Annotated in this window: 103 protein-coding genes, 4 tRNA genes and 2 pseudogenes (1 of these 109 only partly in view); 61 read left to right on the forward strand and 48 right to left on the reverse strand. The window is 58.8% G+C overall.

Features of this window, described 5'->3' with window-relative positions:
* Positions 1–229 precede the first annotated feature (229 nt).
* Together quiC and ACSFE6_RS03605 are read left to right on the forward strand one after the other, a co-directional pair.
* Positions 230–2,131 (forward strand): 3-dehydroshikimate dehydratase QuiC, encoded by a 1,902-nt coding sequence (gene quiC, locus ACSFE6_RS03600; protein ID WP_435426306.1) that lies wholly within the window; start codon positions 230–232, stop codon positions 2,129–2,131.
* Positions 2,132–2,233: 102 nt separating this feature from the next.
* Positions 2,234–2,908, forward strand: a complete 675-nt coding sequence (locus tag ACSFE6_RS03605) for a TetR/AcrR family transcriptional regulator (protein ID WP_435426307.1) — start codon at positions 2,234–2,236, stop codon at positions 2,906–2,908.
* A gap of 124 nt (positions 2,909–3,032) precedes the next feature.
* On the opposite strand, the gene ACSFE6_RS03610 is transcribed toward ACSFE6_RS03605, so the two are convergent.
* The 3 genes from ACSFE6_RS03610 to ACSFE6_RS03620 form a co-directional block, all read right to left on the reverse strand.
* Positions 3,033–3,887 carry a shikimate dehydrogenase gene (locus tag ACSFE6_RS03610; RefSeq protein ID WP_435426308.1) on the reverse strand — a complete coding sequence of 285 codons (855 nt, stop codon included), beginning with the start codon at positions 3,885–3,887 and terminating at the stop codon, positions 3,033–3,035.
* Between the two features lie 5 nt (positions 3,888–3,892).
* Entirely contained in the window at positions 3,893–4,333 is a 441-nt protein-coding gene (aroQ, locus tag ACSFE6_RS03615) for a type II 3-dehydroquinate dehydratase (RefSeq protein ID WP_435426309.1), read from the reverse strand.
* Positions 4,334–4,472: 139 nt separating this feature from the next.
* Positions 4,473–5,384 (reverse strand): LysR substrate-binding domain-containing protein, encoded by a 912-nt coding sequence (locus ACSFE6_RS03620; RefSeq protein WP_435426310.1) that lies wholly within the window; start codon positions 5,382–5,384, stop codon positions 4,473–4,475.
* Between the two features lie 120 nt (positions 5,385–5,504).
* Between ACSFE6_RS03620 and ACSFE6_RS03625 the strand changes: the two genes are divergently transcribed.
* The 3 genes and pseudogenes from ACSFE6_RS03625 (at position 5,505) to ACSFE6_RS03635 (ending at position 6,799) form a co-directional block, all read left to right on the forward strand.
* A complete protein-coding gene (locus ACSFE6_RS03625) occupies positions 5,505–5,711 on the forward strand; it encodes a tautomerase family protein (protein WP_435426311.1) in 207 nt (68 codons plus the stop codon).
* 215 nt (positions 5,712–5,926) lie between these two features.
* Positions 5,927–6,356, forward strand: a pseudogene (locus ACSFE6_RS03630) (DUF4160 domain-containing protein).
* A complete protein-coding gene (locus ACSFE6_RS03635; RefSeq protein WP_435426312.1) occupies positions 6,353–6,799 on the forward strand; it encodes a DUF2442 domain-containing protein in 447 nt (148 codons plus the stop codon). Before ACSFE6_RS03630 ends, ACSFE6_RS03635 begins: the two are co-directional and overlap by 4 nt.
* A 56-nt stretch (positions 6,800–6,855) precedes the next feature.
* On the opposite strand, the gene trmA is transcribed toward ACSFE6_RS03635, so the two are convergent.
* Both trmA and ACSFE6_RS03645 read right to left on the reverse strand, forming a co-directional pair.
* Positions 6,856–7,935: a tRNA (uridine(54)-C5)-methyltransferase TrmA gene (trmA, locus tag ACSFE6_RS03640; RefSeq protein WP_435426313.1), complete on the reverse strand. Its 1,080-nt coding sequence runs from the start codon at positions 7,933–7,935 to the stop codon at positions 6,856–6,858.
* Positions 7,932–9,227, reverse strand: a complete 1,296-nt coding sequence (locus ACSFE6_RS03645; RefSeq protein WP_435426314.1) for an NCS2 family permease — start codon at positions 9,225–9,227, stop codon at positions 7,932–7,934. Before ACSFE6_RS03645 ends, trmA begins: the two co-directional genes overlap by 4 nt.
* A 219-nt stretch (positions 9,228–9,446) precedes the next feature.
* Here ACSFE6_RS03645 and ACSFE6_RS03650 point away from each other — a divergent pair, with 219 nt between their 5' ends.
* Both ACSFE6_RS03650 and ACSFE6_RS03655 read left to right on the forward strand, forming a co-directional pair.
* The gene (locus ACSFE6_RS03650) at positions 9,447–9,884 is read left to right on the forward strand and encodes a DUF4879 domain-containing protein (protein WP_435426315.1); all 438 of its coding nucleotides are present in this window, start codon (positions 9,447–9,449) and stop codon (positions 9,882–9,884) included.
* 82 nt (positions 9,885–9,966) lie between these two features.
* Positions 9,967–10,518 (forward strand): DJ-1 family glyoxalase III, encoded by a 552-nt coding sequence (locus ACSFE6_RS03655; protein WP_435426316.1) that lies wholly within the window; start codon positions 9,967–9,969, stop codon positions 10,516–10,518.
* A 5-nt stretch (positions 10,519–10,523) separates the two neighbouring features.
* Here the strand turns inward: ACSFE6_RS03655 and ACSFE6_RS03660 are convergent, their stop codons facing one another.
* A complete protein-coding gene (locus ACSFE6_RS03660; protein WP_435426317.1) occupies positions 10,524–11,765 on the reverse strand; it encodes an MFS transporter in 1,242 nt (413 codons plus the stop codon).
* A gap of 484 nt (positions 11,766–12,249) precedes the next feature.
* Here ACSFE6_RS03660 and ACSFE6_RS03665 point away from each other — a divergent pair, with 484 nt between their 5' ends.
* The 3 genes from ACSFE6_RS03665 to ACSFE6_RS03675 all read left to right on the forward strand — a co-directional run bounded on the left by ACSFE6_RS03665 (position 12,250) and on the right by ACSFE6_RS03675 (position 14,933).
* Positions 12,250–13,683: a cytochrome ubiquinol oxidase subunit I gene (locus ACSFE6_RS03665; RefSeq protein ID WP_435426318.1), complete on the forward strand. Its 1,434-nt coding sequence runs from the start codon at positions 12,250–12,252 to the stop codon at positions 13,681–13,683.
* 3 nt (positions 13,684–13,686) lie between these two features.
* Positions 13,687–14,694 carry a cytochrome d ubiquinol oxidase subunit II gene (gene cydB / locus ACSFE6_RS03670; protein WP_435426319.1) on the forward strand — a complete coding sequence of 336 codons (1,008 nt, stop codon included), beginning with the start codon at positions 13,687–13,689 and terminating at the stop codon, positions 14,692–14,694.
* A 71-nt stretch (positions 14,695–14,765) separates the two neighbouring features.
* On the forward strand, positions 14,766–14,933 hold the full coding sequence (locus ACSFE6_RS03675; RefSeq protein WP_435426320.1) for a DUF2474 domain-containing protein: 168 nt from the start codon (positions 14,766–14,768) through the stop codon (positions 14,931–14,933).
* Between the two features lie 73 nt (positions 14,934–15,006).
* Here the strand turns inward: ACSFE6_RS03675 and ACSFE6_RS03680 are convergent, their stop codons facing one another.
* Together ACSFE6_RS03680 and ACSFE6_RS03685 are read right to left on the reverse strand one after the other, a co-directional pair.
* Entirely contained in the window at positions 15,007–16,131 is a 1,125-nt protein-coding gene (locus ACSFE6_RS03680) for a methyltransferase (RefSeq protein WP_435426321.1), read from the reverse strand.
* Positions 16,132–16,294: 163 nt separating this feature from the next.
* Complete coding sequence (locus ACSFE6_RS03685; RefSeq protein ID WP_435426322.1) at positions 16,295–17,026, reverse strand: helix-turn-helix transcriptional regulator; 732 nt, start codon at positions 17,024–17,026, stop codon at positions 16,295–16,297.
* Positions 17,027–17,362: 336 nt separating this feature from the next.
* Here ACSFE6_RS03685 and ACSFE6_RS03690 point away from each other — a divergent pair, with 336 nt between their 5' ends.
* Entirely contained in the window at positions 17,363–18,139 is a 777-nt protein-coding gene (locus tag ACSFE6_RS03690) for a ferredoxin--NADP reductase (protein ID WP_435426323.1), read from the forward strand.
* A 103-nt stretch (positions 18,140–18,242) separates the two neighbouring features.
* Here the strand turns inward: ACSFE6_RS03690 and mscL are convergent, their stop codons facing one another.
* Entirely contained in the window at positions 18,243–18,656 is a 414-nt protein-coding gene (mscL, locus tag ACSFE6_RS03695) for a large-conductance mechanosensitive channel protein MscL (protein ID WP_435426324.1), read from the reverse strand.
* A gap of 592 nt (positions 18,657–19,248) precedes the next feature.
* Here mscL and radA point away from each other — a divergent pair.
* On the forward strand, positions 19,249–20,616 hold the full coding sequence (radA, locus tag ACSFE6_RS03700) for a DNA repair protein RadA (RefSeq protein ID WP_435426325.1): 1,368 nt from the start codon (positions 19,249–19,251) through the stop codon (positions 20,614–20,616).
* A 135-nt stretch (positions 20,617–20,751) separates the two neighbouring features.
* Here the strand turns inward: radA and ACSFE6_RS03705 are convergent, their stop codons facing one another.
* Positions 20,752–21,120 carry a PilZ domain-containing protein gene (locus tag ACSFE6_RS03705; RefSeq protein ID WP_435426326.1) on the reverse strand — a complete coding sequence of 123 codons (369 nt, stop codon included), beginning with the start codon at positions 21,118–21,120 and terminating at the stop codon, positions 20,752–20,754.
* Between the two features lie 156 nt (positions 21,121–21,276).
* Between ACSFE6_RS03705 and ACSFE6_RS03710 the strand changes: the two genes are divergently transcribed.
* The 3 genes from ACSFE6_RS03710 (at position 21,277) to yjiA (ending at position 24,676) form a co-directional block, all read left to right on the forward strand.
* Complete coding sequence (locus tag ACSFE6_RS03710; protein ID WP_435426327.1) at positions 21,277–23,343, forward strand: carbon starvation CstA family protein; 2,067 nt, start codon at positions 21,277–21,279, stop codon at positions 23,341–23,343.
* A 14-nt stretch (positions 23,344–23,357) separates the two neighbouring features.
* Positions 23,358–23,555 carry a YbdD/YjiX family protein gene (locus ACSFE6_RS03715; RefSeq protein WP_008058222.1) on the forward strand — a complete coding sequence of 66 codons (198 nt, stop codon included), beginning with the start codon at positions 23,358–23,360 and terminating at the stop codon, positions 23,553–23,555.
* A gap of 149 nt (positions 23,556–23,704) precedes the next feature.
* Entirely contained in the window at positions 23,705–24,676 is a 972-nt protein-coding gene (gene yjiA, locus ACSFE6_RS03720) for a GTPase (protein ID WP_435426328.1), read from the forward strand.
* 87 nt (positions 24,677–24,763) lie between these two features.
* On the opposite strand, the gene ACSFE6_RS03725 is transcribed toward yjiA, so the two are convergent.
* The 3 genes from ACSFE6_RS03725 to ACSFE6_RS03735 all read right to left on the reverse strand — a co-directional run bounded on the left by ACSFE6_RS03725 (position 24,764) and on the right by ACSFE6_RS03735 (position 30,917).
* Positions 24,764–25,330: a hypothetical protein gene (locus tag ACSFE6_RS03725; RefSeq protein WP_435426329.1), complete on the reverse strand. Its 567-nt coding sequence runs from the start codon at positions 25,328–25,330 to the stop codon at positions 24,764–24,766.
* Between the two features lie 272 nt (positions 25,331–25,602).
* A complete protein-coding gene (gene glyA / locus ACSFE6_RS03730; RefSeq protein ID WP_435426330.1) occupies positions 25,603–26,856 on the reverse strand; it encodes a serine hydroxymethyltransferase in 1,254 nt (417 codons plus the stop codon).
* A gap of 212 nt (positions 26,857–27,068) precedes the next feature.
* A complete protein-coding gene (locus ACSFE6_RS03735; protein WP_435426331.1) occupies positions 27,069–30,917 on the reverse strand; it encodes a sensor domain-containing protein in 3,849 nt (1,282 codons plus the stop codon).
* 285 nt (positions 30,918–31,202) lie between these two features.
* Between ACSFE6_RS03735 and ettA the strand changes: the two genes are divergently transcribed.
* Together ettA and gdhA are read left to right on the forward strand one after the other, a co-directional pair.
* Positions 31,203–32,867: an energy-dependent translational throttle protein EttA gene (gene ettA, locus ACSFE6_RS03740; RefSeq protein ID WP_007950976.1), complete on the forward strand. Its 1,665-nt coding sequence runs from the start codon at positions 31,203–31,205 to the stop codon at positions 32,865–32,867.
* 374 nt (positions 32,868–33,241) lie between these two features.
* Complete coding sequence (gene gdhA, locus ACSFE6_RS03745; protein ID WP_435426332.1) at positions 33,242–34,579, forward strand: NADP-specific glutamate dehydrogenase; 1,338 nt, start codon at positions 33,242–33,244, stop codon at positions 34,577–34,579.
* On the opposite strand, the gene ACSFE6_RS03750 is transcribed toward gdhA, so the two are convergent.
* The 4 genes from ACSFE6_RS03750 to ACSFE6_RS03765 form a co-directional block, all read right to left on the reverse strand.
* On the reverse strand, positions 34,576–35,070 hold the full coding sequence (locus ACSFE6_RS03750) for a GreA/GreB family elongation factor (protein ID WP_435426333.1): 495 nt from the start codon (positions 35,068–35,070) through the stop codon (positions 34,576–34,578). The two genes, gdhA and ACSFE6_RS03750, sit on opposite strands and share 4 nt — an antisense overlap.
* 69 nt (positions 35,071–35,139) lie before the next feature.
* Positions 35,140–35,496, reverse strand: coding sequence for a hypothetical protein (locus tag ACSFE6_RS03755; RefSeq protein WP_435426334.1), 357 nt, complete (start codon positions 35,494–35,496; stop codon positions 35,140–35,142).
* A gap of 201 nt (positions 35,497–35,697) precedes the next feature.
* Positions 35,698–37,551, reverse strand: coding sequence for an Lnb N-terminal periplasmic domain-containing protein (locus ACSFE6_RS03760; protein WP_435426335.1), 1,854 nt, complete (start codon positions 37,549–37,551; stop codon positions 35,698–35,700).
* A 105-nt stretch (positions 37,552–37,656) separates the two neighbouring features.
* On the reverse strand, positions 37,657–38,145 hold the full coding sequence (locus ACSFE6_RS03765) for a DUF3015 domain-containing protein (protein ID WP_435426336.1): 489 nt from the start codon (positions 38,143–38,145) through the stop codon (positions 37,657–37,659).
* Between the two features lie 287 nt (positions 38,146–38,432).
* Between ACSFE6_RS03765 and ACSFE6_RS03770 the strand changes: the two genes are divergently transcribed.
* Positions 38,433–40,871, forward strand: a complete 2,439-nt coding sequence (locus tag ACSFE6_RS03770; RefSeq protein WP_435426337.1) for a Lon protease family protein — start codon at positions 38,433–38,435, stop codon at positions 40,869–40,871.
* 315 nt (positions 40,872–41,186) lie between these two features.
* Positions 41,187–41,528: a hypothetical protein gene (locus ACSFE6_RS03775; RefSeq protein ID WP_435426338.1), complete on the forward strand. Its 342-nt coding sequence runs from the start codon at positions 41,187–41,189 to the stop codon at positions 41,526–41,528.
* Between the two features lie 6 nt (positions 41,529–41,534).
* Here the strand turns inward: ACSFE6_RS03775 and ACSFE6_RS03780 are convergent, their stop codons facing one another.
* Positions 41,535–43,364 carry a hypothetical protein gene (locus ACSFE6_RS03780; RefSeq protein ID WP_435426339.1) on the reverse strand — a complete coding sequence of 610 codons (1,830 nt, stop codon included), beginning with the start codon at positions 43,362–43,364 and terminating at the stop codon, positions 41,535–41,537.
* 158 nt (positions 43,365–43,522) lie between these two features.
* Here ACSFE6_RS03780 and ACSFE6_RS03785 point away from each other — a divergent pair, with 158 nt between their 5' ends.
* The 3 genes from ACSFE6_RS03785 to ACSFE6_RS03795 all read left to right on the forward strand — a co-directional run bounded on the left by ACSFE6_RS03785 (position 43,523) and on the right by ACSFE6_RS03795 (position 45,191).
* Complete coding sequence (locus tag ACSFE6_RS03785) at positions 43,523–44,011, forward strand: TIGR00645 family protein (RefSeq protein ID WP_433737206.1); 489 nt, start codon at positions 43,523–43,525, stop codon at positions 44,009–44,011.
* Positions 44,012–44,143: 132 nt separating this feature from the next.
* Positions 44,144–44,452 (forward strand): DUF6482 family protein, encoded by a 309-nt coding sequence (locus ACSFE6_RS03790; protein ID WP_435426340.1) that lies wholly within the window; start codon positions 44,144–44,146, stop codon positions 44,450–44,452.
* Positions 44,453–44,573: 121 nt separating this feature from the next.
* Positions 44,574–45,191: an FKBP-type peptidyl-prolyl cis-trans isomerase gene (locus ACSFE6_RS03795; RefSeq protein WP_085726125.1), complete on the forward strand. Its 618-nt coding sequence runs from the start codon at positions 44,574–44,576 to the stop codon at positions 45,189–45,191.
* A gap of 135 nt (positions 45,192–45,326) precedes the next feature.
* Here ACSFE6_RS03795 and ACSFE6_RS03800 read toward each other — a convergent pair whose 3' ends face one another.
* The 3 genes from ACSFE6_RS03800 to ACSFE6_RS03810 all read right to left on the reverse strand — a co-directional run bounded on the left by ACSFE6_RS03800 (position 45,327) and on the right by ACSFE6_RS03810 (position 47,284).
* On the reverse strand, positions 45,327–45,584 hold the full coding sequence (locus tag ACSFE6_RS03800; RefSeq protein ID WP_175390413.1) for a PA4570 family protein: 258 nt from the start codon (positions 45,582–45,584) through the stop codon (positions 45,327–45,329).
* A 204-nt stretch (positions 45,585–45,788) separates the two neighbouring features.
* Complete coding sequence (locus ACSFE6_RS03805; RefSeq protein WP_435426341.1) at positions 45,789–46,130, reverse strand: zinc ribbon domain-containing protein YjdM; 342 nt, start codon at positions 46,128–46,130, stop codon at positions 45,789–45,791.
* A gap of 185 nt (positions 46,131–46,315) precedes the next feature.
* Positions 46,316–47,284, reverse strand: coding sequence for a polyprenyl synthetase family protein (locus tag ACSFE6_RS03810; RefSeq protein ID WP_435426342.1), 969 nt, complete (start codon positions 47,282–47,284; stop codon positions 46,316–46,318).
* Positions 47,285–47,524: 240 nt separating this feature from the next.
* On the opposite strand from ACSFE6_RS03810, the gene rplU reads away from it, so the two are divergent.
* The 5 genes from rplU (at position 47,525) to ACSFE6_RS03835 (ending at position 51,267) form a co-directional block, all read left to right on the forward strand.
* Positions 47,525–47,839, forward strand: a complete 315-nt coding sequence (gene rplU, locus ACSFE6_RS03815) for a 50S ribosomal protein L21 (protein WP_007950961.1) — start codon at positions 47,525–47,527, stop codon at positions 47,837–47,839.
* 35 nt (positions 47,840–47,874) lie between these two features.
* Positions 47,875–48,132 (forward strand): 50S ribosomal protein L27, encoded by a 258-nt coding sequence (gene rpmA / locus ACSFE6_RS03820; RefSeq protein WP_003281574.1) that lies wholly within the window; start codon positions 47,875–47,877, stop codon positions 48,130–48,132.
* Between the two features lie 193 nt (positions 48,133–48,325).
* Complete coding sequence (gene cgtA / locus ACSFE6_RS03825) at positions 48,326–49,549, forward strand: Obg family GTPase CgtA (protein WP_435426343.1); 1,224 nt, start codon at positions 48,326–48,328, stop codon at positions 49,547–49,549.
* Between the two features lie 122 nt (positions 49,550–49,671).
* Positions 49,672–50,790 (forward strand): glutamate 5-kinase, encoded by a 1,119-nt coding sequence (gene proB / locus ACSFE6_RS03830; RefSeq protein ID WP_435426391.1) that lies wholly within the window; start codon positions 49,672–49,674, stop codon positions 50,788–50,790.
* Positions 50,791–50,802: 12 nt separating this feature from the next.
* Complete coding sequence (locus ACSFE6_RS03835; protein ID WP_435426344.1) at positions 50,803–51,267, forward strand: CreA family protein; 465 nt, start codon at positions 50,803–50,805, stop codon at positions 51,265–51,267.
* Between the two features lie 180 nt (positions 51,268–51,447).
* On the opposite strand, the gene rpsT is transcribed toward ACSFE6_RS03835, so the two are convergent.
* Positions 51,448–51,726, reverse strand: coding sequence for a 30S ribosomal protein S20 (gene rpsT / locus ACSFE6_RS03840; protein ID WP_007970922.1), 279 nt, complete (start codon positions 51,724–51,726; stop codon positions 51,448–51,450).
* A 252-nt stretch (positions 51,727–51,978) separates the two neighbouring features.
* Here rpsT and murJ point away from each other — a divergent pair, with 252 nt between their 5' ends.
* From murJ to ispH, 6 genes are all read left to right on the forward strand, one after another.
* A complete protein-coding gene (gene murJ / locus ACSFE6_RS03845; protein WP_435426345.1) occupies positions 51,979–53,517 on the forward strand; it encodes a murein biosynthesis integral membrane protein MurJ in 1,539 nt (512 codons plus the stop codon).
* Between the two features lie 129 nt (positions 53,518–53,646).
* Complete coding sequence (ribF, locus tag ACSFE6_RS03850; protein WP_435426346.1) at positions 53,647–54,585, forward strand: bifunctional riboflavin kinase/FAD synthetase; 939 nt, start codon at positions 53,647–53,649, stop codon at positions 54,583–54,585.
* Positions 54,586–54,598: 13 nt separating this feature from the next.
* Positions 54,599–57,430 carry an isoleucine--tRNA ligase gene (ileS, locus tag ACSFE6_RS03855; protein ID WP_435426347.1) on the forward strand — a complete coding sequence of 944 codons (2,832 nt, stop codon included), beginning with the start codon at positions 54,599–54,601 and terminating at the stop codon, positions 57,428–57,430.
* Entirely contained in the window at positions 57,423–57,935 is a 513-nt protein-coding gene (gene lspA, locus ACSFE6_RS03860) for a signal peptidase II (RefSeq protein ID WP_435426348.1), read from the forward strand. The genes ileS and lspA overlap by 8 nt, the downstream gene beginning before the upstream one ends.
* A 7-nt stretch (positions 57,936–57,942) precedes the next feature.
* A complete protein-coding gene (fkpB, locus tag ACSFE6_RS03865) occupies positions 57,943–58,380 on the forward strand; it encodes an FKBP-type peptidyl-prolyl cis-trans isomerase (protein ID WP_435426392.1) in 438 nt (145 codons plus the stop codon).
* A 235-nt stretch (positions 58,381–58,615) separates the two neighbouring features.
* Positions 58,616–59,563: a 4-hydroxy-3-methylbut-2-enyl diphosphate reductase gene (ispH, locus tag ACSFE6_RS03870; RefSeq protein ID WP_435426349.1), complete on the forward strand. Its 948-nt coding sequence runs from the start codon at positions 58,616–58,618 to the stop codon at positions 59,561–59,563.
* Here the strand turns inward: ispH and ACSFE6_RS03875 are convergent.
* A complete protein-coding gene (locus tag ACSFE6_RS03875; protein ID WP_435426350.1) occupies positions 59,540–60,082 on the reverse strand; it encodes a GspH/FimT family pseudopilin in 543 nt (180 codons plus the stop codon). The two genes, ispH and ACSFE6_RS03875, sit on opposite strands and share 24 nt — an antisense overlap.
* Before the next feature lie 130 nt (positions 60,083–60,212).
* Here ACSFE6_RS03875 and ACSFE6_RS03880 point away from each other — a divergent pair, with 130 nt between their 5' ends.
* The 7 genes from ACSFE6_RS03880 to thiO are packed head-to-tail and all read left to right on the forward strand — an operon-like array spanning position 60,213 to position 66,970.
* A complete protein-coding gene (locus ACSFE6_RS03880; RefSeq protein ID WP_435426351.1) occupies positions 60,213–60,686 on the forward strand; it encodes a GspH/FimT family pseudopilin in 474 nt (157 codons plus the stop codon).
* A complete protein-coding gene (gene pilV, locus ACSFE6_RS03885) occupies positions 60,683–61,132 on the forward strand; it encodes a type IV pilus modification protein PilV (RefSeq protein WP_435426352.1) in 450 nt (149 codons plus the stop codon). Before ACSFE6_RS03880 ends, pilV begins: the two co-directional genes overlap by 4 nt.
* Positions 61,129–61,842: a PilW family protein gene (locus ACSFE6_RS03890; RefSeq protein WP_435426353.1), complete on the forward strand. Its 714-nt coding sequence runs from the start codon at positions 61,129–61,131 to the stop codon at positions 61,840–61,842. Before pilV ends, ACSFE6_RS03890 begins: the two co-directional genes overlap by 4 nt.
* An 11-nt stretch (positions 61,843–61,853) precedes the next feature.
* Positions 61,854–62,327 (forward strand): pilus assembly PilX family protein, encoded by a 474-nt coding sequence (locus ACSFE6_RS03895; RefSeq protein ID WP_435426354.1) that lies wholly within the window; start codon positions 61,854–61,856, stop codon positions 62,325–62,327.
* Complete coding sequence (locus ACSFE6_RS03900) at positions 62,314–65,397, forward strand: pilus assembly protein (RefSeq protein ID WP_435426355.1); 3,084 nt, start codon at positions 62,314–62,316, stop codon at positions 65,395–65,397. Before ACSFE6_RS03895 ends, ACSFE6_RS03900 begins: the two co-directional genes overlap by 14 nt.
* A gap of 14 nt (positions 65,398–65,411) precedes the next feature.
* The gene (locus ACSFE6_RS03905; protein WP_435426356.1) at positions 65,412–65,813 is read left to right on the forward strand and encodes a type IV pilin protein; all 402 of its coding nucleotides are present in this window, start codon (positions 65,412–65,414) and stop codon (positions 65,811–65,813) included.
* 56 nt (positions 65,814–65,869) lie between these two features.
* Complete coding sequence (gene thiO, locus ACSFE6_RS03910; RefSeq protein WP_435426357.1) at positions 65,870–66,970, forward strand: glycine oxidase ThiO; 1,101 nt, start codon at positions 65,870–65,872, stop codon at positions 66,968–66,970.
* Positions 66,971–67,072: 102 nt separating this feature from the next.
* Here the strand turns inward: thiO and ACSFE6_RS03915 are convergent, their stop codons facing one another.
* The 4 genes from ACSFE6_RS03915 to ACSFE6_RS03930 all read right to left on the reverse strand — a co-directional run bounded on the left by ACSFE6_RS03915 (position 67,073) and on the right by ACSFE6_RS03930 (position 71,378).
* On the reverse strand, positions 67,073–68,404 hold the full coding sequence (locus ACSFE6_RS03915) for a sigma-54-dependent transcriptional regulator (protein WP_435426358.1): 1,332 nt from the start codon (positions 68,402–68,404) through the stop codon (positions 67,073–67,075).
* Between the two features lie 2 nt (positions 68,405–68,406).
* Positions 68,407–69,996: a sensor histidine kinase gene (locus ACSFE6_RS03920; protein ID WP_435426359.1), complete on the reverse strand. Its 1,590-nt coding sequence runs from the start codon at positions 69,994–69,996 to the stop codon at positions 68,407–68,409.
* Complete coding sequence (locus ACSFE6_RS03925) at positions 69,986–70,219, reverse strand: PP0621 family protein (protein ID WP_433737184.1); 234 nt, start codon at positions 70,217–70,219, stop codon at positions 69,986–69,988. Before ACSFE6_RS03925 ends, ACSFE6_RS03920 begins: the two co-directional genes overlap by 11 nt.
* A 136-nt stretch (positions 70,220–70,355) precedes the next feature.
* Positions 70,356–71,378, reverse strand: a complete 1,023-nt coding sequence (locus ACSFE6_RS03930) for an outer membrane protein assembly factor BamD (RefSeq protein ID WP_435426360.1) — start codon at positions 71,376–71,378, stop codon at positions 70,356–70,358.
* 151 nt (positions 71,379–71,529) lie between these two features.
* Between ACSFE6_RS03930 and rluD the strand changes: the two genes are divergently transcribed.
* The 9 genes and pseudogenes from rluD (at position 71,530) to ACSFE6_RS03975 (ending at position 78,394) form a co-directional block, all read left to right on the forward strand.
* Complete coding sequence (gene rluD, locus ACSFE6_RS03935) at positions 71,530–72,492, forward strand: 23S rRNA pseudouridine(1911/1915/1917) synthase RluD (RefSeq protein ID WP_435426361.1); 963 nt, start codon at positions 71,530–71,532, stop codon at positions 72,490–72,492.
* Entirely contained in the window at positions 72,489–73,214 is a 726-nt protein-coding gene (gene pgeF / locus ACSFE6_RS03940; protein ID WP_435426362.1) for a peptidoglycan editing factor PgeF, read from the forward strand. Before rluD ends, pgeF begins: the two co-directional genes overlap by 4 nt.
* A 130-nt stretch (positions 73,215–73,344) precedes the next feature.
* Positions 73,345–75,909, forward strand: coding sequence for an ATP-dependent chaperone ClpB (clpB, locus tag ACSFE6_RS03945; RefSeq protein ID WP_435426363.1), 2,565 nt, complete (start codon positions 73,345–73,347; stop codon positions 75,907–75,909).
* A gap of 300 nt (positions 75,910–76,209) precedes the next feature.
* A tRNA-Asn gene (locus ACSFE6_RS03950) sits at positions 76,210–76,285 on the forward strand.
* Positions 76,286–76,294: 9 nt separating this feature from the next.
* Positions 76,295–76,371, forward strand: a tRNA-Pro gene (locus ACSFE6_RS03955).
* Between the two features lie 5 nt (positions 76,372–76,376).
* Positions 76,377–76,452, forward strand: a tRNA-Lys gene (locus tag ACSFE6_RS03960).
* Between the two features lie 93 nt (positions 76,453–76,545).
* Positions 76,546–76,622: transfer RNA gene (locus tag ACSFE6_RS03965), tRNA-Pro, on the forward strand.
* Positions 76,623–76,768: 146 nt separating this feature from the next.
* Positions 76,769–77,539: pseudogene (locus tag ACSFE6_RS03970) on the forward strand (MCP four helix bundle domain-containing protein); the annotation flags it as partial.
* The gene (locus ACSFE6_RS03975; RefSeq protein WP_435426393.1) at positions 77,531–78,394 is read left to right on the forward strand and encodes a methyl-accepting chemotaxis protein; all 864 of its coding nucleotides are present in this window, start codon (positions 77,531–77,533) and stop codon (positions 78,392–78,394) included. The pseudogene ACSFE6_RS03970 and the gene ACSFE6_RS03975, both read left to right, overlap by 9 nt.
* Before the next feature lie 119 nt (positions 78,395–78,513).
* Here ACSFE6_RS03975 and ACSFE6_RS03980 read toward each other — a convergent pair whose 3' ends face one another.
* From ACSFE6_RS03980 to ACSFE6_RS03995, 4 genes are read right to left on the reverse strand one after another with little or no spacing between them, the layout of a single operon-like run.
* Positions 78,514–79,812, reverse strand: a complete 1,299-nt coding sequence (locus ACSFE6_RS03980; RefSeq protein ID WP_435426364.1) for an NAD(P)/FAD-dependent oxidoreductase — start codon at positions 79,810–79,812, stop codon at positions 78,514–78,516.
* 60 nt (positions 79,813–79,872) lie between these two features.
* Positions 79,873–80,046: a DUF3094 family protein gene (locus tag ACSFE6_RS03985; protein WP_007996394.1), complete on the reverse strand. Its 174-nt coding sequence runs from the start codon at positions 80,044–80,046 to the stop codon at positions 79,873–79,875.
* A 51-nt stretch (positions 80,047–80,097) separates the two neighbouring features.
* Positions 80,098–80,625 carry an MOSC domain-containing protein gene (locus ACSFE6_RS03990; protein ID WP_435426365.1) on the reverse strand — a complete coding sequence of 176 codons (528 nt, stop codon included), beginning with the start codon at positions 80,623–80,625 and terminating at the stop codon, positions 80,098–80,100.
* Positions 80,622–81,248: a DUF1780 domain-containing protein gene (locus ACSFE6_RS03995; protein ID WP_435426366.1), complete on the reverse strand. Its 627-nt coding sequence runs from the start codon at positions 81,246–81,248 to the stop codon at positions 80,622–80,624. Before ACSFE6_RS03995 ends, ACSFE6_RS03990 begins: the two co-directional genes overlap by 4 nt.
* A 231-nt stretch (positions 81,249–81,479) precedes the next feature.
* On the opposite strand from ACSFE6_RS03995, the gene ACSFE6_RS04000 reads away from it, so the two are divergent.
* From ACSFE6_RS04000 to ACSFE6_RS04010, 3 genes are read left to right on the forward strand one after another with little or no spacing between them, the layout of a single operon-like run.
* The gene (locus ACSFE6_RS04000) at positions 81,480–82,847 is read left to right on the forward strand and encodes an aromatic acid/H+ symport family MFS transporter (RefSeq protein WP_435426367.1); all 1,368 of its coding nucleotides are present in this window, start codon (positions 81,480–81,482) and stop codon (positions 82,845–82,847) included.
* Complete coding sequence (locus tag ACSFE6_RS04005) at positions 82,844–84,064, forward strand: benzoate/H(+) symporter BenE family transporter (protein WP_435426368.1); 1,221 nt, start codon at positions 82,844–82,846, stop codon at positions 84,062–84,064. Before ACSFE6_RS04000 ends, ACSFE6_RS04005 begins: the two co-directional genes overlap by 4 nt.
* Before the next feature lie 17 nt (positions 84,065–84,081).
* Positions 84,082–85,350 (forward strand): OprD family porin, encoded by a 1,269-nt coding sequence (locus ACSFE6_RS04010; RefSeq protein WP_435426369.1) that lies wholly within the window; start codon positions 84,082–84,084, stop codon positions 85,348–85,350.
* A gap of 8 nt (positions 85,351–85,358) precedes the next feature.
* Here the strand turns inward: ACSFE6_RS04010 and ACSFE6_RS04015 are convergent, their stop codons facing one another.
* A complete protein-coding gene (locus ACSFE6_RS04015) occupies positions 85,359–85,601 on the reverse strand; it encodes a DUF2790 domain-containing protein (RefSeq protein ID WP_435426394.1) in 243 nt (80 codons plus the stop codon).
* Positions 85,602–85,722: 121 nt separating this feature from the next.
* Between ACSFE6_RS04015 and ACSFE6_RS04020 the strand changes: the two genes are divergently transcribed.
* Together ACSFE6_RS04020 and ACSFE6_RS04025 are read left to right on the forward strand one after the other, a co-directional pair.
* Positions 85,723–86,658, forward strand: a complete 936-nt coding sequence (locus tag ACSFE6_RS04020; protein ID WP_435426370.1) for a LysR family transcriptional regulator — start codon at positions 85,723–85,725, stop codon at positions 86,656–86,658.
* A gap of 47 nt (positions 86,659–86,705) precedes the next feature.
* Positions 86,706–87,395, forward strand: a complete 690-nt coding sequence (locus ACSFE6_RS04025) for an energy-coupling factor ABC transporter permease (RefSeq protein ID WP_435426371.1) — start codon at positions 86,706–86,708, stop codon at positions 87,393–87,395.
* Positions 87,396–87,447: 52 nt separating this feature from the next.
* Here the strand turns inward: ACSFE6_RS04025 and ACSFE6_RS04030 are convergent, their stop codons facing one another.
* A complete protein-coding gene (locus ACSFE6_RS04030; RefSeq protein WP_435426372.1) occupies positions 87,448–87,786 on the reverse strand; it encodes a hypothetical protein in 339 nt (112 codons plus the stop codon).
* A gap of 288 nt (positions 87,787–88,074) precedes the next feature.
* Between ACSFE6_RS04030 and ACSFE6_RS04035 the strand changes: the two genes are divergently transcribed.
* Genes ACSFE6_RS04035 through ACSFE6_RS04055 form a run of 5 tightly spaced genes read left to right on the forward strand, consistent with a single transcriptional unit; the run spans position 88,075 to position 93,091 of the window.
* The gene (locus tag ACSFE6_RS04035; RefSeq protein WP_435426373.1) at positions 88,075–89,541 is read left to right on the forward strand and encodes a c-type cytochrome; all 1,467 of its coding nucleotides are present in this window, start codon (positions 88,075–88,077) and stop codon (positions 89,539–89,541) included.
* A 43-nt stretch (positions 89,542–89,584) separates the two neighbouring features.
* Complete coding sequence (gene ctaD / locus ACSFE6_RS04040; RefSeq protein ID WP_435426395.1) at positions 89,585–91,360, forward strand: cytochrome c oxidase subunit I; 1,776 nt, start codon at positions 89,585–89,587, stop codon at positions 91,358–91,360.
* Positions 91,357–92,040 (forward strand): cytochrome c oxidase subunit 3, encoded by a 684-nt coding sequence (locus tag ACSFE6_RS04045; RefSeq protein WP_435426374.1) that lies wholly within the window; start codon positions 91,357–91,359, stop codon positions 92,038–92,040. Before ctaD ends, ACSFE6_RS04045 begins: the two co-directional genes overlap by 4 nt.
* 6 nt (positions 92,041–92,046) lie before the next feature.
* Positions 92,047–92,760: a heme-copper oxidase subunit III family protein gene (locus ACSFE6_RS04050; protein WP_435426375.1), complete on the forward strand. Its 714-nt coding sequence runs from the start codon at positions 92,047–92,049 to the stop codon at positions 92,758–92,760.
* A 13-nt stretch (positions 92,761–92,773) separates the two neighbouring features.
* On the forward strand, positions 92,774–93,091 hold the full coding sequence (locus ACSFE6_RS04055) for a cytochrome C oxidase subunit IV family protein (protein ID WP_435426396.1): 318 nt from the start codon (positions 92,774–92,776) through the stop codon (positions 93,089–93,091).
* 145 nt (positions 93,092–93,236) lie between these two features.
* Here ACSFE6_RS04055 and ACSFE6_RS04060 read toward each other — a convergent pair whose 3' ends face one another.
* The 6 genes from ACSFE6_RS04060 to pilB all read right to left on the reverse strand — a co-directional run bounded on the left by ACSFE6_RS04060 (position 93,237) and on the right by pilB (position 98,593).
* Positions 93,237–93,791, reverse strand: coding sequence for a magnesium transporter (locus tag ACSFE6_RS04060; RefSeq protein WP_435426376.1), 555 nt, complete (start codon positions 93,789–93,791; stop codon positions 93,237–93,239).
* A 193-nt stretch (positions 93,792–93,984) separates the two neighbouring features.
* Entirely contained in the window at positions 93,985–94,185 is a 201-nt protein-coding gene (gene yacG, locus ACSFE6_RS04065) for a DNA gyrase inhibitor YacG (RefSeq protein ID WP_435426377.1), read from the reverse strand.
* A complete protein-coding gene (gene coaE, locus ACSFE6_RS04070) occupies positions 94,182–94,805 on the reverse strand; it encodes a dephospho-CoA kinase (protein WP_095196582.1) in 624 nt (207 codons plus the stop codon). Before coaE ends, yacG begins: the two co-directional genes overlap by 4 nt.
* Complete coding sequence (locus ACSFE6_RS04075) at positions 94,802–95,674, reverse strand: prepilin peptidase (protein WP_435426378.1); 873 nt, start codon at positions 95,672–95,674, stop codon at positions 94,802–94,804. The genes coaE and ACSFE6_RS04075 overlap by 4 nt, the downstream gene beginning before the upstream one ends.
* Position 95,675: 1 nt before the next feature.
* Positions 95,676–96,893 carry a type II secretion system F family protein gene (locus ACSFE6_RS04080; protein ID WP_435426379.1) on the reverse strand — a complete coding sequence of 406 codons (1,218 nt, stop codon included), beginning with the start codon at positions 96,891–96,893 and terminating at the stop codon, positions 95,676–95,678.
* A 2-nt stretch (positions 96,894–96,895) separates the two neighbouring features.
* On the reverse strand, positions 96,896–98,593 hold the full coding sequence (gene pilB, locus ACSFE6_RS04085; RefSeq protein ID WP_435426380.1) for a type IV-A pilus assembly ATPase PilB: 1,698 nt from the start codon (positions 98,591–98,593) through the stop codon (positions 96,896–96,898).
* Positions 98,594–98,818: 225 nt separating this feature from the next.
* Between pilB and ACSFE6_RS04090 the strand changes: the two genes are divergently transcribed.
* Together ACSFE6_RS04090 and ACSFE6_RS04095 are read left to right on the forward strand one after the other, a co-directional pair.
* Positions 98,819–99,220, forward strand: coding sequence for a pilin (locus tag ACSFE6_RS04090; protein WP_435426381.1), 402 nt, complete (start codon positions 98,819–98,821; stop codon positions 99,218–99,220).
* A gap of 309 nt (positions 99,221–99,529) precedes the next feature.
* The gene (locus ACSFE6_RS04095; RefSeq protein ID WP_435426382.1) at positions 99,530–99,883 is read left to right on the forward strand and encodes a BON domain-containing protein; all 354 of its coding nucleotides are present in this window, start codon (positions 99,530–99,532) and stop codon (positions 99,881–99,883) included.
* 266 nt (positions 99,884–100,149) lie between these two features.
* On the opposite strand, the gene ACSFE6_RS04100 is transcribed toward ACSFE6_RS04095, so the two are convergent.
* The 9 genes from ACSFE6_RS04100 to panB form a co-directional block, all read right to left on the reverse strand.
* Positions 100,150–100,449 (reverse strand): DUF2845 domain-containing protein, encoded by a 300-nt coding sequence (locus ACSFE6_RS04100; RefSeq protein ID WP_435426383.1) that lies wholly within the window; start codon positions 100,447–100,449, stop codon positions 100,150–100,152.
* Positions 100,446–103,400 (reverse strand): DUF748 domain-containing protein, encoded by a 2,955-nt coding sequence (locus ACSFE6_RS04105; protein WP_435426384.1) that lies wholly within the window; start codon positions 103,398–103,400, stop codon positions 100,446–100,448. The genes ACSFE6_RS04100 and ACSFE6_RS04105 overlap by 4 nt, the downstream gene beginning before the upstream one ends.
* Before the next feature lie 93 nt (positions 103,401–103,493).
* Positions 103,494–104,510, reverse strand: coding sequence for a class I SAM-dependent rRNA methyltransferase (locus tag ACSFE6_RS04110; protein ID WP_435426385.1), 1,017 nt, complete (start codon positions 104,508–104,510; stop codon positions 103,494–103,496).
* Between the two features lie 89 nt (positions 104,511–104,599).
* Positions 104,600–105,469 carry an oxygenase MpaB family protein gene (locus ACSFE6_RS04115; RefSeq protein ID WP_435426386.1) on the reverse strand — a complete coding sequence of 290 codons (870 nt, stop codon included), beginning with the start codon at positions 105,467–105,469 and terminating at the stop codon, positions 104,600–104,602.
* A 130-nt stretch (positions 105,470–105,599) separates the two neighbouring features.
* Positions 105,600–107,537 carry an acetate--CoA ligase gene (acs, locus tag ACSFE6_RS04120; RefSeq protein ID WP_435426387.1) on the reverse strand — a complete coding sequence of 646 codons (1,938 nt, stop codon included), beginning with the start codon at positions 107,535–107,537 and terminating at the stop codon, positions 105,600–105,602.
* A gap of 193 nt (positions 107,538–107,730) precedes the next feature.
* Positions 107,731–109,395, reverse strand: a complete 1,665-nt coding sequence (gene pgi, locus ACSFE6_RS04125) for a glucose-6-phosphate isomerase (protein ID WP_435426388.1) — start codon at positions 109,393–109,395, stop codon at positions 107,731–107,733.
* 226 nt (positions 109,396–109,621) lie between these two features.
* Complete coding sequence (gene panD, locus ACSFE6_RS04130; protein ID WP_003228271.1) at positions 109,622–110,002, reverse strand: aspartate 1-decarboxylase; 381 nt, start codon at positions 110,000–110,002, stop codon at positions 109,622–109,624.
* A gap of 155 nt (positions 110,003–110,157) precedes the next feature.
* The gene (gene panC / locus ACSFE6_RS04135; RefSeq protein ID WP_435426389.1) at positions 110,158–111,018 is read right to left on the reverse strand and encodes a pantoate--beta-alanine ligase; all 861 of its coding nucleotides are present in this window, start codon (positions 111,016–111,018) and stop codon (positions 110,158–110,160) included.
* On the reverse strand, positions 111,015–111,795 hold the 3' portion of the coding sequence (gene panB / locus ACSFE6_RS04140; RefSeq protein WP_435426390.1) for a 3-methyl-2-oxobutanoate hydroxymethyltransferase. The gene runs 20 nt beyond the window's last position; only the last 781 of its 801 coding nucleotides appear in the window; its start codon lies beyond the right edge, outside the window; the stop codon is at positions 111,015–111,017. Before panB ends, panC begins: the two co-directional genes overlap by 4 nt.

The raw sequence follows: 111,795 nt of genomic DNA on the forward strand, positions 1-111,795 counted from the left end.
CCCCCCCCCCCCCCCCCCCCCCCCCCCCCCCCCCCCCCCTCCCCCCCCCCCCCCCCCCCCCCCCCCCCCCCCCCCCCCCCCCCCCCCCCCCCCCCCCCCCCCCCCCTCCTCTCCCCCCCCCCCCCCCCCCCCCCCCCCCCCCCCCCCCCCCCCCCCCCCCAACCCCGGCTCCTACGAAGAAACGTGCAATGCCCCTAACAAGATTGCCTCCACCACCGGGAGCCGAACCATGCAGCGTTCCATTGCCACCGTATCCCTGAGCGGTACCCTGCCGGAAAAACTCGAAGCCATTGCCGCCGCCGGCTTCGATGGCGTCGAAATTTTCGAGAACGACCTTCTCTACTACGACGGCAGCCCGCGGGAAATTAAACAGATGTGCGCCGATCTCGGGATCGCCATCACCCTGTTTCAACCGTTCCGGGATTTCGAAGGCTGCCGTCGCGACCGCCTGTCGCGCAACCTGGAGCGGGCCGAACGCAAGTTCGATCTGATGCAGGAATTGGGCACCGACCTGGTGCTGGTGTGCAGCAACGCCTCTGCGGATTCGGTAGGTGATGAACAAATTTTAGTCGATGATTTGCGCCTGCTGGCTGAACATGCCGGCGCGCGCGGCTTGCGCATCGGCTATGAGGCATTGGCCTGGGGCCGGCATGTGAACACTTATCAGCAGGTGTGGAACATCGTTCGCCAGGCCGATCACCCGAATCTCGGAGTATTGCTCGACAGCTTCCATACCCTGTCGCTCAAGGGCGATCCGAGTGCCATCGCCGAGATTCCCGGTGACAAGATTTTCTTCGTACAAATGGCCGACGCGCCGATCCTGGCCATGGACGTGCTGGAGTGGAGCCGGCATTTCCGCTGCTTCCCGGGTCAGGGCGAGTTCGATTTGCCGGGCTTCCTCGCGCCGATCATCAAGAGTGGCTACACCGGACCGCTGTCGCTGGAAATCTTCAACGACGGCTTCCGTGCCGCACCGCCACGAGCCAACGCCGCCGACGGTCTGCGCTCGTTGCTGTACCTGGAGGAAAAAACCCGCCAGCGTCTGACACAAGAAGCCAAGCCATCGGCCAACGTCGACATTCTGTTCGAGACCCCCAAGGCCAGCGAATACAACGGCATCGAGTTTCTCGAATTTGCCGTGGACGAAAGCCTCGGCGCCAAGCTCTCCCATTGGCTGGAGCGCCTGGGTTTCGTCAAGGCCGGCCAGCATCGCTCCAAGAGCGTCAGCCTGCTGCGCCAGGGCGATATCAACCTGGTCCTCAACTCCGAGCCTTATTCGTTCGGCCACAGTTTCTTCGAAGCGCACGGTCCATCGCTGTGCGCCACCGCCGTGCGGGTCAAGGACAGTGCCAGTGCGTTGGCCCGGGCCGTGGCCTACAAGGGCCAGCCATATCGCGGGCTGGTCGGCCCGAATGAGTTGGAGCTCGCCGCCGTGCGCGCACCGGACGGCAGCCTGATTTACCTGGTGGATCAGCACGCCGATGTTTACGGTACTGACTTCAATCTGCTGCCCGATGCGGTGGTCAGCGGCGGCCTCAAGCGTATCGATCACATGGCCATGGCGTTGCCCGCCGACAGCCTCGACAGTTGGGTGCTGTTCTACAAGAGCCTGCTGGATTTCGAGGCCGATGATGAAGTGGTACTGCCTGACCCCTATGGCTTGGTGAAGAGCCGCGCGTTACGTAGTCGCGACAGTTCGATTCGCCTGCCGCTGAACATTTCCGAGATCCGCAATACCGCCATCTCACACGCCTTGTCGAGTTATCGTGGATCCGGCGTGCATCACATTGCGTTTGATTGCGACGACATCTTTGCGCAAGTCAGCCGGGCGAAAGAGGCGGGGGTGCCACTGCTGGATATTCCGCTTAACTACTACGATGACCTGGCGGCGCGCTTCGATTTCGATGACGAATTCCTGAGCGAATTGGCCTACTACAACGTGCTTTACGACCGCGATGCCCAGGGTGGTGAGTTGTTCCACGTGTACACCGAGCCGTTCGAAGGGCGATTCTTCTTCGAGATCATCCAGCGCAAGAACGGCTATGCCGGTTATGGCGCAGCTAACGTGGCGGTGCGCCTGGCGGCCATGGCCAAGTCCCGAAGTGGTGCCGTACGTCAGACAAAGTTGTAGGAAAATCGTAATCGCGTCGACAAACCGCTGCCGCACGGCTTCCTTCAGTGTGCGGCGCGGCTCATAATCGCCAGCCTGTTAAGTGATGGCCGTGAGCCCGCAATGACAATGACTTCAGAACTCCATGCAGCATCAGACCACCCTGTCGAGCCGCGCAAGAGTCGTAAGAACAACCCGGAAAAAACCCGCGAGAACATCCTGCAAGAGGCGATCGTCGAGTTCGTTCAGCAGGGGTTGTCCGGTGCTCGCGTCGATGCCATCGCCGAGCGCATCCACACCTCCAAGCGCATGATCTATTACTACTTCGGCAGTAAGGAGCAGCTCTACGTCGAGGTGCTGGAAAAGCTCTACGGTGATATCCGCAACACGGAAAACCGTCTGCACCTGGCCGAGCTAGCGCCGGTGGACGCGATTCGGCGGCTGGTGGAGTTCACCTTCGATCACCATGATCGCAATGTCGATTTCGTGCGGATCGTCAGCATCGAGAACATTCACAACGCCGAATATGTGAAGCAGTCTGATGCCATCAAGGCGATGAACAACACCATCCTCGATTCATTGGGCGAGATTCTGCGTCGCGGCGCCGAGCAGGGCGTGTTCCGCGGCGGTCTGGATCCGTTGGATGTGCATTTGCTGATCAGTTCGTTCTGCTTCTATCGCGTGTCGAACCGCCACACCTTTGGCGAGATTTTTCAGATCGACCTGCCGGACGAAACCATCAAGCAGCGTCATCGCCAGATGATCTGCGAGTCGGTTCTGCGGTATCTGCAGGCCTGACCTGTGGCGAGCGAGCTTGCTCGCGTTTGAGTGCGCAGCACTCACAAAGTAGTGGATTGTTTCCAATATTTTGGGGCCGCTGCGCAGCCCAACGCGAGCAAGCTCGCTCGCCACAAAAGAAGATTCAGATGTTCATGCTTTGAAAGTGCGCCAGCATCCGCTGCGCATCCGGCACCACGCCGCTGAACAATTCAAACGCCTTCACCGCCTGGAACACCGCCATGTTGCCGCCATCGAGCGTGCGGCAACCCAGGGCGCGGGCGTTGCGCAGCAGTTCGGTTTCCAGCGGGAAGTAAACAATCTCCGCCACCCACAACTCGGCACGAAGCAACTCGACCGGCACCGGCATGCCCGGCAGTTTTTTCATACCCATCGGTGTGGTGTTCACCAGGCCATCAGCCTCGGCCAGGGTCAGCGCCAAATCATGACCGGCCACAGCACGACCACTGCCGAAATGTTGGTTGAGGTTGTCGGCCAGGCTCTGGGCGCGGCTGATGTCCACGTCGAAAATGCTCAGCTGCTGTACGCCTTCGCTGAGCAACGCGTGGGCGACTGCTGCACCCGCGCCACCGGCACCCATCTGGACGACGCGCTCAACGGCAACGCCTTTCAGGCCCCGACGAAAACCTTCGGCAAATCCCAGGCAATCGGTGTTGTGGCCGATGCGTTTACCGTCCTTCAACACCACGGTGTTCACCGCGCCGATACCGCGAGCTTCCGGTGACAATTCGTCGAGCAGCGGGATGATTGCTTGCTTGCACGGGAACGTGATGTTCAGACCGGTGAAGTTCATGCGCTCGGCGGCCATCAACAGGTCGGGTAGGGCATTGCAGTCCAGTTGCAGTTGATCGAGGTCGATCAGGCGATAGAGATAGCGCAAGCCCTGGGCGTCGCCTTCATGTTCGTGCAGTGCCGGGGTGCGCGAAGCCTGGATGCCCGCGCCGATCAGTCCTGCCAATACCGTCAGGTTCTGGTTCACGATGTTCACCCTTTCAAACGTTGGCTGAAATGCTCCAGCGCCAGGCGATAACCATGGCTGCCGAACCCGGCCATCACCGCAGTGGCAATGGCTGATACGAAGGAGTGATGGCGGAATGGCTCGCGAGCGTGGACGTTGGACAGGTGGACTTCGATCACCGGCAATTCGCTGGCCACCAGGGCATCGCGGATCGCCACCGAGGTATGGGTCCAGGCGGCAGGGTTGATCACGATCCCGGCACAGCGGCCACGTGCACCGTGAATCCAGCCAAGCAATTCGCCCTCATGGTTGGTCTGGCGAAACTCCACTGCCAGGCCGAACTCTTCGGCGGCCCGGCCGCACAGGGCGGAAATGTCCGCCAGGGTTTCATGGCCGTAAGTCGCCGGTTCACGGGTGCCGAGCAGGTTCAGGTTCGGGCCGTTGAGCACCAGAATGATGGGGGGCATCAAGGTTTCTCCACTTATTGTTTTTGGCATTGGCCGAGGTTTTCAGCCTGTGGAGATAAATTGTACTAGATGGTTAATTTGGTCAATTGAAGTGACTGCTCACTGGCTTATTGTGTGCGGTGATCGGACGCTTTAGCTTTCAACGCGGCAGATGTTCCACCAGAAAATCGATAAACGCCCGCAATCTCAAAGGCATATGGCGGCTCTGCGGATAGAGCAGGGTAAATGGCCGCGAACGTCCGCCATAAGGCTTGAGCACTTCCACCAGTGAGCCGTCAGCCAGTTCTTTTTCGACAATAAAACGATAGGTCTGGAACAGGCCGGCACCGTTTTTCGCCAGTGTCACGCCCCCCAGCACATCGTCGGAGCAACAGAAGTTACCCTCGGCCAGAATCTCGCGCTGCACGCCGTTGTCATTGAACAGCCAGGCGATGCGCCGTCCGCTGCTGGGCAGCTCGTATTGGATGCATTCGTGTTGCTGCAGATCGTCGAGGGTTTGCGGGGTACCGGCACGCTTGAGGTAGTCGGGACTGGCAATCATCACCAGCGCGGCGTCTTCCAGTTGCCGGGCGATCAGGCCGGAATCAGGAATCGCACGGACGCGAATCGCCATGTCATAGCCTTCACCCACGAAATCGATGTTGCGATTGCTGATGTGCGATTCGACTTTCACCGCCGGAAAGCGCGCACGAAACTCGGGGAGCAACGGCAGGATTCGGTGGTGTGCATAGGTGGTGGGAATACTGATGCGCAAGGTCCCTGATGGCACCTGCTGCTGGCCCATGACTTCGCGCTGGGCTTCCACTAGTTGCGCCAGTGCCTGGCGGCACTCCTCGTAATAGCGGCGACCACTGTCAGTCAGGTTGACGCTGCGGGTGGTGCGCGCAAACAGTCGCACACCCAGACGTTCCTCCATGCGCGACACCGAACGACTCACCGCTGCTGGCGTCACGCCCGCCACCAACGCGGCCGCCGTGAAGCTGCCAGCCTCGGCGGCCAGGCAAAACAGTTCGATGCTGCCGAGCTGAAGATCGTCGAATTGTCGCTGCATGATTGATTACACCGAGGATCAAATGAAGTATGTGGATCAGTATTTATCAGATGCCCTCGCACAGATACAGTGAGCCTCAGTGAGTCAGCCTTTCTTAATCAGCCGAGCAGGAGAAGCAGCATGCCTTTCGTCAGCGTTCGTATCACTCGTGACGGCGTTACCCGCGAGCAGAAAGCCCAGGTCATCGCCGAAATTACCGAGACCTTGCAGCGTGTGCTCGGCAAGCCACCGGAGTTGACCCACATCGTGATCGAGGAAATCGACACGGATAATTGGGGGCATGGGGGGATTACCACGACTGATATTCTGAAAAAGCAGCCGGGGTGATTTCGAAATCAGGCAAGACAGCCGTCCTCGTGACGGCTTTTTTGTGTGCGCTGGGAAAGGATTGCTAACGATTTTTCCAGGTTGTCCCGTGAACGCTCAACAGCCTGAACGCTAGGCTCAGATGCGTATTTGCAGTCCGATACTCAGCGCCGGTGATCGGATTTTTCCAGGGAGTGTCGAGTCTTCGGACTCATTAACCTAACGGATGGGTTAGCATGAGAGTATGCAGCTACAAAGGGCTTTCGGTGGTGATTCTGTTGCGTGATGAGCATTGTCCGCCTCACGCACATGTGGAGGCGGACACATGGAGTGCGAGATTCAGGTTCAGCTTCTGGCACAACGGTGTCGAACATCTGGGATGTCGTCCCGCTTTCGCGTCGACCACCGTTGGCGGTGCTTGAGGGGTTGCGCCAGTCGCTCAAGCAGCCTGCCCATTTGTTGCGCGCTCGTGACATCTGGTGGCGAAAATTACAGACAGTTTGTCTTGAAAATCAATTGTGGGATTGGCACAGCAACGAAGTCGTCGCAGTGAAAAGAGTCGTCAGCACCACCAACATGATTGCATCGGCTCGATACGAACCTGAAACGAATACGACGCGGCTGTCCCTGATAGGTGCACAGAAATGTGTGGAGATCGAGTTATGAAAACAGTGAAGGCCAAGGTTCAGGCGGATAGGCCAGTAACGGAAAGTCGCCTGGACGAAGCCATCAGGCGCGGGCAATTGCGCAGAAACAATAGTCTGAAGGCGACGGCAGTCAACTTCATTGCCCCGTGCCTGGCCGTCAGCTTCGAAGACGGCTGCGGTGTACTGCTGCCTGTGGCGAATTATCCTGAGTTCGACGATTTCGAGGCCGAGGATTTTGCCGGCCTGACCGTCGGTTTCGCCGGTACCGCACTGTGCCATGAAGGCAAGGACCTGGATGTTTCTATAGCAGGTATGATTTCGGCGAGCCCGTCATTGATGGCCATGGCCGCCTCGGTGATTGCCTCGCGCAATGGCCGCCAGAGCAGCGCCGCCAAAGCTGAAGCCGCCAGGGCCAATGGCAAGAAAGGCGGGCGGCCACGCAAGGCCGATGTGGTGCTTTGAGCGACCACAAAAAAGCCGTCTATCAAGACGGCTTTTTTGCATCTGGCAGGTGGCATTCACCGCCGGGTCAACAACACCCCTGACTCCATGTGATGCGTCCATGGGAACTGGTCGAACATTGCGCATTGGGTGATGCGGTGGGTGTCGTGCAGTTGGGCGATGTTGGCCGCCAGGGTTTCCGGGTTGCAGGAGATGTAGAGGATGTTGTCGAAGCGTCGGGTCAGTTCGCAGGTGTCCGGGTCCATGCCGGCGCGGGGCGGGTCGACGAAGACGCTACCGAACTCGTAGCTTTTCAGGTCGATGCCGTGCAGGCGACGGAACGGCCGCACCTCGTTCAGCGCTTCAGTCAGCTCTTCGGCGGACAAGCGCACCAGTGTGACGTTATCCACAGCGTTTTCGCTGAGGTTGCTCAAGGCTGCGTTAACCGAAGTCTTGCTGATCTCGGTGGCCAGCACCTTGCGCACGCGGGTGGCGAGCGGCAGGGTGAAGTTGCCGTTGCCGCAATACAGCTCGAGCAAGTCGTCGGAACGATCGCCCAGTGCGTCGTATGCCCAGTTGAGCATCTTCTGGTTCACGGTGCCGTTGGGCTGGGTGAACGCGCCTTCGGGCTGGCGGTAGCTGAAGGAACGACCGCCGACTTCAAGTTTCTCGACCACGTAATCGTGACCGATGACTTCGCGCTTGCCCTTGGAGCGGCCAATGATGCTGACGTTCAAATCGGCTGCCAGTTTCGCCGCCGCCGCGTGCCAGTGCTCGTCCAACGGGCGGTGATAACACAAAGTGATCATCGCATCGCCGGCCAGGGTGGTCAGGAACTCCACTTGAAACAGTTTGTGGCTCAGCGCCGAGCTGGCCTGCCACGCCGCCTTGAGCTGCGGCATCAACTGGTTGATGCGCAGGCTGGCAATCGGGAATTCCTCGATCAGAATCGGCGTGCGCTTGTCTTCTTGGGAAAACATCGCGTAGTGACGCTCGCCGGCTTCTCGCCACAGGCGGAATTCGGCACGCAGGCGGAAGTTCTGCAGCGGCGAGTCGAAGACAGCCGGCTCCGGCGCATCGAAGGGCGCCAACAGGTCACGCAGGCGCGTGACCTTGTTTTCGAGCTGAACGGCGTAGGCCTGGGAATCAAAAGTCATGCGTTGAACCAACCCAGCTTGATCACGAACAGAATCGACAGAATCACCAGCGCCGGATTCAGCTCACGGCCACGACCGGACATCAACTTGATGGCGGTCCAGGAGATGAAGCCGAAGGCGATGCCGTTGGCGATGGAATAGGTGAATGGCATGGCCAGGGCGGTGATCACGACCGGTGCGGCAACCGTAATGTCGTCCCAGTCTATTTCGGCCAGGCCGGAAGTCATCAGCACGGCGACGAACAGCAGGGCCGGCGCGGTGGCGAAGGCTGGAACGCTGGCGGCCAGTGGCGAGAAGAACAGCGCCAGCAGGAACAGGATCGCCACGACGATGGCCGTCAGGCCGGTACGGCCACCGGCACTCACGCCGGCGGCGGATTCGATGTAGCTGGTGGTGGTCGAGGTGCCCAGCAGGGAGCCGGCCATCGCCGCAGTACTGTCGGCGATCAGCGCGCGGCCCATTTTCGGCATGTGGCCGTCCTTGCCCATCAGGCCGGCACGCTTGGCGACGCCGATCAGGGTGCCGGAGTTGTCGAACAGGTCGACGAACAGGAAGGCGAAAATCACGCTGACCAGACCGATGTCCAGCGCGCCCTTGATATCCAGTTGCAGGAAGGTTGGCGCCAGCGAAGGTGGCATCGACATCACGCCACCGAACGGGGTGAAGCCCATCAGGATCGACACGATGGTCACCACCAGAATGCCGATCAGCACCGCACCGCGCACGGCGAGGGCTTCCAGGGCGACGATCAGGGCGAAGCCGAGGGTGGCGAGGATCGGTGCCGGTTGTTTCAGGTCACCGAGACCGACCATGGTCGCTGGGTTGCTAACCACGATGCCGGCGTTGTGCAGGGCGATCAGCGCCAGGAACAGGCCGATGCCGGCGGCAATCGCCGAGCGCAGCGGTAGCGGGATGCTGTTGATGATCCATTCACGGATACGGAAGATCGACAGCAGGAAGAAGCATACGGCCGAGATGAACACCGCACCCAGCGCCACTTGCCAGGTGTGGCCCATGTGCAGGACCACGGTGTAGGTAAAGAAGGCGTTCAGGCCCATGCCCGGTGCAAGGGCGATCGGATAGTTGGCGATCAGGCCCATGGTCGTGGAGCCGATGGCGGCTGCCAGACAGGTGGCGACAAACACGGCACCCTTGTCCATGCCGGTCTCGCCGAGGATGCTCGGGTTGACGAACAGAATGTAGGCCATGGCCAAAAAGGTCGTGACGCCCGCCAGAATCTCGGTACGTACGTTAGTGTTGTGTGCCTTGAGTTGAAACAGCCTTTCCAGCATGTCTGCTCCCCGTGGCGCGCCCGGCGCCGTGAATGTATCGACCTCAAACAGCAAAGCACAGGCCGCTGCAGGCGCCTGGAATTTTCTGTGGGTCGGGAAAAGCCGCGCATCATACCAGTCGCGCGGGGTTATGGCTGCCTATGGCGGTGAACGTCGTCGATGTTTTGAGTTTTGCCTGAGTCAGCCATACTGCGCGCTGGTTTTCCGGGTGAGTGCTGCATGAAAAAATTTCTATTGATCTTGATGGCTTTGGTCTTGGGGCCGCAGACCGCCTCGGCGGCCTCGGCGCCGCCGTTGACCCAGGTGAAAGTGCTCAAGGTCGAGTCGCCGGGCTGTGGTTTCGAAACGATTGACGAAGGACAAACGCAGACGCGCTGCAATCACAGTGGCCCGAACATCAGGATCTATGTGCTTGAAGTGGGGTACGGTCGCAACCAGCCTCAAGTTGCGCTCGATGGCTTCGACGTGAACGGAACCCGCACACCGGTCTGCGCCTACGACAACGGCAACCTGACCGATTGCGTTGCCGGTCGAAAAACCGTCGGCAATTTGTACATTTTCGATCTGGCCGGTAAACAGGAAGGCACGTTCACCTTCAGCAACACCTCCATCAATGCCCCGGGCAATACGATGTCGACACAGCTTTACATCAAATAGCGTTACATCAGGAAACGGCAGGCCTTGAACAAGGGCAAGGAAAGCTGACTACGCTTTAAGGACCATTCCGTGGATTGTTCCCATGACCTTTAGAGCCTTGATTACCCTCGCCGAGGGCGTTGATGACCTGCAAGCCGTGACCCTGATCGATGTGCTGCGTCGCGCCAAAGTGGAAGTGGTGGTGGCCAGCATCGAAGGACGGCGCATGCTCACCTGTGCCCGCGGTACTCGCCTGACCTCCGATGCAATGCTGGTGGACTTGCTGGCCCAACCCTTCGATCTGATTGCCCTGCCGGGTGGTGCCGTGGGGGCGCAGCATCTGGCGGCTCATCAACCCTTGCAACAACTGATCAAGGACCAGGCCGCGGCCGGTCGCCTGTTCGCCGGCATCGCCGAAGCCCCGGCGCTGGCGCTGCAAACCTTCGGCGTGTTGCGTCAGCGGCGCATGACCTGTCTGCCCTCGGCCAGCCACCAATTGTCAGGCTGCAACTTCGTCGATCAGTCAGTGGTGGTCGATGGCAACTGCATCACCGCCCAGGGCTCAGGTGCCGCGCTGGCCTTTGCCCTGACCCTGGTGGAACAGCTGTGTGGCAAAGCCATAAAGGCGGCAGTGGCGGGGGAGTTGGTGGTCTAGATCCGTCAGACCTTTGCACCTTCTTCCACCGGTACATGCATCCGGTCGCGCTGAGCCAAGGTCGGGAACAGTTTGATCCAGGTCCCGGTCACCACCAGCGTGCCGATGCCGCCCATGACGACTGCCGGCACGGTGCCGAACCAGTGGGCAGTCAGGCCGGATTCGAATTCGCCCAACTGGTTCGAAGCGCCAATGAACAAACCATTCACCGCACTGACCCGGCCGCGCATCTCGTCCGGGGTTTCCAGTTGCACGAAAGACGCGCGGATCACCATGCTGATCATGTCGGCCGCGCCCAGCACCACCAGCACAGCCAGCGAGAACCAGAACGAGGTCGACAGACCGAAAGCGATGGTCGCCACGCCGAACACGCCGACGGCGGTGAACATCACCCGTCCGACATTGCGCTCCACGGCGAACCTCGCCAGGAACAGCGACATCAGCAGCGCTCCGACTGCCGGGGCCGAGCGAAGTAGACCCAGGCCCCACGGGCCGGTCAGCAGAATGTCCTTGGCGAACACGGGCAACAGTGCTGTCGCGCCACCGAGCAGGACGGCAAACAAATCCAGGGAAATCGCCCCGAGAATGTCCGGGCGGCTGCGGATGAAGCGGATGCCCGCCAACAAAGAATCCAGAGTGGCCTTGCCTTTGTTCAGCGGAGTTTGCCGAGCGGGCAGGTTGAGCATCAGTGTGCAGGCAATGATGTAGAGGATCACCGTCGGGCCATAAACCCAGACGCTGCCGAAGGCATAGAGCAACCCACCCAGGGCGGGGGCGACGATGGTCGCCGATTGCTGGGCCGATTGCGCGGCGGCCACCGCCCTGGGAAACAGGCTGCTTGGCACGATGCTCGGCAGCAAGGCCTGGGTGGTCGGCATTTCGAAGGAGCGGGCAGCGCCGAGCAGGAAGGCGAGGATGAAGATCATCTCCCGGGTCACATGGTCGGTCGCGCTGCCGATGGCCAGCGACAGGGCAATCAGCGCTTGCAGCGACTGACAGATCGCCGCGACCTTGCGCCGGTCGTAGCGGTCCGCGACGTGTCCGGTGTGCAGCATGAACAGCACCCGCGGCGCGAACTCCACCAACCCCACCAGACCCAGGTCGAGCACGTTGCCGGTCAATTGATAGAGGTTCCAGCCGATGGCCACAGTGAGCATCTGAAAACCGCTGGCGGTAAAAATCCGGGCCAGCCAGAACGCGAGGAACGGACGGTGGTGACGTAGCAGCAAAGGCTCTTGGCTGGGCATTTGAAGGCATATCGGCAGGAAGGAAAGGGCGAGATTATCACCAACCTGTAACAGAAAGTTGCCGGATCGGAAAATTTCATTAGCCAGACATCGATTTTCACAACGAGGCAAATTCTGTGGGAGCGAGCCTGCTCGCGAAGGCGGTGGGTCAGTTGACATCAATGTTGGATGTGCCGACCACTTCGCGAGCAGGCTCGCTCCCACAGAGGGGATGTGTTTCTGCCTGTTACTCCAGCCATGAGGCAACTTGTCACGCGGCAAAAGACCACGCGGTTCAACCCCGCAAATGGGACTACTCTTTCAACGTTGCTTGATCCAGATCAAGACTCTCAAGGGGATTGATCCGGCGGCCGCAAGGCCAGACTCCCTGCGTAGCGATGCGTGTAAAAAAAGAACAAATCGAGATTCGCCACACTCCATACCCGTGGGGGCCGTGGGTGCAGGCTTACAGCCCGCAGCCGTACTACCTGACAGAGGAAGACTTATGTTCGGTTTAGAGGCACTTGATCTCGCCCGAATTCAGTTCGCGTTCACCATCTCGTTTCACATCCTGTTCCCTGCCATCACCATTGGCCTGGCGAGTTACCTGGCGGTACTCGAGGGTTTGTGGCTCAAAACCCATAACGACACCTACCGTGACCTCTACCATTTCTGGTCGAAGATCTTTGCCGTCAACTTCGGCATGGGCGTGGTTTCGGGGCTGGTCATGGCCTATCAGTTCGGTACCAATTGGAGCCGTTTCTCGGACTTCGCCGGATCGGTCACCGGTCCGTTGCTCACGTATGAGGTGTTGACGGCGTTCTTCCTCGAAGCCGGGTTCCTCGGCGTGATGCTGTTCGGCTGGAACAAGGTCGGACGCGGCTTGCACTTCTTCGCCACGGTCATGGTTGCGATTGGCACGCTGATCTCGACCTTCTGGATTCTCGCCTCCAACAGCTGGATGCAGACCCCGCAGGGCTTTGAGATCGTCAACGGCCAGGTCATTCCAACCGACTGGATCGCGGTGATTTTCAACCCGTCGTTTCCCTATCGCCTGATGCACATGGCCACGGCGGCGTTCGTCGCGACTGCCTTCTTCGTCGGCGCCTCGGCGGCCTGGCATTTGCTACGCGGCAAGGACAACCCGGCGATCCGCAAGATGCTCTCGATGGCGATGTGGATGGCGTTGATCGTGGCGCCTATTCAAGCGGTGATCGGCGACTTCCACGGTCTCAACACCCTTGAGCATCAGCCGGCGAAAATCGCCGCGATTGAAGGTCACTGGGAAAACAAGGGCGACGAGGCCACTCCGTTGATCCTGTTCGGCTGGCCGGACATGAAGGAAGAAAGGACCAAGTTCGCCGTCGAAATTCCGTATCTGGGCAGCATCATCCTGACCCACTCCCTGGACAAGCAGGTTCCGGCACTCAAGGAGTTCCCGCCTGAGGACCGTCCGAACTCGACCATCGTGTTCTGGTCGTTCCGGATCATGGTCGGTCTCGGCTTCCTGATGATCTTCACCGGTTTGTGGAGCCTGTGGCTGCGCAAGCGCGACACGCTCTATACCTCGCGACCCTTCCTTTATCTGGCGTTGTGGATGGGGCCATCCGGACTGATCGCAATCCTTGCGGGCTGGTTCACCACGGAAATCGGCCGTCAGCCATGGGTGGTCTATGGCCTGATGCGCACGGCGGATGCGTCGTCCAACCATAGCGTCATGCAGATGAGCATCACCCTGATCCTGTTCGTCGTGGTGTATTTTGCGCTGTTCGGTGCTGGCCTTGGCTACATGATGCGTCTGGTGCGCAAAGGTCCGAAGATCGATGAGGGCAAGGAAACCAACGATGGAGGACCTGGCCAGAAACGCACGCCGGCGCGTCCGCTGTCCGCCGCCGACGATCACGCCGATGCCGACCACACCGCAGCCAAGGAGATTTGAATCATGGGTATTGATCTTCCGCTGATCTGGGCCGTGATTATCATCTTCGGCATCATGATGTATGTGGTCATGGACGGCTTCGATCTTGGGATCGGGATCCTGTTCCCGTTCATTCCGGGCAAGACCGACCGTGACGTCATGATGAACACCGTCGCCCCGGTCTGGGACGGCAATGAAACCTGGCTGGTACTGGGGGGCGCGGCGTTGTTCGGGGCCTTTCCGCTGGCTTACTCGGTGGTGCTCTCGGCGTTGTACCTGCCGCTGATGTTCATGCTCATCGGGCTGATCTTCCGTGGCGTGGCCTTCGAATTTCGCTTCAAGGCCCGAGATGACAAACGCCACCTGTGGGACAAGGCGTTCATTGGCGGCTCAGTCGCTGCAACGTTCTTCCAGGGCGTGGCACTGGGTGCTTTCATCGATGGCCTGCCAGTGGTCGATCGTCAATACGCCGGTGGCTCACTAGACTGGCTGACACCGTTTACCCTGTTCTGTGGCGCCGCTTTGGTGGTGGCCTATGCGCTGCTGGGATGCACCTGGCTGATCATGAAGACTGAAGGCAAGCTGCAGGAACAAATGCACGATCTGGCGCGGCCATTGGCATTCGTTTTGTTGGCGGTAATCGGTATTGTCAGCATCTGGACGCCGCTGGCCCACACCGAGATCGCCGCTCGTTGGTTCACCTTGCCTAACCTGTTCTGGTTCCTGCCGGTACCGATTCTGGTGCTGGTGACCCTGTACGGCCTGATCCGCGCGGTGGCACGCAATGCGCACTACACGCCATTCCTGTTGACGCTGGTGCTGATCTTCCTCGGTTACAGCGGCCTGGGGATCAGCCTGTGGCCGAACATCGTACCGCCTTCGATCTCCATTTGGGACGCCGCTGCGCCGCCGCAGAGCCAGGGCTTCATGCTGGTGGGCACGCTGTTCATCATCCCGTTCATCCTGGGCTACACCTTCTGGAGCTACTACGTATTCCGCGGCAAGGTGACCCACGAAGACGGTTATCACTAGCCCCATGTGGGAGCGAGCCCGCTCGCGAAGGCGCCTTCACAGGCGCCATCGTTATCTCGGAGTATCAAGAAATGACTGGCAAACACTCCCTGCACGACATTGAACAAGCCGAAAAAAAACCGCTGTGGCAGCGGCTTGGCTGGCTGGCCCTGATCTGGGTTGGCAGCGTCGGTGCATTGTTCGTTGTGGCCAGCCTGATGCGTTTGTTCATGAGCGCAGCGGGCTTGAGTACACACTGAAACCTGACATCCCATCCCGTCGCTTTAAGGCGCGGATTCATGACCCTCCGTGTGGAGGGTTTTTTTTGCACTGTTATTTACGGGCCTTGAGTATCACGAATTTTGGCGTGGCAGCCACTTGCTCGACCCCACGGAACAAGCGCGCCAGTTTGCTGTGGTAACCCAGGTGGCGGTTGCCGACGATGTACAACGCACCGCCCACTACCAGTGCTTCCCGGGCTTGCTGGAACATCCGCCAGGCGAGGAAATCGCCGACGACTTGTTGCTGGTGAAACGGTGGGTTGCACAGCACGACATCCAGCGACTGGGGTTCCTGGCCAGCCAAGCCATCACCAGCACGCACAAGGACATCGCGTTCGCCCAGCGCTGCGCGCCAGTTTTCGGCGGCCGATTGCACCGCCATGAACGATTCGTCCACCAGCGTGTAATGGGCCTCGGGGTTTTGCAGGGCACTGGCAATGGCCAACACCCCGTTACCGCACCCAAGGTCGGCAACCCGTGCCGTGCCAAGGTTCTTCGGCAAGTGCGGCAAGAACGCCCGCGTGCCGATGTCCAGGCCTTCGCGGCAGAAAACGTTGGCGTGGTTGAGCAATTCGATAGCGGGTGTGTCGAGACGATAACGGGTCGGGTAAGGCGAGGTGAAGGGGGCCTTGGCTTCTACCGTCGCCATCAACAGCCGGGCTTTTTTCACCGCCAGCGACGCCTGCACCGGGCCGATGTAGCGCTCCAGCAGATCGCCCGCAGCGCGCGGCAAATGTTTGATCATCGCTCCCGCGATCACTTGGGCGCCCGGAGCCAGTTGGCCTTGCAAACGAATCAGTTGTTCTTCCAGCAGTGCCAGCGTCTTGGGTACACGTATCAGGACCTGGTCAAACGGTCCTGTCGCCGTTTCGCTGGCGGGAACGGCCGGCACTGAGTCAAACGCATGACCATTACGCGCCAGGTTCTTTTCCAGCCCCTGAAACGCCAGGAACGAATCGCCACTGCTGGTCACCTTGACCTTGCCGCTCAGACTGGCGGCCAGTGCGCCGAAGCTATCGTTCAGCACCAATACCCGCGTATCGGCCGCCGGATTCTGGCCTGCCAGGTGGTTGAGCAGGTACTCATCGGCTGCATCGAAGGCTTGCAGCGGTTCATTCTGCTGTTCGGGCTGGCGGATCAGATCGAGGCTGGCGAAAGGTGTTTCGAGCAAAGGCATGGGGCGGGGCTCTGGGTAATCAACGGATAACCCGCGCCCAGTGGCTTCTTGGCGGCGGGGCCGTCCGAGTGGACTGCGTCGTGGGAAACTCACACGGCATCACTCAGGATGGGACCGCGAATGGTACTTTTTTTTACATCGGATTACTCGCAGGTTTTTCCGATCAGCGCACCGTGTTGCTATCGAGGTAGCCAGCCTTCACGGCGGCAATGACGGCCGAAACCTTATTATTGACCCCCAGTTTGCGGATGGCTTCCTGTACATGAAAGTTGATCGTGCGGGCGCTGAGATTGAGAATCCGGGCGCTCTCGTACGCTGTCTTGCCAGCAGCGGCCAGTTTCAACACGTCGATTTCCCGCAGCGATAAATGCGGCGTCGGCGATTTGACCGGTTCCTTGGGCTGTGTCCGTGTGACCAGGTTGTGCAAGTGATGCCCAATGAACAGGGCGAAACCAAAATACTCATACAGCTCCCAGGCACTGATGGGGCAATGGCTCCGGGACAGGCTCAGAATGCTGCAGAACCCGCTTTGCTCATCATGAACGGCTTGTGACCAACCATGTTGTATTCCTTGCCGCTCAAGCGCTTCCCATATCCATGGGGTATTGCAGAACAGTTCTTCGCTCCAAAGAATCGGTAGTCTGGACTGATTGCAATGTGCTACTACTGGGTCAGTGGCGGAAAACCTGTTTTTTTCATATTCGGTGTTCCAATCTTTTGGATAGTTGTTGAATCGTACAGTGTGAAAATTCTCCGTTTTTGTTGGGCAAGTCGTTGAAAAAGAAAAAAATTTAAAGCCAATGTTTTTCACAAAGCTCAGTGATACCTGGAAAGCGGTCTCCAGTTCGGTAGTCGATGACAATTGCTGAAGTTGGAACTCCTTCCACCTTTCCATCATGAGGCTCCACAGTCCTGAAAGCTTGAGGTCGCAGCTTGGATCCAGAAAGTCAATGCGATTTGGATTGTAGGATGTTTCTTATACATGCGTTGAGAATTTTTGGGTTTACCGATAGCGCTCTGGAAACTTTATGGTTCTAACAGTAGTGCGTAATGAGGCTGTTGAATTTGCATGTCAACATTAATTCAATCATGCCTTATTGTTTTTAACTGAGTGGTTAATGGTAGTTGCACTCAATGAGAATTAGACGGTTTGTCAAAGACACTACAAAGCATCGGTGTTTATGGTGCCCACTTTGCGAGACACTGCCGTTATCTGTGAATGGAGCCCATCATGACTGCCAGTGAAGAGAAATTTACTCGCCAGACTTTGCTCGATGTCCAGCCGTTGACCCCGAGCCTGTTCACCTTGCGCGCCACCAGGGATCCGGGCTTTCGATTTCGTGGCGGCCAATTTGCCCGGTTGGGTGTGACCAAAGCCGATGGCAGCACGGTCTGGCGTGCCTATTCCATGGTTTCTTCACCCTTTGACGAGTTTCTCGAGTTCTTTTCCATTGTTGTGCCGGGGGGCGAGTTCACCAGCGAACTGAGCCGGCTGGGTGTAGGCGACACGTTACTGGTCGATCGCCAGGCCTTCGGTTATCTGACACTCGATCGTTTCGTAGACGGGCGTGATCTGTGGTTGTTGTCCACTGGTACGGGCCTGGCTCCGTTTTTGTCGATTCTTCAGGATTTCGAGGTGTGGGAGAAGTTCGAGCGAATCATCCTGGTCTACAGTGTGCGCGAGTCCCGGGAGCTGGCCTATCAGGAGCTGATCGCAGGGCTGGCGCAGCGCGATTACCTGGAGGAATACGCGCACAAGTTGCAGTTGATCAACACTGTGACGCGCGAACAGCATCCCGGCGCGCTGAATGGAAGGATTACCACGCTGATCGAAAATGGCGAACTGGAGCGGGTCGCCGGGGTGGCGCTGACGCCCGAGCATTCGCGAGTGATGCTGTGCGGCAACCCGCAGATGATTGATGACACACGCAAATTGCTCAAGCAGCGCGACATGCACCTGAGCCTCAGTCGTCGACCCGGTCAGGTGGCGGTAGAAAACTTCTGGTAAGCGCCTGTACTTGTAGGAGCGAGCTTGCTCGCGATGGATTCCGGAACGCCGCGTTTAACCGGAATAAACGCGGATTCGTTCACGGCCATCACGAGCACAGGGCTCAAGGCCGATTGTGCTGGGCCTTGAGCAGATCCCGGATCTCACCCAGCAACTCTTCCTCCTTGGTTGGAACTGGCGGCAGGCTAGGGGCGACGGCCTCTTCTCGCTTCAGGCGGTTGATGGCCTTGACGCCCATGAAGATGGCGAAGGCAACGATCACGAAGTCGATCAGGCTCTGGATGAACTTACCGTACGCCAGCACCACGGCGGGAGCGTCGCCACTGGCTGCCTTGAGCGTAATGGCCAGGTCACTGAAGTCCACACCTCCGATCAGCAGTCCGATGGGAGGCATCACCACATCACCGACGAACGATGTAACGATCTTGCCGAAAGCGGCGCCGATGATGATACCGACGGCCATGTCGACCACATTGCCTTTGACCGCGAAGGCCTTGAACTCGTTAAGCACGCCCATAGGTTTTTTCCTTGTTCCAGATGAGATTGATGATCGCAGTGTAAATCAGCGAGATGAATCCTGCTTGAAACGCCTGCTTACGGTGCCTGCTATCGACCGGATGAGCGATGAAAAGTTTTGGGGAGAGCTGATCTCGTACGTAACTTTCCCTCGTTGGTAAGCTTTGCAAGCCATTGTCACAGTCCATGCTTCTAATTCGGAAACAATGTGAAGGTGTTAACTTTCAATATGTTTATTGAAGCCAAGTGTGTTTGAAGTTAAAGCTCTAATCGCTGGAATGGATTAATTGTGAAAAAAGCATGAAAGTGGTCATGGTTGTATTACGGTTTTTGGAGTTGGGTTGTACGGTGGGGTGTTTGTTTATAGGGTTTGTACAGGTTTTATGTGGATTTGCTAGGCTGTTTATTAAAATGTCATCGCTGGCTTGTACAGTTTTCAACTTGTTTAAAGTGCTCGGTGTTTAAATTTTTCTTGGTTGTGCGTATGTACTCGTGATGTGAAAGAATCATGTGTATATAGAGCCCCGCCGGGTAATAGCCCGCACTGTCCACTCTCACCTGAGCTATCATCGCGGCTTTTGCCGGGGGTTAAGATGGCCAAGGCCAAACGCATGTACGGCTGCACCGAGTGCGGCTCAACCTTCCCGAAGTGGGCCGGCCAGTGCGGCGAATGCGGTGCCTGGAACACGCTGACCGAAACCATGGTGGAAAGCGGCGGGGCCTCGGCGCCGACCGGGCGCACCGGTTGGGCTGGCCAACAGGCGCAGATCAAGACCCTGGCTGAGGTCAGTGTTGAAGAGATTCCGCGCTTTTCCACCGCATCCGGCGAGCTGGATCGGGTGTTGGGTGGCGGTCTTGTTGACGGCTCGGTGGTGCTGATCGGCGGTGATCCCGGTATTGGCAAATCGACCATTTTGTTGCAAACCTTGTGCAACCTCGCCAAGGGCATGCCGGCACTCTACGTCACAGGGGAAGAGTCCCAGCAGCAAGTGGCCATGCGCGCCCGGCGCCTGGGGTTGCCCCAGGATCAACTGCGGGTCATGACCGAAACCTGCATCGAGACCATCATCGCCACGGCTCGCCAGGAAAAGCCCAGGGTCATGGTCATCGACTCGATCCAGACGATCTTTACCGAGCAGCTGCAATCGGCGCCGGGTGGCGTGTCCCAGGTGCGCGAAAGCGCGGCGTTGCTGGTGCGTTATGCCAAGCAGAGCGGCACGGCGATTTTCCTGGTCGGTCACGTGACCAAGGAAGGCGCGCTGGCTGGCCCACGCGTGCTGGAGCACATGGTTGATACGGTTCTGTATTTTGAAGGCGAGTCCGATGGCCGTCTGCGGTTGCTGCGAGCGGTGAAAAACCGTTTTGGCGCGGTCAACGAACTGGGGGTGTTCGGCATGACTGACAAGGGACTGAAGGAAGTCTCCAACCCTTCAGCGATTTTTCTGACGCGCGCTCAGGAAGAAGTCCCGGGCAGTGTGGTCATGGCGACGTGGGAAGGTACCCGGCCGATGCTGGTGGAAGTCCAGGCGCTGGTGGATGACAGCCATCTGGCCAATCCGCGTCGGGTGACGCTTGGGTTGGACCAGAACCGTCTGGCCATGTTGCTGGCAGTGCTGCACCGCCACGGCGGTATTCCGACCCATGACCAGGATGTGTTTCTCAACGTGGTTGGCGGCGTGAAGGTGTTGGAAACCGCCTCCGACCTGGCGTTGATGGCGGCGGTGATGTCCAGCTTGCGTAACCGGCCACTGCCCCATGACCTGCTGGTGTTTGGTGAGGTCGGTTTGTCCGGCGAAGTGCGCCCTGTGCCAAGCGGTCAGGAGCGCTTGAAGGAAGCGGCCAAGCACGGCTTCAAGCGCGCCATCGTGCCTAAAGGCAACGCACCGAAAGAAGCGCCAGCAGGGTTGCAGATCATTGCCGTGACGCGCCTGGAGCAGGCGCTCGACGCGTTGTTCGAGTGATACTCAGGTCAGGGTGCAGCCACAGTGGGAGCGAGCCTGCTCGCGAAAACGTCGTCGCAAACAACATCAATGTTGAATGTGATGCCCTCTTCGCGAGCAGGCTCGTTCCCACATGAATTCAGACGGCTAGGCTCGTCAGATTTCGATCAGTGCACCCAACTCCCGCTCCAGCTCCTGCGGATCACCCAGATTGAACTCAATCAATCGCCGCAAACGCTCAATCGACTCCAGGCTGATGTGCCGGCAGACAAAGCCGAGCTGGCCATGGTCCTCATGGGCCAACTGCACATCCATTTCGATGTCGATGTCTTCGCTCAGCTGAATGTCGACAAAAAAATCCTGCAGCGGATTGCCCAGCCACGGTTCAGGCCGCTCGATCAGCAAACCCTTGAGCGACAAATCGATCAGCTTCACCGGCCAGATGAATTCGCCCTGGCTCAGCTCGGTTCTGGCGTCGAACGCAATACGTTTGAAGCGGCGGCGATCGGCAGGGTGTTCGCTCATGGCGCAATCCTCTAGATGTTCGCTGACTATAGACCCGCCTTGTTAGAACCTGCCAGCCAGAATGGGCTCTAGACCAACGTTGGGCTATGGCCTTTGCTGTCAGGAGGGCTAAACTCGGTGAGCTGTCTTTCTGTCCACTCTGGCTGGAATAATAAAATGAAAAATAACAATAGCCCGCTACGCCACATACCCTGGCTGGTGCTGGCAATCGTTGGAGCGTGCGCCCTCGGTGTAGTGGCATTGCGTCGAGGCGAGGCGATCAACGCCTTGTGGATCGTGGTCGCTGCCGTGGCCATCTATTTGGTTGCGTACCGCTACTACAGCCTGTTCATCGCTAACAATGTGATGCAGCTCGACCCGCGACGGGCTACTCCCGCCGTGCTCAACAACGATGGTCTGGACTACGTCCCCACCAACAAACATATCCTTTTCGGTCACCACTTCGCGGCCATCGCCGGCGCGGGGCCGCTGGTCGGTCCGGTCCTGGCGGCGCAGATGGGCTACCTGCCCGGGACGCTGTGGCTGATTGCCGGGGTGGTGCTGGCCGGTGCCGTGCAGGACTTCATGGTCCTGTTCATGTCCACCCGCCGCAACGGCCGCTCCCTGGGCGATATGGTCCGTGAAGAGATGGGGCGGATTCCCGGCACCATCGCGCTGTTCGGCTGCTTCCTGATCATGATCATCATCCTCGCGGTGCTGGCGCTGATCGTGGTCAAAGCCCTGGCCGAAAGCCCGTGGGGCATGTTCACAGTGATGGCGACCATCCCGATCGCGATGTTCATGGGCATTTACATGCGCTACATCCGTCCGGGTCGCATCGGTGAAATCTCGGTGATTGGCGTGTTGCTGCTGCTGGGTTCGATCTGGCTGGGCGGGCAGATTGCCGCCGATCCGGTGTGGGCCAAGGCCTTCACGTTCACCGGCGTGCAGATCACCTGGATGCTGATCGGCTATGGTTTTGTCGCGGCGGTACTGCCGGTGTGGCTGATCCTCGCACCCCGCGACTACCTGTCGACTTTCCTGAAAATCGGCACCATCGTTGGGTTGGCCATCGGCATCCTGATTACCATGCCCGAGCTGAAAATGCCGGCGCTGACCCAGTTCGTCGACGGTACTGGCCCGGTATGGAAGGGCGGTCTGTTCCCGTTCCTGTTCATCACCATCGCCTGTGGCGCGGTGTCCGGTTTCCACGCGCTGATCTCTTCCGGTACCACGCCGAAGCTGCTCGATAACGAAGTCAACGCTCGTTACATCGGCTACGGCGGCATGCTGATGGAGTCCTTCGTGGCGATCATGGCCATGGTTGCCGCTTCGGTGATCGAGCCTGGCGTGTACTTCGCCATGAACAGCCCGGCGGCCGTAGTCGGCGGTGATGTCGTGGCGGTGGCGACTGCGGTCAGCAACTGGGGCTTCGCAATCACCCCGGACGCGCTGCAAGCGGTGGCTCATGACATTGGTGAAACCACCATCCTGGCCCGTGCCGGCGGTGCACCGACTCTGGCGGTGGGTATCGCACAGATTCTGCACAGCGTGCTGCCAGGTGAAAACACCATGGCGTTCTGGTACCACTTTGCAATCCTGTTCGAAGCGCTGTTCATCCTGACCGCAGTCGACGCCGGTACCCGTGCCGGACGCTTCATGCTGCAGGACTTGCTCGGTTCCTTCGTACCCGCGTTGAAGCGTACCGAATCCTGGACCGCCAACCTGATCGCCACCGCCGGTTGCGTGGCCATGTGGGGATGGCTGCTGTATCAAGGCGTGATCGATCCACTGGGTGGCATCAACACCCTGTGGCCGCTGTTCGGTATCTCCAACCAGATGCTGGCCGGTATCGCCCTGATGCTCGGCACCGTGGTGCTGATCAAGATGAAACGCCAGCGTTACATCTGGGTGACCTTGCTGCCAGCGACTTGGCTGCTGATTTGCACCACCACTGCCGGCTTCATCAAGCTGTTCGACCCTAATCCGGCGATCGGCTTCCTGTCGCTGGCCAAGAAGTACAGCGATGCCCTGGCAAACGGCCAGATCCTCGCCCCGGCCAAGGACATCACACAAATGCAACACGTGATCTTCAACGCCTACACCAACGCTACGCTGACCGCGCTGTTCCTGTTCGTGGTGTTCAGCATCCTGTTCTATGCACTCAAGGTCAGCATCGCCTCCTGGGGTAAAAAAGAACGTACGGATAAAGAATCGCCCTTCCAGGCGCTGCCGGATGCGTAATCGAGGAGTACCGCATGTTCAATGACCTGAGTCGCCTCGGTAAGTACCTCGGTCAGGCCGCGCGCCTGATGGTCGGCATGCCCGACTACGACAACTACGTCGAGCACATGCAGAGCAAGCACCCGGACAAGCCGGTGATGAGCTACGAGGCGTTCTTCCGCGAGCGCCAGGAAGCCCGTTACGGTGGCAAGGGTGGGCCGAAGTGCTGTTGAGCCGCTAAGGCTCTTGTAGGAGCGAGCTTGCTCGCGATGAACGCAAGGACACCGTGTGCATTCAGAATGCACGCGTTATCGTTGACGACCATCGCGAGCAAGCTCGCTCCTACATTTTTTGCGTCCTCATATTTGAAGGAGTATCGGGTTTGTCCTCCCCCATTCCAGTCACCATCCTCAGCGGCTTCCTCGGCGCCGGCAAAACCACCTTGCTGCGCCACCTGCTCAAAGCCGAACACGGCCTGAAAATCGCCGTGATCGAAAACGAATTCAGCGACGCAGGTATCGACACTCAACTGTTGGGCGACGAGCCCGTGCAAGTGATGACGCTGTCCAATGGCTGCGTCTGCTGCACCATTCACACCGACCTGACCAAGGCGCTTTACCTGTTGCTTGAACGCCTGGACAGCGGTGATATCGCATTCGACCGTCTGGTGATCGAGTGCACCGGACTGGCCGATCCGGCACCGGTGGCGCAGACCTTCTTCATTGACGAAGAGCTGCGTGAACGTTACCTCCTCGACGGCATCATCACTCTGGTGGATGCGGCACATGCCGACCTGCACCTGACCCAGACCATCGCCCAGGCACAGATCGGTTTCGCCGATCGCTTGCTGATCAGCAAGCGGGATCTGGTGGACGAGCCGGCCTTCACCGCGTTGAGTGAGCGTCTGACACGCATCAACCGTCGCGCGCCGATTCGTGTGGTCGACCATGGCAAGATCGATCTGGCGGAACTGCTCGACGTACGCGGTTTCAACCTCAACGCCGACCTCGGTGGTGGCGTGAATTTGCGGCCGGTTACCAGTGCACCCTCCATCGACCGCATCTCCAGCCTGGTGCTGCGCACCGACAAACCGCTGGATATCGACAAGCTCAGCGAGTTTATGAACGAGCTGTTGGAGGACCATGGCAAGCAGTTGCTGCGCTACAAGGGCGTGTTGAACATTCTGGGCGAGCCGCGACGCATGGTGTTTCAGGGAGTACTGAAGCTTTACGGTTTCGACTGGGACACGGAATGGACGGACGATGAAGCGCGTGAAAGCGTTATCGTGTTCATTGCCGATGAGTTGCCGGAAGATAAGATTCGGGCGGGGTTTGCCAAAGTGGCTGGGAATTGAACCCGTTCGTAGAGTGATAATGAACTATGGCATCTGAAGAGGCGGGCAAGACGCATGCGTCGTGCCCGCCAAGTTTGGCGTGTTACATCAGACTTCATTCGGATGGTTGATGTAGGCGGCGTTTCTTTTCAGTATGTTCAAGTTAAAAGCCAGTGCGCTCCCATCTTTTGCGGCGATATAAATATAGGGAGAGCCTCGGGCTATTTGTGTATGCAGCACTCCCGAGTTTCTAGCTTGTAAGTAGATGCAGGGTGTCATGTCATTCAGGTTTTCAAGGTTGAGGGGGATGCCGTTTTCTCTAATCAAATAAAAGGTATCTGATTCAGCTGGGGGAAAAGCACCAATTAATCCATTGTCGTTGGGGCTGAGGCACATTCCGTAATAAGGGCCCTGCGTACGGATGTAGAGTCGGTAGCCGTTACTGGTATGCCTGAAGTAGAGCGCCAGGCGAGGTTTGTGATTGATGGGGACTTCGCTTCGCAAGCCTAATAAGTGTGAGTCGTCGCGTGCTTGCGGGCGGCCGGTAAAAGATCCACCGCTGGCGCGAGTAGGCGTGGATATCGCCCGTTCGCCGTACATCTCTTCCAGAAAGTGCAACAGACTGAAGTCAGTGCCGATGGTCGCAATAAAAGATTGTTGCCGATCAGTACTCATGGGGCTTCCTTCCTTGGTCATTAATGTAAATATCAGGGTTGATTTTGTTGGAGCAACATTGACGCTGGAATGACTTTAAGTGTTCCGGGTTTATAACGTCAGTTGGCGCGCCGGGTATAAAGCTAGCAATCAGGTGGGGGGAGTGAACACGTATTAAAGTTGTTCTGATGTTTCAGTAGTTTTTGCTTTAAAGATGGTAAGTAATGGCGTGCAATTTCGAGCAATAAAAAACCCGGCCAAGTTGGCCGGGTTCTTTTAACGCGTTTCCGCTATCAGGCGCCGTACACCGGCAGCTTCTTGCAGATGGCCTTGACCTTCTCACGAACGGCGTCGATGACCGCGTCGTTGTTCAGGTCAGCCAGGATGTCGCAGATCCAGCCGGCCAGTTCCTTGCACTCGGCTTCCTTGAAACCACGAGTGGTCACGGCCGGGGTACCGAAGCGCAGACCGGAAGTGACGAACGGGGAGCGTGGGTCGTTTGGCACGGAGTTCTTGTTCACGGTGATGAACGCTTTGCCCAGGGCGGCGTCAGCGTCTTTACCGGAGATTTCCTGCTTGATCAGCGACAGCAGGAACAGGTGGTTCTGGGTACCGCCGGACACCACGTCAAAACCGCGCTCGATGAACACGCTGGCCATGGCCTGGGCGTTTTTCACCACTTGTTGCTGGTAAGCCTTGAACTCAGGCTGCAGCGCTTCCTTGAAGCAGATCGCTTTAGCGGCGATCACGTGCTCCAGCGGGCCACCCTGGGCGCCAGGGAATACTGCGGAGTTCAGCTTCTTCTCGATGTCGGCATTGGCGCGAGCCAGGATCAGGCCGCCACGTGGACCGCGCAGGGTCTTGTGAGTGGTGGTGGTCACGACGTCGGCGAATGGAACCGGGTTCGGGTAGACACCAGCGGCAACCAGGCCGGCCACGTGGGCCATGTCGACGAACAGGTAGGCGCCTACCTTGTCGGCGATGGCGCGGAAGCGTGGGAAGTCCAGAACCTGCGAGTAGGCAGAGAAACCGGCCACGATCATTTTCGGCTTGTGCTCGACCGCCAGGCGCTCGACTTCGTCGTAGTCGATCAGGCCGTTGGCATCGATGCCGTACTGGATGGCGTTGTACAGCTTGCCGGAGGACGAAACGCTGGCACCGTGGGTCAGGTGACCACCGTGGGCCAGGCTCATGCCCAGGATGGTGTCACCGGCCGACAGCAGGGCCAGGTAGACGGCGCTGTTGGCTTGCGAACCGGCGTGCGGCTGAACGTTGGCGTAATCAGCGCCGAACAGTTCCTTGGCTCTATCGATTGCAAGCTGCTCGACCACGTCGACGTACTCGCAACCGCCGTAGTAGCGTTTGCCCGGGTAGCCTTCGGCGTACTTGTTGGTGAGTACCGAGCCTTGAGCTTCCATCACCGCAGGGCTGGTGTAGTTTTCCGAAGCGATCAGCTCAATGTGCTCTTCCTGGCGCTGAGCTTCTTGCTCCATGGCGGCAAAGAGATCGGCGTCGTACTTGGCAATAGTCAAATCACGGCTGAACATGGCGGTCCTCAAGGATCGGGGGCGGAAAAGGGGGGCATTCTAACCCAACCGCTTTTAGAAGGGATATGAAACACAGTCAGGTTGTGGATAAGCGGGCTTCAAGCTGCAAGCCACAAGCTTCAAGCAAAAGCGAATCTGCTCTTTCTTGCCGCTTGTAGCTTGCCGCTTATAGCTACTCTTCGTGTTCGATTGATTGAAGCTGTCGGTCTCAATCAATCGAACACGAAGAGCGCATCATTGCTGAACTGCACTTCGAACATGTCCGCCGGCATCGGGCGGCCGAACAGGTAACCCTGAACTTCGTCGCAACCGTGTTCCCTGAGGAAATCGAGCTGCTCATGGGTTTCCACGCCTTCGGCGATCACTGCCAGGTTGAGGCTGTGGGCCATGGCGATGATTGCCCGGGCGATCTGCGCATCCTGTTCACCTGACGGCAGTCCGTCGACGAAGGTGCGGTCGATTTTCAGCACATCGATCGGGAACTGCTTGAGGTAGTTGAGCGACGAGTAACCGGTGCCGAAGTCGTCGACCGCAATGCTCAGGCCAAGGTTTTTCAGGCCGTCGAGAATCTGCATGGCCTCGCTGACTTCGCGCATCAGAATACTTTCGGTCAGTTCCAGTTCCAGGCACGCCGGTGGCAAGCCGGTGTCCTTGAGGATGGTGGCTATCCGCGTGCCGAGTTGGCCATCGGAGAACTGCCGCGCCGAAATGTTCACCGACACCTTGGGCACCCGCACCTTGGCCTGATGCCAGGTTTTGAGCTGACGGCACGCCTCGCTGATCACCCAGTCGCCCACGTCCACCACAAGACCAAGCTCTTCAAGCACCGGAATGAAATCGCCCGGCGGCACAAGGCCGCGGCGTGGGTGACGCCAGCGCAACAGGGCTTCGGCACCGGTCAAGCGTTTGCCGTCGCCGCTGAATTGCGGCTGGTAGAACAGTACAAACTCGTTCTGTTCCAAGGCATGGCGCAGGTCGCTTTCCAGTTCCAGGCGCTCCAGGGCGCTGGCGTTCATGTCCGCCTGATAGAACTGGAAGTTGTTCTTGCCGCGCTCCTTGGCGTGGTACATCGCAGTGTCGGCGTTTTTCATCAACTGGCTGAGTTCGTTGCCATCCTGGGGGCTCAGGGCGATGCCGATACTGGCGGTGACAAAGAACTCGCGGCCTTCGAGCACGAACGGTTTCACCAGGCTGGCGAGGATCTGTTCCGCCACGTGAATCGCCCTGTTCAAGGCGATTTCACGGTTGGCCCGTGGTTGCAGGAGCAGGGTGAACTCATCGCCGCCCATGCGTGCCACGGTGTCGTCATCGTCGACGCAACCGAGCAGGCGCGTGGCCATTTCCTTGAGCATGCGGTCGCCGGCGGCGTGGCCCAGAGAGTCGTTGATCGGCTTGAAGCGGTCGAGGTCAAGGAACATCAACACCACCCAGGACTTCTGCCGCTCGGCCGCTTGCAGGGCCGTGTGCAGGCGATCCTGGAACAGTGTGCGGTTGGGCAGGTGCGTCAGGGCGTCGTAGTAGGCGAGGCGGTGAATCCGCTGCTCACTGGCCTTGCGCTCACTGATGTCGCTGAAGAAGCACACGTAACTGGCGAGGTCACCTTCATCGTCCAGCACCGCAGTGATGCCAACCCAGGCCGGGTAATGCTCGCCATTGCGCCGTTTGAGCCAGACTTCGCCCTCCCAGGTGCTGTTCTGGTTCAGTTGTTTGAGTACGTATCGTAGATGGGCTTCCTGCTGCTCGTCGACGGTCAGCATGTTCGGCAACTGGTCGAGCACCTGTTCCACCGCATAACCGCTGACGCGGCTGAAGGCTTCGTTGGCCTGGACAATGTAGCCGGCCGGGTCGGTGATCAGGATCGCCGAGGTTGAGTGCTCGAACACCGTAGCGGCCATGCGCAGGTCTTTTTCCGCGCGGCGTTGCTGGCTGATGTCGCGTCCGACCCCGAGTACGCCTTCGAAGGCGCCATGCTCGTCCCAGACCAATACCAGCCGCAACTCGATCGGAATCTTGCGCCCGTCGGCCCGCAGGCAGTCGAACAGGAACAGTTGGGTCTGCACCTGGCTGCGCAACAGGGCTAGCTGCTCGGGTTGATCCAGCGCTTTGCTGACCCGTTCCATCAGGCTGTAGATGCCGGTCAGTTGCTGCGGGTTGGCAATGGTCGATTGCCAGCCGTTCTGGAAAATCCATTCGGCATCGTAGCCCAGCACGACTTGCACCGATGGGCTGACGTAATTGAGTGTCATGCGGTTATCGGTGGAGAAGATCACGTCACTGATGCTTTCGGCGAGCATCCGGTAGCGCTGCTCGCTGTCACGCAAGGATTCGCTGGCTTCGATCTGCTCGGTGACGTCCTTGGCTACACCAATGATGCGCGTCACCTGATCGTGTTTGTCCCGTGCCAGGGCCTGTTCGCGAATGTCAAAACGTCGCCATTCACCGTCCCTGTGACGAAAGCGCAACTGGCATTGCATCAACTGACTGTAGCCGCCTTGTCGCTGGATCTGGCGCGAGCGGTGGTAGTAGTCGGCATCGTCGGGATGCAGAAGGATTTCCCAGAAGTACTCGCCCATCTGGTGCAGTTCAGTACGGTTGTAGCCCAGGGTCTGGCCCAGATGGTGGTTGCTGAAGATCATGCGCTGGCTGATCACGTCCTGCACGTACAGGTGATCGGGCACGGTGCGCACTACATCGGACCAGAAACCTTCGCGCTCCTGCAATGACAACTCGATCAACTTGCGGCTGGTGATATCGGTGATGCTCAGGATCACCGCTTTATAGTCTTCAGGGCTTTGCGGCAGACGCAGCACCAGCCACAGGTGCAGGTCGCGACCATTGGCGTCCCGGTGCTTGATCTCCAGCTCTAGCTGCTGTTGCTGATTGAGCACCGCTTCGAGCACCTGATTGCCGATGGCGCTGCCAGCGAGCGGGTTGCCATTGATCAGCAGGTCCCAGGCTTGCCCGGAGCCGCTGACGTTCAGCAGTTGCAGGGCAACCTGATTGACCTCGGTAATACGCAGTGCCTGCAACAATTGCCGGCGTTGTTCCGGGTTATCCAGCCACGCCTGCAATTGCTCGGTGTTTTGCAGTCCAGCCTTGTCGAAGGTGCTTGCGAGGCTGGACATATCGAGTACGCACAGCGCGACGCCAGTGCCTTCGAAAATGTCCTGATAACGCCGGCGACCTTCATGCAACTGACGCTGACGTCGGCGCATGTTCAGCAGGACGATAAACGGCAGCGTGGAAAAGGCCAGGCCCAGCAGGCATTTACCGATGAAGGCCGGCAACAGTTCTTCGAGTACACGCTGGCGATCGAACAGCCCGCGCAATTGCCAGTCGCTGCCGCTCAGCGGGACGGTCAGCACGCTGTTGCTCAAGTCGTCCTCGGTCAGTGTGCCCGGGTTGACCAGCGGCAGGGCTTCATCGCGGCTGATGATCTGGTGGTTGAAGCGGTTTTCCACCAGCCACTGCGGGCGGCCTTCGGCCTCGTTCAGTTTGGTCAGGGACAGAAAAAACGTCGGCTTGAAGCGCAAGGCCCAGTAGCCGCGGATACTGCCGCTGGCTTGATGCAACAGCAGGTGCACCATTGAGCCGTCGATGGCATTGCTGAAATAGTGAGGCTGGGCACGACTGCGCCGGACCAGTTCGCTCAGGTAGTCGGCGTCTTCGCTGTTGCTAGCGCTGTCAGCGAGGATTGTGCCGGACGGGCTGAGCAGGGCAAGGCTGGTCAGGTCGGGCAAGGACTTTTGCAGTTTGCGCAGCAACTCCTGCTGTTCGTCGGCATTTTGCGGCTGCTCGACGATCGGTAGCAGATTGAGGGCGATCTGTGCGTTGAGCGCCATATTCAGACTGACTTGGGCGGCCAGGTCGGCGGTGTAGTCGATGGTGTATTGACGCTGGCTTTTCCGGGTTTCACGGAGCTGGTCCAGCAACTGCCAGAACAACAGTGCGAGCAACATCAGCACAAGCATTGCCAACGCGCCTTTCAGGGTTCCGCGCAGGGGCGAACCGGGCGCCGCTGTCGGTGCGCTGGTGGTCAGGGACGGAGGGACGTTGGGCAAACTTTAATCCTGCGGTTTGGCTGGACTGGCGCGACGTGCACTATAAGCCGGACGCCCGAAGGGCGGCTAGCATGCCTTGAGTTGTGGCAAAGTGCCAGCCCTGCTTGGCTGGACTGCCTCTCGTCATTGAGGTAGCTTTGCCGGTTACGCGGGAGCGTTCCAGCTCCTAGAATCAGACTTTTTCAGCGCGTCTATATTGAGTCTCTTCAATTGGACGTCGCGCGCGGTCTGGCCAGGCATCGTCTGCGCTTTAATCATTCATCTGTCACTGACCCTAGGTTCTCCATGGCTCAATACGTATTCACCATGCATCGGCTGGGCAAAGTTGTGCCGCCGAAGCGGGAAATCCTGAAAAACATCTCTCTGTCGTTCTTCCCGGGCGCCAAGATCGGCGTACTCGGCCTCAACGGTTCGGGTAAGTCCACGCTGTTGAAAATCATGGCTGGCGTCGACACTGAGTTTGAAGGCGAAGCCCGTCCGATGCCGGAGCTGAACATCGGTTATCTGCCGCAGGAACCACAACTGGATCCGACCAAGACCGTGCGTGAAGTGGTCGAGGAAGCGGTCAGCGTGATCAAGGACGCTCAAGCGCGTCTGGACGAGGTTTACGCGGCCTACGCTGATCCGGACGCGGACTTCGACAAACTGGCTGCCGAACAGGCCAAGCTCGAAGCCATCCTGCAGGCCAGCGACGGTCACAACCTGGAGCGCCAACTGGAAGTCGCTGCCGATGCGCTACGTCTGCCAGCCTGGGACGCGAAGGTCGAGCACCTGTCCGGTGGTGAAAAGCGTCGAGTGGCCCTGTGCCGCCTGCTGCTATCCGCGCCTGACATGCTGCTGCTCGACGAGCCGACCAACCACCTGGACGCCGATTCCGTCGCCTGGCTGGAGCACTTCCTGCACGATTTCCCGGGCACCGTGGTCGCGATCACGCACGACCGTTACTTCCTGGACAACGTAGCGGGCTGGATCCTGGAGCTCGACCGCGGCGCGGGCATTCCTTACGAGGGCAACTATTCGGGTTGGCTGGAAGCCAAGTCCGATCGTCTGGCCCAGGAATCCAAGCAGCAGTCGGCCCACGAAAAAGCCATGAAGGAAGAACTGGAGTGGGTGCGCAAAGGCGCCAAGGCCCGCCAGTCGAAATCCAAGGCTCGTCTGCAACGCTTCGAAGAAATGCAATCGCAGGAATTCCAGAAGCGCAGCGAAACCAACGAGATCTACATCCCGGCCGGTCCCCGTCTGGGCGACAAGGTCATCGAATTCAAGAACGTCACCAAGGGCTATGGCGATCGCGTGCTGATCGACAACCTGTCGTTCTCCATGCCTAAAGGCGCCATCGTCGGCGTGATCGGTGGTAACGGTGCCGGTAAGTCGACCCTGTTCCGCATGCTGATGGGCAAGGAAACTCCGGATTCGGGCAGCATCGAAATCGGTGAAACCGTGCAACTGGCGTGCGTCGACCAGAGCCGCGAAGACCTGGACGGCAGCAAGACTGTGTTCCAGCAGATCTCCGACGGTTCCGACCAGATCCGCATCGGCAACTACGAGATCCCATCGCGTACTTACGTCGGTCGCTTCAACTTCAAGGGCGGCGACCAACAGAAGTTCGTCAAGGACCTGTCCGGTGGTGAACGCGGTCGCTTGCACCTGGCCTTGACCCTGAAGGAGGGCGGCAACGTCCTGCTGCTCGACGAACCGTCCAACGACCTCGACGTTGAAACCCTGCGTTCCCTGGAAGAAGCCCTGCTGGACTTCCCGGGCGCCGCCATTGTGATCTCTCACGATCGGTGGTTCCTTGACCGTGTGGCGACTCACATTCTGGCGTACGAAGACGACTCGCAAGCGGTGTTCTTCGAAGGCAACTACACCGAGTACGAAGCCGATCGCAAAAAGCGTCTCGGCGAAGCGGCTGCCCAGCCGCATCGGGTACGGCACAAGAAGCTGGCCTGATTTCGGGTTGGTTGCATGAAAAAGCGGAGCCTTTGGGCTCCGTTTTTTTTGCCTGCGTTTTTTCAGGGATACCGAGTTGAATTCATCGCTGGCAGGCCAGCTCCCACAGAGTTTTGTGCAGGCAATAATTCCCGATCCACCACCAAGCCCTGTGGGAGCCAGCCTGCTGGCGATGACGGTGTAACTGTTGGTGCATGGCTTGGATCTGAACTCCCTATTCAGGTGCAGGAATGACCGATAATCGGCATAAATTTATATCGTGCGCACCATTTAATTTCATAAAAGCGACATGCTGCTCTGTTCTTGTGCGTAAATCGTTTGTTAAAGTCCGGCTCAAATTTTTCCAATGACAATAAATTTGCCGAGACTTTTCCATGATCGAATCCGTCGACTCCTTCCTTGCTCGCCTGAAAAAACGCGACCCGGACCAGCCTGAATTCCATCAGGCTGTCGAAGAGGTCCTGCGCAGCCTGTGGCCCTTTCTCGAAGCCAACCCGCACTACCTGACCTCGGGGATTCTGGAGCGCATTTGCGAGCCGGAGCGGGCGGTGGTGTTTCGGGTTTCCTGGGTCGACGATCATGGCAAAGTGCAGGTCAATCGCGGTTTCCGGGTCCAGATGAACAGCGCCATCGGCCCGTACAAGGGCGGCTTGCGTTTCCATCCTTCGGTGAACCTCGGTGTTTTGAAATTCCTCGCGTTCGAGCAGACCTTCAAAAACTCACTGACTTCGCTGCCCATGGGCGGCGGCAAGGGCGGCTCGGACTTCGATCCGAAGGGCAAGAGCGATGCGGAAGTCATGCGCTTCTGCCAGGCCTTCATGAGCGAGCTGTACCGTCACATCGGGGCCGATGTTGACGTGCCAGCCGGCGATATCGGTGTCGGCGCCCGCGAGATCGGCTTCCTGTTCGGTCAGTACAAGCGCCTGAGCAACCAGTTCACCAGCGTGCTGACCGGCAAGGGGCCAAGCTATGGCGGCAGCCTGATTCGTCCGGAGGCTACCGGCTTCGGTTGCGTGTACTTCGCCGAGGAAATGCTCAAGCGTCGCGGCTTGTCGGTCGAAGGCAAGCGCGTGGCGATCTCCGGCTCCGGCAACGTCGCCCAATATGCGGCACGCAAGGTCATGGACCTGGGCGGCAAAGTGATTTCGCTGTCGGACTCCGAAGGCACGCTGTACTGCGAAAGTGGGTTGACCGAGGAGCAATGGCAGGCACTGCTGGAACTGAAAAACGTCCAACGCGGACGCATCAGTGAGCTGGCTGGCCGCTTTGGTCTTGAATTCCGCGCCGGCCAGCATCCGTGGGGCCTGAGCTGCGACATCGCGCTACCGTGCGCCACGCAAAACGAATTGGATGCCGATGCCGCTCGCGCATTGCTGCGTAACGGCTGCATCTGTGTGGCGGAAGGCGCGAACATGCCGACTACCCTGGAGGCCGTGGACCTGTTCATCGAAGCGGGCATCCTGTTCGCGCCGGGCAAGGCGTCCAACGCCGGCGGGGTGGCCGTGAGCGGGCTGGAGATGTCGCAGAACGCCATGCGCTTGCTGTGGACTGGTGGTGAAGTGGACAGCAAGCTCCACGCGATCATGCAGTCGATCCATCACGCCTGTGTGCATTACGGTGAAGAGAACGGGCAGGTCAACTACGTCAAAGGCGCGAACATCGCCGGTTTCGTCAAGGTCGCCGATGCCATGTTGGCCCAAGGCGTGGTTTAAGCCGGTTCGATACGGATGATCTCGATCAGTTGATCGCCAGCCGGGCGTTGCCACAGCACCTCGTCACCGAGTTGCGCCCCGAGCAGCGCCCGCCCTAGCGGCGAGCTCCAGTTGATCAGGCCCTTGGCGACATTGGCCTGATCTTCTCCAACCAGTTGTACGCGGCGCTCGGTATTGTGTTCATCGGCATAGGTGACCCAACTGCCGATCTGGACCTTGCGGGTTGAAGTCGCGGGCGGTACCACTTGGGCACTTTGCAGGCGTTGATGGAAGTAGCGTAAATCGCGCTCAAGGTTGGCCATCAACTGCTTGTCGGCCTGATCGCCAAGCGCTGATTGTTCGTCGTGCAGTACTTGCAGCCCCGCGACCTTGTCCTGCAGCAGGCCCAGGCCGGCTGGCGTGACGTAGTTCGGCTGCGTACTGACCTGACGTTCGACCGGCTGATCGGTCTGGGCGGCAGCATTATCTTCATTGACGAAAGCGCGGCTCATGGATTCCTCCCGATAGGGGTTTGGGCCATGGTTGCAGGCTTTTGGTTTCGCTGGATGTCTATCAGCGACCTATTGCGAGCGATAGGCGCGGGCGGCGTCCTGATCCTTTTGCTGTTGCCAGGCTTTGTCGCGCTCGTCCCTGTGGCTGTTGCGATAGTCCTCCCGCTCCTGGCTTTCGCGTATGGCCTGGCACTGGCGAAAACCATCGTTCCAGCCTTCAGCGTAGTTCTGGTCCTTCAGATAACGCGGGACATTTTTGCGAAACTCGCCGCTGATAGCCCCGGCGGCTTGCCGACCACTGCTGCACCCGTCATCGAAACCATCGGCGAACTCCGGTGGATAACCCTTGGCGATCAAATCCTCGTGGGTTGTTTGGCAACCGGCGATCAACAGCAACAAACCCGCTAAACCTGCGTAACGCCACATCTTCGACTCCCGGGCCGTTTGACGGCCTATAGGGAAAGTCTAGGTGTGAGTTCGTCGGCCGTTTGTGCAAGGGGCGTGAAAAATCCATTCAACACTACACATCCCCTGTGGGAGCGAGCCTGCTCGCGAAAGCGGTGGATCAGCCAGCATTGATGGTGACTGACACTCCACATTCGCGAGCAGGCTCGCTCTCACAGGAGGTCAATAGTGATACCACTTCACCTCAAGCATCACTTCGTTCTCGGGAGTGGCCAGGTGGCTGAATTCCCGCTGGGCACTCAGGCGCAAGCCCAGGTTACGGGACAACTCCCATTGCTGATTCAGGCTCACGCTGCGACGCACTTCGCCGTTGGTGAAGAAATCCCCCTTGGTTTCCAGGCTGAAGTTGCCCAGGGGGTTTTTCCACAGCAGGCCCGTATTGAAACCTGCCGCCGGGGCGATGAAGGCGGCGAAATCATTGTTGTGTTCAACGCGAACGGTGCCCAGGGCGAAACCCAGCATGTCGTCGCCCAACTGCCAGGTCCCACCGCCACCGCCATTGACGTGGCTGACCAGATTCTCGTCGTCATGCTTGCCCGGAACCCGCTCCAGGCCACCAGTGACTTGCCATGACAGTGGCTGCAGCAGCTCATTGCGCGGCGTCAGGGAGCGGATGGTGGCCAGGTCCAGTTGTTGCACCTGCCAGTCATTGCTTTCGTACTGGCGCAGTTTCAGTTGCAGGATTTCGATCTGTGCACCGAGTGGGAAGCTTTCGGCGTTGTCGTTGAGGTCGTGATAGGCCATACGCAGGCCATATTCGCCAAAGGCACGATCGCCCCGGGTGCCGATGCCTGCCTGCCAGGTGCGGGATTCATGACCATCCTCGGGCAGGCCGGGTTGCGGGATGTCCAGTTCCGGTGCCGGGTTCTGGTTGATCGCCCGCAGCAGTTCGAAACTTCGCTGCGCGCGTTGCGGGTCACGCTCCTGACCGTTGGCGCGGTAGCGCTCCAGGCGATAGGCCGCATCGATGATCAGTGCCTGACGGTCGCGGGGTTGTGCCTTGAATGCCGGGGTTTGCAGTTGCTGCTGGTCGGCGCTGACGTTCAGCACCCACTGCTGTTCGTCATCGCTCAACGGCTCGGCACGACTGAGCAATTCCCTTTCACGAGATGGACGGTACTGAATGGACTCCACCAATCCGGCCTCTTTTACGGCTTTGACAGTATCGGTCGGGATGGCCGTGATTGGGAATTGCTCGGTCAAGCGCAGGCTTGGACGCGCTACTTGCAGTAGTTCCAGCAAACGATAGGAGCAGTTTTCGTCGAAGAAGAAATAGTCGAACTGAATCTGTTTGAGTTCCCAGACGTGCTCGACCATACGCTCGGTCTCAACCTGGGTCAGGTTCAAGCGGTATTCCCACAGGTCACGGTTTTCCAGGCTGCGGTATTCCGAGAGTTTTTCCTGGTAGGGCACCAGTGCAAACAGGCCGGGATACCCCCCCATCAAGCCTTTCCAGGCGTAGAGGATGCTGTTGTCCGAACCTTCGATATACGCGCCGAAGTTGATGGCGTAACTGAGCAGCGAGGTCTTGTCGCTTTGTGTATCCGCCTGATCGATGCGCAGCAAGGTGTGGCCGAACATGGAGGACGGGCTGTTGAGGTAGGCCGCCGGGAAAATCATCACCGCACTGTGGGGCGAGACGTCCTTGAACCACTGCTTGAATTCGGCGCAGTCCGGCGTCGGCAGATCGGTCAGGTTGAGCTGCGCTTTCAGCCAGCGGGTACGCGCCGGGTAAACGCATTGCGCATGTTGCTCGCCGGCGCTGGCCGGGGCGTACAGCGCCTGCACGGTGGCCGACAGCTCGTGGTCGGGGTGTTCGTTACCGTCGGCGGCGAGGAAAAACTTCTTGTCGCTGACATAGCTGCGCCAGCCGCCGAGCTTGGCGGTTTCGTAATGGCCCAGGGAAATCCAGAAAGGGTCGTTGGCCAGTTGCTGCAAACGTTGATTGTCAATGTGTGGCGCGGCGGACAGCGGGGCGCAGACACAGAGCGCCAGCCAGGCAAGGCGTTTGAGCATAGTCAGCAACTTAAACAGGAAAAAACGAAGACCAAAGATGCAGGCCAAAAGAGCCAGGTCCAAAAAATAAAACCCGCTTCCCGAAAGAAGCGGGGCGTGTCGAGCTTATGCCGGTGTGGCGTACTTGGCCAGACGAGGATCGTTCTTCAGAACGGCCAGGGTGTTGGTGTGCACATCTTCCGCGGTCACATCAGCCTTGCTGAAGATCTGCTGGAAGTGCTCGTGAGTGACGGCGGCGAAGTGCGCACGGTCTTCCGGCGCTACGCCCAGTACCACGGCATAAGTGGTCAGCGCTTCGCCCTGACCTTTGGCCATGTCTTCGGACAGCTCGTTCATCATGCCATTCATGGCAAACCAGGATTTGCCGCCGTAGGTCAGCGACGCGTTGGTGGAGCAACCGTTGGTACCGGATGTCATGCCGAAGGTTGCGTTACCGGAAGTGCCGTTGGTGGTGGATGCCAGGAAGTGAGCCGGAGTACCACGCTGACCTTCGAACAGCATGTTGCCCCAACCGCAATCCGGGCCGCCTGGCGCCTGTGCCATGGCGTTGATGGATACAGCGGTGAAGAGAGTACCGAGAAGAATCCGTTTCATAGCTTTGTTCTCTTTATGTGCATACCAATGGACAAGGGGTCTGGCCCGGCTCAATGCCTGACGGCGCCAGTTGGGCCGGTTATTAGTCCAGCCGCGCAGCTTGGAGTTTAGGCACGATCACGGGGTTCCGTGATTTTTTGCAAAACATTGGCTGAAAACAGTGATTTGGCGCGGCTCTGCGCCGGGGATTCGACTTGACTATGCTTTGGCCTGAGGCGCTCCTTGCCAGTCAGGCATGGGCAGCGCCAGAATGCCGCTATCTGCCCCGCCTGATGTAAGGAAGCCCGATGCCTGATCCTGTTGCTGCCAGCTTGCGTCTAGCGCCTGAAGCGCTGACCCGTCCGTTTTCCGCTGAACAGTTCAGCTTCTCTACCACCAATGATCTGGAGCCCTTCCGCGGTGTGCTCGGCCAGGAACGTGCGGTCGAAGCCTTGCAGTTCGGTGTGGCCATGCCACGCCCCGGTTACAACGTATTCGTCATGGGCGAACCTGGCACAGGCCGGTTTTCGTTCGTCAAACGCTACCTGAAGGCCGAAGGCAAGCGCCTGCAGACCCCGGCGGACTGGGTCTACGTCAATAATTTCGATGAACCACGCGAACCGCGTGCACTGGAGTTGCCATCGGGCAGCGCCGGCGCCTTCATCGGTGACATCAACGGCTTGATCGATAACCTGCTGGCAACCTTTCCGGCGGTGTTCGAACACCCGTCGTATCAGCAGAAAAAAAGTGCCATCGATCGCGCGTTCAACCAGCGCTACGACAAGGCTCTGGATGTCATAGAGCGTCTGGCCCTGGAAAAAGACGTCGCGCTCTACCGCGACAGCAGCAACATCGCCTTTACCCCGATGCTGGAAGGCAAGGCGCTGGACGAGGCGGAGTTCGCCCAATTGCCGGAAGCCGAGCGCGAGCGTTTCCACGAGGACATCTCGGCCCTCGAAGAGCGGTTGAACGAAGAGCTCGCCAGCCTGCCGCAATGGAAGCGCGAATCGAGCAATCAGTTGCGCCACCTCAACGAAGAAACCATCACCCTGGCCTTACAGCCATTGCTGTCGCCATTGTCGGAGAAATATGCCGAGAACGCGGCGGTCTGCGGTTACCTGCAGGCCATGCAGGTGTACCTGCTCAAAACCGTGGTCGAGCAATTGGTGGACGACAGCAAGACCGACGCCGTCGCGCGCAAGCTGCTGGAAGAGCAATACGCCCCGAGCCTGGTGGTCGGTCATTCGGCCAGCGGTGGGGCGCCAGTGGTGTTCGAGCCGCACCCGACCTACGAAAACCTCTTCGGGCGTATCGAATACAGCACTGATCAGGGGGCGCTGTACACGACGTATCGACAGCTGCGGCCGGGGGCGCTGCACCGCGCCAACGGCGGTTTCCTGATCCTGGAAGCGGAGAAAATGCTCAGTGAGCCGTTCGTGTGGGACGCGCTGAAACGCGCCCTGCAATCGCGCAAGCTGAAGATGGAGTCGCCGCTGAGCGAGATGGGTCGTTTCGCGACAGTCACCCTGACGCCGCAGCACATTCCGTTGCAGGTCAAAGTGGTGATCATCGGCGCCCGTCAGCTCTATTACACGCTGCAGGACCTGGATCCGGACTTCCAGGAGATGTTCCGTGTCCTGGTGGATTTCGATGAAGACATCCCGATGGTTGACGAAAGCCTGGAGCAATTCGCTCAGTTGCTTAAAACCCGTACTTCCGAAGAAGGCATGGCGCCATTGACCGCCGATGCGGTGGCGCGCCTGGCGACGTACAGCGCACGTCTGGCTGAGCATCAGGGGCGCTTGTCGGCACGGATCGGAGATCTGTTCCAACTGGTCAGCGAAGCGGATTTCATTCGTCATCTCGCCGGGGATGAAATGACTGACGCCGGTCACATCGAACGGGCGCTCAAGGCCAAGGCTACTCGCACCGGGCGCGTGTCGGCGCGGATTCTCGACGACATGCTGGCGGGGATCATCCTGATCGATACCGATGGCGCCGCCGTCGGCAAGTGCAACGGATTGACGGTCCTGGAAGTCGGGGATTCGGCATTCGGTATACCCGCGCGGATTTCCGCCACGGTGTACCCGGGTGGCAGCGGCATCGTCGACATCGAACGCGAGGTCAACCTGGGTCAGCCGATTCACTCCAAGGGCGTGATGATTCTCACCGGGTATCTGGGTAGCCGTTACGCCCAGGAGTTCCCGTTGGCGATTTCGGCGAGCATCGCCCTGGAGCAGTCCTACGGCTACGTGGATGGCGACAGTGCGTCCCTGGGCGAGGCGTGCACCTTGATTTCGGCCTTGTCGAAAACCCCGCTCAAACAGTGTTTTGCCATCACCGGTTCGATCAACCAGTTCGGTGAAGTACAGGCGGTGGGTGGGGTCAACGAGAAGATCGAAGGGTTCTTCCGTCTCTGCGAAGCCCGTGGGCTGACGGGGGAGCAAGGCGCCATCATCCCGCACGCCAACGTAGCCACGCTGATGCTCGATGAGAAAGTGCTGGCCGCGGTACGTGCAGGGCAGTTCCATGTTTATGCGGTACGCCAGGCTGACGAGGCACTGAGCCTGCTGGTTGGCGAGCCGGCGGGCGAGCCGGATGAGAACGGCGAGTTTCCTGAAGGCAGCGTTAATGCGCGGGTGGTGGAGCGTCTGCGGGTCATCGCCGAAATGATCAGCGAGGAGGACCTGAAGGAGGCCGAAAAAGAGCAGGCGGTCGAGGCGCTGGTGGAGGCCAAGCCGGCTTGATCTAGCCTGAGTTCACCCGATCCACTGTGGGAGCGAGCCTGCTCGCGAAAGCAATTTGACAGTCACTGTTGTATTGACTGGCATCACGCCTTCGCGAGCAGGCTCGCTCCCACATTTGCATGTATTGAGATGTCAAAAAGTGTCACTACTCTGGCGCCAATATTCACACAATGACCACTCGGCGCCTTCTGGTTTCGCCTGACGTGTCAGTCAAACTTTTCTTCTATTATCAGCTCAGGGATATGGACAGTTATCACTGGATCGAAACAGCCTTCCCGTGAAGGTTGAATACCGGATCTACCGAGGGTCGCCGCCATGTCGCGCAACCTCTGCCTCACCCGTCAGTGCCTGGGACTCGTGACTCGTATCGAATGTGCCATCAAGCCATTGGCGGGTGACACAGGCATGTGGACTCTGCTTTTCGCCGCCGGAATGGCTGGCGAACAACCTTCGGCCATCAAGGCTCAAGGCCCTTTTCCTGGGCCGTTTGCGGCTGAATCGATACTCGATACCATTGTTGAAAGCCTGACCCTGCATGGTTATGAAGTGGCCAATGATCCACAAATCTGGTGCCTGCATCTGCAAGCCCAGCTGAGGGAAATCAATGGGGGGCGCTGCCGTAGCGTCGGTGGTTTCGATTACCGCCCCGAGCATTGAGCCGCGTTATTGAGCCAGTTTGCTCATGTCAGCCTTATCGAGCTTGACCTCGTAACCGTACTGCACGGTGACGAGGTCAGTTCGCTGATAGGTTTCCAGGCGCGTGGGTTGCCCATAGAAGTAATGCACGGCAAATAGCGCCGGACCTTCCGGGCTTGCGTCATGGTTGACCACGAGAATTTCCTTGAGGTAGTTGCCGCTGTCGTCCTTGGCGTAAAAACGCCAGTCCGGTTCGGGAAACATTTTCAGATCCACCACCAGCGCATTGCCTTTGAGTTCCAGGCCCTTGGGCAATTGGCGGGCGTCGATGCTTTGCTTGTCGACCGTGGCCAGGAACAGCGGCATGGAGCCCACCACATACGCGGGTGTCTCTGGAAACAGGTTCAAGTCGTAGGTGATGGTGCCGCGCAGAGGATCGATTTGATACGCCTGCGGTGGCAGTTCGATCGGCTCATCCCGTTTGCCGTTGCGGTCCTCGGTGAAGAAGCTGACCGGGCTCTCGCCAGGGCTGAAGGAGGTGCCGAGCAGTTCATCGTTGAAGCTTCTGAGGTGATTGAACTCGATGCGCGCGGCGCTTGGATCGTCCACCGATTGGCTGATGGTGACTCCCTTTTTCAGTTGCTCTTCGCTCAGCGTCGCGCCCTTGAGCCAAATCGGCGCCTGGTCGTCATACACCAGCACCGGCAGGTTCAGCGGTTGAATGGTTTTCTGCGTGGTGTGGCGGTCAAAGCGACGGACCGGCAGGTTCAGGTCTTTGCGGGTCACGGTGACCGCTGAAAAATCCAGCAAGCTGACTTCCAAGGTCTCGATGGGGCCGTTGAAGTACACCTTCGAGTAACGGTGGCTTTGTTGTTTATCGAAGGTGCGCTGCTCTTCATCGAGCTGTTGTTCGAACGCCTCACTCCAGGCTTTTTGTTGCTGCATTTTCGCCAGTTGTCGTTGATAGAAGGAAATCTGCGCGGCGGTTTCGTTGATCGAGCCGGAGCGAGAGAGAAAATGCCCGGTGGTGTCCTTGGCCTGGACAATCAGCGGGTTCAGCGGTATCTCTCCGACCTCCGGTGCTTGTGGCGCGCTGTTGTTGAATTCGATTTCCGCATAGTTAGCGCCCAGTTTCAGCAGCGTGACGCTGAGGTTGTCGTTGGTACGAGTCCGACCAACATCCTTTTTCGTCAGGTCGAAGCTGTAGAGCCTGCGCGGGGCGATGACTTCTACCTTGCCTTGCAGGCTGACCGGCTGCGGCTGGTTCTTGATGTCGACATCGAGACCCTCGATGAACGGGTAGGTCACGGTCAGGTCATCGGGGTTGGTGAGGTTGGAACTCGATGGGCTCAGTTGAATACCGGGATCGGTTTCCGACCATTCCGGCTGGAAGGCGATGACACGTTTGTTGCTAAGGGTGACTGACTGCCATTCCAGGCCGTGGGGAAAAAGAAAGGCAGCGGGGATGCTGAAGTTGAAAGGAAACACCGGTTGCAGGTCGGTGAGGTAGTCGGAGCTGGATTCTTTATGCAGCACGAACAGGCCATTGATGTAGGTGTCGACCAGCGCCTGCGGCGTGGGGTAATGCTTGAGTACGGCGAGGGCGTCCTCCCCGTATTCGGTCACCACCGGTTTGCTGTCGAGCTTGAGTTGTGCCCGTTCAAGCAGCAACAGTGAACCGCCAAGCTCGGCCACGGCGTCTTTGAGTTTCGGGTCTGTGATGGCATCCAGCGATTTTTCGAACTGTGCCGTCTTTTCCTCAAGGCTGACCTCGCGCTTCTCATCGCTCGGCGAGCAAGCGCTCATCAGCAGAGCCAGGCTGATTGCGAGGCTGGTCAAGGGTAATCGCACATCCATTTCCCGTCTTCCTGTCCGATATCACTGAACCGTCAATGGTTTGGACACTAGCAGAAAAACTTTGACATACACGGGCAGGTAGCGGATTCCCAACGGTTTATGGCCGCTTCTGGTGGCTGTTATACTCGCGGCCATTTTCAGACCACGTGTGAGATTCAATGGAACGCTTTATCGAAAACGCAATGTACGCCTCTCGCTGGCTGCTGGCGCCGATCTACTTCGGCCTGTCACTCGGGCTGCTGGCCTTGGCGCTGAAATTCTTCCAGGAAGTCTTCCACGTCATCCCCAATGTCTTCTCCATGGCCGAATCGGACCTGATCCTGGTTCTACTGTCGTTGATCGACATGGCGCTGGTAGGTGGTTTGCTGGTGATGGTGATGATTTCCGGTTACGAAAACTTCGTTTCCCAGCTGGACATTGATGACACCAAGGAAAAGCTCAACTGGCTCGGTACCATGGACTCGTCTTCCCTGAAGATGAAAGTCGCTGCCTCCATCGTGGCGATTTCGTCCATCCACTTGTTGCGTATCTTCATGGATGCCAAGAACGTCGATCCCGAGCACCTGCAGTGGTATGTGATCATTCACATGACGTTCGTGGTCTCGGCATTCGCCATGGGTTATCTGGATAAAGTGACCAAGCACTGATTGACGTTCATTGTCGTAACCACCGCCCGTCTGTTGCAAAACAGACGGGCGGTGTCTTTTATGGCTTGTGCTTTGATGCGCCTAGGCATATCCCTTTAATGGTAATGATTCGCCACTGCGTGAGGTGCGTTCATGAACCTGCAAGAGCTGAATGCCTATGCCGTCGCCGGAAAGGTCGATGAGCTGAACCTGATCTCGCTGGAAGGCGGGATCTACCTGCTGGAGGCGCGCATGCATGGCGCAGCCTACCCATTGAACGATGGGCACGGTCACATGATGCATCTGCGTTCGGTGGAGCATGCCCGTGATGTTCTGCGCTCGTTTCCCAGGTTGAACTTCAACCTTGTGCATCATTTGGTACATGACGAGATGTGCGGGCTCGGTGATATTGACGAGAGCCTGAAGGTGCCGATCGATCAACGCTCCACTGCGCAGCGCTGACGGCTCTGATCAACACGATGGCATCTGTGCTAGTCTGCTGACCCTTTTGGTTCCGGGCGCTCCGGAACGCGCTGTGCATGCACGGCATGTTCCCGGGCCGTCCGCACAGCGGAGCAGTGTCATGTCCGAAGTAAATCTGTCCACCGACGAAACCCGCGTCAGCTACGGTATTGGCCGTCAGCTGGGCGACCAACTGCGCGACAACCCGCCGCCGGGCGTTAGCCTGGACGCGATCCTCGCTGGCCTGACCGACGCATTCGCCGGTAAGCCAAGCCGCGTTGGCCAGGAAGAAATGTCCGCCAGCTTCAAGGTGATCCGCGAAATCATGCAGGCCGAAGCGGCAGCCAAGGCTGAAGCCGCTGCTGGTGCCGGTCTGGCGTTCCTGGCGGAAAACGCCAAGCGCGAAGGCATCACCACCCTGGCTTCCGGCCTGCAGTTCGAAGTACTGACTGCCGGTGAAGGCGCCAAGCCATCCCGTGAAGACACCGTGCGTACTCACTACCACGGCACCCTGATCGACGGCACTGTATTCGACAGCTCCTACGAGCGCGGCCAGCCTGCGGAATTCCCGGTTGGCGGCGTGATCGCCGGCTGGACCGAAGCCCTGCAACTGATGAATGCCGGCAGCAAATGGCGTCTGTACGTGCCGAGCGAACTGGCTTACGGCGCTCAAGGCGTTGGCAGCATTCCGCCACACAGCGTACTGGTGTTCGACGTCGAGCTGCTTGACGTTCTGTAATACCTGGCCCGATCTTGCGTCGGGTTAATGTGGGAGCGGGCTTGCTCGCGAAGGCGTTTCTTCAGTCGACCAACAAGTTGCCTGACACACCGCATTCGCGAGCAGGCTCGCTCCCACAGTTTTTTGCGGTGATCTTCATATTTCGATCTTTGTGTGCAGCTCACTGGTCGGGCGCAATGCCCGCGCATAGCAGAACAGAAACAGATTCCTCACCACTTCCTTGAGCACCACCGGCTCACTGGAACTCAGGCCATTGAGATCCAGATCACCTTGGTCCTGCAGCTCGCTCAAGGCCTCTTCTTCAAGCACCGCGCAGACTTCCCCGGTTTCCCGATGCAGGATTCTCAGGTAAGGGTGTGGGCGATCCAGCCAGGCATCGATCAAATAAGTCATGTCTCATCTCCATTGATTGGTTTCAATGAGAATAATTCTTATTCATCAAATAGCAAGGGTCTATTGGCCGATTACGGCTTTTTCCGGGTAAAGATTGCGTAAGGTCAAAACGACTGGCGTTTAGCCATTGCGCGTGTTCGATGAGTGAGGCAGGGGAGGGAAAAGCGCCATCCCACGTCAGGCGTGGGATGGAATGCAGCGGGATCAGACCTTTCTGACGAACTCGGACTTGAGCTTCATCGGGCCGATGCCGTCGATCTTGCAGTCGATGTCGTGATCGCCAGCGCACAGGCGGATATTTTTGACCTTGGTGCCGACCTTGACCACCAGGGAGGTGCCTTTGACCTTGAGGTCCTTGATCACGGTGATGGTGTCGCCGTCCTGCAGGACGTTGCCGACCGAATCCTTTTTCACTGCGTCATCGGACACCGCTTCGGCTTCGCCGCTGGCGGACCATTCGTGGGCGCACTCGGGGCAGATCAGCTGGGCGCCATCTTCATAGGTATATTCGGAATTGCATTTCGGGCAGGGTGGCAACGTGCTCACTAAGGCTCCTTGAAGTCAGGATCGCTAAAAAGCGCACATTATATAGGGTTTTAGGCGAAGGAGGGTATTGAGCGGAAACAACTGTGGGAGCGAGCTTGCTAGCGAAAGCGGAATGTCAGTCAACATTGATGTCGACAGGCAGATTGCTTTCGCGAGCAGGCTCGCTCCCACAAGGGATTTTGCTATCAGTGCGTACGGGCGACCGCAAACTCGCTCAATTCGACCAGCGCATCGCGATATTCGCTGGCGGGTAGTGCATCGAGGCACTTTATCGCACGTGCCACGTAGTCGCGGGCCAACTGCGCGGTGTAAGCCAGCGAACCCGAGGCCTCCACGGCTTCGCGGATGCTTTCCAGGTCCTCAATGCCACCTTTCTGGATGGCCTTGCGAACCAGGGCTGCCTGCTCCGGCGTACCTTCGCGCATGGTGTAGATCAGCGGGAGGGTTGGCTTGCCTTCGGCCAGATCGTCACCGACGTTCTTGCCCAGGGTTTCGGCATCGCCTTTGTAGTCCAGCAGGTCGTCGACCAATTGGAATGCCACGCCCAGGTGATCGCCAAAGGTGCGCAGCGCTTCACTCTGTTCGGGCGTCGCACCGGCCAGGGCCGCAGCACTGTGGGTCGAGGCTTCGAAGAGCATCGCGGTCTTGCCGCGGATGACTTCCATGTAGGTTTCTTCGGTGGTGCTGGCGTCACGGACCTTCGACAGCTGCAACACTTCGCCTTCGGCGATGATGCGCGTAGCTTGCGAGAGAATCTTCATGACCGGCATGGAGCCCAGTTCGACCATCATTTCGAAGGAACGCGAATACAGGAAGTCGCCCACCAGTACGCTGGGTGCATTGCCCCACATGGCGTTGGCGGTCGAGCGGCCGCGGCGCATGCCGGACATATCGACTACGTCGTCATGCAGCAGGGTCGCGGTATGCAGGAATTCGATGGTCGCTGCCAGCAGGCGCATATCGTCGCCTTCGCGACCCAGGGCCTTGCCACATAGCAACACTAATAAAGGTCGAAGGCGTTTGCCGCCGGCCGAGGTAATGTAATCGCCGATTTTCGATACCAGCGGCACTCGGGAAGTCAGCTGCTTCTTGATGATGCCGTCGACGGCGCTAAAATCGTCCGCCACCGCGCGGTAGAAAGCTTGGGGTTGCATCAGCGACAGTCGCTCCAGAAGGGTTGCGCGGCATGCTAGGACCCACGTCCGGGCCTGTCAAGGCGCGATGGACGGCCTATTGCAAGGCGCTCGTGCCTTGCGTACAATCGCGCACCCTGAACTTCCTGGGCAGCACCTGCCTTACGCAATTGCAAGCGGGCCTTCCAGCCCCATGCAGCCATGCCAGCCAATACCTCTTCTTATAAAGAGCTGGGTGAGCAGGATTATCGGAGAAATACCATGTCTTATGCAGTAATCGTTACTGGCGGCAAGCAATACAAGGTCGCCCCGGGTGAATACCTGAAGATCGAAAAACTGGAAGTCGCTACCGGCGAATCCGTTACCTTTGATCGCGTTCTGTTGGTTGCCAATGGCGACGACGTGAACATCGGCGCTCCAGTTGTTGCTGGCGCCACTGTTGTGGCTGAAGTGATCTCCCAAGGTCGTCACGATAAAGTCCGCATCATCAAGTTCCGTCGCCGTAAGCACCACATGAAGCGTATGGGCCACCGCCAGTGGTACACCGAGATCAAAATCACCGGTATTCAGGCTTAATTACAGCCTAATTCCTCACTAGGAGAATTGAACTCATGGCACACAAAAAAGCTGGTGGTAGTACCCGTAACGGTCGCGACTCAGAAGCCAAACGCCTTGGCGTGAAGATGTATGGCGGCCAGGCTATCAAAGCAGGCAACATCATCGTGCGTCAGCGCGGCACCCAATTCCACGCTGGCTACGGCGTTGGCATGGGTAAAGATCACACCCTCTTCGCTAAAGTCGAAGGCGTGATCAAGTTCGAAGTAAAAGGCGCCTTCGGTCGTCGTTACGTGAGCGTTGTCGCAGCCTAATTGCGAGAATGCTGGAGAAGCCCTGTCTTGCGACGGGGCTTTTTCGTTTGTGGGATGAGTCTCTTGCAAAGCTGTTTGTATGGGCTGTCGGCGTGCGATGCGGGTCGTGTTTTGGGGTCGCTGCGCTCATCTTTGCAAGAGTCTTATGTCTTGATTGTTTTTCAGCTCGTCCATGCGGCGAGAGGCATTGGTTATGAAGTTTGTTGATGAAGTATCGATCCGAGTAAAGGCTGGCGACGGCGGTAACGGCTGCATGAGTTTCCGTCGCGAAAAATTCATCGAAAACGGTGGTCCGAACGGTGGTGATGGTGGTGACGGCGGCTCGGTCTTCATGGTCGCCGACGAAAACCTCAATACCCTGGTGGACTATCGTTACACCCGGCACTTCGATGCCGAGCGTGGCTCCAACGGCGGCAGCACCGACTGTACCGGCAAGAAAGGTGAAGACCTGGTCTTGCGCGTGCCGGTCGGCACCACCGTGATCGACTCCGCCACCCAGGAAGTGATCGGCGACCTGACCAAGGCTGGCCAAAAGCTGCTGGTGGCTCATGGTGGCTGGCACGGTCTGGGCAATACCCGTTTCAAATCCAGTACCAACCGCGCACCGCGCCAGACGACTCCGGGCAAGCCGGGTGAGCAGCGTGACCTGAAACTGGAAATGAAGGTGCTGGCGGACGTGGGTCTGTTGGGCTTGCCGAATGCTGGCAAAAGTACCTTTATCCGTTCGGTATCGGCTGCTAAACCGAAGGTCGCCGACTACCCGTTCACCACCCTGGTGCCAAACCTGGGCGTGGTCAGCGTCGATCGCTGGAAAAGCTTCGTGATTGCGGACATTCCGGGGTTGATCGAGGGGGCCTCCGATGGTGCTGGCCTGGGGATTCGCTTCCTCAAGCACTTGTCGCGCACCCGCCTGTTGCTGCATCTCGTCGACATGGCGCCACTGGATGAGACCGATGCTGCCGAGGCGGCTGAAGTGATTGTCAACGAGCTGACCAAGTTCAGCCCGTCCTTGGCTGAGCGTGATCGTTGGTTGATCCTGAACAAGAGCGACCAGATCCTCGAAGAAGAGCACGATGCTCGCGTCAAGGAAATCGTTGATCGTCTGGAGTGGACGGGGCCGGTCTACGTGATCTCGGCCATTGCCAAGCAGAACACTGAGCGCCTGTGTCACGACATCATGCGCTATCTGGAGGATCGTGCCGATCGCCTGGCGAACGACCCGGCCTACCGGGAAGAACTGTCCGAGCTCGATCAGCGTATCGAAGACGAGGCCCGTGCGCAGTTGCAGGCGCTGGATGACCAGCGTGCCCTGCGCCGCAGTGGCGTGAAGTCGGTCCATGACATCGGTGATGATGATTGGGACGAAGAAGATGTGGATGACGAAGACGGTCCGGAAATCATTTACGTGCGTGACTGATCCGTTGCGATAAACTTAAGCGCCGCTCAATCGAGCGGCGTTTTAGTATCTGGAAATCGGTAGTCACGAATAACGTATGGGCAGCGCCGGGTCGCGCTGCCCTCGAGCTAAGGTTGAAGATGATGCGGAGCAAGGTGACGGGTGCGCAGCGTTGGGTCGTGAAAATCGGCAGCGCTTTGCTGACGGCGGACGGCAAGGGCCTGGACCGCGCGGCAATGGGTGTCTGGGTAGAACAGATGGTGGCCTTGCATGAGGCGGGTGTCGAGCTGGTGCTGGTGTCCTCCGGGGCGGTGGCGGCCGGCATGAGCCGTCTGGGCTGGACCTCGCGACCCAGTGCGATGCACGAGCTCCAGGCTGCCGCTGCAATCGGTCAGATGGGGTTGGTGCAGGCCTGGGAGTCGAGCTTTGCCGAGCATGGCCGGCACACCGCGCAGATTCTGCTGACTCACGATGACCTGTCCGACCGCAAGCGTTACCTGAACGCTCGCAGCACGTTGCGTGCATTGGTCGAGCTGAAGGTTATTCCGGTGATCAATGAGAACGATACCGTGGTCACCGACGAAATCCGATTCGGTGACAACGACACCCTGGCAGCGCTGGTTGCCAACCTGGTCGAAGCGGACTTGCTGGTGATCCTGACTGATCGCGACGGCATGTTTGATGCCGATCCGCGCAACAACCCGGATGCCCAGCTGATTTACGAAGCGCGCGCCGATGATCCGGCGCTGGACGCGGTGGCAGGTGGTACCGGCGGTGCGCTGGGGCGCGGCGGCATGCAGACCAAGTTGCGTGCGGCGCGTCTGGCTGCGCGTTCCGGGGCGCATACGATCATCGTCGGTGGGCGCATTGAGCGTGTGCTGGATCGCCTCAAGGCGGGCGAGCGCATTGGTACCTTGCTCTCGCCTGAGCGCGGCATGCTGGCGGCGCGCAAGCAGTGGCTGGCCGGGCACCTGCAAACCCGTGGCACCCTGGTGCTGGATGCCGGTGCGGTGACGGCGCTGTCCGAGGGCAACAAAAGTTTGCTGCCTGTGGGTGTGAAACTGGTCCAGGGCAGCTTCCGCCGTGGCGAAATGGTGGTGTGTGTAGCACCGGACGGTCGCGAAATCGCCCGTGGCCTGGCCAACTACAGCGCGCTGGAAGCACAAAAAATCATCGGTCAGTCGTCTGACGCGATTGTCGGTCTGTTGGGTTATATGGCTGAGCCAGAACTGGTTCATCGCGATAACCTGATTCTGGTCTGAAGGAATATCTGAATGCGTATGGCAAAAGGATTGTTGGGGTTGCTGCTAGCGATGCCGTTCCTGGCTTCGGCCGAGGAAATCGGCCAGGTGTCGACGGTGTTCAAGTTTGTCGGCCCGAACGACCGAATCGTTGTCGAGGCATTCGATGATCCGAAGGTCGAAGGTGTGACCTGCTACCTTTCGCGCGCCAAGACTGGTGGTGTGAAGGGTGGTTTGGGGTTGGCCGAGGATCGCGCGGAGGCTTCCATTGCCTGTCGTCAGGTCGGGCCGATCAAGTTCAAGGGCGAGCTGAAGGATGGGGATGAGGTGTTCAAGGAGCGTACGTCCCTGGTGTTCAAGACCATGCAGGTGGTGCGTTTCCTCGACAAGAAGCGTAATACGCTGGTGTATCTGGTCTACAGCGATCGCTTGATCGAGGGTAGCCCGCAGAATGCGGTGACGGCGATTCCGATTTTGCCGTGGGCGAGCGCTCAATGATCGAATGAAGATCCAAATGTGGGGGCGAGCCTGCTCGCGAAGAGGGGGTGTCAGTCGGCATTAATGTCATCTGATGCACCGCTTTCGCGAGCAGGCTCGCTCCCACAGTTTTTATGTGTCTATTAAATCGCAGGCAATAAAAAACCGACCCTGAGGTCGGTTTTTTAATGAACGGGTCGCTTAGGCAGCAGCGGCAACGTTCAGGGCCTTAACGTGGCCATTCAGGCGGCTCTTATGACGAGCGGCCTTGTTCTTGTGGATGATGCCTTTATCGGCCATACGGTCGATAACTGGCACAGCCAGAACGTAAGCAGCTTGTGCTTTAGCAGCGTCTTTTGCGTCGATGGCCTTAACTACGTTTTTGATGTAGGTACGAACCATGGAACGCAGGCTGGCGTTGTGGCTGCGACGCTTCTCAGCCTGTTTTGCACGTTTTTTGGCGGAAGGTGAGTTGGCCACCGTCGAGCTCCTCGAAAGACTTTTTAGGAAATAGCAAACAAAATAGGCCGCGAATCATGCCGATGAGTTGAAGTCTTGTCAAGGGCGGTTGATGCGTTCCGCTGAGTGGTCGATCTGAAGAGGCGGGATATTTATTTCCGGCGCTTGACCTGTAAACTCGCGAGCTTTGGCTCTGTGCTGTTGCGGCGCGGAGTATCGCACAAGTAGGCGCCGAGTTCGCCTGCTGTTTATCGACAGGCACACACTCTTTCAATGAATCTGCTCAAATCGTTGGCCGCCGTCAGCTCTATCACGATGCTTTCCCGGATTCTCGGGTTCGTTCGTGACACCCTTATTGCGCGTACATTCGGCGCGGGAATGGCGACCGACGCCTTCTTCATCGCCTTCAAGCTACCCAATCTATTGCGAAGAATCTTCGCCGAGGGCGCGTTTTCCCAAGCGTTCGTGCCGATCCTTGCCGAATATAAAAGCCAGAAGGGTGAAGAGGCGACACGCACGTTTATTGCCTACGTCTCGGGTTTGTTGACGCTGGTCCTGGCGCTGGTCACTGCGTTGGGCATGCTGGCTGCACCTTGGGTCATCTGGGTAACGGCCCCGGGGTTTACCAACACCCCGGAAAAATTCGAGCTGACTTCAAGCCTGTTGCGGGTGACCTTTCCCTATATTTTGCTGATATCCCTGTCCTCACTGGCTGGCGCGATACTCAATACATGGAACCGCTTTTCGGTGCCTGCCTTTGTGCCGACGCTGCTCAACGTCAGCATGATCATCTTCTCGCTGTTCCTGACGCCTTATTTTGACCCGCCAGTGATGGCGCTGGGGTGGGCCGTTCTGGCCGGTGGCCTGGCCCAGTTGCTCTATCAACTGCCGCACCTGAAGAAAATCGGCATGCTGGTGTTGCCGCGGATCAATTTGCGCGACACCGGTGTCTGGCGGGTGATGAAGCAGATGTTGCCGGCGATCCTCGGGGTCTCGGTCAGCCAGATTTCCCTGATCATCAACACCATTTTCGCTTCGTTCCTGGTCGCCGGCTCTGTCTCCTGGATGTATTACGCTGATCGCCTGATGGAGTTGCCGTCCGGTGTGCTGGGTGTGGCATTGGGCACAATTCTGCTGCCGACCCTGGCCAAGACCTACGCCAATAAGGATCGTCAGGAGTATTCGCGGATCCTGGACTGGGGCCTGCGGCTGTGCTTCCTGTTGGTATTGCCTTGCGCTCTGGCGCTTGGGATCCTCGCCGAGCCACTGACGGTTTCGTTGTTTCAATACGGTCAATTCAGTGCATTTGATGCCGCCATGACTCAGCGGGCCTTGATCGCTTATTCGGTTGGTTTGCTCGGGATTATTGTGATCAAAGTGCTCGCGCCGGGCTTTTATGCGCAACAAAACATTCGTACACCGGTAAAAATTGCGATTTTCACCCTGGTCGTCACCCAGCTATTCAACTTGCTGCTGATCGGCCCGCTGGCTCACGCTGGGCTGGCGCTGGCGATCAGTGCCGGCGCCTGCCTCAATGCCGGTTTGCTCTTCTATCAATTGCGCAAACAGCAGATGTATCAGCCGCAACCGGGTTGGGCCAAGTTCGGCTTCAAGTTGGTGGTGGCGGTGGTGGTCATGTCCGCCGTGCTGCTGGGTGGGATGCATTTCATGCCGGCCTGGGGCGAAGGGCAGATGCTTGAGCGGTTCCTGCGTCTGGGCGCTCTGGTGGTCGCCGGTGTGGTGGCTTATTTCGGCATGTTAGTGTTGATGGGCTTCCGCGTGCGCGACTTCAATCGCAAGGCGTTGAACTGAGGATGGATCCTCGATAAACAGGGTCTGGCCGGCATTTTTGTCGGCTCGATCACTTTGGGTTACGGTGTTGCCTGTCGTCGGCCGCCGGGTGTGGTTATAATCGACCACTTTATGAGCAAGAAGCGCGTTATGCAGCTGGTTCGAGGCCTCCACAATCTGCGCCCCCAGCATCGGGGCTGCGTCGCCACTATTGGCAACTTTGACGGTGTACACCGTGGCCACCAGGCTATCCTGGGACGGCTGCGTGAGCGTGCGCTCGAGTTGGGCGTGCCCAGCTGCGTGGTGATTTTCGAGCCGCAGCCACGGGAGTTTTTCGCCCCGGACACGGCACCGGCCCGTCTGGCCCGCCTGCGAGATAAACTGCAGCTGCTGGCCGCCGAAGGTGTCGACCGGGTACTGTGCCTGGCGTTCAATCAGCGTCTGAGCAAGCTCAGCGCCAGCGAGTTCGTCGATACCATCCTGGTTGACGGCCTTGGCGTGCAACACCTTGAAGTTGGAGACGACTTCCGTTTCGGTTGTGACCGGGCCGGGGATTTCGATTTCCTGCAACAGGCCGGCATCACGCAGGGCTTTACCGTGGAAGCTGCGCAAACGGTCGAGCTGGACGGCATCCGTGTCAGCAGTACCCAGGTGCGTAACGCGCTGGCCGCTGCTGATTTTGTCCTCGCCGAACGCTTGCTCGGTCGCCCGTACCGGATTGCCGGTCGCGTGCTGCATGGCCAGAAGCTGGCCCGGCAACTGGGTACGCCCACCGCCAACATACAGCTCAAACGCCGTCGTGTACCGTTTACCGGGGTCTACCTGGTCGACGTCGAGATCGACGGCAAAACCTGGCCCGGTGTCGCCAATATCGGCGTACGGCCAACGGTTCAAGGTGATGGCAAGGCCCACCTGGAAGTACATCTTTTGGATTTTGCCGGCGATCTGTATGACCGGCGTTTAACGGTGGTTTTCCACCACAAGCTGCGTGAAGAGCAGCGTTTCGCCTCTCTGGAGGCGCTGAAAACGGCGATCAACGCGGATGTCGCCGCCGCCCGTGCACTAGCCGCACCTAGCGCCCATCGCTAATGAAGAGCCTTAAATGACCGACTATAAAGCCACGCTAAACCTTCCGGACACCGCCTTCCCAATGAAGGCCGGCCTGCCTCAGCGCGAACCGCAGATTCTGCAGCGCTGGGACAGCATTGGCCTGTACGGAAAGTTGCGCGAGATTGGCAAGGATCGTCCGAAGTTCGTTCTGCACGACGGTCCTCCGTACGCCAACGGCACGATTCACATCGGTCATGCACTGAACAAGATTCTCAAGGACATGATCATCCGCTCGAAGACCCTGTCGGGTTTCGACGCGCCTTATGTTCCGGGCTGGGATTGCCATGGTCTGCCGATCGAGCACAAGGTCGAAGTGACCCACGGCAAGAACCTGGGGGCGGACAAGACCCGCGAACTGTGCCGGGCCTACGCCACCGAGCAGATCGAAGGGCAGAAGTCCGAATTCATCCGTCTGGGTGTGTTGGGCGATTTCGCCAACCCGTACAAGACCATGGATTTCAAGAACGAGGCCGGTGAAATCCGTGCCTTGGCCGAAATCGTCAAGGGCGGTTTCGTGTTCAAGGGCTTGAAGCCCGTGAACTGGTGCTTCGACTGTGGTTCGGCCCTGGCTGAAGCGGAAGTCGAGTACGAGAACAAGAAATCCTCGACCATCGACGTGGCATTCCCGATTGCCGATGAAGCCAAGCTGGCTGCCGCTTTCGGTCTGCCATCGCTGGCCAAGCCGGCTTCGATCGTGATCTGGACCACCACGCCGTGGACCATCCCGGCCAACCAGGCGCTGAACGTTCACCCGGAATTCAACTACGCCCTGGTCGATATCGGCAACAAGCTGCTGGTACTGGCTGAAGAACTGGTCGAGTCCTGCCTGTCCCGTTACGGCGTCGAAGGTTCGGTGATCGCGACTGCGACCGGTTCGGCGCTGGAGCTGATCAATTTCCGTCATCCGTTCTACGACCGTCTGTCGCCTGTGTACCTGGCCGACTACGTTGAGCTGGGCGCCGGCACCGGTGTGGTTCACTCCGCCCCGGCCTATGGCGTGGACGACTTCGTGACCTGCAAAAAGTACGGCATGGTCAACGACGACATCCTCAATCCGGTCCAGAGCAACGGCGTATACGTTCCGTCGCTGGAATTCTTCGGCGGCCAGTTCATCTGGAAGGCCAACCCGGCCATCGTCGACAAGCTGACCGAAGTCGGTGCACTGATGCACACCACCGTCATCGAACACAGCTACATGCACTGCTGGCGTCACAAGACCCCGCTGATCTACCGCGCCACTGCGCAGTGGTTCATCGGCATGGACAAGCAGCCGACCACCGGCGACACCCTGCGCCAGCGTTCGCTCAAGGCCATCGAAGACACCAAGTTCGTCCCTGCCTGGGGCCAGGCGCGCCTGCACTCGATGATCGCCAATCGTCCGGACTGGTGCATCTCCCGTCAGCGCAACTGGGGCGTGCCGATCCCGTTCTTCCTGAACAAGGAAAGCGGCGAACTGCACCCGCGTACTGTCGAGCTGATGGAAGAAGTCGCCAAGCGTGTCGAAGTCGAAGGCATCGAGGCCTGGTTCAAGCTGGACGCCGCTGAACTGCTGGGCGATGAAGCGCCGCAGTACGACAAGATCAGCGATACCCTGGACGTCTGGTTCGACTCGGGTACCACGCACTGGCACGTCCTGCGCGGTTCGCACCCTATGGGCCATGAAACCGGCCCACGCGCCGACCTGTACCTGGAAGGTTCGGACCAGCACCGCGGCTGGTTCCACTCGTCGCTGCTGACCGGTTGCGCCATCGACAACCACGCACCGTACCGCGAACTGCTGACCCACGGCTTCACCGTCGACGAGTCCGGTCGCAAGATGTCCAAGTCCTTGGGCAACGTGATTGCGCCGCAGAAGGTCAACGACACCCTGGGCGCCGACATCATGCGTCTGTGGGTGGCATCGACTGACTATTCCGGTGAGATGGCGGTTTCCGAGCAGATCCTGCAGCGTAGCGCCGACGCCTACCGGCGTATCCGTAACACCGCGCGCTTCCTGCTTTCGAACCTGACCGGCTTCAACCCGGCCACCGACCTGCTGCCGGCCGAAGAAATGCTGGCACTGGACCGCTGGGCCGTGGACCGCACCTTGCTGCTGCAACGCGAGTTGCAAGAGCACTACGGCGAATACCGCTTCTGGAACGTCTACTCCAAGATCCACAACTTCTGCGTGCAGGAGCTGGGCGGTTTCTACCTGGACATCATCAAGGATCGCCAGTACACCACCGGCGCCGACAGCAAGGCCCGTCGTTCGTGCCAGACCGCGCTGTTCCACATCTCCGAAGCGCTGGTGCGCTGGATCGCGCCGATCCTGGCGTTCACCGCCGACGAGCTGTGGCAGTACCTGCCGGGCGAGCGTAACGAGTCCGTCATGCTCAATACCTGGTACGAAGGCCTGAGCGAACTGCCGGAAGGCTTCGAGCTGGGTCGTGACTACTGGGATCGCATCATGGAAGTAAAGGTAGCGGTCAACAAGGAAATGGAAATCCAGCGCGCGGCGAAGGCTGTCGGTGGCAACCTGCAAGCCGAAGTGACGCTGTTCGCCGAAGAAGCCCTGAGCACCGATCTGGCCAAGCTGAGCAACGAACTGCGTTTCGTCCTGATCACCTCGACCGCCAGCGTTGCGCCGTTCGTGCAGGCGCCAGCCGATGCCGTGGTTACCGAAGTCAGCGGCCTGAAGCTGAAAATCGTCAAATCGGCTCACGCCAAGTGCGCCCGTTGCTGGCACTGCCGCGAAGACGTCGGCGTGAACCCGGAGCATCCGGAAATTTGCGGTCGTTGCGTCGACAACATCAGTGGTGCTGGCGAGGTTCGCCACTATGCCTAATGCCGTTGGCCGTTTCGGACGGCTGAGCTGGCTCTGGTTGAGCTTGCTGGTGTTGGTCATCGACCAGGCCAGCAAGTTCTACTTCGAAGGCAAGCTTTCGATGTACCAGCAGATCGTGGTGATCCCTGATTACTTCAGCTGGACCCTGGCCTACAACACCGGCGCGGCCTTCAGCTTCCTGGCTGATAGCTCCGGCTGGCAGCGCTGGCTGTTTGCCCTGATTGCCGTGGTGGTCAGTGCGGTGCTGGTGGTCTGGCTCAAGCGTCTGGGGCGCAATGAAACCTGGCTGGCAGTCGCCTTGGCATTGGTGCTGGGCGGCGCGCTGGGCAATCTCTATGACCGCATCGCCTTGGGCCATGTGATCGATTTCATTCTGGTGCACTGGCAGAACCGCTGGTACTTCCCTGCATTCAACTTTGCCGACAGTGCTATCACTGTAGGCGCAGTCATGCTGGCACTGGATATGTTCAAAAGTAAGAAAACCGGAGAAACCGTTCATGACTGAACAGGTATTGGCTGAGCAACGCATCGGCCAGAACACGGAAGTCACCTTGCATTTCGCATTGCGCCTGGAGAACGGCGACACGGTGGACAGCACCTTCGACAAGGCCCCGGCGACCTTCAAGGTCGGTGATGGCAACCTGTTGCCAGGTTTCGAAGCAGCGCTGTTCGGTTTCAAGGCCGGCGACAAGCGGACCCTGAACATCGAGCCGGAAAACGCTTTCGGCCAACCCAACCCGCAAAACGTGCAGATCATCCCGCGCTCGCAGTTCCAGGACATGGAGCTGTCGCCAGGTTTGCTGGTGATCTTCAACGATGCGGCCAATACTGAATTGCCGGGCGTGGTGAAAGAGTTCGACGACGCGCAAGTGACCGTCGACTTCAACCACCCGCTGGCTGGCAAGACACTGACCTTTGACGTGGAAATCATTTCCGTCAAAGCGCTGTAAATTTGTGGGAGCGAGCCTTTGTGGCGAGGGGATTTAGCGAAACGTCGCACCGCCCCGTTGGGGTGCGAAGCACCCCTGAATCCAGCCGCTGCAATCTTGGATGAGAACGCGCTGACCGGTTTGCGATTGCTTCGCAATCGAACGGGGATAAATCCCCTCGCCACAGCAGGCTCGCTCCCACAGTTGGTTTTTCATTGTTTTCGCTATTTCTTGCGCGCAAGACACGAGGCACAGCATGCAAATCAAACTCGCCAACCCCCGTGGCTTTTGCGCCGGTGTGGACCGGGCGATCGAAATCGTCAACCGCGCCCTGGAAGTCTTCGGGCCGCCGATCTATGTGCGTCATGAAGTGGTGCACAACAAATTCGTCGTCGAGGATCTGCGCAACCGTGGCGCGATCTTTGTCGAAGAACTGGATCAGGTGCCGGACGACGTGATCGTGATCTTCAGTGCCCACGGCGTTTCCCAGGCCGTACGTACCGAAGCCGCCGGTCGTGGTCTGAAGGTGTTCGATGCCACATGCCCGCTGGTGACCAAGGTGCACATCGAAGTCGCACGCTACAGCCGCGATGGTCGTGAGTGCATCCTGATTGGCCACGCCGGTCACCCGGAAGTCGAAGGCACCATGGGCCAGTACGACGCCAGCAACGGCGGGGCAATCTATCTGGTCGAGGACGAGAATGACGTCGCCGCATTGCAGGTGAAGAACCCTGAAAAGCTGGCGTTCGTGACCCAGACCACCCTGTCCATGGACGATACCAGCCGCGTTATCGACGCCCTGCGTACGCGCTTCCCGGCCATCGGCGGTCCGCGCAAGGACGACATCTGCTACGCCACCCAAAACCGTCAGGATGCAGTCAAGCAATTGGCTGACGAATGCGATGTGGTGCTGGTGGTTGGCAGCCCGAACAGTTCCAACTCCAATCGCCTGCGTGAGCTCGCCGAACGCATGGCCACTCCGGCCTACCTGATCGACGGTGCCGAAGACCTGCAGAAGAGCTGGTTCGAAGGTGTCGAGCGCATTGGCATCACTGCGGGTGCCTCCGCACCGGAAGTCCTGGTGCGTGGCGTGATCCAGCAGTTGCAGGCCTGGGGTGCTACAGGTGCCGACGAACTGGCAGGTCGGGAAGAGAACATCACGTTCTCAATGCCTAAAGAGCTACGCGTTCGTTCCTTGCTCTGAGTCCTCTCCTCCTACGCATACGGCCTGTTCAGTCTTTTTGCTGCGCAGGCTGACGCGGCCGTTCTTGGCCAGCACCACCTGGTTTAGACTCAGCGGCTCGCGTGTTGCGCAAATGTGCAATGTCCCCGATTGGAGGCCCCCGTGTACCGGTTCGCCCAAAGGGCTGAAGCGGACGGAAGTCTTGACATATGTATTGCCGAAAACAGGCAATGGAATGCCACTCCGCCGCTCAATCAACAGCGGATTGCTGTCGTCCTCATACCCCTTGCCGCTGACATCCAGAATCATCCGCCATCCCTGGCCCCAATCGCCGTTGATGCCGTGAATGACAACGGTCTGGTTTCGGGCAATGGCTTCGCTTCTGGCACTGCGCAATCCGCTGGCCAGTGACCTCGCAGCCTCCTCGCGATAGTTCGATTCCATCACAGCCGCGAACGCCGGACTGACCAAATGCAGAACAATCCCGACAATCGTCAGTCCCATAAGCAATTCGATCAAGCTGAAACCGTGCTGACGCATGACATGCCCCTCCCTGGAACGTGATGGCCCGTGCGATCCGTGCACGGGTAATGGCAAACCAACCACGCTGCGGCGGTCGAATGTTCTAGCGTGTAAGAGCAGGTATAGCCGACGGCAACGGAGGGCTCCGATGGATCATCGTACAAAAGGTTTCACGCTGATCGAGTTGCTGGTCGCCATCGCGATTTTTCTGGTCCTGATCACCCTGGCGGTGCCGGCGTTCACCCGTTCCACACAGATTTCCAGGGCCGACACCGAAGTCGGTGATTTGCAACGTGGCTTGAACTTCGCCCGCCTGGAGGCGATCAACCGGGGTGTGACCACGCGAGTGCGCCCAACCGCGGGTGGCAGCGTCTGGACCGGGGAGTTGTCTGTGTATGACGGTACCGGCACGCCGGCCAATGTGTTGCGTGTTATTCCAGCGATGAGCAGTGGCGCGACGCTGACGCTAACCTCAGGCGTGACCGCCATCGATTTCAATAATCTGGGTGGGTTGGCGTCATCGTCCACGGCGGTGGTAATCAGTTATGTATTGGGCGCGCAAAGCAGGACGCTGAATGTGTGTTTGAACGGACGAATTCTATTGGGTGGAAGTTGCGGATGATTCAATGGAGCAAACGTGCACAGGAAGGCATGACGTTGATCGAAGTCCTGGTGGCGTTATTGATTCTGAGCGTGGGGTTGTTGGGAGCGGCAGCGATTCAACTCAATGCGCTCAAATACACCGACAGTGCGCGGATGACCAGCCAGGCCAGTTTTATCGCCTATGACATGATGGACCGCATCCGCGCCAACGCCGCTGCCGACTACACCGTCACACCGCCGACCGCGGGCAACCTGAGCATCGCCCGGGACCAGGATCTCTACGACTTCACCACCAATATCACCAGCTTCGGTGGCGCCACGGCAACGGGCAGCATCAGCCTCAATCAGCGCGTGTACACCATCACCATCACCTGGGATGACTCCAGGGCCGCCAACAGCGCCAATTCCCGTCGCAGCTTTGTTCTCACCAGTCGAGCAACCGTCGATCCGGTGGCAGCGCCATGAGCCGCTTCCAAAAAGGCTTTGGCCTGATCGAGTTGCTGATCACCCTGGCCTTGAGCCTGGTCGTGGTGCTTGGCGTGGTGCAGGTGTTCATTGCCGCGAAAAATACCTACGTCAGCCAGAACAGCGCTGCCGCCATGCAGGAGGATGCGCGTTTCGTACTGAGCAAAATGATCCAGGAAATCCGCATGGTTGGTATGTTCGGTTGCCTGGGGACGATTACTGATGCGAGTGATGGTGAGAGCTTCAAAACCAGTCAGGCCACGCCGATCAGTTGGGATAACGCGAGCCAAAGGTTGACCCTGGTGACGGCGGATGTCGGCAGCAATGGCGGCACGCCGACCTGGACGGTGGTTTCAGATTGCCGAAACACTGCAACGGCTTATTCGAAATTACGCGCGCCCGCTGCGGGGCAATTGGCGTTTCCCATCCGGCGGTTGATCTACAGCTTGAAGAACGGCGCGCTGACAATGGGTTCCGGCGTCGATACGCCACCACAGCAAGTGCTGGTGGATAACGTCAGCGCCTTCAACGTGAGTTTCGGCCTCGCCAGCTCTGCTTCCGATTCGTCCGCCTCCAGTTACAGCAGCAACCCGTCTGACCCCGCGCGGATCCGCAGTGTGCGTCTGAGCCTTACGCTCATTGATCCGAATAACCGGGTGAGCAATCAAACCTTCAACGTGGTTGCCGCTCTGCGCAATCGGTTGCCGTGAGGAGGGGGCTGATGAGTATTTCTTCGGCAACTTCCCAGCGCGGCATGGCGCTGCTGGTCAGCCTGGTGTTCCTGTTACTGCTGACGCTGATCGGCGTTTCCTCGATGCAGAACGCCACCCTGCAGGAAAAAATGGCCGGGAGCGTAAGCCTGCGCAATCAATCGTTCCAGGCAGCAGAGGCGGTGTTGCGGGCGGGTGAAAGCGCGGTGCAACTCGACAGTTACTCCTTGGCGGTGTGCAGCGGTACAACGCAATGCGCGCCGCCGGCCGAGTCGTCCACGGTCAAGGCCGCAGGACCCAATTCCACCTCGGGGGTGACCTGGATCGCTTCCGGCAATGGCTTTTATGGCGTGCAAAACATTGGCATCTCCCAGGCAGCCGTCAACGTTCCGAGCAACACCTCGGCAACGTTGTACCGGGTCACCGCAGTGGGCATTGCGGGCAGCTCGCGCAGCGTGGTTGAGAGTATTTATGCGAAGTACTGAAAACTACACAGGGTTGCTACGGCTGTTGTGTGGCTTTGCTCTTGGGCTGTATCTCTCGGCCCCGGCCTTTGCCTTCACGCCGTCGGACTCGCCCTTGTTGAGCGCTGCGGCGGTGGCTCCGAACGTGATGCTCATGATCGATGATTCAGGAAGCATGAATAACATCATCTGGGCGCCGGGTTTCGATCCCACGGTCAGTCGCCCGCAAATAGCCATTTGCAGTTCCAACGCCCTGTGTATCAGCGGTCAGAATCTGGACATGACTGATACCAACATTGCCCTGTCGAGCCTGAATCGGGGCGGTTGCCCGGCCAGTGGCAACTGGTACGGGTTCTATCGTGGCTTCCTGGGGCTGACGCCGGTTTGTCTGAAACTGCCAGACCCTGTGGGCAATGAAAACACCCGTTACACAGCTAACTACCTGGCGTATCTGTTGGGCCTGGCCAACGGCTCCAATCGGGACTTCACCACCGGGGCCAATGCAATACCCAACGATTACCGCATCAGCGTGGCCCAGGACGTTTCGACCAGCCTGGTTACCAGCAATCGCACATTGCGTATCGGCCTGGCCACTTTCAATCCACCGGCCAACAACAATCCGGGCAATGGTGGGTTTATCGCCCGGCCAGTCAGTGATTTGTCGGTGGATGCCAACTACAACGCGCTGATTGCCTCGATCAACGGTTTGAGTGCCGTAGCTAACACGCCGCTGGCGGAAACCTACTACGAGGTGACTCGCTACCTGCGCGGCATGGCGCCGTACTACAACTCGACGCCCTCTACCTACGTAAGTCCCATCCAATACCGTTGCCAGAAAAACTACGGAGTGGTGATTACCGACGGCTTGCCCACCTATGACCGAACCTTCCCCTCCAGTGACCCGCTCGGAGGCACCCGCTTGCCGAACTGGGATGGCAACAGCGCCAACGATGGTGACAACCTCAATGGTGACGGGGAGGGTGACACGTTGTATCTGGATGACACCGCCAAGTTCGCCTTCGACATCGACATGCGCTCCAGCGGGACGGACCTGGCGGGCAAAAGCTGGAATGCCACGGATTTTCCCAAACAGAACATGAACACCTACACCGTGGGTTTTACCGCAGCCAATCAGATGTTGTCGGACGCTGCCAGCTATGGCCTGGGCAAGTACTACCAAACCACCGACAGTGCCGGGCTAAACGCCTCATTGTCATCTGCCCTGAGCGATATCACGTCCAAGGCCGGTTCCGGTGGCAGCGGTGTCACCAGCGGGACGATCCTCACCAGCGGTACCAGTTACTTCCAGACCAGCTACGACCCCAAAGATTGGCGTGGCACGATCAAGGCTTTTGGCTTCAATGCAAACGGTTCGGTCAATACCGGCAATCTGCTGTGGACCACCGACACAGCCATCGTGCCGGGTGCGACGGCACCGACTTATCAGTCCTGGAATAATCAAACCAATACACCAGTGACACTGGCTTACGTCAATTTTTCCACGGCCCAGCAGACCGCCCTCAATCAGGGTCTTCCCACAGGGATCACCGGTAGCGATCTGGTGGAGTGGAGCAAGGGCATCAACAAGACAGGCCTGAAGGTGCGCAGTGCATTGCTCGGCGACATCATTAACTCGCCGCTGGCGTTGGCATCACCGACGGATAAGACCGCCTCCGACCTGTCGGGCGATACCACTTACAGCACCTACCTGGCCACCAAGGCGGCCAATATGAATGCCAGCCTGGTGGTCAATTCCAATGACGGTTTCGTCGATATCATCAATACCGGCAACGGCACACGGCGTTACGCCTACATGCCGTCCAGCGTGTTGCCGTCGCTGCGCTATATCGCGGATACCTCGTACATCAACGGTGTCAGTCATAAGTTTCTGGTGGACGGGCAGGTGAGTGTGTTCGATGTCCAACTCAACAGTGCCTGGAAAACATTGGCATTAGGCGGAACGGGCGCGGGCGGGCGAACCTTCTATGCGCTGCAATTGTTCGATGCCTCGGCCGGCAACGTGACCAAGGCGCTGTGGGAAATCAGTGCACCGACCACTGCCAGTGCGGCGAATGCTTTCAATGATCTGGGTTATGCCTATGCCCGTCCGGAAGTGGCACGCTTGGCGGACGGTCGATGGGCCGCGTTCATTTCCAATGGCTACGGCAGCAACTCTGGAGTGGCTGCGTTGTATGTGGTGGACATCCGCGACGGTTCGCTGATCAGGAAAATCGTTGTCGACAGTACTGAAACCACCAATGGATTATCTTCGGTCAAACTCAAGGTCAATGCTCAGAATGTGGTGCAGGCGGCGTATGGGGGAGACTTGAAGGGGCGGCTGTGGAAGTTCGACCTGAGCAGTACAAGCACTGACGGTTGGGGCGTGGCATTTGCTGGCAAACCCTTATTTACCACTGCAGGAGGCGCCACTCAGCCGATCACTGCGCAGCCGTTGCTCGCGGATAATTCGCTGGGTGGCAAAGTGGTTTTTATCGGCACCGGGAAATTCAACGAGACTGCGGACAAGACCAACAAGGATTTGCAGGCGTTTTACGCGGTGTGGGATGCGGACGGTGGTTCAGGGCAGATCACTACGTCCAGTTTGCAGCCTCAGGCAGTGACCGGCGTGTTCTCGGGAGGCTCGGGGCAATTCATCACCACCAGCCAGAATGAAGTGACCTATCCGGCGGAAAAGGGCTGGTACTTGCCGCTGGTGTACAACAGCGCGTTGACCGGCGAGCGGGTGATCAATCAGGCCAGTCTGGTGCTCGGGCGAATTGTCTTTACCACTGCCAGCATTGATACCACGGACCCTTGTACGAGCTTCGGCACCGGCAAACTGGTCGAACTCGATGCGTTCAGCGGTAAGATGCTCAACTACGCAGTGCTCGACACCACTGGCGACGGGGTGATCGATAGCAATGACACGATATCCAGTGGCGTGGTCTTTACCGGCGGTATCCCTACCGTCAATTCCATCGTCAATGGCGCGACCCGAAAAATCGTGAACGATTCCAGTGGCGGCATCACCACGCTGGTGGAAAAATCCGGCGGCGGCAGCCGTCGCATCATGTGGCGACAAATACAGTAAGCGAGAATTGAGGCATGCACAGATCCAACCGCGGCTTTACCTTGATCGAAATCATGATCGTGATTGCGATCATCGGGATTGTCCTGACTATCGCCATGCCGAGCTTTACGGAGTATCTGAACAAAGGGCGTCGTACCGAAGTGGCCGGTCTGCTTTCAGAGCAGGCACAGATCCTCGAGCGTTTCTATTCACAGAAAAATGCCTACACCAACGCCACCGGGCTCAGTGCTGGCAACGACTACTACACCATTACGCCGACCCTCACTGACCAGACCTTCCTGCTGACGGCGGTGCGCAAGGCTGGCACTAGCATGGGCTCGGACAAGTGCGGTGATTTCACCCTCACCAACACCGGTGTTCGCAGCATGGTCAACGCCACTGCGGGCCTGACCACCAAGGATTGCTGGGGGCGCTGAGTTCATTTTTCGGGTGTCTTTTGCGCCCTCTGTCTATTTATCGGTTGGATCAAAATATGACCAGGCAACAGCAAGTGGTGATTGTCGGCGGTGGGGTAATCGGTCTGCTGACGGCCTTCAATCTCGCGTCCGAAGTGCAGAGCGTTGTACTGCTGGACCGTTCGAATGTCGGTCAGGAATCGTCCTGGGCGGGGGGGGGCATCGTCTCGCCGCTCTACCCATGGCGTTATAACCCGGCCGTCACCGCGCTGGCCCATTGGTCCCAGGACTTTTATCCGCAACTGGGTGAGCGTTTGTTCGCCACCACCGGGGTCGATCCCGAGGTGCACACTACCGGCCTGTATTGGCTGGATCTGGACGACGAAGCCGAGGCACTGGCCTGGGCCGTACGGGAGAATCGTCCGTTGCGGGCTGTGGATATCTCGGCGGCTCACGATGCGGTGCCGGTACTGGGGGGCGGTTTTTCCCGGGCAATCTACATGGATGATGTGGCTAATGTGCGCAATCCACGGCTGGTCAAGTCGCTCAAGGCTGCGTTGCAAGCGCTGCCGAACGTGACCATCCATGAGCAATGCGAAGTCAGCGGGTTTATTCGCGACGCCGAAAAAGTGGTCGGCGTGCAGACTGCCGCAGGCGCGATCCATGGTGATCAAGTGGTCCTGACTGCTGGCGCCTGGAGCGGTGATTTGCTCAAGATCCTGGGGCTTGAACTGCCAGTCGAGCCGGTGAAAGGGCAGATGATTCTCTACAAGTGCGCGGCGGATTTTCTGCCGAGCATGGTGTTGGCCAAGGGGCGTTATGCGATTCCGCGGCGTGACGGGCATATCCTGATCGGCAGTACGCTGGAGCATGAAGGTTACGACAAGACGCCAACCGAATCGGCGCTGGAGAGCCTCAAGGCTTCGGCAGTTGAGTTGATCCCGGCATTGGCGGAAGCCGAAGTGGTAGGGCACTGGGCCGGTTTGCGGCCGGGCTCGCCGGAAGGCATTCCCTACATTGGCCAGGTGCCTGGATTTGATGGGCTATGGCTAAATTGCGGGCATTTCCGTAACGGATTGGTGCTGGCGCCGGCGTCGTGCCAGTTGTTTGCCGATGTGATGCTGGGGCGTGAGCCGATTATTGATCCGGCGCCGTATGCGCCGACTGGGCGGATTTAGTTTCGATATTGTTGGTGTCTGCCAAATCGTCTTCGCGAGCAGGCTCGCTCCCACATTGGAATGCGATCAACTGTGGGAGCGAGCCTGCTCGCGAAGGGGCCCTTAATCCAGGCCTAATTTTTTCAGTCGATAACGCATCGATCTGAATGAAAGATTCAACCGCTGAGCCGCCGCCGTGCGGTTCCAGCGAGTTTCCTCCAGCGCCTGGAGAATCAGCTGGCGTTCGACGTTTTCCAGGTAATCTTCCAGATTGTCGATCTGCGTAAGATCCGGCACGCCCCCTTCTGTAACGCCATTACCTTCGGCCAGGCGCAAGTCGCCGGCTTCGATCTGTTTGTTTTCGCATAACGTGTGCGCCCGTTCGAGCATGTTCTCCAGTTCCCGCACATTGCCTGGAAAGCGATAACTTTTCAGCGCATCGAGGGCTTGCGGGTGGAGTTTCGCTTCAGGTTGGCCGGTATCGACGGCCAGGCGCTTGAGTACATGGCTGGCCAGCGGCGCGATGTCGTCGCGGCGCTCGCGCAAGGGAGGCACCCGCAACTCGATCACGTTCAACCGGTAGTACAAATCCTGGCGAAAACGCTCAGCGGTAACTTCGGCCGCGAGGTCTTTATGGGTGGCGCAAAGGATGCGCACATCGACCACCATTTCCTGTTGCCCACCGATGCTGCGTACGGCTTTTTCCTGAATGGCCCGCAGCAGTTTGACCTGCATCGGCAGCGGCAGGTCAGCGACTTCGTCGAGGAACAGGGTCCCGCCGTGGGCGGCCTGGAACAGTCCCGGTTTGTCTTCGATGGCGCCGCTGAAGCTGCCCTTGCGATGGCCGAAAAACTCGCTTTCCATCAGTTCCGACGGAATGGCTCCGCAATTGACCGGGACAAAGGGCTGGTTGGCGCGTGGCCCGCGGTCGTGGATCAGCCGTGCGACCAGCTCCTTGCCGCTGCCGGACTCGCCGCTGATGTAAACCGGCGCCTGACTGCGCGCCAGTTTGTCGATCTGCTTACGCAGGTTGCGCATGGGCAGAGAGTCACCCAGCAAGCGGCGATCGATGGCAACGCCGGGGACGGGCAACAGCAAAGCGTTGGTGACCAGCTCTCGCAGGCGGGCAAGGTCAACCGGTTTGGTCAAGAAGTCGAAGGCGCCGGCCTTGAGGGCACTGATCGCCGTGTCGACGTTGCCATAGGCGGTGATCATGGCCACTGGAACTTGCGGGTAGCGTTGCTGGATGTGCTGAACCAGTTCAAGTCCCGTGCCGTCCGGCAAGCGCATGTCGGTCAGGCACAGATCGAATGTCTCGCGCTTCAACAGGGCCAGAGCTTCGCCCACATTGCGGGCACACCAGGTATCGAGCTTCATCCGACCCAGGGTGATTTCCAGGAGTTCGCGGATATCCGGTTCGTCGTCGACGATCAGGACTTTTTGCCGTGGGCTCATGTTCAACTTTGTTTCCGTCCGTGAGCAAAGGTGATACGAAAGCAGCCGCCGCCTTGGCGTGGTTTGAAGTCTAGGCGGGCCTGATTGCTTTCGCACAGCTCACGGGACAGATAGAGCCCCAGGCCAGTGCCCTGATGGCTGGTGGTGAAGAATGGCTCGAACAATTGTGCTTGATGATCCGGGGCAACACCGGGGCCGTCGTCGAGGATTTCGAGGATGGGCAACTGGCTATCGGAATCGATAAACAAATCAAGCCAGACTTGCGCCTGATCGTGGTTTTGGGCGCTGTGACGCCAGGCATTGCGGATCAGATTGTCGAGAATCTGGTTCAACTGGTTCGGGTCCATCAAGGTCCTGAAGTCCCCGGAAGCGATGTGCAGATGAACCTGCTGGCGCTCGGTCGCGCCCTCGCGGATTTCAGTGACGAACTGTTGCAGCCAAGGCTTCAAGTCTAGCCGTTGCGGCACGGTTTGCTGGCGGCGGGACAGTTGCAGGACGTTTTCGATTACCCGATTCATGCGCTGAGAGTGGTCTTGAATGATCTGCGTCAGACGCTGATCCGCGCTGTTCAGTTCCTCGGATTCTCGCAATAGCTGCGCGGCATGACTGATGGCGCCCAAGGGGTTGCGGATTTCGTGGGCGATACCGGCGGTCAGTCGCCCGAGTGCAGCGAGTTTCAGCTGTTGGGCCTGCTGGGCGATCTGGGCGAGGTCTTCAAGAAACACCAGCGTTTGGTGTTGGGGACTTGGGTCCAGTGCAATGAAACTCGGCTGCAGTTCCACACCGCTATTAGCGATTTTCAGGCTTTGCGGGCGTAGCGTCGGATTACTGAGCCACACGTTCAGGCGATCGACCAGGGTGGGGAAGTGGTCGTCGATCAGGCAGCCTTCGAGTGAGCGGCAATCGAGCAGAGACAGGGCACTGTGATTGGCCAATTGCACGCGCCGCCGGTCATCGAGTACCAGGATCCCGGTGCGCATGCGTTGCAGGATCAGGGCGTTGAGTGCTTCCAGGCCGACGACTTCACTGGCCTTCTGCTCGGCGAGGGTCTCACTCACTTCCAGGCGCCGGATCAAGCCTTGCACCAGCAAGGCCGCAGCGAAGCATAGAACACCGAGGGTACCGACCTGCAAATAGTCATTGGGGTTGGTGGGATGGTTAAGGCTCAGCAGGAAACTTGAACCGACGATACCAAGGGCGCCGATGGCGGCAATCAGCAGACCGATGCGCCTTTGCAGCAGGGTATTGCCGATGGCCACCGACACGATCAACAGGTTGCCAATGGCGCTGGCCACCCCGCCGCCAGCGTAAAACAAGGCGCAGAGGAGCAAGACGTCGAGAAGCGCCAAACCGAACAGTTGTGCCGGATGGCGGGTGTTTTCAAAGAAGACCACCAGCAGAATATTCAGCACCAGGTACAACCAGCTGCCACTGCGCAGCAGGTCGTCATTGGCTGACGTCAGCAGCCGATTGTCCATGTTGCTGGAGATCAGCAGCACCAGGATGATGCCGACACTTAAGCGGTAGAGGTGATAAAGGCGCAGCAGTCGCTGGGCCTGTTTGCTGCCGTGACTGGACGTCTCAGCGATCACTGGAACCGGGGCCTTGCTCCAGATGAGCCTGGCTGCAATACCACTGCTGTTGAAAACTCACGGCGCGATCACGCGGCAAGTGCACGCCACAATGGGCGCAGCGGACCATCGGTGCCGCTTCCAGTTCGGCAGGGGACTTGGGTACGGCGGTCTGGCCCTTGTATTTGCGCCAGAACCATACGGCGGCGGCAATTACGGCAATCCAGAATAATAAACGAAGCATGATGAGCGGCTTTTTGGCTGATGAACCGGCAGTTTAGCCAAGGACATGACAGGCGCACAGCGCAATTGTTGTCCACAAAAACAGCGTAATAAAAAAGGGAGACCCGAGAGTCTCCCTTTCTGCACCGCCGGTCGTATCAGTCGAACACGCCGAAGGTCATGTAGCTGAACCACGAGCGATCTTCGTTGTTGCCTTCCGCTTCGTGATCTTCTTCCTCGATCACGTCGCCCTCTGCATCTTTAGGCTTGAGCTCGCTCGGAATCGCGTCCTTGGCGTCCTGGAATTGCTTCTGCACGTCTTGGTTGGCGCGGGTTTCTCCCGGCGGCAGTGGCGGACGGGATTCGATCAGGCCCAGTGTGGCTTTGCTCAGCCACGAGCGGTTGTCGGCTTCGGCGACCGACGGCACGAACTGACCGTCCACCAGGCTTGGGTGGTTCGGGTAGTTGAGCTTCAGGGTTTCCAGGCTGGTGGCAGCCAGGTCATCCAGGTGCAGGCGCTGATAGGCCTCGGTCATCACCGCCAGGCCGTCGCCGACCGAAGGGGTTTCCTGGAAGTTTTCCACCACGTAACGGCCACGGTTTGCGGCGGCGACATAGGCCTGACGGGTCAGGTAGTAGTCGGCAACGTGAATTTCGTAGGCTGCCAGCAGGTTGCGCAGGTAGATCATGCGCTGCTTGGCATCCGGCGAGTAGCGGCTGTTGGGGAAGCGGCTGGTCAGCTGGGCGAACTCGTTGTAGGAGTCGCGGGCGGCGCCTGGGTCACGCTTGGTCATGTCCAGCGGCAGGAAACGCGACAGCAGGCCGACGTCCTGGTCGAAAGAAGTCAGGCCCTTGAGGTAGTAGGCGTAATCGACGTTCGGGTGCTGAGGGTGCAGACGAATGAAGCGCTCGGCAGCGGCTTTTGCAGCCTCGGGCTCGGAGTTCTTGTAGTTGGCGTAGATGAGTTCCAGCTGCGCCTGATCGGCATAACGACCGAACGGATAACGCGATTCCAGAGCCTTCAGCTTGGCGGTGGCGCTGGTGTAGCTGTTGTTGTCCAGATCAGCCTGGGCCTGTTGGTACAACTCGACTTCACTCAGGTTTTCGTCTACGACTTCCTTCGATGAGCAAGCAGCGGTCAATGCGAGGATGGCGATCAGCAGCAGGTGTTTCACTTGCATGGCGGCTTGCGTCCCTATGACGGCCGCTGTCTTGGGCGTGGCCGTCCTGTTATGATGAGCGCCCCGTTGATAAGCCTCGGGGCAAAAGACGCCGTATTTAACCACAAGCGCGCAGCCGAAACCAAAGGCTGTGCCGACGCCTAGTCTGAGCATGTCCGATAAAATTGAACTCCGCGCAGAGGTGCCGTCCGAATTGGGCGGCCAACGCCTCGATCAAGTCGCCGCACAATTATTCGCTGAGCACTCGCGCTCGCGCCTTTCCGCCTGGATCAAAGACGGCCGCCTGACTGTGGATGGGGCGGTTATCCGCCCGCGAGACATCGTTCACGGTGGCGCCATTCTTGTACTGACTGCCGAGCAGGAAGCTCAGGGCGAATGGGTCGCTCAAGACATTGCCCTGGACATCGTCTACGAAGATGACGACATCCTGGTGATCAACAAGCCTGCGGGCCTGGTGGTGCATCCGGCCGCCGGCCACGCTGATGGCACCTTGCTCAATGCCTTGCTGCACCACGTGCCGGACATCGTCAATGTGCCTCGTGCCGGTATCGTGCATCGTCTGGACAAGGACACCACCGGTCTGATGGTGGTGGCCAAAACCATTCAGGCGCAGACGCAACTGGTTGCACAGTTGCAGAGCCGCAGCGTCAGCCGCATCTATGAATGCATCGTGATCGGTGTCGTGACCGCCGGCGGCAAGATCAACGCGCCGATCGGTCGTCACGGCCAGCAACGCCAGCGCATGGCTGTAATGGAGGGTGGCAAGCAGGCCGTCAGCCATTACCGCGTGCTCGAACGTTTCCGCTCCCACACTCATGTGCGGGTCAAGCTGGAAACCGGTCGTACGCACCAGATTCGCGTGCACATGGCGCACATCAACTTCCCGTTGGTCGGCGATCCTGCCTACGGCGGACGTTTCCGTATCCCGCCGGCCGCTAACCCGACCATGGTCGAGTCGCTGAAGAACTTCCCGCGCCAGGCGCTGCATGCGCGGTTCCTGGAGCTGGATCACCCGACCACCGGTAAACGCATGAGCTGGGAGTCGCCGCTGCCGGAAGACTTCGTCTGGTTGCTGACCCTGCTCAAGCAAGACCGTGAGGCATTCGTCGGATGAGTGACTGGCTGATTCCTGACTGGCCCGCGCCGGCTGGGGTCAAAGCCTGCGTTACCACCCGTGCGGGCGGCGTCAGTCTGGCGCCGTTCGACAGCCTCAACCTGGGCGATCATGTCGACGACAACCCCGAGGCCGTTGCCGAAAATCGCCGTCGCCTGACCGATCACTTCTCTATTCAGCCGTCCTGGCTACAGCAGGTCCACGGCATTGTCGTGGCCCATGCGGATCCGAGCCGGGTCGTCACAGCCGACGCCAGTTGGACGTCGACCCCCGGGATCGCCTGCGCGGCGATGACTGCTGATTGCCTGCCTGCGTTGTTTTGCGACCGTGCCGGTACCCGCGTGGCAGCGGCCCATGCCGGTTGGCGCGGGTTGGCGGCAGGTATACTGGAAGCGACCCTCGACAGTCTGGCCGTATCACCGGACGAGGTGCTGGTTTGGCTTGGCCCGGCCATCGGCCCGCAAGCGTTTGAAGTGGGGCCGGAAGTGCGCGAAACCTTCGTGCAGCAATTGCCCGAAGCCGCGAGTGCCTTTGTACCGAGCCAAAACCCTGGCAAGTTCATGGCCGACATCTATCTACTGGCGCGCTTGCGTCTGGCGGCTCGCGGTGTCACCGCAGTCTATGGTGGCGGATTTTGCACCGTGACGGACCCACGCTTCTTTTCTTATCGCCGTAGCCCCCGTACTGGTCGATTTGCCTCCCTGATCTGGCTCGAACGCTAGACTCCTCTGACCTGCGTCAACTTCAAGGCGCTTGAAACTCCCAGAATCGACCACATCTATTGCGGTATCTGGCAGGTTTCTTCATTCAGGATGTTCTATAGGTCCGGCCTGCTCAAAAGGAAGGTGACCCATGCGTATAGACCGTTTAACCAGCAAGTTGCAGTTAGCTTTATCCGACGCCCAATCCCTGGCCGTCGGTCTTGACCATCCCGCCATCGAGCCGGCGCATCTGATGCAGGCCCTGCTCGAACAGCAGGGTGGCTCGATCAAGCCCCTGCTGATGCAGGTGGGCTTCGATGTCAACAGCCTGCGTAAAGAGCTGACCAAAGAGCTCGACCAGCTGCCAAAAATCCAGAACCCGACCGGCGACGTGAACATGTCGCAGGATCTGGCACGCCTGCTCAACCAGGCCGATCGCCTGGCCCAGCAGAAGGGCGACCAGTTCATTTCCAGTGAGTTGGTATTGCTCGCCGCCATGGACGAGAACAGCAAGCTCGGCAAGCTGCTGCTTGGCCAAGGCGTCAGCAAGAAAGCCCTGGAGAATGCCATCAACAACCTGCGCGGTGGCGAGGCGGTCAATGACCCCAACCATGAAGAGGCGCGTCAGGCGCTGGATAAGTACACCGTCGACCTGACCAAACGTGCCGAGGACGGCAAGCTCGATCCGGTGATCGGCCGTGACGACGAGATCCGCCGGACCATCCAGGTCCTGCAACGTCGCACCAAGAACAACCCGGTGCTGATTGGTGAGCCTGGCGTGGGTAAAACCGCCATTGCCGAGGGCTTGGCCCAGCGCATCATCAACGGTGAAGTGCCGGACGGCCTCAAAGGCAAGCGCCTGTTGTCCCTGGACATGGGGGCGCTGATTGCCGGTGCCAAGTATCGCGGCGAGTTCGAAGAGCGGCTCAAAGCGCTGCTCAATGAGCTGTCGAAGCAGGAAGGGCAGATCATTCTGTTCATCGACGAACTGCACACCATGGTCGGCGCTGGCAAGGGCGAAGGCTCGATGGATGCGGGCAACATGCTCAAGCCGGCTCTGGCCCGCGGTGAGTTGCATTGCGTTGGTGCGACCACGCTCAACGAGTACCGCCAATATATAGAGAAGGATGCAGCCCTCGAGCGGCGCTTCCAGAAAGTATTGGTGGACGAGCCGAGCGAAGAAGACACCATCGCGATCCTGCGTGGCCTGAAAGAGCGCTACGAGGTTCACCACAAAGTGGCGATCACCGACGGTGCGATCATTGCGGCGGCGAAGCTCAGCCATCGCTACATCACCGATCGTCAGTTGCCGGACAAGGCCATTGACCTGATCGACGAAGCCGCCAGCCGCATCCGTATGGAAATCGACTCCAAGCCGGAAGTGCTGGACCGTCTGGAGCGTCGCCTGATTCAGCTGAAGGTGGAATCCCAGGCGCTGAAGAAAGAAAGTGACGACGCGGCGAAGAAACGTCTGGAAAAGCTGCAGGAAGAAATCGCTCGTCATGAGCGTGAGTACTCGGATCTTGAAGAAATCTGGAACTCGGAAAAAGCCGAAGTTCAGGGTTCAGCGCAGATCCAGCAGAAAATCGAACAGTCCCGTCAGGAACTGGAAACCGCGCGCCGCAAAGGCGACTTGAACCGCATGGCCGAGTTGCAGTACGGGGTCATCCCGGACCTGGAGCGCAGCCTGCAAATGGTCGACCAGCATGGCAAGAGCGAAAACCAGTTGCTGCGCAGCAAGGTGACTGAAGAGGAAATCGCGGAAGTCGTTTCGAAGTGGACCGGTATTCCGGTGTCGAAAATGCTCGAAGGCGAGCGCGAAAAACTGATGAAGATGGAAAGCCTGTTGCATCAGCGCGTGATCGGTCAGGAAGAGGCCGTGGTGGCGGTGTCCAACGCGGTACGGCGTTCCCGTGCCGGTTTGGCCGACCCGAATCGGCCGAGCGGTTCGTTCATGTTCCTCGGCCCGACCGGTGTCGGTAAAACCGAGTTGTGCAAGGCACTGGCCGAGTTCCTCTTCGACACTGAAGAGGCGATGGTGCGCATCGATATGTCCGAGTTCATGGAGAAGCATTCCGTGGCTCGTCTGATCGGTGCGCCACCAGGTTACGTAGGTTATGAAGAGGGCGGTTATCTGACTGAGGCCGTGCGTCGCAAGCCTTACTCGGTGATCCTGCTGGACGAGGTGGAGAAGGCGCACCCGGATGTGTTCAACGTCTTGCTGCAAGTGCTGGAAGACGGACGCCTGACCGACAGCCATGGCCGTACGGTTGACTTCAAGAATACCGTGATCGTCATGACCTCCAACCTGGGCTCGGTACAGATCCAGGAACTGGTGGGTGATCGTGAGGCTCAGCGTGCGGCGGTCATGGATGCGATTTCCTCGCACTTCCGTCCGGAGTTCATCAACCGGGTCGACGAAGTGGTGATCTTCGAACCGTTGGCGCGGGATCAGATCGCTGGCATTACCGAGATCCAGTTGAGTCGTCTGCGCAGTCGCCTCACCGAGCGCGAACTGAAGCTTGAGTTGAGCCCTGAGGCCATGGATAAGCTGATCGCGGTCGGATATGACCCGGTGTATGGTGCACGACCACTGAAACGTGCGATCCAGCGCTGGATCGAAAACCCGCTGGCACAGCTGATTCTCTCCGGTCGATTCATGCCGGGGGACACAGCGAAAGGTACTGTGGAAAACGACGAAATCGTTTTCAACTGAGCCCAAACGGCGGTTGAAAAAAAGAGGCCTCGCATTGCGAGGCCTTTTTTTCGCGAGGCTGTTGAATTTAAAGGAAAAGGCTTGTAAAGTGCGCCCCGCAGTCAGTCAGTCGCCAGGGTTTCCGCTCCCCAAGCAGGAATCCAAAATAAGTTGCAAATCATTAACTTGAAAGCAATTTAGGGGGTTGACAGAGGTTTTGAAGATTGTAGAATAGCGCGCCTCAGGCACACGAACGCAGCGATGCGAACGAGTCGAAGAGAACGCAGTAAAGCTTCACCGTTGTAGATTGAAATGTGTAGTTCCGTGATAGCTCAGTCGGTAGAGCAAATGACTGTTAATCATTGGGTCCCAGGTTCGAGTCCTGGTCACGGAGCCAATTTCAAGCCGGGGTATAGCGCAGTCCGGTAGCGCGCCTGCTTTGGGAGCAGGATGTCAGGAGTTCGAATCCCCTTACCCCGACCATATTTGGGTCGTTAGCTCAGTTGGTAGAGCAGTTGGCTTTTAACCAATTGGTCGTAGGTTCGAATCCCACACGACCCACCATTTTTGAGACCAGCTCGCTGGAATCGAATCTTAAGATCAGACGCCAAAAGCTCTGTTCGCAGAAGGCGCCTTTGAAAGGTGCCTTTTTTTTACCGGGGTATAGCGCAGTCCGGTAGCGCGCCTGCTTTGGGAGCAGGATGTCAGGAGTTCGAATCCCCTTACCCCGACCATACGAAAAATCCCCGTATCGAAAGATACGGGGATTTTTTTTGCCCTCAAGAAATGCCGATCACTTCAAGTCATCGTACAACTTGCCGATAACGAGCTGTCAGGGCAAAGCCCTCCACTCAAGCCAATAAAAACAAAGGCGCTCGTTATGTTTCTTCGTCAGTTGAATATTGCCCCCCGTGCCGCACTGGGGTTTGCCTTGATCGCGGTGCTTGTGGCGCTGCTTGGAGTCTTTGCCCTGGGGCAGATGTCGAGTATTCGAGAAAGCGAGGTGGCGGTAGAGAAACAATGGCTGCCAAGCATTCGCGGCGGCGACGAGATCCGCGAAATCATGTTGCGCATCCGCACCATTTCCCTGCGCATGGCGCTGGACCAGGACCCGAAGAACATCGCGCAATACCGCAGTCAGATGGATACCCGGGACAAGGAGCTGAGCGAAAAAATCGCCGCCTATGACAAGCTGGTGAACACGGCTGAAGGCAAGGCGTTGTACGACCAATTCAAAAATACCTTCACGGCTTATCGGGCTGGCATTGCCCAATCGTTCACCTTGGCCGACCAAGGGCGCCGCGACGAACTGACCAAGTTGCTGCTGGTGGACATGAAAACCGTGGTCGACGGCTCCGGCAAGCAGCTCAATGACCTCGCGGAGCTGTTCACCCAACAAGTCGCGGCCGAAAGCGCGAAGTCCAAAGAGCATTACGAAACCTCGCGCACGATCGTCAGCCTGTTTATCGCCCTCGCGGCTCTGGCAACGGTGGCTCTGGCCATGTTGCTGACCCGTAGCATCGTGCGCCCACTGAGTGAGGCCGTGGAGGCCGCAGAGCACGTGGCCCAGGGTGACCTGACACACCCGATCCAAACCCATGGCAATGACGAAGTCAGCCGGTTGCTCAAGGCGTTGGCGGCCATGCAACAGAATCTGCGGGAAACCTTGCTGGGCATCAGCGGCTCTGCGACGCAGTTGGCCACGGCAGCCGATGAACTGAACGCCGTTACGCTCGACAGCACCCAAGGCCTGCAACAGCAGAACAACGAAATTGAACAGGCGGCCACCGCCGTCAATGAAATGACCAGCGCGGTGGAGGAGGTTGCGCGTAATGCGGTTTCCACCTCCGATGCCACTCGTCAGTCCAGTGAGTCGGCCCATGTGGGCCAGGAGCGGGTCGGTGAGACGGCCAATGCCATCAGTTCACTGGCTCAGGAGGTGCAAAGTACCGGGGAGTTGGTGCGGTCCCTGGCCAATCAGTCCCAGGATATTGGCAAGGTGCTGGATGTGATTCGCGCCATCGCCGAGCAGACCAACCTGCTGGCGCTCAACGCAGCGATTGAAGCGGCGCGGGCGGGGGAGAGCGGTCGGGGATTTGCGGTGGTGGCCGATGAAGTGCGCGCCCTGGCCGGGCGTACACAGCAATCGACCCAGGAAATCGAGCAAATGGTGCAAGGCATGCGCAGCGGCTCGAGCCTGGCCCTCGATGCCATGAACGCCAGCGTTTCCCGTGCAGCCAGCACGCTGGTGTTGGCCGAGCGGGCAGGCGAGGCTCTGCAAACCATCACTGCTTCCGTGCATGAAATTCATGAGCGAAATCTGGTGATCGCCAGTGCAGCCGAAGAACAGGCGCAAGTGGCCCGTGAGGTTGATCGTAATCTGGTGAATATTCGTGATTTGTCGATGCGTTCGGCTGCTGGTGCCGATCAGACCAGCGCCTCAAGCCATGAACTGTCGCAACTGGCGAATGCCTTGCAGGGGATGGTGCGGCGTTTCAGGGTGTAACTCGGTCAGGTAAAAAATTTGGGAGCGAGCCTGCTCGCGAAGGCGCCAGTCCAGCCGACATCAATGTCGCCTGAAAGACAGCTTTCGCGAGCAGGCTCGCTCCCACAGGTGTATCTACATCAGTGCAGTTTCAGCCGTGGCTCGGTCCCGCGTCCGATCTTGCTGCCCAGCATCAGCATCGCCGTGCGGAACCAGCCGTACAGCGCCATCTGGTGCATGCGGTACAGCGACACGTAAAACATCCGCGCCAGCCAACCCTCTAGCATCACGCTGCCGGTGAGGTTACCCATCAAGTTACCCACGGCCGAAAAGCGCGACAGCGAGATCAGCGAACCGTAATCGGTGTATTTGTACTCGGGTAGGGCCTTGCCTTCGATCCGCAGTTTCAGCGATTTGGCCAGCAACGACGCTTGTTGATGCGCCGCCTGGGCCCGTGGCGGTACGTTGCGGTCGCTACCCGGTTGTGGGCAGGCGGCGCAGTCACCGAAGGCGAAGATATTCTCGTCGCGGGTGGTTTGCAGGGTCGGCAGCACTTGCAGCTGGTTGATGCGGTTGGTTTCCAGGCCATCGATGTCCTTGAGGAAACCCGGTGCGCGAATCCCCGCGGCCCAGACTTTCAGGCTGGCGTTGATGACCTTGCCGTCGGCGGTAATCAAGGCATCGGCCGTCACTTCGCTGACCGCCGCGTTGGTCATGACGTTGACCCCGAGCTTCTCCAAGGTTTTATGCACAGGCCCGCCGATACGCTCTGGCAGTGCAGGCAATACCCGTGGCCCGGCTTCGATCAGGGTGATATGCATGTTTTCCGGTTTGATTCGGTCCAGGCCATAGGCCGCCAGTTCGTGGGCGGCGTTGTGCAGCTCGGCGGCCAGTTCGACGCCGGTAGCGCCCGCACCGACGATGGCCACGCTGATTTTCTCGACCTGGTCGGTTTGCCCGGCGTGGGCGCGCAGGTAGTGGTTGAGCAGTTGTTGATGGAAGCGCTCGGCCTGTTTGCGGGTGTCGAGGAACAGGCAGTGCTGTGCCGCGCCTTGAGTGCCGAAATCGTTGGTGGTACTGCCGACGGAAATGACCAGCGTGTCATAAGGCACTTCCCGCGCGGGTACCAGCTCCAGGCCGGCTTCGTCATAGGTGGCGGCCAGCTGGATTTTTTTCTGCGCCCGATCGAGTCCGCTCATGCGCCCCAGCTGGAACTCGAAGTGGTTCCATTTCGCCTGGGCAACATAGTTGAGTTCGTCTTCGGAAGAGTTCAGGGACCCGGCCGCCACTTCATGCAACAGCGGTTTCCAGATGTGGGTCAGGTTCGCGTCGACCAGCATCACGCTGGCCGTGCCGCGCTTGCCCAGAGTCTTACCCAGGCGGGTAGCCAACTCCAGACCGCCGGCGCCGCCGCCGACAATAACAATACGATGGGACATGGGGATAACTCGCAAGGCTAAAAGAAATCGGTGCAACTACCCTCGCGAGCGCAATGCTGCTCATAGCGTCAGGTAACTGATAAGTCGGCTCAACAGGCCCAAACCAATGGTCACTGCCAGCACCAGTACCAGGAGCATCCACGGCCGGAATGGCCGGCGCTCGACTCGGTGCTGGGACAACTGCAGGTACTCTTCGACATGCTTCTGGTCGTCGGGGTTCAGGCGGCTGGTCATAAAGGCCTCGTCAGGTAGACGTTGCTGAATGTTTAGAAGCTACAGACGGATTTAACGAACGATGAACGGAGCATAGCCGGTCTCGGGAATGGGCTCGACGGTCACCGTGTCGTCCAGGCGAATGATGCCACTTTTTAACACCCGGGCGGTGATTCCGCCATGCCCGCGCACGGCTTGAAACGTCCCACGACCAAGGTTGTTTTCCAGGCGTGCGCACGGTTGGCACCAGCCGGTGGTTTCGAAAATTGCCTGGCCGATCCGGAAGTGTCGGCCTTTGAGGCTGAACAGATTGATCCCACTGATAACGAGGTTGCGCCGCAATTCTTCAGGCCTGACCGGTCGATCGTCCGGGCGTCCCATCAGCGAACTGATTACCGCCAGGTGTTCCCACTGTATCAGCGTGACCTGCCGCGCGTTGCGCGTACCGGGGCGGGCGTGATCGCCGGTCAAGCCGGCCTCCAGCCGTGCTTCGACCGCCTCCAGTTCGATCATCGACGAGCGCGATTGCGGACGCACGCCAATCCAGCGGACGCGACCCTGTTGTGGCACTTCGGCAATCAGTTCCCGCAATGGACTCACAGGCTGATCCCGACATCGAAAACGATGCTGCGCCCCAGGTTGCTGCGCAGGAAATCCGGCGCATCCGGATGCGCGAAGAGCACGCGAGCGAAGGTCGGGCCGACCAGAGAGAGCGAACGCCAGCCTTGGCGCAGGTACTCCGTGGGTGGCGGGAAATGGCTGTTGAGGTCCAGCACTTCGCGTTTGAGGCTGGCGAAGGCAATGATGTCCAGCTCACCCAGGTCCATGCCGCGTTCTTTGTAGTTATGCGCTTTTTTGCGCAAGGTCGGCGCCAGTCGCAGCAGAAACTCATTGGCCGGTATACGTCGGGGCTTGGCCTCGCGCCGAACCAGTTGGCTGAGGGAAAACGCGCTGCGCCGGCGTTGCAACTCGTCGCGCCATTCGTCATTGAGGCGCCGGCCTTCGTCGAGAACGAAGAACACTTCGAAACTGGCGTCGCGAAACAACACATCCGGGGGTTCGCCGGCGGGGGCGAACTCGTCGGCGCGATAAGGAATGTTCAAGCCTTGCAGCAGGCGCTGGCACACCCAACGCTCCCGCTCCCATTTGCGGGCATTGGACAGGAATGTGTTGGCTTGCTCGGCCGCGATGGTCAGCAGGCGTAAATAATCTGAGTCATCCATAGGCCCAAGCTTAGCGCTCAAATGTGATCGCAAAGAAAACAGTTTGTCGCCCCGATGCAAAACCCTGTGCGAAATCCCCGCCTGCAAACCCTTATCAAGCCATTGCACAAAACGGATAGCGATCTGCGCAGCGCGGATATTGCCACGTGTCTGGCGTCATTACCCTCGGCTGTACGGGACGTTCGCCGCATTTGCGAGCGTCTTGAAAAACAACAACAAGAGATAAATGCCATGCGCGAAATCGACGTACACAAGGTTATCGACGAAGCACGATTCAACCGCTTCCACTGGATGGTGCTGTTCTGGTGTGCCCTGATCATCATCTTCGATGGTTACGATCTGGTGATCTACGGCGTGGTTTTGCCGATGCTGATGAAGGAGTGGGGTCTCAGTCCGCTGCAAGCCGGTGCGCTGGGTAGTTATGCATTGTTCGGCATGATGTTCGGTGCCCTGTTCTTTGGCCCGCTGTCAGACAGGATTGGTCGTAAGAAGGCCATCACGATCTGTGTGATGCTCTTCAGCGGCTTCACCGTGCTCAATGGCTTCGCCAGAAACCCTACGGAGTTTGGTATCTGTCGCTTCATCGCAGGCCTGGGTATTGGCGGCGTGATGCCTAACGTCGTGGCGCTGATGAACGAATACGCGCCGAAGAAAATCCGTAGCACCCTGGTGGCGATCATGTTCAGTGGCTATTCGGTGGGCGGCATGCTCTCGGCCGGGCTGGGCATCGTGTTGATTCCGAATTTCGGCTGGCAGGCGGTGTTTTATGTGGCGGTTGTGCCGCTGCTGCTGTTGCCGTTGATCATGTATTTTCTGCCCGAGTCGGTGGGTTTCATGCTGCGCCAGGGGCGCCATGAAGAGGCGCGCAACATCCTTCAGCGAGTCGATCCGGCGTACACCGCGAAAACCGACGATCAACTGCACATGAGTGAAGTGAAAGGCTCCGGCACTCCGGTGTTGCAGCTGTTTCGCGAGGGACGGGCGCTGCGCACGCTGATGTTGTGGCTGGCATTCTTCTGCTGCCTGTTGATGGTTTATGCCTTGAGTTCCTGGCTGCCGAAACTGATGGCCAATGCCGGTTACAGCCTGGGGTCGAGCCTGTCGTTCCTGTTAGTGCTGAACTTCGGGGCGATCTTCGGTGCCGTGGGCGGTGGTGTGTTGGGTGACAAGCTCAACTTGCCGCGTGTGTTGTCGGTGTTCTTCGCCCTGGCGGCCGTTTCGATCACCTTGCTGGGCTTCAACAGCCCGATGCCGGTGTTGTACCTGCTGATTGCTATTGCCGGCGCCACCACCATTGGCTCGCAGATCCTGCTGTATGCCTGCGCGGCGCAGTTCTATTCCATGAACATTCGCTCCACCGGTCTGGGCTGGGCGTCGGGCATCGGACGCAACGGTGCGATCGTCGGCCCTCTGTTGGGCGGTGTTCTGTTAGGGATCAGCCTGCCGCTGCAACTGAACTTCATGGCATTTGCCTTGCCCGGTGCGGTGGCCGCCATCGCCATGACGGTGTTCGCCATCAGCCATCGGCGCAGCGCCAGAAAACCGCAGCCAGGCTCGCTTCACGCGTCGCCTGACGGGGCAGTCGGCGAGGTCTCATGAATACGCTATTTCGGGACTTTTCCCTGTCTGCGGCAGTCGCCGGATTTATCGCCACGGTGATTTCCTACGCAGGCCCGTTGGTGATCATTTTTCAGGCCGCCGAAGCTGCACACCTGTCGCGGGAAGTGCTGTCGTCGTGGGTCTGGGCAATCTCCATCGGCAGCGCCGTACTGGGCATTGGTTTGAGCCTGCGTTACCGCGTACCGGTAATCATCGCGTGGTCGGCGCCGGGCTCGGCGTTATTGGTGGCGCTGTTGCCGGGGATTTCCATGCCGGAAGCGGTGGGGGCTTATCTGGTCAGCAGCCTGATCATTTTCCTGGTTGGGGTGTCGGGTGCGTTTGACCGAATCATTGGCAAACTGCCCCCGGCCATTGCGGCCGCGATGTTGGCGGGGATTCTGTTCAGCTTCGGCACCGGGTTGTTCGTCTCGTTGCAGAGCAAACCGTTGCTGGTACTCGCGATGTTTGCCACGTACCTGGCGGGAAAACGCCTAATGCCGCGTTACGCGGTGGTGATGGTGCTGTTGGTGGGCTGCTCGATGGCGTTTCTCGCCGGGGATTTGCACAGCGAGGCCTTGGTGATCGGTTTGGCCACGCCGGTGTGGATCACCCCGGCGTTCAGCCTAAGCGCGACGCTGAACATCGCTTTGCCGCTGGTGATGGTAGCGCTGACCGGCCAGTTCGTGCCCGGCATGACGGTGCTGCGCGCCAGCGGTTACGCAGCGCCGGCCGGCCCGATCATTGCCAGTAGTGCACTGGGCACGGCGTTGTTGGCGCCGTTTGGTTGCCACGGGCTGAATCTGGCGGCCATTACGGCGGCGATTTGCACTGGACGCGAGGCCCACGAAGACCCCGGCAAGCGCTATGTGGCCGGGGTCGTGGGTGGCCTGTGTTACCTGGTGCTGGGGATCTTCGGCGCCACCCTGGTTTCACTGTTTTCGGCGTTCCCCAAAGAGCTGATCGCGGCCCTGGCCGGGTTGGCGCTATTCGCCGCCATTGCCGGAGCGATGGCCGGCGCAATGGCGGTGCCGAGTGATCGCGAAGCCGCACTGGTGACCTTCCTGACGACGGCGTCGGGCATGTCGTTGCTGGGGTTGTCCGCGGCTTTTTGGGGGCTGATTTTCGGCATGGTCACCCACCTGCTGTTAAGCGCTCGTCGTCCCATCCCTCGCAGCGAAAACACGTCGGCCAAAGCCCTTCTACCTGTCGATCAATAACAATAAGAGAAAAAACGATGAAACAGATTTTTCCAACAACCGGTTCAGTGTTGTCCATGGCGGTCGTCTCGGGTTTTTCCACCAGTGCGATGGCAGCCGAGAGCGGCTTCATCGAGGACACCACGGCCACCTTGCAAGCGCGCAATTACTACTTCAGCCGGGACTACTCCGACATCGTCGGCACCAACCCGCAATCGAAGGCCGAAGAGTGGGCGCAGGGGTTCATCCTCAACGTCAAATCCGGTTACACCCAAGGGCCGGTCGGTTTCGGCGTGGATGTCATCGGCCTGCTCGGGCTCAAACTCGACAGCAGCCCGGACAGGGTCAACACCGGTTTGCTGCCGGTGCAGGATGACGGGCGCGCGCCGGATAATTACAGCCGTCTGGAAGGGGCGTTGAAGGTGCGTTACTCCAAAACCGAGCTGAAGGTGGGTGAGTTGCAGCCCAATCTGCCGGTGCTGGTGTTCAGTGATATCCGATTGCTGCCACCGAGTTATCAGGGGGCAAGCATCAGCTCAAGCGAGATCAATGGCCTGACCCTGCAGGGCGGTCATTTGAGTACGACCAGCCTGCGCAATGAGGCCGGCGACGAAAAGATGCAAGCCATGCTCGGTCACGTACCGCAACGGCAGGTCAGCAGCGATGGCTTCAACTTTGCCGGTGCCGATTACGTCTTCAACGACAAACGCAGTTCGGTCAGTGCCTGGTTCGGGCAACTGGAAGATATCTACAACCAGCGTTTCCTGGGTTTCAAGCACAGCCAGCCGATGGGCGACTGGGTTCTGGGGGCCAATCTTGGTTACTTCGATTCCCGTGAGGACGGTCAAAAGTTGCTGGGCAACATCGACAACCAGGCGTTTTTCTCCCTGTTGTCGGCCAAGCGTGGTGGTCACACCTTTTATGTCGGCTATCAGGGCATGTTCGGCGACAGCGCATTTCCCCGGGTCTTTGCCAACATCTCGCCGCTGGGCAACGAAGTACCCACCTATGAATTCGCATTCACCGATGAACGCTCCTGGCAGGCGCGTTACGACTACGACTTTGCGGCGCTCGGCGTGCCGGGACTGACCAGCACCGTGCGCTACATCACGGGCAACAATGTCGATACCGGTAAAGGTTTTGAAGGCAAGGATCGCGAGCGCGACCTGGATCTCGGTTACGTGTTGCAGAGTGGCACGTTCAAAGGCCTGGGCATCCGTGTGCGCAATGCGATGGCGCGTTCCAACTACCGCAGTGATATCGATGAAAATCGTTTGATCCTGAGCTACACCTGGACGCTGCTATGAGCCACTGATCACAGGTTGCTCGTGCAGTCGCCCATGACCTCGTAGGTCACTCGACGGGTCTGCCCCTGATGATCGATGTAGACCATGGTCGCCGGCACGACGCCGCACGCCGTCGCCGTGTCCGACACGGAAACCACCTTGGCGATGTCCAGCGGTTGCGCCGGGTTGTACAGGACGGTGAGGGGCTCGTTGTCGGCGGCCATGACCGAGGTGGCGATGAGGGTTAGAAACAGGCTGAAAATCGTTTTCATCATGGCGTGCTCCGTGTGGGTTTTGATGGTTCAAGTCTAGTGTTTGCCATCGACGGATAAAGGGGCGAACGCCTGATGCAGCTTTACATGAAACGTAACAGTCACAGCCCGAGGGAGGCTTATGGATTTGCTTAACAACTTGCGTGTGTTCGTCCGTGTGGTCGACTGCGCAAGTTTTACCGCCGCCGCCGATGCGCTGGAGCTATCCACTGCGCAAGTATCGCGACTGGTCGCGGACCTGGAGCAGCATGTGCAGGCTCGCCTGCTGCATCGCACCACGCGGCGCTTGAGCCTGACCGAGGCCGGCGAGCGATTTCTGCTGCGCAGTCGGTCGATACTCCAGGAAATGGAGGAGGCGACAGCGGAAGCCCGCGGCGCTCATCTCAAGCCGAGCGGACGCTTGCGGGTGCACAGCATGAGCGGCCTCGGAGTGTTGATCACGCCGCTGATTGCCCGCTACAGCGAGCTTTATCCCGATGTGGTGTTCGAGCTGACCCTGTCGCAACGCAATCCGGATCCCCTGGAAGAGGGGCACGACGTGGTGATTTCAATTGCCCACGAACTGGCCGATTCGCAATTGGTCGCCCAGGCTGTCGGGCAGATTTACAGCGTACCGTGCGCATCCCCGGAGTACCTGCAGCGTCGGGGGGTGCCGGGCCATCCGCAGGCCCTTAATGACCATCGATGCCTGCGCATGCTCGATCCGTTGTACAGCGATCAATGGCTGTTCCAGGACGATGAAGGCGAGCACGCCGTCAGCCCGGCCATGACCTTTCAGTGCAACGTCGCCGAGTCGATGGTCAAGGCCTCGGAGGCGGGCATGGGCATCAGCCTGTTGCCGTTTTACACCGCCACGCGACCCTTGAGCGACGGCACCTTGTTGCGTTTGTTGCCGGCCTATCGCCCGCGTCAGCGCAATGTGTATGCGTTGTATCCGTCGCGGCGTTTTCTCGATGCCAAGGTCCGGACGTGGGTGGATTTTCTCAAGGCCGAGTTGCCCAGGTTGTTCGCCGAGCATGAAACGGTGATGAACGATCCCCGACATTGGGCGGTGTAGACTGAGGGCCTGTTCTCTTTCGGCAAGACAAGGGAGTGTGCCCCGCCATGATCGGCGCCGAGTTGCTGTCATCCGAAACCCTCACCCTGGGGTGGCTGATCTATGTGCCGGTGCTGATATGGGCCGTTGCGCGGGTGTCCTGGGTCGAGTTGTTCAGCGACAGCCGGCGCCAGCATCTGCTGTTCGGCACGGTGTTCGCGCTGTTCGCACTCTGGTTGGTGCGCAGGGATTTCGATACCGGCGTGTCCTATCACTTCATTGGCATGACGGCGGTGACGCTGCTGCTCGACTGGCCGCTGGCAATCGTCGGTGGACTGGTGGCACAAACGGGGTTGGTGCTGCTGGGGCGTCAGGATCTGGTGGCGATGGGCGTGAATGGCGCGCTGTTTATTCTGTTGCCGGTGCTGGTCACCGAGTGTTGCGCGATCGCAGTGGAGAGGGCGCAACCGCGCAACCTGTTCGTTTACATCTTCTGTTCCGGTTTCTTCGCCGCCGCACTCTCGGCGTTGCTGTGCCTGGTGCTGTCGCTGACGTTGCTGTGGTACGACGGACGTTTCGCCATGCCGTACTGGCTGGAAGATTTCATCGGTTACCTGTGGCTGATCATTTTTCCCGAGGCGTTCATCAACGGCATGGTGGTCAGCGCGCTGGTGGTGTTCTGCCCGGAATGGCTGGAGACTTTCAACCGCACGCGCTATCTCTCGGCGCCCTGGAAGGACGACGATCCACCGTCTTGAGTCCTTTCAAATCCGCCAAAGACTGGCGATTTCCAACGCTACTTCCAGCGTTTCAATCAATCAGCTGATCAATCAACACGGCGTTGGTGTAGATCAGGCTGCCATCGCTCGCCCGGTGCCCGACCAGATGGAACTGACCACGCTCGTGGTGCAAATACACGCGCATTTGGCAGTCTGACAAGGGGCCGTAGCCCTCCGGCACCCTCAACTCCAGGGTATCGAAGTCGACATCGACCATGGCTTCGCGTTCATGGGTCGTTTGCAGGCGTTCTTCGGCTGCTTCCAAACGCTCATGGAGGGGACCATCGACGTAAAAGTGGATTTCCCCCGTTGGGGTGGATTTCTGGTCGGCGCTGGGTTTGCACCAGCCTTCGATCGTCAGGGCGCTCATGACGAAAATCTCCGTGGTGGACTGCTGGACTCTGAGGCGCTTGCCTCTTCTCAATGCCATCACTTGTCTGACTGTTACGCCTGGGCAGGGTTCGACTTTTTGAGCCGTTTCTGGCCGATCCCTGCCATGGGTAATGCGATATTGAGTATAGCTGGCAAGCGGGTCTCGCTCGCCGACCTATACTTTTCACTGACTTTGCCACCACCGGTGGTATTTGCCTGACCTGCCTGGATGACAGTGGCGATGCTTGCGCATAACCCATGGGCAACAGGAATAGGATGAAGAGAAATGGCAATAGCAATTATCTTGATTCTAATCGTTATTGCATCCGTGCTCTTTCATCTACTGGCGCCTTGGCATGCAGCACCACCCGCGTCCAACTGGGGATCAATAGACACCACACTGTTCATTACCCTGATCATCAGCGGAATATTCTTCGTCGCCATTACGGTATTCATGGCTGTCGCGATCATGCGTTATCGACACCGCGAGGGTGTCAGGGCGCACTACCAGCCAGAAAGCAAAAAACTGGAGTTCTGGTTGATTGTCGTGACTTCGATAGGCATTGCCGCGATGTTGGCGCCAGGCCTGGTGGTTTACAACGATTTCATCCGGGCGCCGAAAGAGGCATATGAACTTGAAGTCATCGCCCAGCAGTGGCAGTGGGCTTATCGTTTTCCCGGCCAGGACGGAAAGTTGGGAAAGTCGGACATCAAGTTTGTTGATGCGGCCAATCCCCTAGGGGTTGACCCCAAGGATCCTGCCGGACAAGACGATGTACTTATAAAAAGTAATGAAGTCAGACTTCCACTGAATAAACCAGTAAAAGTATTACTGCGTTCAAAAGATGTGCTGCATAACTTCTATATCCCGCAAATCCGCAGCAAGATGGACATGGTGCCAGGGATGGTGTCGTACTTCTGGTTTACCCCGACTAAAACCGGGAGGTACGAAGTGCTTTGCGCCGAGTTTTGTGGCGTCGGTCACTACAACATGCGCGGTCAGATGATCGTGGAAGAGCAGGGCGCTTTTGATCAATGGCTGAGTACGCAACTGACCTTTGCGCAGACACTGGCGACGGCGGCCAAGCCCGGTCGGGATAGCCTGGTGGAAAAGGGCCGTTTACTGGCGCAGAAGTACGGTTGCGGTGCTTGCCACAGCCAGGATGGCAGTAGCAGTCTCGGCCCGGGGTGGAAGGGGCTGTATGGCCGCACGGAACAGCTTGCCGATGGCTCCCGTGTGCAGGTCGACGAGGCCTACCTGAAAGAGTCGATTCTCACGCCTCAGGCCCGTCTGGTGCAGGGCTACCCGCCAGTCATGGTGGCCTATACTCTCAATGACGATGAACTGGGTGCCCTCATGGCCCTGATCAAGTCGCTGGGCACTGCGCAGCAAGGCGATAACGGCTCTGCCAGCGCAGGCGAGGACCCGGTGGCGCAGGGGCAACTACTGGCCCAGTCCCTCGGCTGCCTGGCCTGCCACAGTGTCGATGGCAACAAGGGCATCGGCCCCACCTGGCAGGGCCTATATGGCTCCACCGTCACCCTTGCCGACGGCACGAGCATCAAGGCCGACGAAGCCTATCTGAAAGAGTCGGTTCTCGATCCCGGTGGAAAAATTGTCCAAGGCTATGCAGCCGTCATGCCGGCCATGAAGCCAAGCGACAAGGAGCTGGACGCACTGATCGCCTTTATCAAATCCAAGGCCAATACCGACGCCGATACGAGCAAGGCGGAACCAGGGAAGCAACCGTAAAGCAGCCAGGAAAACACCGAAACTTCGACAGGAGGATGACGTGATGGCCTATGCGGAGCAAGCCGAAACAGAAGCACTGCACGAACCCAAAAGTTTCCTGACCAAATACATCTGGAGTCAGGACCACAAGGTCATCGCCATTCAGTACTCGTTGACGGCGCTGTTCGTGGGGCTTATCGCCGTGGTGTTGTCCGGCTTGATGCGCATGCAAATAGGCTTCCCCGGCAGTCTGGCATTCATGGACGCCAGCACTTATTACCAGGCGATGACCATGCACGGCATGATCATGGTCATCTACTTGCTGACGGCCTTGTTTCTGGGGGGATTCGGTAACTATCTGATCCCGCTGATGGTGGGCGCCCGTGACATGGTCTTCCCCTATGTCAACATGCTCAGTTACTGGTTTTACCTGCTGGCGGTCGTGGTGCTGCTTTCCAGTTTCTTCGTTCCCGGCGGCCCCACCGGTTCGGGCTGGACGCTCTATCCGCCACAGTCCATCACGCAAGGAACACCGGGGGTTGAATGGGGCATCGTGCTGATGCTCGTCTCGCTGGCGATCTTTATCGTCGCCGCCACCATGGGCGGGCTGAACTACGTCACCACGGTGTTGCAGGCACGTACCCACGGCATGACTTTGTTTCGCATGCCGCTTTCCGTATGGGGCATCTTCATGGCCTCGATCATGGCCTTGCTGGCGTTCCCGGCGTTGTTTGTCAGCGCAATCATGATGCTGTTCGACAAGCTGTTGGGCACCAGTTTCTTTATGCCGGCGATCGTCTCGCTGGGGCAGACGCTCGATCACCAGGGCGGCAGCCCGATATTGTTCCAACATCTGTTCTGGTTCTTCGGCCACCCCGAGGTCTATATCGTCGCCTTGCCTGCGTTTGGCTTGGTCTCCGACCTGATCAGCACCCATGCGCGTAAAAACATCTTCGGCTACCGAATGATGGTGTGGGCCATCATTGCGATTGGCGTGCTCAGCTTTGTGGTATGGGCGCACCACATGTATGTCAGCGGAATGAACCCGTACTTTGGTTTTTTCTTCGCCGTTACCACCCTGATCATTGCAGTGCCGACCGCACTGAAAGTCTACAACTGGGTCCTGACTTTATGGCGCGGTGATATCCATTTGACCGTGCCGATGCTGTTTGCCCTGGCCTTTATCGTCACCTTCCTGGTGGGGGGCCTGACCGGGTTGTTTCTCGGCAATGTGATTGTGGATATTCCGCTCTCCGATACCTATTTCGTCGTTGCGCATTTCCATATGGTCATGGGTGTCGCGCCGGTACTGGTGGTGTTCGGCGGCATTTATCACTGGTTCCCGAAAGTCACTGGGCGCATGTTCAACGACACCCTGGGCAAGTTACATTTCTGGATAACCTTTCTGGGCACCTACGCCATCTTCTTCCCCATGCACTATCTGGGTTTTCAGGGCATGCCTCGCCGGTATTACGCCTTTGACAACTACGCGTTCATTCCGCAGTCGGCGCATGAGTTGAATGCCTTCATTACGGTGGTCGCATTAACCGTCGGTGTTTCCCAACTGTTGTTTGTGTTCAACATGGCCTGGAGTGTCTTCAAGGGCAAACCCGCCGGCAGTAATCCCTGGGGCGCGGCCAGTCTGGAATGGCAAACGCCGGACACCCCGCCGAAACACGGTAACTGGGGAGAGAAGTTGCCGGTCGTGCATCGTTGGGCCTATGACTACAGCGTGCCGGGCATAGAACAGGATTTCGTTCCGCAAACGGTTTCCGCCGAGGCGTTGGAGCAACTGCGGCAACGAGGCGCCGGCGCCAATCAAGCGGACGTTAAACCATGAACAGTCTGTTTTTGAGAAACGCCGACGGCGCAGACTCAGGCGGCAGTTGGAGGCGAGAACCGTCAAACGCGTTGGCCGCCCGTAGAAGCCAAATCGCCAAGACAGGCCTGCGTTTGTTTCTGGCGGTGGTGAGTTCGCTGTTCTTTCTCTTCCTGATTGCCTTTATCGCCCGCTCGCAAATGGTCGACTGGCGGCCCCTGACAGAACCCCTGGCGCCATTGGCCAACCCATGGCAACTCTGGGTGAATTCGGCTTTTCTGGTGTTCAGTTGCATCGCACTGCAAGGGGCGCGCATGGCCGCTCGGCAGTCGCGACTGGGCGCAACCGTCATGGGCTTTGCATTGGGTGGCGTGTTTGCCATTGCCTTTCTGGCGGGACAACTCTGGGTCTGGCAGCAATTTGTGGCCTGGGGCTACTTTGTCGCCAGTAACCCGGCCAACAGTTTCTTCTATCTGCTGACCGGCATGCATGGGCTCCACCTGCTGGGCGGGCTGATCGCCTGGGGGTGGATCGGCGGCAAACTCCTGCTTCGCGTGCCGCTGCCGCAACTGCGCCTCAGTGTCGAACTCTGCACGACCTATTGGCATTACCTGCTGGCGCTCTGGTTCGTGCTGTTCGCGCTGCTGGCCAGCACACCACAAACCTATGAAGCCATCGCCAGGCTCTGCGGCCTGAGGTGAACAACCATGGCATCGCATCCGCAAGCCCCGGCCGAACCCGGGTCATCCAATCCACCCAGCCTGCCGCCTGAACCGGGATGGCAGGGCATCGCCAGCGACTGGGCTTCGGACAAGGACGCATTCAAGCAGGTGCCTTGGGGCAAGGCGATGATGTGGATCTTCCTGCTCAGCGACACGTTCATATTCACCTGCTTTTTGACTGGCTACATGTCGGTTCGCATGACGATCACCGACGCCTGGCCCAATCCCAGTGAAGTGTTTGCGTTGACGATCGGCGGCAAGGAAATCCCGCTCATTCTAATCGCCATCATGACCTTCGTGCTGATCAGTAGCAGTGGCACGATGGCCATGGCCGTGAACTTCGCCTATCGCCGTGATCGTGCGAAAACCACGGTGCTGATGCTGGCGACCGCTGCCCTGGGCGTGACCTTCGTCGGCATGCAGGCTTTTGAATGGAGCAAGCTCATCGCCGAAGGGGTACGTCCTTGGGGCAACCCCATGGGGGCGGCGCAATTTGGTGCCAGCTTTTTCATGATTACCGGTTTCCACGGACTGCATGTATCGATCGGTGCGATCTACCTAAGCATCGTGGCGATGAAAGTATTGCGAGGAGACTATGAGCGCTCCGGAAACTATCAGAATGTCGAGATAGCCGGGCTTTATTGGCACTTCGTGGATTTGGTGTGGGTGTTTATTTTTGCGTTCTTCTATTTGTGGTAGAGGAGCATTGATGATGGCGCATGCTCAAGGTCAGCAACATCCAATCGGTTTGTACCTGAAAATCTGGGGGCTGTTATTCGTCCTCAGCACGCTGTCGTATCTGGTCGATTACTTCCACTTCCATGGCTACCTCAGGTGGACCCTGATTATCACGTTCATGTTGTTGAAGGCGGGTTTGATTGTCTCCATTTTCATGCACATGGCCTGGGAACGGTTGGCTCTGGTGTACGCCATATTGGTTCCACCCTTGTGCTTACTGGTGCTCGTCGGATTGATGGCCACCGAGGCGGACTATGTTTTCCTCAGTCGGGTCATTTTCTTCGGCCAGTAAGCAACGTCTGGATAGTTTTGTAGGAGCGAGCTTGCTCGCGATGGACTCCAGGACGCTGCGTTTAATCAGCAAGCACGCGCAATCGTTAACGACCATCGCGAGCCAGCTCGCTCCTACATAAGACAGCATTACGCTATGGCTGGTTTTAAATCGTTCGCTTGAACTGATGCCATCTGTGCAGCCAGGCCACTGTCCAGTGGGGGGCTGCCGTTCCCGTGCCAGCGACCGTCAGTTTTGGATGGTGTTCGATGACCCGTTCCAGTACTGACTCCTGATTCGGCTCAACATCCACGAAGAAGACATGTTTGCCCGCGTCTACCATCTGTTTGAAATTGCGGAAGTGAGCGTTGGGTACCTGGATTCCAAAAAAGCCGCCTTCCCAGATGCAGAAGCCCAATACGACAACGGCAAGGAAGATGAAGGGCATCCAGCCCACGGCGGATTCATGCCAGCCCAGCCACCAAGCGCCGCCGAGGATCAGCGCTGCGAGTGGAATGCCGACCACCGCACCAATCTCGCCGGAGTGAACGACATCTTGTTTCATTAACGAATTAACTTCGTGGAGATGATGTTCTTCAACATCAGCAACTTTTTCACTGAGTACATGAATTTGTTCGGTGTTGATGCCGTTGGCTTCCAGTTCATTTTCAACGGATTCAAGATCGTCGAGATTGTCACTGATGTAATAGTGCCGATTCATGCCACACCTCCCATCTCGTTTTTTATGCTGTAGACCTCCTCTGTCCTGCAGCTTTTAACTGAGACTTTCCGTCGCAATGGGTGTACGCGGGGGAACGTTGCGCTCTTCATGCAACCCGAAAGAAGTATAGCACTCGGTATCTGACGGCTATTTGGGGGGTAAATCCGTCACAAAGGACGCCCGTCCATCATGATCAGTGACGCGGGTCGAAATCACCGCTGAACAACTCGTCCTCGGCATCGGGGGCCACCGGAATCTTGTGCTCTTCCGAGGCCCAGGCGCCCAGATCGATCAGTTTGCAACGGTCGGAACAGAACGGCCGGTATTTGCTTTCGGGGCTGAATTCGACAGGGGCGCCGCAGGTTGGGCATTCGACGGTTGGGATCTGGCTCATGACTGGCCTCCACGCAAAGTAAGGTAAAAGTGATGCAGGCGTTCGACTTCGCTGTGCAGCCAGGCGAGGTCGCGGTCGTTGACTACCACCTCGTTGGCGTGGCTAACGCGATCCTGGCGGCTCGATTGGGCCTTGAGGATCGCTTGGACCTGCTGTTCGCTGGTCTGGTCACGCTGCAGGGTGCGTTCGATCTGGAGCTGTTCGGGGGCATCGATCACCAGCACCCGCTGGGTCATGGCGTATTGGCCTGACTCGATCAGCAGCGGCGAAACCAGAATCGCGTACGGTGATTTTGCCAGTGCCAGGTGATGTGCGATTTCCTCGGCGATCAGCGGATGCAGCAAGGCTTCCAGCCAGCGGCGTTCATCCGGCACTTCAAAGATCAGTTTGCGCAAGGCCGCGCGATCCAGTTGTCCATCGGCCTGCAACACGCCGGGACCGAAGTGTTCGGCGATTTTCGCCAGTGCCGGTCGGCCCGGCTCCACCACCCAGCGCGCCGCATGATCGGCATCGACCACGTGAACGCCGAGGTCGATGAAGTGCTGGGCGGCCGCGCTTTTGCCGCTGCCAATGCCGCCGGTCAGGCCGAGAATCCAGGGTTTTTCCACAGGGGTATTCATTTCAAACCGACAAACTGCCAATAGAAGTCGGTTATTTGACCACCCCAGAGCAAGGCAATCCAGCCGGCAATCGCCAGATAAGGGCCGAAGGGGATCGGCGTCGAAGTTTTGGCCTTGCGCAGACGCAAGTAAATCACGCCGATAACAGCCCCTACCAGGGAGGAGAGCAGGATGGTCAGTGGCAAAATCTGCCAGCCGCCCCAGGCCCCGAACATCGCCAGCAGCTTGAAGTCGCCGTGCCCCATGCCTTCCTTGCCAGTGATCAGCTTGAACAGCCAGAACACCGAGCACAGTGCCAGGTAACCGGCAATGGCGCCCCACAACGCTTCATGCAGCGGCACGAACAGATCGAGACTGTTAACGATCAATCCCAGCCACATCAATGGCAGCACCAGCACATCCGGCAACAGCTGATGCTCGGCGTCGATCAGGCTCATGGCCAGCAGGCCCCAGGTCAGGAGCAATGTCATGCAGGCCGACCAGCCGAATCCGAAGTGCCAGGCAATGAATGCGGACAGTGCACCGCAGGCCAGTTCGATCAACGGATAGCGTTTGCTGATGGGGGTCGCGCAGGCCGAGCAGCGTCCACGCAAAAACACAAAACTGAGCACTGGAATGTTTTCCCAGGCACGGATCCGATGGCCGCAATTCGGGCACTGTGAGTGGGGCAGCAGCAAGTTGTAGGTGGGTTGGGGCGTTTCGCCGGGCAGCCCGAGGATCTCATGGGCCTGCACCCGCCATTCGCGCTCGAGCATTTTCGGCAGGCGCCAGATCACCACGTTGAGAAAGCTGCCGACCAGCAGGCCCATCAGTGCGGCGATGAAAACGAAGACCTGCGGGTAGTGAGTCAGAATTTCGTTCAGGGGCATGTCAGATCGCTGAGCCGAGTTGGAAGATGGGCAGGTACATTGCAACCACCAAGCCGCCGACGATAACACCCAATACCACCATGATGAACGGTTCCATCAGGCTGGTCAGGTTGTCGACCATATTGTCGACCTCGTCCTCATAGAAACCTGCGACCTTGTCGAGCATGTCGTCCAATGCGCCCGACTCTTCGCCAATGGCGGTCATCTGCACCGCCATGTTCGGAAAAATGCCGGACGTGCGCATGGAAAAATTCAATTGCATGCCCGTCGAAACATCCTGCTTGATGCGCAGTACAGCGCGCTTGAACACGATGTTGCCAGTGGCGCCGGCCACGGACTCCAGGGCTTCCACCAGAGGTACGCCAGCGGCGAAGGTGGTGGACAAGGTGCGAGCGAAACGGGCGACGGCGGATTTGTACATCAGGGCCCCCACCAGCGGCAATTTCAGCAGCCAGGCGTCGGTTCGATCACGAAAACCCCGTGAAGTCTTGAAGGCGTGGCGTACTCCGAAGATCGCCATGATCATCACGCCGAGCATCATCCACCACCATTCCTGCATGAACCGCGAAAGACCGATGACCATCACGGTAAAGGCGGGCAATTCGGCACCAAACCCTTCGAATACCGACTGGAACTGCGGTACCACTTTCACCAGCAGAATCCCGGTCACAATCATTGCGACGGAGACGACGACCAGCGGATAGGTCATGGCTTTTTTGATTTTGGCCTTGAGGCTTTCACTCTTTTCCTTGTAGGTCGCCACCCGTTCCAGCAGGGTATCCAGGGCGCCGGCTTGCTCGCCGGCATCCACCAGATTGCAGTACAGCTCATCGAAGTATTTGGGTTTTTTACGCAAGGCATTGGCGAAGCTGTTGCCGGCCGCGACTTCCTGTTTGACTTCGTCTATCAGCGTGCGCATCGCCGGGTTGTCGAAGCCTTCGCTGATGATGTCGAACGACTGCAGCAACGGCACGCCGGCTTTCATCATGGTCGCCATCTGCCGCGTGAACAGGGCAATGTCCTGGGCCTTGATGCGTTTGCCCAGGTTGAACAACGAGGTGGTTTTCTTGCGGACCCTGCCGGGGTTGATGCCTTGTTTGCGCAGTTGCGCCTTGATCAGTGCGGGGTTCTGCCCGCTCAACTCGCCGGTGACTTTCGTGCCTTTGCGGTCGGTGCCTTCCCAGGCGTAGACGCTGATTTTCGCTGCTTTGACCGCCATGTTCAGTCCTTGGTAACCCGGTTGATTTCTTCAAGGCTGGTGATGCCTTGCATGGCTTTGAGCAGGCCCGAAGTGCGCAGGTCGTTGAAGCCGTCCTTGCGCATCTGTTCATCGATTTGCAGCGCGTTGCCTTCGGCCATGATCAACCGTTGCAAGTCCGGCGTGTTTTTTACCACTTCATAAATCCCCACTCGTCCTTTGTAACCGCCGTTGCAATGTTCGCAGCCGACCGGTTCATAGATCGTGAAGGTGCCGATGCGTTCCTCGGGAAAGCCTTCCTTGAGCAGCGTCTCGCGTGGAATATCGAGGGGTACCCGACAATGGCTGCACAGTTTGCGTGCCAGGCGCTGGGCGATGATCAGGCTCACGGACGTGGCGATGTTGAAGCCCTGGATGCCCATGTTGTGCAGGCGGGTCAGGGTTTGCGCGGCGCTGTTGGTGTGCAGCGTCGACAAGACCAGGTGCCCGGTCTGGGCGGCCTTGATGGCGATTTCGGCGGTTTCGAGATCACGGATCTCGCCGACCATGATCACATCCGGGTCCTGGCGCAGAAACGAACGCAGGGCCTGGGCGAAATCCATGCCTTGCTTTGGATTGACGTTGACCTGATTGATGCCTTCCATGTTGATTTCCACCGGGTCTTCGGCGGTGGAGATATTGATGTCCACGGTGTTGAGGATGTTCAGCCCGGTGTAGAGCGAAACGGTTTTGCCCGAGCCGGTGGGACCTGTCACCAGGATCATGCCCTGGGGCTGCTTGAGCGCGGTCATGTACAGGTCTTTCTGATCGGGCTCGTAGCCGAGGGAATCGATGCCCATTTGCGCGCTGGACGGGTCGAGGATCCGGATCACCACTTTTTCGCCCCACAGGGTCGGCAGGGTGTTGACCCGGAAATCGATGGATTTGCTCTTGGACAGGCGCATTTTGATTCGCCCGTCCTGGGGCTTGCGACGCTCGGATATGTCGAGGCTGGCCATGACCTTGAGCCGCGCGGCGATGCGGCTAGCCAACTGGATCGGCGGTCTGGCGACTTCCCGCAACATGCCGTCGGTGCGCATGCGCACGCGGTAGATTTTTTCGTAGGGCTCGAAATGCAGGTCGGAGGAGTCGCTCCTGATCGCATCAAACAGCATCTTGTGAACGAAGCGCACCACCGGCGCATCATCGGCTTCCTGGCCGCCGACGATGTCCTGTCGCTCATCGCTCGACTCGATGTGCACGCCGTCAAGATCAACGTCGCCCATGTCTTCCAGGCCGGTGCCATGGCTATCGAAGAATTTTTCGATGGCATCGCTGAGCTTGTCGTCCTCAACCAGAATCGCTTCGGTGGTCAGTCCAGTGCTGAACTGAATGTCGTTGATGGCCTGGTGGTTGGTCGGATCGGAAATGCCCACGAACAACTTGTTGCCGCGGCGCCAGAGGGGCAGGGCGTGGTGCTGACGGACCAGTTTTTCGCTGACCAGGCCCCTGGGCTGGGTTTCCTTGTCGAGGCTGTTGAGGTCCATCAGGGCCATGCCGAAGTGCTCCGAGGCAATCTCGGCGACCTGGCGGCTTTTCACCAGTTTGTTCTGTACCAGGTAACTGACCAGGGAGAGGCGATTACGTTGGGCTTGTTGCGAGGCCTGTTGCGCGCTTTTGTCGGTGAGCAGCTCGGCCAGGACCAATTGCTTGGCCAGGCCGCTGAGAGCGATGTCATTCATTGTGATACCGGGCGAAGACCGTTGGATGACTTATAGCCTAGTCAAGCGACGGAACCAAACCAGCGACGGTGAGGTGACAAAAAACGTCAGATAGTGCGGTTCCTGGGAGTAGGAAAGGGCGTCGCCGCGGCCATGTGCCCCGCCTTCAGGGCATACGGCGCTTGGCATGGGCTGTGCTGAGACAGATCGGATCATGAGATTTCGACTCATGCACGGAGGCTGTCTATGAACACCCAAAAAGGTTTTACCTTGATCGAACTGCTGATCGTGGTGGCGATCATCGGGATACTGGCGACGTTTGCGATTCCCGCCTATTCCAAGTATCAGGCGCGGGCAAAGGTGACGGCAGGTGTCGCGGAAATTTCCGCGCTGAAGGTCAACTATGAGGATGCAGTCAACTCAGGTACGGCTGCCCCTACTGCCGCTGTATTTGCCCCGGGGGGCGATACACAGAACTGCACGATTACCGCTGCCACCGGTACCACACCCGGAATGGTATGCACGTTGAAAGGTGCGCCAGCGGTGATTTCAGGTGCGACCGTTACGCTTTCTCGAGATGCCACAAAAGGCTGGACGTGTGCCACAAGTGTTGCCGCAGATTATGCGCCGAAAGGCTGCGGCGGCTAACGATCTATACTTTGCATATAAAAATGCCCCGTCCTTCACAGGGCCGGGCATTTTTATTCCTGCACCGATGTAAAAGAGAAAACCTCCCACAATTCATGGCCTTAGGCCTTCTTCAAAACCCGCAACTTGCATGTAGAGAATCCTCCAGTCATGCATTTTGCATGATCCTGGAAAATAGCTGATTTCATAACTGGCTGATTTATAAAGGTTTATTGGGTGTCTCAAAGTTGGCACAGCGTTCGCACTATCCCTGATAACCCTGCTGACATGACACCCGGCAGAATTTCCAGAAAAACAGGAGTTACTCGTATGAAGAAGTTCGCTATCGCTGCCGCTACTGCTACCGCGCTGACCCTGACCATGGCCAATGTCGCGTTTGCACAGACTCAAGCCACCCAGGCGCCAATGACGCTGGCAGCCGGTGAAATGACCAAGGCCACGGAGGCTACTTCCGATACCTGGATTACCACCAAAGTCAAAGCCGACCTGGTGACTGAAAAAGGCATTCCTGGCACCGACATCAAAGTCGAAACCAATAAAGGCGTTGTGTCCCTGTCGTCCACCGTTGCAGTGACCGATGCCCAGAAAGCCACTGCAGTGGCGATCACCAAGAAAATCAAAGGCGTCAAGGCGGTCTCCGCTGACGGCCTGAAAGCCGAGTAAGGCAAGGCTTCTCGCCTGGACTGGGAGAAGGTGCGGTAGACGGGCCGAGTCATACGTCTGCCGCTTCTGGAGTTCATGCGAACGGCCACAGGGATGTGGCCATTGCAGGCCCCGGCATTCTTGTCGGGGCCTGTTCTACTTTGAACAACACAAATCAAAATGTGGGAGCGAGCCTGCTCGCGAAAGCGAACGGTCAGCCAACTCAGATGTTGAATGTCTGTCCGACTTCGCGAGCAGGCTCGCTCCCACGGGAATTTATGGTGTTCTCAGTTGCCGCGTTTGCTGGTGATCTGCGTCAGGCGATTCCCCTCGAACCGCAAAAATTGATACATCCCGCCATTGGGCCCGTAGGTCCATTCCTCGACCTGAAATTCTTCCCGCCGATTGGCGCTGCGTTTGTAACCCAGTAGATCGCGGCTGACCGGTTCGCCGCATTTTTGCAGCACTTCGCTCGACCGGTCGCCGACGCTGATCAACTGGCTGCCGCAGCGCAAGGTGTCCGCCGCGCAAGCCTGGCCAGTCACCATCGCCAATGCCAGGCCTGACAGCAGTCGCTTGCTTATCATTCGGCGTCCAGATGCATCGGTGTAATGACCTTGCCGTCTTTCTCCGCTTCGCCCAACTGGGCATCGATGAAGTACACGCGATCATCGGCGAGCTGGCCCTTGTCGACCAGGTAATCTTTGATGCTGCTGGCGCGGTCCTGGCCCAACTGGCGCAACAGCACTTCGCTGGAGCTCCAGGACTGGATCACGCCCTCGCGCATTTTGGCGGTGCGTTCTTCCTTGCCCAGGTCCTTCCACTCAGCCGGCGGCTGGGCTTTCAGGCGAGTGCGGTAAATCCCTTCCAGCAAAGGCCCTTTTTCGTTGTCCGGCACTTGCAGCATGGAAGCCTGGGCTGGCACCTTGTCGCCGCGCCGCTGGAGCATTTTGTAGTAGTTGTACTGGTATTCCCGTTCCAGGCGTTGCTCGGCAATCAACGGGCCGTCGCTGGTCTTGGCGGCGGTACCTTCGATTTCCAGGCGTAGGGCAGGGCGCTCCTTCAGGGCCTTGGACAGCTTGACCAGTGCCGCCTCGGCGTCCTTGCTCAGCTCGCTCGAGCCCGGCGCGAACGCCACGGTGCCCAGATCTTCCGAACCGCCACCGGCCACCAGTCCGCCAATCAGTTTGAACGGTGCAGCGGCGGCCTTGACGATCAGGTTGCGCAGGGTCTGCCAGACTATCGGCATGATGCTGAACTGCGGGTTGTTCAGGTCGCCGGATACCGGCAGTTCGATGGAAATCTTGCCATCGACGTCCTTGAGCAGGGCAACAGCCAGTTTCAGCGGCAGGCTCACGGCGTCCGGACTGTCGACTTTTTCACCCAGTTGCAGTTGTTCCACCACCACCTTGTTTTCGGCTTGCAGTTGGCCCTTGGTGATCTTGTAGTGAAGGTCCAGGTTCAGTCGGCCCTTGCGGATACGATAGCCGGCGAACTTGCCGGAGTAGGGGGTTAGCGTGGTCAGTTCCACGCGTTTGAAACTGGTGGCGATGTCGAGGCTGGCCATCGGGTCGAACGGGTTGACCGCGCCCTTGATGGTCACTGGTGCATAGCGATCGACCTTGCCCTTGACGTCGACGGCGGCCGGTTTTGCCTGACGGCTGTCAATGGTGCCGATCTGGCCGTTGAGCTCTTGAATGGCGGTGGCGAAGTTCGGGGTCAGGCTGAAGTCGGCGAAGTTGGCCGAGCCGTCATTGATCACGATCCCGCCAATGTGGATGCCCAGTGGCTTGTCCTTGCCGGCGGCGGGTTTGGCGGCCGCGGTTTTGGCGCCGGAGTCGGCGGGCTGCGGGATCAGCAGGTCATCGATGTTGGTGGTGCGATCATCGTTGATCATGAAGCGCGCGTAGGGCTGCAACAGGTTGATCCTATCGATCGACAGACTGTCGCCGTGTTGATAGTTCAGGCCTTCGACCACCACCCGTTGCCATTTGACGAAGTCGCGGGTTTTCAGGGTGTCGAGGGTATGCAACTGATCGACCTGAGCGCGACCAGTGACGCTCAAGGCCAGCGGCTCTGTGCTTTTCAGGTTGACCGCCAGGTCGCTGCCGAGCATGCCGCTGCGCAGTTCCAGGCGAATGAACGGGCTGATGTAGGACTGGGCGACGCGCAGGTCGATGTCCTTGGTCTGGACGTTGAGTTTGGCGCTGACCGGCGCCAGATTGACCTCGCCTTCGGCCAGGAGCTTGCCCTGCTTGCCCACGCCGGTGTCGAGCTTGAGCAGGAAGGGCGAACCGTTGAGGCTGTCGAACTTCTGCAAGTCGAGATTCAGCGGGCTCAGGTCCAGCTCCACGGCAGGCTGTGTCTTGCGGTCTGCCAGGTGAACTTTGTAATCGCGCAGTTGCACATCATTGAGCAGCACTTGCCAGGGTTTGGCGGCGGGTGCCGGTTCGGGTTTCGGCGAATCGGCTGACGCCGGTGTGCTTGGCGGTTCCGCCTTGGCTTTGGCGGCAGGTTTGGAAGGCTGGCTGGCGAACAGCTTCTGCCAATCGAGCTGGCCATCGGCTTCCAGGGCCGCCCAGGTTTCCAGCTTGTTGCTGCGGATCTTGCCGACGACCACCTGTTGTTTGGCCAGATCGACAGTGGTTTCCGAGACGTCCAGTCGTTCGAGTTTCACAAGTGGCCGGCCTTCAGGCGACTTGATGGCAAAGGGGGCGATGGTGGCCGAGACATTGCTCAGCAGCAGTTCGGTTTCCTTGGACAGGTTGAGCTTGTAGTCGGTACTCAGGCTGACCACACCGTCTTCAAGCACCAGTGGCACCGCATCGCGCACATAGGGCCAAAAGGCTTTCATCTTGCCGTCGGTGATCTTCAGCTTGCCTTCGGAGGCCAGGGGAATGAGGCTGAAATTACCGGTCCAGTCGATTTGCCCACCGTGCGGGCCGATGGCCACCAACGTCATGTCGGCACTGTCTTCGGGCAGGGTGCTGAGGTTCTTCAGTTCGAAATCGAGTTTGTCGTAAAGAAACTCGATGGGTTCGCTGGGGCGATCATCCTGGAAGTGCACCGCGCCGCCAGCCAGTTTGATGCTGTCTATGCGTAGCGGGAACGGCTTGGCATCGGGATCGGCCGGGGTCGGTTCGCTGGGTGGCAGTTTGAACAGGCCGAGCAGGTTGAGTTTGCCGTCCTTGCCGAAGAGGATTTCGGTCTTGGACTTGTCCAGCTCGATACGGGACAGGTGCAGCGCCTTGGTCCAGAGACTGTCGAGTTGAAGGTCGGCGTACAGGCGCTCGAACCCGACTTGCTCCTTGCCAGGCTCGCCAATGTTCAGGCCCCAAAGGGTGACTTCAAGGCTGAACGGGTTGAGTTCGATCCGCTGGATCGTGGCCGGCGTCGTGGCGTAGTTGGCCAATTGCTGGTTGGCAACCCGCAAGGCGATGCCCGGCAAAATCAGAAAACCCAGCAGGCTGTAGAGAGCCAGAGCAGTCAACAAGGCGCCGATGGCGCGAATCAATCCTTTGTACATGTGTGGGTTCATCTGTCTGAATCGGAGTGCCTTGGAGTATGGCACGCGATTCCGGTTCCGAAACAATCCCGCTGTTCAGTACTTTTCGGATTTGTCTGACACAGATCAAAGCTGCAGGATCAGGGTTTTCAACGGTGGCTGCTGATCCATCGACGGGAAATCGTCACCCGGTTTCATCACGCTCCACTCGCGAACCGGTCGTCCGGCTTTCTCGGCGCAACGCAAAACCTGTTCGCGCCAATCGTCCATGCTGACTTTTGCCAGATTGTTGCAGCAGATCAGCACGCCGTTGTCGGCCGTGGTCAGCAGCGCGGGTTTGAGCAGGCTCTGGTAGTCACGCAGCAGGTCGACGGTGCCGAAGGCGCTCTTGGCCCAGGCGGGAGGATCGAGCAGCACCAGATCGTACTGGCGTTGATCCAGGCGCTGGTAGCTCGGCAGTTTTTGCCCACGACGTTGACTGATGGGTAGACCGGCGAACTGGCGGATGGCGGGGAAGTAATCGGATTGGATGAATTCCATGGTTGGCAACAGCGGGTTGAGTTGGCCGTTTTCACGACCGACCGCCAGGTTGCCTTCGGCGAAGTCCAGGTTGCACACCTCGCGAGCGCCACCAGCCGCGGCACTAAGGCCGACGCCGCAAGTGTAGGCAAACAGGTTCAGCACGCTTTTGTTTTTGCTGTGCTCCTTGACCCAGCCGCGGGTGTTGCGCAGGTCGAGGAACAGCAAGGGGTCCTGCCCGGCATGGCGCCCGCGTACGCGGTAATTGAGGCCCCACTCGTGGCCAACGAGGTCTTGCAGTGCCGCTTCGTCAGCACGGTAGACGGTGTCTTCCCGATCGATGCGCGAGTTGCCGCGGGAGCGGTCGTTGTAGACCAGCAGACTTTCAAAGCCCAGGTGCTGATTGACGATTTCGTGCAGTTGCAGCAGCGCATCGCGTTCCAGCGACTGGTGAAAACTCTGCACCATCAGTTGCGGACCATAGCGATCGATGGTCAGGCCCCCGGCACCTTCCTGGCTGCCATGGAACAGGCGATAGCAATCGGTGCCCTGACTGTGCAGTTCGGCCAACAGGTCCTGGCGACGTTCGAGGGCGGCGCGCAGCGCCTGATTCAAGGAAGACATGCTGGGCGCCTTGCAGGTGGGAATTGGGCGCGGGAGTTTAGCAGTTACTGAGCTTCAAGCTTCAAGCTTCAAGCTTGCAGCTCTGAGCTTCAGCTCAGCCCCATCCTTCGCTTGGCGCGCTGCACCGAGCCATTACGCACCGCCCAGCGCAGCATCGGCGCGCTGCGATTGACGCTGGCGCGGATCAACTTGCGTTGCAGCGGGTTCTGGCTGACGCCGAGCAGATCACTGGCCCAGTCCGGCAGCAGGTCGATCCCGGCCTGCATCATCAGGTTGCCGAAAGGCTTGGCCAAGCGGCTAGGAGACGGGGCGTTCAACAACAACCGCAGCACTTCGCGACTGCGCTCGTCGCACATCAGCTGCGGCCTGATTCGCGCAAGGTATTCGGAAACTTCCTGGCGGGAGCGGGGCACAACCCGGGCACCGAGGCGTTCGGCGACCAGCGCGATTTCTGCGTAATAGCGATCCTGGTCGGCCGGTGACAAGTGCGGGTTGCGATAACGCAAATGGGCGGCAAGAAAGTTACTGACTTCAGCGACATGCACCCAGGTCAGCAGATCAGGATCGCTGGCCGCATAGGGGCGGCCATCGGGTGCGGTGCCAGTGACCTGCAGGTGAATGGTGCGGACTTTCTCGATCAGCCAGTCGGCGTCCTGGCGCGAACCGAAGGTGGTGCCGGAGATGAACTGTCCGGTGCGGCGCAGTCGGCCGAGCATGTCTTCGCGGAAGTTCGAATGGTCCCACACGCCCGCCAGGGCCAGGGGGTGCAGGGCTTGCAGCATCAGGGCGCTGATACCGCCGATCAACATGCTGCTGAAGTCGCCGTGCACTTGCCAGCTCACCGAATCAGGCCCGAACAGGCCGGGATCACCCTTTGGGTTTTCCAGGTCGAGCTTGCCCAAGGACAGACCGGTCAAGCTCATGATTTGGGTTTCGATGCGGCTGCGGATGAATTCCATGGTGTCCCTGTGATCTCCTGTGGGAGCGAGCCTGCTCGCGAAGGACGCTAACGATAACGCGTTTCTCCTGAATAAACGCGGCGTGGCTGAGTTCATCGCGAGCAGGCTCGCTCCTACAAAGAGCAAAGCGTTATTGGTTGAGGCGTTTATCAATCAAGCCCTGCACCACGCTTGGGTCGGCCAGGGTCGAGGTGTCACCCAGGCTGTCGAGTTCGTTGCAGGCGATCTTGCGCAGAATGCGCCGCATGATTTTGCCTGAACGGGTTTTCGGCAAGGCCGGTGCCCACTGGATCAGGTCCGGTTTGGCGAAGCTACCGATTTCCTTGCTGACCATTGCCAACAACTCTTTTTTCAATTCGTCGCCGGTTTCCACGCTGTTCATGGGGGTGACGAAGGCGTAGATGCCCTGGCCCTTGACGTCGTGGGGGTAACCGACCACGGCGGCCTCGGCGATCTTGTCGTGTAGTACCAGGGCGCTTTCCACTTCTGCAGTGCCGATGCGATGCCCGGACACGTTGATCACATCGTCGATGCGACCGGTAATCCAGTAATCGCCCTCTTCGTCGCGGCGGGCGCCATCACCGGTGAAGTAGTAGCCGGGGTAGGGCTTGAAGTAGGTGTCGATCATCCGTTGCGGGTCGCGGTAGACGCTGCGGATCTGTGCCGGCCAGCTGGATTTGATCGCCAGCACGCCGCTGCCGGCGCCCTTGATTTCCTTGCCCTGTTCGTCGAGCAGCACCGGTTGCACGCCGAACATCGGTTGCGTGGCGCAGCCGGGTTTGATGCGCTGGGCGCTGACCAGGGGGCTGAGCATGATGCCGCCGGTTTCGGTCTGCCACCAGGTATCGACAATCGGGCAACGCTCTTCGCCAACCTTGTGGAAGTACCATTCCCACGCTTCCGGGTTGATCGGCTCACCGACGGTGCCGAGTAGTCTGACACTGGCGCGGGAGGTTTCCTTCAGCGGTTCCGGACCCTCGCGCATCAGTGCGCGCAGGGCAGTCGGGGCGGTATAGAAAATGTTCACTTTGTGCTTGTCGATGACTTGCCAGAAACGCGAGGTGCTCGGGTAGCTTGGCACGCCTTCGAAGATCAGCGTCGTGGCGCCATTGGCCAGCGGCCCGTAGACGATGTAGCTGTGACCGGTTACCCAGCCGACGTCAGCGGTGCACCAGAAGACTTCGCCGTCACGGTAGTCCAGCACGTATTTGAACGTCATCGCCGCTTGCAGCAGATAACCGCCGGTGGTGTGCAGCACGCCCTTGGGTTTGCCGGTGCTGCCGGAGGTGTAGAGGATGAACAGCGGATCTTCGGCGCCCATCGGTTCGGGTGGGCAGTTGTCGTCGACGTCGCGCAGCGCCTGGTGATACCAGATGTCCCGGCCTTCGACCCAGTTCACTTGATTCTGCGTGCGCTCGACCACGACCACGGTGCTGACATCGGGGCAGCTTTGCAGCGCCTTATCGACATTCTGTTTGAGCGGGACGAATTTGCCGCCGCGCACGCCTTCGTCGGCGGTGATCACGGTGCGGCAATCGGCATCGAGAATCCGGTCGCGCAGGGAGTCCGGGGAAAAACCGCCGAACACCACCGAATGGATAGCGCCGATTCGGGTACAGGCGAGCATGGCGTAGGCGGCTTCAGGGATCATCGGCATGTAAATGCACACCCGGTCGCCTTTCTTCACGCCACGGCTTTTGAGCACGTTGGCCAGGCGGCAAACGTTGTGATGCAATTTTTTGTAGGTGATCTGGGTGGATTCGGCGGGATCGTCGCCTTCCCAGATGATCGCGATTTGATCGCCGCGTTTTTCAAGGTGTCGGTCGATGCAGTTGTAACTGACATTCAACGCTGCCCCGGCAAACCAACTGGCTTCGCCGGTCTTGAGGTTATAGCGCTGGACGGTGTCCCACGGTTTGCTCCAGTCGAGAAAACGCGTGGCTTGTTCGGCCCAGAACTGGCTTGGGTGTTCAATGGATTCGCGGTACAGGCGGTGGTAGTCGTCTTGACTCAGTTGTGCAGCCCGGCGGACGGCATCGGCTTTGGGGAACGTGCTGATATCGAACATGACGGTTCCTTATTCTTGTTTTGCGACAAAGATAAAGATGCGCTGTGTAATCCATGGGTTCAAGTCGTGCCCAAAACAACTGTGGGAGCGAGCCTGCTCGCGAACGCGATCTTGCATTCACCACCATCGTTGAATGTTAGACCGTATTCGCGAGCAGGCTCGCTCCCACAGGGGGTAGCAATGTGGTTCTGGTTTATCCGCGGTGACGCCCACGGAAGTAGTTGATCAGCCCTTGGGTGGACGGGTCTTCTGCAGGGCTTTCCTCGCTGCCGACCAGGCGGTTGTAGACGCCTTTGCCCAACTCCTTGCCCAGCTCCACGCCCCACTGGTCGAAGGCATTGATGCCCCAGATCACGCTTTGCACGAACACCTTGTGTTCATACATCGCCACTAGTGCGCCGAGGCGGCGCGGGCTGATGCGTTCGACCACCAGGGTGTTGCTCGGACGGTTGCCCGGAATCACCTTGTGCGCCGCGAGTTTCTGCACGTCGGCTTCACCCATGCCCTTGTCGCGCAGTTCGGCTTCGGCTTCGGCCTGGGTCTTGCCGAGCATCAGTGCCTGGCTTTGCGACAGGCAGTTGGCATACAGCCATTGGTGGTGGTCGGCCACCGGGTTGAAGCTGACGATCGGCACGATGAAATCGGCCGGAATCAGTTGGGTACCTTGGTGCAGCAACTGGTGATAAGCATGCTGACCGTTGCAGCCCACGCCACCCCAGATCACTGGACCGGTATCGGTAGCGACGGGGGTGCCGTCCTGGCGTACGCGCTTGCCATTGGACTCCATGTCCAGCTGTTGCAAGTGCTTGGTGATGTTACGCAGGTAGTGGTCGTACGGCAGGATCGCGTGGCTCTGCGCGCCCCAGAAGTTGCCGTACCACACCCCGAGCAAGGCCAGCAGTACCGGCATGTTCTGTTCGAATGGCGCGCTCTGGAAGTGCTGGTCCATGGTGTAGGCACCGGACAGCAGCTCCTTGAAGTTCGACATGCCGATGGCCAGGGCGATTGGCAGGCCGATGGCGGACCACAGTGAGTAACGGCCGCCGACCCAGTCCCACATCGGGAAAATGTTCTCTTCGCGGATACCGAATGCGACGGCCGCGGCGTTGTTGCTCGATACCGCGATGAAGTGACGATGCAGCTCGGCTTCCGAGCCACCCTGAGCCAGGTACCAGGCACGGGCGGCCTGGGCGTTTTTCAGGGTTTCGAGGGTGTTGAAGGATTTCGACGAAACGATGAACAGCGTGGTCTCGGCGCGCAGTTTCATGGCCAGTTCGTGGAACTCGCTACCGTCGATGTTCGCCAGGTAGTGGCAGCGCACGCCTTTCTGGGCGTAGGCCAGCAGGGCCTCGGACACCAGTTCGGGGCCGAGGAACGAGCCACCGATACCGATGTTCACCACGTCAGTGATCGGCTTCTCGGTGTAACCGCGCCACAGACCGTCGTGGATGCGGCCCACGAGGTCGGTCATCTGATTCAGTACCTTGTGCACATCCGGCATCACGTTGACACCGTTGACCGACAGCTTGTCGCCGACCGGGCGGCGTAGCGCCGTGTGCAGGGCAGGGCGCCCCTCGGAGGCGTTGACGATCTCGCCATCGAACAGCGATTTGATCGCACCCTTGAGGTCGACTTCGTTGGCCAGGCCCACCAGCAGTTTACGGGTCTCGGCGTTGATCAGGTTCTTCGAATAGTCGAGAAACAGGCCACAGCTGCTGAGGGTGAATTGAGTGAAACGCTGCGGATCGGCATTGAAGGCCTCGCGCATGCTGAAATCCTGCATGGCTTGGCGGTGGTCATTCAACGCCTGCCAGGCGGGCAGAGCGGTCACGTCGTGAGGAGTGCGGTAATACGCCATCGCTGCGGGTTTCCTTTTTACTTGAACGGCCTTTTGAACACGAAAAGTCCCGGAGCACTGTGGGTGGGCGCCCCGGTCAACTGCGTCGACACGATTTCATGGCGCAGGGCGAATACAGTAACCCCCGCGCCGTGATCTGTCTTGACTTTGTCTGACCTGTTTCCGGTACTTTTTTAACACCGACGTTAGGAACGGTCCGACAAACGGAAACGAGACAGGATTTCGATCAGGCAACCTGGACCGGAATGGCGTTGCTGGTGTGGCTCAGTTCATTGCCCGGTGCCATGTAAAGCATGCGTGGCTTGAAGTTGAGCAGTTCGGCTTCGCTGTAGTGAGCGTAAGCGCAGATGATCACCCGATCGCCGACCTTGGCCTTGTGCGCGGCGGCACCGTTTACCGAAATCATGCGCGAACCTTCTTCACCACGAATGGCGTAGGTGGTGAAGCGCTCGCCGTTGTCGACGTTGTAGATCTGGATCTGTTCGTATTCTCGGATGCCGGACAAGTCCAGCCATTCGCCGTCGATGGCGCAGGAGCCTTCGTAATCGAGTACAGCATGGGTGACTTCGGCGCGATGCAGCTTGGCCTTGAGCATGATGGCGTGCATGAGTGGTTTCCCAGGTTGGAGTCGAGTTGTGGAAACTGAAACAGGTCGGGTGTGGGAGCGATCCTGCTCGCGAAAGCGGTGGACCAGTCAGCCTAAATGCTGAATGACACACCGCATTCGCGAGCAGGCTCGCTCCCACCATTGTTTTGTGGTGTTCAGGCGGGCGTATCGAGATTCAGGTGCAGGTTGTCGATCAACCGCGTAGTGCCGAGGAACGCCGCCACCAGAATCACCAGGTCCCGATCTTCCGCCGTGGCCGGACGCAAGGTCAGTGCATGACGGATTTCCAGGTAGTCAGGACGCAAGCCAGCCGCTTCAAGCTGTTTGGTCTGCGCACCGATCAGTGCCGGGAAGTCGCGCTCACCCTGTTTGATCGCTTCGGCCATCTGACTCAGGGTGCGATACACCACCGGGGCAATGGCGCGTTGTTCCTCATTGAGGAAGCCATTGCGCGACGACAGCGCCAGTCCATCGGTCGCGCGAACGGTCGGCTCGCCGATGATCTGGATCGGCATGTTCAGGTCATGGACCAGGGCGCGGATCACGGCCAGTTGCTGGAAGTCTTTCTGGCCGAAAACCGCCAGGTCCGGCTGGACCATGTTGAACAGCTTGCTGACCACCGTCGCCACGCCTTCGAAATGCCCCGGGCGGCTGGCGCCGCACAGGCCTTCGGACAATTGCGGGACGCTGACACGGGTCTGGCCGGCCATGCCGTCGGGATACATCTCTTCTACGGTAGGCGCGAACAGCAGGTCGCAACCGGCTTCAAGCAGTTTTTCCTGGTCGGCCGCGAGCGTGCGCGGATATTTGTCGAGGTCTTCGCCGACACCAAATTGCAGTGGGTTGACGAAAATACTCGCGACCACGAAATCCACTCGCTGAGTGGCCTTGGTAATCAGTGCGATATGGCCGCTGTGCAGGTTGCCCATGGTTGGCACAAAGCCAATGCGTTTGCCTTCACCACGGGCGCGGGCCACGGCGGCTCGCAGTTCGCGTACGGTTTTTACGGTGTTCATGCAGAGAATCCATGTTCGATGCCTGGGAAGGTCGCTGCTTTGACTTCAGTGACGTAGGCGCTCAAGGCCCCGTGAATGCTTTCTTGGCCCGCCATGAAGTTCTTCACGAACTTAGGCACCCGACCCGTGATGGACAGGCCCAGCATGTCGTGCAGGACCAGCACCTGGCCGTCGGTGCGGTTGCCAGCACCAATTCCGATCACCGGAATCTTCACCGCCTGGGTGATCTCTTCCGCCAGTTCGCTTGGAACGCACTCAAGCAACAGCATTGCCGCACCAGCCTGCTCCAGCGAAATAGCATCGGCACGCATTTGCCGCGCCTGATTTTCGTTGCGACCCTGAACCTTGTAGCCGCCGAGGATGTTCACCGATTGCGGTGTCAGGCCCATGTGCGCGCACACCGGGATACCACGCTCGGCAAGCAGGCGGATCGAGTCCGCCAGCCACAATGCGCCTTCGATCTTGACCATGTGCGCACCGGCCTGCATCAACAGGCCACTGTTGGTCATGGCTTGTTCGGTAGTGGCGTAGGCCATGAAGGGCAGGTCGGCGAGGATCAACGCATCGGTGTTACCGCGTTTTACGGCGGCCACGTGATAAGCCATTTCGGCGGTGGTGACCGGCAGGGTGCTGTCGTGACCTTGCAAAACCATGCCGAGGGAGTCGCCCACGAGCAGCACTTCGACGCCAGCCTGATTGCAGGCGTGGGCGAAGGTCGCGTCATAGCAGGTCAGCATGGTGATTTTTTCACCGTTCTGCTTGAGGCTCTGGAGCGTG

Source organism: Pseudomonas baetica (assembly GCF_051216495.1).
Classification (GTDB): Bacteria; Pseudomonadota; Gammaproteobacteria; order Pseudomonadales; family Pseudomonadaceae; genus Aquipseudomonas; species Aquipseudomonas baetica_B.

What these genes read in the sequence shown, in the direction of transcription:
- ACSFE6_RS03620 (WP_435426310.1), bottom strand. Translation starts at nt 5,384, where the DNA reads ATGCAGCGACAATTCGACGATCTTCAGCTCGGCAGCATCGAACTGTTT.
- ACSFE6_RS04035 (WP_435426373.1), top strand. Translation starts at nt 88,075, where the DNA reads ATGGCAATAGCAATTATCTTGATTCTAATCGTTATTGCATCCGTGCTC.
- ACSFE6_RS03635 (WP_435426312.1), top strand. Translation starts at nt 6,353, where the DNA reads ATGAAAACAGTGAAGGCCAAGGTTCAGGCGGATAGGCCAGTAACGGAA.
- coaE (WP_095196582.1), bottom strand. Translation starts at nt 94,805, where the DNA reads ATGAATACCCCTGTGGAAAAACCCTGGATTCTCGGCCTGACCGGCGGC.
- radA (WP_435426325.1), top strand. Translation starts at nt 19,249, where the DNA reads ATGGCCAAGGCCAAACGCATGTACGGCTGCACCGAGTGCGGCTCAACC.
- ACSFE6_RS03835 (WP_435426344.1), top strand. Translation starts at nt 50,803, where the DNA reads ATGCGTATGGCAAAAGGATTGTTGGGGTTGCTGCTAGCGATGCCGTTC.
- ACSFE6_RS03705 (WP_435426326.1), bottom strand. Translation starts at nt 21,120, where the DNA reads ATGAGCGAACACCCTGCCGATCGCCGCCGCTTCAAACGTATTGCGTTC.
- ileS (WP_435426347.1), top strand. Translation starts at nt 54,599, where the DNA reads ATGACCGACTATAAAGCCACGCTAAACCTTCCGGACACCGCCTTCCCA.
- cgtA (WP_435426343.1), top strand. Translation starts at nt 48,326, where the DNA reads ATGAAGTTTGTTGATGAAGTATCGATCCGAGTAAAGGCTGGCGACGGC.
- ACSFE6_RS03715 (WP_008058222.1), top strand. Translation starts at nt 23,358, where the DNA reads ATGTTCAATGACCTGAGTCGCCTCGGTAAGTACCTCGGTCAGGCCGCG.
- mscL (WP_435426324.1), bottom strand. Translation starts at nt 18,656, where the DNA reads ATGGGCGTGCTTAACGAGTTCAAGGCCTTCGCGGTCAAAGGCAATGTG.
- ACSFE6_RS04090 (WP_435426381.1), top strand. Translation starts at nt 98,819, where the DNA reads ATGAACACCCAAAAAGGTTTTACCTTGATCGAACTGCTGATCGTGGTG.
- ACSFE6_RS03725 (WP_435426329.1), bottom strand. Translation starts at nt 25,330, where the DNA reads ATGAGTACTGATCGGCAACAATCTTTTATTGCGACCATCGGCACTGAC.
- ACSFE6_RS04005 (WP_435426368.1), top strand. Translation starts at nt 82,844, where the DNA reads ATGAATACGCTATTTCGGGACTTTTCCCTGTCTGCGGCAGTCGCCGGA.
- ACSFE6_RS03685 (WP_435426322.1), bottom strand. Translation starts at nt 17,026, where the DNA reads ATGGAAAGGTGGAAGGAGTTCCAACTTCAGCAATTGTCATCGACTACC.
- ACSFE6_RS04110 (WP_435426385.1), bottom strand. Translation starts at nt 104,510, where the DNA reads ATGTCTTCCTTGAATCAGGCGCTGCGCGCCGCCCTCGAACGTCGCCAG.
- quiC (WP_435426306.1), top strand. Translation starts at nt 230, where the DNA reads ATGCAGCGTTCCATTGCCACCGTATCCCTGAGCGGTACCCTGCCGGAA.
- lspA (WP_435426348.1), top strand. Translation starts at nt 57,423, where the DNA reads ATGCCTAATGCCGTTGGCCGTTTCGGACGGCTGAGCTGGCTCTGGTTG.
- panC (WP_435426389.1), bottom strand. Translation starts at nt 111,018, where the DNA reads ATGAACACCGTAAAAACCGTACGCGAACTGCGAGCCGCCGTGGCCCGC.
- ACSFE6_RS03980 (WP_435426364.1), bottom strand. Translation starts at nt 79,812, where the DNA reads ATGTCCCATCGTATTGTTATTGTCGGCGGCGGCGCCGGCGGTCTGGAG.
- ispH (WP_435426349.1), top strand. Translation starts at nt 58,616, where the DNA reads ATGCAAATCAAACTCGCCAACCCCCGTGGCTTTTGCGCCGGTGTGGAC.
- ACSFE6_RS04075 (WP_435426378.1), bottom strand. Translation starts at nt 95,674, where the DNA reads ATGCCCCTGAACGAAATTCTGACTCACTACCCGCAGGTCTTCGTTTTC.
- ACSFE6_RS03995 (WP_435426366.1), bottom strand. Translation starts at nt 81,248, where the DNA reads ATGGATGACTCAGATTATTTACGCCTGCTGACCATCGCGGCCGAGCAA.
- ACSFE6_RS04010 (WP_435426369.1), top strand. Translation starts at nt 84,082, where the DNA reads ATGAAACAGATTTTTCCAACAACCGGTTCAGTGTTGTCCATGGCGGTC.
- gdhA (WP_435426332.1), top strand. Translation starts at nt 33,242, where the DNA reads ATGATCGAATCCGTCGACTCCTTCCTTGCTCGCCTGAAAAAACGCGAC.
- pgeF (WP_435426362.1), top strand. Translation starts at nt 72,489, where the DNA reads ATGAGTGACTGGCTGATTCCTGACTGGCCCGCGCCGGCTGGGGTCAAA.
- ACSFE6_RS03790 (WP_435426340.1), top strand. Translation starts at nt 44,144, where the DNA reads ATGAACCTGCAAGAGCTGAATGCCTATGCCGTCGCCGGAAAGGTCGAT.
- ACSFE6_RS04105 (WP_435426384.1), bottom strand. Translation starts at nt 103,400, where the DNA reads ATGAACCCACACATGTACAAAGGATTGATTCGCGCCATCGGCGCCTTG.
- ACSFE6_RS03675 (WP_435426320.1), top strand. Translation starts at nt 14,766, where the DNA reads ATGACTGGCAAACACTCCCTGCACGACATTGAACAAGCCGAAAAAAAA.
- ctaD (WP_435426395.1), top strand. Translation starts at nt 89,585, where the DNA reads ATGGCCTATGCGGAGCAAGCCGAAACAGAAGCACTGCACGAACCCAAA.
- ACSFE6_RS03650 (WP_435426315.1), top strand. Translation starts at nt 9,447, where the DNA reads ATGAAAAAATTTCTATTGATCTTGATGGCTTTGGTCTTGGGGCCGCAG.
- ACSFE6_RS03625 (WP_435426311.1), top strand. Translation starts at nt 5,505, where the DNA reads ATGCCTTTCGTCAGCGTTCGTATCACTCGTGACGGCGTTACCCGCGAG.
- panD (WP_003228271.1), bottom strand. Translation starts at nt 110,002, where the DNA reads ATGCACGCCATCATGCTCAAGGCCAAGCTGCATCGCGCCGAAGTCACC.
- pilB (WP_435426380.1), bottom strand. Translation starts at nt 98,593, where the DNA reads ATGAATGACATCGCTCTCAGCGGCCTGGCCAAGCAATTGGTCCTGGCC.
- glyA (WP_435426330.1), bottom strand. Translation starts at nt 26,856, where the DNA reads ATGTTCAGCCGTGATTTGACTATTGCCAAGTACGACGCCGATCTCTTT.
- ACSFE6_RS03880 (WP_435426351.1), top strand. Translation starts at nt 60,213, where the DNA reads ATGGATCATCGTACAAAAGGTTTCACGCTGATCGAGTTGCTGGTCGCC.
- ACSFE6_RS03925 (WP_433737184.1), bottom strand. Translation starts at nt 70,219, where the DNA reads ATGCTTCGTTTATTATTCTGGATTGCCGTAATTGCCGCCGCCGTATGG.
- ACSFE6_RS03895 (WP_435426354.1), top strand. Translation starts at nt 61,854, where the DNA reads ATGAGTATTTCTTCGGCAACTTCCCAGCGCGGCATGGCGCTGCTGGTC.
- pilV (WP_435426352.1), top strand. Translation starts at nt 60,683, where the DNA reads ATGATTCAATGGAGCAAACGTGCACAGGAAGGCATGACGTTGATCGAA.
- ACSFE6_RS03775 (WP_435426338.1), top strand. Translation starts at nt 41,187, where the DNA reads ATGTCGCGCAACCTCTGCCTCACCCGTCAGTGCCTGGGACTCGTGACT.
- ACSFE6_RS03915 (WP_435426358.1), bottom strand. Translation starts at nt 68,404, where the DNA reads ATGAGCCCACGGCAAAAAGTCCTGATCGTCGACGACGAACCGGATATC.
- aroQ (WP_435426309.1), bottom strand. Translation starts at nt 4,333, where the DNA reads ATGCCCCCCATCATTCTGGTGCTCAACGGCCCGAACCTGAACCTGCTC.
- ACSFE6_RS03795 (WP_085726125.1), top strand. Translation starts at nt 44,574, where the DNA reads ATGTCCGAAGTAAATCTGTCCACCGACGAAACCCGCGTCAGCTACGGT.
- ACSFE6_RS04020 (WP_435426370.1), top strand. Translation starts at nt 85,723, where the DNA reads ATGGATTTGCTTAACAACTTGCGTGTGTTCGTCCGTGTGGTCGACTGC.
- yacG (WP_435426377.1), bottom strand. Translation starts at nt 94,185, where the DNA reads ATGAGCCAGATCCCAACCGTCGAATGCCCAACCTGCGGCGCCCCTGTC.
- ACSFE6_RS03890 (WP_435426353.1), top strand. Translation starts at nt 61,129, where the DNA reads ATGAGCCGCTTCCAAAAAGGCTTTGGCCTGATCGAGTTGCTGATCACC.
- ACSFE6_RS04080 (WP_435426379.1), bottom strand. Translation starts at nt 96,893, where the DNA reads ATGGCGGTCAAAGCAGCGAAAATCAGCGTCTACGCCTGGGAAGGCACC.
- ACSFE6_RS03665 (WP_435426318.1), top strand. Translation starts at nt 12,250, where the DNA reads ATGTTCGGTTTAGAGGCACTTGATCTCGCCCGAATTCAGTTCGCGTTC.
- ACSFE6_RS04000 (WP_435426367.1), top strand. Translation starts at nt 81,480, where the DNA reads ATGCGCGAAATCGACGTACACAAGGTTATCGACGAAGCACGATTCAAC.
- ACSFE6_RS04060 (WP_435426376.1), bottom strand. Translation starts at nt 93,791, where the DNA reads ATGAATCGGCACTATTACATCAGTGACAATCTCGACGATCTTGAATCC.
- cydB (WP_435426319.1), top strand. Translation starts at nt 13,687, where the DNA reads ATGGGTATTGATCTTCCGCTGATCTGGGCCGTGATTATCATCTTCGGC.
- ACSFE6_RS03750 (WP_435426333.1), bottom strand. Translation starts at nt 35,070, where the DNA reads ATGAGCCGCGCTTTCGTCAATGAAGATAATGCTGCCGCCCAGACCGAT.
- ACSFE6_RS03785 (WP_433737206.1), top strand. Translation starts at nt 43,523, where the DNA reads ATGGAACGCTTTATCGAAAACGCAATGTACGCCTCTCGCTGGCTGCTG.
- ACSFE6_RS04050 (WP_435426375.1), top strand. Translation starts at nt 92,047, where the DNA reads ATGGCATCGCATCCGCAAGCCCCGGCCGAACCCGGGTCATCCAATCCA.
- ACSFE6_RS04015 (WP_435426394.1), bottom strand. Translation starts at nt 85,601, where the DNA reads ATGAAAACGATTTTCAGCCTGTTTCTAACCCTCATCGCCACCTCGGTC.
- ACSFE6_RS04045 (WP_435426374.1), top strand. Translation starts at nt 91,357, where the DNA reads ATGAACAGTCTGTTTTTGAGAAACGCCGACGGCGCAGACTCAGGCGGC.
- ACSFE6_RS04025 (WP_435426371.1), top strand. Translation starts at nt 86,706, where the DNA reads ATGATCGGCGCCGAGTTGCTGTCATCCGAAACCCTCACCCTGGGGTGG.
- ACSFE6_RS03905 (WP_435426356.1), top strand. Translation starts at nt 65,412, where the DNA reads ATGCACAGATCCAACCGCGGCTTTACCTTGATCGAAATCATGATCGTG.
- ribF (WP_435426346.1), top strand. Translation starts at nt 53,647, where the DNA reads ATGCAGCTGGTTCGAGGCCTCCACAATCTGCGCCCCCAGCATCGGGGC.
- ACSFE6_RS03755 (WP_435426334.1), bottom strand. Translation starts at nt 35,496, where the DNA reads ATGTGGCGTTACGCAGGTTTAGCGGGTTTGTTGCTGTTGATCGCCGGT.
- ACSFE6_RS04095 (WP_435426382.1), top strand. Translation starts at nt 99,530, where the DNA reads ATGAAGAAGTTCGCTATCGCTGCCGCTACTGCTACCGCGCTGACCCTG.
- ACSFE6_RS03975 (WP_435426393.1), top strand. Translation starts at nt 77,531, where the DNA reads ATGCAACAGAATCTGCGGGAAACCTTGCTGGGCATCAGCGGCTCTGCG.
- proB (WP_435426391.1), top strand. Translation starts at nt 49,672, where the DNA reads ATGCGGAGCAAGGTGACGGGTGCGCAGCGTTGGGTCGTGAAAATCGGC.
- clpB (WP_435426363.1), top strand. Translation starts at nt 73,345, where the DNA reads ATGCGTATAGACCGTTTAACCAGCAAGTTGCAGTTAGCTTTATCCGAC.
- ettA (WP_007950976.1), top strand. Translation starts at nt 31,203, where the DNA reads ATGGCTCAATACGTATTCACCATGCATCGGCTGGGCAAAGTTGTGCCG.
- ACSFE6_RS04115 (WP_435426386.1), bottom strand. Translation starts at nt 105,469, where the DNA reads ATGGAATTCATCCGCAGCCGCATCGAAACCCAAATCATGAGCTTGACC.
- murJ (WP_435426345.1), top strand. Translation starts at nt 51,979, where the DNA reads ATGAATCTGCTCAAATCGTTGGCCGCCGTCAGCTCTATCACGATGCTT.
- ACSFE6_RS03810 (WP_435426342.1), bottom strand. Translation starts at nt 47,284, where the DNA reads ATGCAACCCCAAGCTTTCTACCGCGCGGTGGCGGACGATTTTAGCGCC.
- ACSFE6_RS03765 (WP_435426336.1), bottom strand. Translation starts at nt 38,145, where the DNA reads ATGAAACGGATTCTTCTCGGTACTCTCTTCACCGCTGTATCCATCAAC.
- acs (WP_435426387.1), bottom strand. Translation starts at nt 107,537, where the DNA reads ATGTTCGATATCAGCACGTTCCCCAAAGCCGATGCCGTCCGCCGGGCT.
- ACSFE6_RS03690 (WP_435426323.1), top strand. Translation starts at nt 17,363, where the DNA reads ATGACTGCCAGTGAAGAGAAATTTACTCGCCAGACTTTGCTCGATGTC.
- ACSFE6_RS03875 (WP_435426350.1), bottom strand. Translation starts at nt 60,082, where the DNA reads ATGCGTCAGCACGGTTTCAGCTTGATCGAATTGCTTATGGGACTGACG.
- ACSFE6_RS03645 (WP_435426314.1), bottom strand. Translation starts at nt 9,227, where the DNA reads ATGCTGGAAAGGCTGTTTCAACTCAAGGCACACAACACTAACGTACGT.
- trmA (WP_435426313.1), bottom strand. Translation starts at nt 7,935, where the DNA reads ATGACTTTTGATTCCCAGGCCTACGCCGTTCAGCTCGAAAACAAGGTC.
- ACSFE6_RS03680 (WP_435426321.1), bottom strand. Translation starts at nt 16,131, where the DNA reads ATGCCTTTGCTCGAAACACCTTTCGCCAGCCTCGATCTGATCCGCCAG.
- ACSFE6_RS03605 (WP_435426307.1), top strand. Translation starts at nt 2,234, where the DNA reads ATGACAATGACTTCAGAACTCCATGCAGCATCAGACCACCCTGTCGAG.
- ACSFE6_RS03710 (WP_435426327.1), top strand. Translation starts at nt 21,277, where the DNA reads ATGAAAAATAACAATAGCCCGCTACGCCACATACCCTGGCTGGTGCTG.
- pgi (WP_435426388.1), bottom strand. Translation starts at nt 109,395, where the DNA reads ATGGCGTATTACCGCACTCCTCACGACGTGACCGCTCTGCCCGCCTGG.
- ACSFE6_RS04030 (WP_435426372.1), bottom strand. Translation starts at nt 87,786, where the DNA reads ATGAGCGCCCTGACGATCGAAGGCTGGTGCAAACCCAGCGCCGACCAG.
- ACSFE6_RS04055 (WP_435426396.1), top strand. Translation starts at nt 92,774, where the DNA reads ATGGCGCATGCTCAAGGTCAGCAACATCCAATCGGTTTGTACCTGAAA.
- ACSFE6_RS03930 (WP_435426360.1), bottom strand. Translation starts at nt 71,378, where the DNA reads ATGCAAGTGAAACACCTGCTGCTGATCGCCATCCTCGCATTGACCGCT.
- ACSFE6_RS03900 (WP_435426355.1), top strand. Translation starts at nt 62,314, where the DNA reads ATGCGAAGTACTGAAAACTACACAGGGTTGCTACGGCTGTTGTGTGGC.
- ACSFE6_RS03660 (WP_435426317.1), bottom strand. Translation starts at nt 11,765, where the DNA reads ATGCCCAGCCAAGAGCCTTTGCTGCTACGTCACCACCGTCCGTTCCTC.
- ACSFE6_RS04100 (WP_435426383.1), bottom strand. Translation starts at nt 100,449, where the DNA reads ATGATAAGCAAGCGACTGCTGTCAGGCCTGGCATTGGCGATGGTGACT.
- rluD (WP_435426361.1), top strand. Translation starts at nt 71,530, where the DNA reads ATGTCCGATAAAATTGAACTCCGCGCAGAGGTGCCGTCCGAATTGGGC.
- ACSFE6_RS03770 (WP_435426337.1), top strand. Translation starts at nt 38,433, where the DNA reads ATGCCTGATCCTGTTGCTGCCAGCTTGCGTCTAGCGCCTGAAGCGCTG.
- ACSFE6_RS03780 (WP_435426339.1), bottom strand. Translation starts at nt 43,364, where the DNA reads ATGGATGTGCGATTACCCTTGACCAGCCTCGCAATCAGCCTGGCTCTG.
- ACSFE6_RS03985 (WP_007996394.1), bottom strand. Translation starts at nt 80,046, where the DNA reads ATGACCAGCCGCCTGAACCCCGACGACCAGAAGCATGTCGAAGAGTAC.
- rplU (WP_007950961.1), top strand. Translation starts at nt 47,525, where the DNA reads ATGTCTTATGCAGTAATCGTTACTGGCGGCAAGCAATACAAGGTCGCC.
- rpmA (WP_003281574.1), top strand. Translation starts at nt 47,875, where the DNA reads ATGGCACACAAAAAAGCTGGTGGTAGTACCCGTAACGGTCGCGACTCA.
- ACSFE6_RS03800 (WP_175390413.1), bottom strand. Translation starts at nt 45,584, where the DNA reads ATGACTTATTTGATCGATGCCTGGCTGGATCGCCCACACCCTTACCTG.
- ACSFE6_RS03760 (WP_435426335.1), bottom strand. Translation starts at nt 37,551, where the DNA reads ATGCTCAAACGCCTTGCCTGGCTGGCGCTCTGTGTCTGCGCCCCGCTG.
- ACSFE6_RS03655 (WP_435426316.1), top strand. Translation starts at nt 9,967, where the DNA reads ATGACCTTTAGAGCCTTGATTACCCTCGCCGAGGGCGTTGATGACCTG.
- thiO (WP_435426357.1), top strand. Translation starts at nt 65,870, where the DNA reads ATGACCAGGCAACAGCAAGTGGTGATTGTCGGCGGTGGGGTAATCGGT.